Below are 96851 nucleotides of genomic sequence, written 5' to 3' on the forward strand. Positions count from 1 at the left end.
AAATCACTACCGCCAATAAAACAAATAGCCAATAAAACCAGTCAGTATACATCATAATATTACTTCCACCATCCGAACCTAGTATCCATTAGTATCTATCAGAAGACTAATCATATCACGAAATGGACGACTTATCGACAAAAAATACTCGGATTTACTTCCTAAACGAGAGTGTGGCGATAAAAGAAGAAAACTGCAGCTAAAGTGTAGATATATAGCAAAAAACCGCTGGAATACTAAACGGCATCTCCAATAGTAGATCTATTCTACCCATTGAGAGCTTCCGTTTTCCAGCGGTTTTTTTATTACTATTTAATACGCTTGCCTAGAAGAATCAGCAGCCAGATGATACCGGCACCCAGGATCGCATGACCAAGTCCGGCGATATGAGGCAGGAAGCTGATGTCTTCTTCATTTAACTGCAGCATTCCACGTGCAGTCATCGCACCAATCGTGATGAGGAGACCGGCATTGTAGATGATGTACCAGGCACCAAATGACTTAGCCTCATGAACATGAAACAGCTTGGCTAGTACCAGAACCATGATAAAGAATATGAATCCGAGAACAAGAATGTGGGTGTGAAGCGCTGTAAGTACCGTTCTTCCGGTAAAATCACTGAATTTAGTAATTTCACGATAGAAGATACCTGCAATCAGCCCCAGTACCGCATAAAAAAATGAAGTGTAGTATAGTTTTTTCATCGTTCACATCTCCTTTTTTAACACTAGATATCTTATCATTTATCTTTAAAATATCATGTGAATAAGAACACAATGTGAACGGAAGATTACAACCACGAAATGTCTCATCATAGACTTACGCATTTATCCAGGGAATTGGAACTATGTACAAATAATTTACTATTTATATAATAAAGTAAATACATCCAATTTTAAGTAAAAAAGGAGAAATGTTTGTGTCCAAATGGAGCTATCCCTTATCCGGCAAGATGATTAAGCGCTCAATGAGCTTGTCGAAGGCAGCTCGGTGAAACGCCGCGCCGGTCACTATCGTGATATTACAAGCCGGATGGGAGTAGATATTACGGATGAGAAAGTTGACACTCTTGGTATGAAGCCATTTTAATAGTCTAAAAGAATGATAGAGGTCCGTTCCTGCGCAGATCTGTGCTGCGCGGGGATGGACTTTTTTGTTAAGCCTATTATAACGATGACATATCCCTTACAATAGATAGAGAATAACGGAATGCACAAGGGAGGGAGTTCCTATCACAATACAAGAACAAATAAGCAAGCTTCCATCCACGCCGGGTATTTATTTGATGAAGGATTCTCTAGGCGGCATTCTGTATGTCGGTAAATCAAAAAACTTGAAAAAGAGAGTTCAATCCTATTTTACAAATTCCAAATCACATGCCCCCAAAATAAAAAAGCTTGTTCATCATGTGAGGAAGATCGAGCATATAGCAACAGACACTGAATTTGAAGCTTTAATGCTGGAATGTAACACCATTCAGGCGATGAAGCCAATGTATAACCGAAAGATGAAAAATCCGTTGGCCTATTCTTATTTGGTAATTCGTTATGTGAATGGGCTGCGGCGAATCGGGATTACGAACAATCCTACTATGGAAAACGGGAATCAAATATATGGGCCTTATACTTCAAGCAAACATGCTCTTGAACATGCGGTTCATGGGATTATGGAATGTTTCCAGATGGAATGTAATCAGTCATCTGCTGCCAAATCTCCATGCTTGAATTATTCGATTGGACGGTGTTTTGGGGTGTGCCTCGGCGGAGAAGCAGTTCATATTTATAATAGGATCATGGACCGCTTCATCGGCTTACTGGACGGAACGGATCGAAGTTTATATGAAGAAATGGAGCAGAGAATGATGCTTGCTGCTGAACAATATGATTTTGAAAAAGCCGCCAAGTATCGGGATTATATGGAGTCCGCTAAATTTCTCTTGAAGAAGGAAGAAGTGATCGGATTTACTATAGAGAGTCGTAATATCGTCCTGGCTGAACAAATAGATGATGAGATGATAAAGATTTTTCTGATTAAGCGGGATAACATATTGGCGTCTTGCAAGTTTAATTTGCAGTATATCAGCGCTGAACAGCTCCGGAGCGAGGTCAAGTCACTGATGCAAAGTTATTTTACAGTTCAAGACGCTGCCGTCCGAAATAAGGTCACACGCGATGAGATTGACCGGGCTCAAATTATTTATAGCTATCTTCAGAACAGCGGCAGTCAGCACGTGACTATCCATGACGAATGGCTGCACTCTAAGGATTCATCGGAGCTGGATCAGGTGCTTCTTCAATTTCTAAGACCAATTCCGGCCATTTATTAAGGCTCTGTATAGACCTGTACATCCCCACTATCTGTGATCGTTGCAAGTATGATTTTGTTAATTTGAGTGTGGGATGGTGCTAACTTTGCATACAGCCATTCCTCATCTCTGTTCATTTCTTGAAGCAGGTTAAGATCGATTTTCCCTTGGATAATGATAGGCCTTGTAATGCTGAACGGCTTAGTTTCCCATTTCAGATGCCCGGGAGTAACCGGTTGGTAAGGTGTGTCCATAAACACGGATATCGTACCGCCAGGCTCCCACAAGGCCAGGGAAACCTTTTGAATATCCTCCACCTTTTCTTTTCTCAACTCAGAGAACAAATAATCGATTGATATCTTAGCTTTCGACAGATTCTTAAAATGAATACTCCCATTCTGTACGAGAGTAACGGGCACAGGGTCAAGGAAATGTCTAAAGAGTGGCCATCTTAGGCCTAACCACGTACCTGCAATATACAACAGGATAAGGACCAGGGTGGTAATCATAGAGCCCTTTAACCCTAATTTTTCATCAGAAAGCGGGTGGGCAATGATATTGCCAAGGGTGAGTGCAATGATGAAATCAAGAAACCGTAATTGAGAAATAGAACGCTGCCCCATCAATTTTGCTACAATCATGAGAAACAAGAAGCTTATAACGGCTCTCAGGATCCATTCCATCGTGGTAAGCGACTCTTTACTGCCGAAGAAATCCAAGCCGATACTCCCTCCATTTTCGTACAATGATGAATCACAAGTTGTTGTTTCTTTAATTCGGATGTACGGAAGCTATAAGGTATAGAGTGCATCATTTGGCAACTTTTATTCGGGGAGCTGGGAAGCTTGGCGCTTGTTATCAGGGTGCTTTCCCCGTCTTAAGTCGGAGGAAGAAGCTGTACCTTGGTCTGTTTGTTAATGGGATTCGGTCCATTATGATATATGAAGAGCATTTGATGGGAAATTAAGATCACAGAGGAGGTGGTTTGATGGAAAGTTTTAAACGCGAGAAAATATTGATTTTGTCCGGCTCTCTTGGAGATGGTCATATGCATGCTGCAAAAGCTATTCTTGAGGCTTCATCTCTCTATAGCTCCAGTGTTTCTGTAAAAGTGGTTGACCTTATGGAATGGATTCATCCGCGGATGCATGTTATAGAACGTTATTGCTTCATGCAATGGGTGAAGCATTTCCCATCGCTGTATGCTTATTTATATAACAAGACACGGGCAGACAGCCTTCTTACATATCTATTAAAACAATTTCGTACATACAGCTTGCAGAGATTATGCCAATTGATTCAGGAAGTGAACCCTACCGTTCTTGTGAGTACATTTCCACCAGCTTCAGCAGCAATCTCCGTACTCAAGGAGAAAGGCTTGACTGATTTACCTGCTGTAACCGTTATTACAGATCACTCGGACCACAGTTACTGGATTCATCACCATACGGACTTATATCTGGTTGGCTCCGAAGAAATCCATATGGCTCTGCAAAAGAAAGGTGTTCCCTGCCATAAAATTGTTATTACCGGCATTCCGGTTCGCCCGTTATACAGCCAGGTTAACCGTATGAACCAGCTGCGTGATAAATTCGGCATTAATCCATCATCGTTTGTTGTACTGGTCATGGGTGGTGGCTGGGGGATGATTGATGCTCCATTCATGAAGCAGCTTCAATCATTTCCATTACCTAATGTTCAATTTATTATGATCTGCGGGCGGAATGTGAAATTGATGCATAGGATGCATGAGGAATTGGGAAGCAAAGACCATATTCAAATCAAAGGGTATGTAGAAAATGTACATGAGTGGATGGCCATTTCAGATGTACTAATCACCAAGCCCGGAGGACTGACTACATCTGAAGCGCTGGCTTCCCAAGTCCCGATGCTGCTCCTTGATCCTCAGCTGGGCCAGGAACAGGATAATGCTGAATATTTGATTCGAAAAGGCGCTGCTATGCCTTGCAATATGGAAAGCTTGCATGAGACACTTTATGAGTTGATTCACAATCCTGATATATTGTTTAGGATGAGGGGGAAGGCTGGAGATTGCAAACAGCAGGATTCAGCGATCCGAGCCGTGAACCAGATTGTTAACATTATGAAGCCCACGGGGGATGAAAGTATATCCATTTCTGCACATCAATATGCCTGACAGATTATAAACGACTCTCCATTTAGCAGCTGAAATGGAGAGTCGTTTTATTGTGCTCTTTAAACAATTTCAGCGACCGGACAAAATCCGGGGTTTTCCTCACTTAATGTTTTGGAATAAAGGGGCTGCAGCTTGGCGAGTTGAGCAAAATAGCTTCCGATGACATGATTTGCGCTGGCAGAACCGTTATTAAACGTCATGGATGCCAGCGTTTGAACATGACGGTAATAGTACTGTTGTTCTCTTTTAGGGAGCTTGTAGATAATAGGGGGGACATAAGTTACGAGGTCAGTTATGTTAGAGAACCGGTAACTCTTGATGACATGCTTATTAAACGCATAGGCGAAGTCAGGGTCACCCACCCTTGGTGAACCATAAGTGTACAGGCTTGGTGAAATGAAAGGCGTATTTGCAGCAATATCTGCTGCGCATAATGTGGCGAGGGCTGCGCCGAGGCTGTGGCCCGTTATAAACAAGGATTTATCTTGAGACATGGTTGATAATGAAGAGAAGATTCCTGCACGGGCTGAAGCGTAAATGTCTGTGAAACCACGGTGGGTGAGGGTATCCTCAAGAAGAAAATTGAATCGTTTCTGTGAAGCGATCAAATCCGAGATCCAGTCGGTTGTCGAAATAGTGCCCCGAAAAGCAATGATGATTTCTTGCGGAGACTCCAGTATAAAACCGAACCTTTCCCGAATATGGGTTATAGATTTAGCTTCAATGATATCATGGAGCTGATAATGGACCGGTACTATAAATGAGCCATCCTCATTTAAATATTGTGAATACGTCTGTCCGCATACAGCTGCTAGAAATATGGCTCGTTGTTCATGCTCATCAGCCGAATGAGCCGGCGTATTTAGTCGCATTCTGATATTTGAAGGCATAGGCTTAACCCTCCCTCATTATGGATCAATTGAGTCATTTTATGATCCATATTTTTTCTTTATGTAGAAAGAAACAGAGGTAAGCAACTATTTATCAGATGAACAATATAGATTTAAATAGGGAAGAGGCAGCTCGGGTCATCAGACTCCGAACTGCCTCTTCTCGTGGTGGATTATAATTATTGTTCTACGATCGCTATAATTTCATCTTCCAGATCTAGCCTTACTCGTTCACCGTAGGTACGAATATTATATTCGGAATACAAGTAACGAAGAATCGCTTCGATCAGGTTCGCTTCAATCAAGTACTGGCTCCGGCTGTTCACCCAGACCTCTGCTGTGAAGCCGGTATCTTCATCCCAGCTAAGTTCAACGGTTACATCTGTAGGTTTAACACCTTTGCGTTCAGCCTGATGAATGCAGACCGCATTGATGATTTCGTCCATACTTAGAATCATGGATTAGTACCGATTGTCCCGGCGCTCGTTCTCACGACGGCGATTCTTGACGGCTCGCACAACAGCCATAACAACCATAACAAGAACCCAAATGGCAATCAGGTTGATGAGAAGCCCCATGATGCTGCCGAGGAATCCCATGTTAGCGAACATGCCGCCAAACAGCATTCCTGCAATACCACCGATCATAAGACCTTTCATCAGGCTGCCGCCGCTGAAAAATCCTGGTTTCTTCGTGGCAGCAGCGTTTCCTGCAGTATTGGATTTGTTCGAAGACGACTGTACGTTATCCGATTTCTTAGGAGTGGAGCTGTAGGTTTTCGGACCGGATTTAAAGCCGCCGCCGCCTCTTCTAGCATCAACGGAATCTGGAGTAAGCACTACCAGAAACATGGTAAGAGCTACAAATATTGCGAGTATTTTTTTCATCGTGTTCTGTTGAACCTCCCAGTAAAATATAAATTTTGTGCATTAAAATGTAATACGGAAAAGCACGCGTTAGGTTTCAAAAAAAGTTTGCACATGATCAGCTGTTAGAATGTGCCTGCATATTGTGCTGTCTCAGAAGCTTCAAGACCCAGTCACACCATTTCAATTCGGTTTCGGCCATCATCAAGCCTTTAGAGGCGAGAATATAATTGCTAAATTCCTTACTGCCAAAGTGACATTCCTCTTCAGGAATCCTGTGCAAAATCTCTTCAAAATATTGCTTCTTCTCTAAGTAGATAATTCTTCGTTCCTCATAGATATCAAGCGCGATACCTATATCGGTTAGCCAAAGGCAAAATGTGCGAAGGGAAAGCTCGTCTTTCGTTACAGCAGGCGCAATCGGCATGTGCATCCATTCTTTCAACTTCTGTAAACCTGCTTCAGTAATCGCGTAAATCTTTTTGTCAGGTTTATCACTTTGCTCAACCCAGCGTGCAGATAGGAACTGCTTGTCTTCCATTTGGGAGAGAAGCGGATAAATCTGACTGTGTTTTGCTTGCCAAAATGGTTGAATACGGAGCATGAGCTCATAACCGGACGATTCTCTTCGAGCGAGCAGACCGAGCAGGCCATATGACAACGTGTTCATGATATAAGACTCCCCTTGAAACGTAATCGCGGAACTACGGATCTGTAAACCAGTGCGGTACAGGCCCGTTTGTTCAAAGTGTACACTGAAACTGTATGGTTTGACAACCTGATAGCTGTCTGACTGCATCAAAGGCACGAGCTGAAGTTCAGCTCGTGCCTTTGTTTTGACAGGTTTATTACTATTTATCATAGCCTTCAACAACAAGATCAAGCTCTCCGGTATCCGGGTCAATAACCATACCATGAACTGGAACATTAGGAGGGAGCAGAGGATGCTTTTTGATGGTATCAACTGTATGCTCTACTGCTGCTGTTACGTTATCAAAACCGCGCAGCCACTTCGACAGGCGGATTCCTGAGTTTTCAAGTGTTGACATAACCTCTTCGGAAACACCGCGTTCAATCATCTTCTGGATCATATGGTCAGCGTTTAAGGAAGCCATCCCGCATTCATAGTGACCAACAACAATAACTTCTTCGGCATTCAATTCATACAGCGCAACGAGGACACTCCGCATCACCGAACCAAAGGGCTGGGAAATAATGGCGCCCGCGTTTTTGATTACTTTCACATCGCCATTCTTAAAATTCATCGCTTTAGGAAGCAATTCTACCAGGCGAGTATCCATACAGGTAATGACGACCAATTTCTTGTCAGGGAATTTACTTGTTCTATAAGCCTCATATTCCTTACTCTCAACAAATTTCCGATTATAGTCAATAATATTGCTAAGATGTGTTGACGTTGACATGGATCGATCCCTCCTAGGATATATGGATAAGAATTAATTTAAAGTCTCGTATCTACCAATTGAATATTCGTTCCATAGGTTTGACTGCTGCTGTCCAGACGGAAAGAACTAAGGCCCGGATGAACATCTAATTTCAATGAATCTTCAAAAAATATTTCCTGCATTCGATTAATAACAAACGGGATTGAATCTCCGGCTTCTACAGGGACATCGTCCTGATCCGGTTCATCAATGATTCTCAAACCGGGTATGCCATTTACCGCACAGCCGCATCCTTCAGTGTCATATATAAGCCTGACACTTCCTTGGACACTGCCGATTTTTTCCTTGAGTTTCCTTTCTGCATCTTCGGTCAGTTGAATGATCATGGCTTTTCAGACACTCCTTTATATGTACAAATTTAAATAAATTTCTACTCAAAAGTTGATTATAAACCTTCTAAAAAGTATCATCAATAGTTAGAACACAATACATAGTTGAAAGCAGGTGACTCTTTATGGATGCACAATTCAAAGAGCGGTGGGAGCAGTTTCAGCAATTGAATCGAAAAATTGTCAGTTATTCGGAGGCTGTTGGCTTATTACACTGGGATCTGCGTACAGGAGCTCCACGAAAGGGAGTAGAAGCCCGTTCTGAAACGATTGGAATGCTCTCCACGGAGGCATTTAAGCTTCAAACGTCTACAGAGATGGGTGAATTGCTGGACTTTTTTGCACAGCCCGAGGCAGCGCAGCAGCTTGATGAAAGAAAACGTCGTTTTGTTGAGGAATGCCGAAAGGAATATAACCGCAGTAAGTTAATTCCTGCAGACAAGTATAAAGATTATACGGTTCTCGCAGCCCATTCGGAATCTAAATGGGAGGATGCTAAGGAGAACAGTGACTTTGCAGGCTTTGAGCCGTTTTTGTCCAAAATCGTTGCATTTAAGCAGGAATTCATTGATTATTGGGGTGTGAAAGACACTCGTTATGATACCTTGTTAGATATGTACGAGCCGGATATGACGGTAGAGAAGCTTAATGAGGTATTTGATCGTTTACGTGCCCGTTTAGTTCCGCTCGTAAAATCAGTGCTGGACTCACAGAATAAACCGGAAACCGGATTTTTGGACCAATTGTTTACCGATGATCAGCAGGAGAAGTTCGGAAAGTTTCTTTTGGAGCAAATGGGATATGACTTTGAAGCTGGACGCATGGATGAGAGTGTACATCCTTTCTGCACCGGTTTGAATATCGGAGATGTGCGAATTACAACGAATTATTTGCAAGATGATGTAACGAGTTCATTATTCAGCTGTTTACATGAAGGCGGACATGCGCTGTATGAGCAGAATATCGACCCTGAGCTGGTAGGCACACCGCTTGCGACAGGTACCTCGATGGGGATTCATGAATCCCAGTCGCGACTGTGGGAGAATATGATCGGACGCAGCCGTCCATTCTGGAAACGTTACTTCAAGGATTTGCAGCAGCATTTTCCGGATCAGTTCAACAATGTTGATGTAGAGGAGTTCTACCGTGCGATCAATAAGGTTGAGAATTCGCTTATCCGAACCGAATCAGACGAGCTGACCTATAACTTGCACATTATCATTCGCTATGAAATAGAGAAGATGCTGTTTAATGAAGGTCTGTCAGTAAAAGATTTGCCTGAGGTATGGAATCGCAAGTACAAAGAATACCTCGGTATTATGCCGCCTAATGATGCAATGGGTGTTCTGCAGGATGTTCACTGGGCAGGTGGTGACTTTGGATATTTTGCATCCTATTCACTTGGGAATATGTACGCCGCTCAATTCATACACACGATGCGTAAGGAGCTTCCTGAAATGGACAGCTTGATTGAGGAGGGCAATCTTGCTCCGATCAAGGAATGGCTGACAGAGAAAATACACAAGTATGGAAAAAGTGAAACGCCAGCTGAGATTATTCTTCGCGTCACTGGTGAAGAGCTGAATCCGGATTATTTGGCTGATTATCTGGAAGCGAAATATAAAGAGATTTATAAGCTATAGCTCAATACAGCATTTTGCCGAGATGCTGAAAATGGAAGAGGTATAAATATAGAAGCAGCTGCTCTGATTTATCAGAGCGGCTGCTTTTTTTGTATGGAATATCCGGGTATTTAACCAATTCCGTGTGCTGTGCATATGTTGAAAGGAACGCATGGTTAAGGGAATGGAGGTTTTTAGAAATGCGCAAAAAATGGTATGGGCTGGCTCTATCCATTCTGCTGGTATGCGGGATGGCGCTTTCCGGCTGCGGCAGCGGAAGCTCCAGCACGAAAGTAAAGGTTGGCGAGGTCACACGTTCAATTTTTTATGCTCCACAGTATGTGGCGATTGAAAAAGGATTTTTCAAGGAGGAAGGCCTGGATGTAGAGCTCCAGACGACCTTCGGCGGGGACAAAACGATGACGGCGCTGCTCTCAGGTGCAATCGATATTGCCTTGGTCGGTTCGGAAACTGCTATATATGTGTATCAGCAGGGGACCGATGATCCAGTCATCAACTTTGGTCAGTTAACTCAAACAGACGGAACGTTTCTGATGGCCCGGGATCTGCAGGGTGATTTCAACTGGGATATGCTGAAGGGGAGCATTTTTCTAGGTCAGCGTAAGGGTGGAATGCCTCAGATGGCCGGGGAATTCACACTCAATAAGAAAGGTATTAATCCAAGAACCGATCTGGAGTTAATACAAAACATCGATTTTGCGAATATTGCTTCTGCCTTCGCTTCGGGGACAGGACAATATGTACAGCTGTTCGAGCCTCAGGCATCGATTTTTGAAAAAGAAGGCAAAGGAAAGGTTGTCGCCTCATTTGGTGTGGAAAGCGGGCATTTGCCATATACGGTGTTTATGACCAAACAGAGCTATATCGGCAAGAACAAGGGTACGGTGCAGAAGTTCACGAATGCCCTGTACAAAGCACAGCAGTGGGTAGATTCGCATAGTGCGGAAGAAATTGCAGAGGCGATTATTCCTTATTTTAAAGATACGGACCGGGACATCGTTGTTTCTTCGGTAAAGCGATATAAAGAGCAAGGAACCTATGCGAGTGATCCGATACTGGATGAGGAGGAATGGGAAAATCTGCTGAATGTAATGGATCAGGCAGGCGAATTGAAAGAACGGGTGGCACCTGACAAGATCGTCGATAACAGCTTCGCAGAAAATGCCAAGCTGAGCGGAAAATAAATGTCATATATAGATCTCACGAACGAAAGGAGAGAATAAGGTGGAACCGGTGGTAGATCTTCATAATATTTCACACGTGTACGTGACCGACCGGGAAGCCCTCCTTGCTGTTGAGGGGATTCAGATGAAGGTGCTTCCTGGAGAGTTCATCAGTCTCGTGGGTCCAAGTGGCTGTGGCAAAACCACGATTCTGTCTATTATTGCAGGACTTTTAAAGCCTGCCCTTGGCGAAGTCAAGGTAAAGGGCCGGACGGTAAACGGCCCTTCTCCTGATGTAGGGTATATGCTTCAGCAGGATTATCTGTTTCCTTGGCGGACGATCATGGACAATACGCTGATTGGGCTGGAGCTGACAGGGAAGCTTACGGAGCACAGCAGGAGCCTTACAGCGGAGCTGTTGAAGGAGATGGGTCTGGAGTCCAGCGGGAGGCTATATCCGCAGCAGCTGTCCGGCGGAATGCGTCAGAGAGTAGCACTTGTCCGGACTCTTGCCACCGACCCGGAGCTGTTATTGCTGGATGAACCATTCTCAGCGCTGGATTATCAGACTAAGCTCCAGCTCGAAGACTTGATTGTCTCGACGCTTCGGGAGCGAGACAAGACAGCCATCCTGGTGACACATGATTTATCAGAGGCGATTGCGATGAGCGATAAAGTTATTCTGCTCAACCGGAATCCGGGCAGAGTTCACCGGACTTTTGAAGTGCCGGACCACATACGGAGAACGACACCATTCTACGCCCGCAATGAGATGGGGTTTAATGAACTGTTCCATGAGATATGGAGCGAGATGGAATCCATAGGCGTTAAGGAGTGAAGTGAAATGACTATTCCTGACCATACTCATAGCCACCCGGACGGTTTGGACTCCAGTTCGCTGAAAAAGATACATGAACATCATATGCGCCATAAACGCAGGATCAAGACTCGTGTGGTTATGGTACAGACCGCATTGCTTTTAGTATTGTTTGCAGTCTGGGAAATCGCTGGCCGTTTGAAATGGATCGATGTACTGTTATTCAGTTATCCCGCTAAAATATTTTCCCAGATATGGGGTGACATGATCTCGGGTGAGCTCTGGACTCACTTGGGAGTCACCGTAGGCGAGACCGCTGTCGGGTTTCTCTTAGGTACATTGGTGGGAACGCTGCTTGCTGTATTAATCTGGTGGTCCCCGTTCCTGAACAGGGTGCTCGATCCCTATATGGTTGTGTTTAACAGTATGCCGAAGGTCGCGCTTGGTCCCATATTTATTGTGATGTTTGGTGCCGGATTTACGGCGATCGTTGTAACGACATTATCGATTACGGTTATTGTAACGACATTGGTGGTTTATAACAGCTTCTCTGAGGTTGATTCCAACCTGATCAAGGTTGTGAGAACTTTTGGAGGAACAAAATCACAGGTATTTAAACGGGTCATCCTTCCGGCTTCATATCCAGCGATTGTATCGACTCTAAAGGTGAATGTCGGCATGGCTTGGGTTGGTGTCATTGTTGGGGAATTTCTTGTAGCCAAGTCAGGTCTTGGATATCTGATCATGTACGGGTTTCAAGTGTTTAATTTTACGCTCGTCTTGTCAAGTCTCTTGATCATTGCTGTTGTGGCTACTGGCATGTATCAGATGGTCGTATATATCGAGAAGAAGTTATTAAAGCATCGGTAAAGGGGGCCGGTGCCTTGTTCAGACAGAATGCGCGGCCAGGTTGTTCAGCGGGTTGAAATCGGATAACATGGGGATACGATAAATACAAGAGAGGGTTGTCCATGGGTTTCCGTATCATCAAAACTGCAATAGCTACCATGCTGGCTATATTGGTTACCGACGCACTCCATATTCCAGGGGCTACTTCGGCAGGTTTGCTTGCGATTCTGGGCGTAGATGTGACGCGAAAGCGCAGTCTGCGCTCTGTTTCGGCGCGTTTTTTTGCATCATTGCTAGGACTGTCTCTGGCGGCTGTTTTGTTCTATTTTCTCGGTTTTCATTATTGGGTGCTGGCGCTTTATATTCTTCTTGCCTTTCCAGCCATTTCAAAGGCAAATTTCAAAGAGGGGATTGTGACGAGCTCGGTTGTCGTGTTTCGCGTATTCGGAGCAGAAGAGCTAAGCTTTAATATTTTTCTTACTCAGGTAGAGCTTTTGATCATTGGACTCGGTTCGGCCATGCTTGTGAATTTGGCATACATGCCAAAGGGTGAAGGACGACTGATGCAGATACGCCGCGAAGTGGACGGGCTCTTCTCGGTCATTTTCAATCATATTTCACAAACGCTGCGCGATCCCAAGCATGTATGGGACGGCAAGGAATTGATCAAAGCGAATAAGACCGTAGAGCGGGGACTTCAAGAAAGCAAGCGGGAAATGGAAAATCAGATGCTGCAGCCCGATGTGGCTTGGAATGTGTATTTCTATATGCGTAAAGAACAGCTGGAAAACATTCAGGCAATGATGCATATTATCTCCCAGGTCTATGAAAAGCTGACTCATGGTGAATTAGCGGCTAATCTGTTCGATCAGTTGAGCAAGGATGTAGTGACCGAAGAGTATACAGGAAAGACTGAGAAACTCTTGATCGAGCTCGAGCTCATATTTAAGGAAATGGATCTTCCTCGTACACGGGAAGAGTTCGAACTTCGTTCTGCTATCTTGCAGTTATGCCGTGAGCTTGAATATTTCTTGAAAATATCGAAGAAGAACAAGGCCCCGACAAGCCCGACCAATCCTAACCGGTTAAAAGATAAAATATAGTTTTCAAGGATAAGAAACAGCCTGTTTTCTCACTTTTATAATCTTTTTCTGCTATTTTTAGCATCATATGAATTTATTTGGACCACTTCATTCAACATTCGCCCATCTCCTGCATACACATGTAGGGAAAGATTGTATGGAGGAGGTTCGAAGATGTCATTGAGCAATAAACACCAATGTAGAGAGATCATTACGAAGGCAGTCTGCGGCAAGGGTCGTAAGTTCTCTACCGTAACACATACCGTGACTCCGCCCAATAATCCGACCAGTATTTTGGGGGCTTGGATTATCAATCATCAATATGAGGCGGTTGCCGCCGGAGACGGAATTGAAGTTGTTGGTACTTACGATGTTAACATCTGGTATTCCTATGACAAAAATTCGCAGACCGATGTGGCAAAAGAAACAGTATCTTATGTAGAGCGTGTACCTCTTTCTTACCTGGATCCGAAGCACCGGGCATCAACGGTGGAAGTATCCGCGGAAGCGACCCAGGAGCCCAGCTGTGTGGAAGCAAGTGTGTCCTCCAACGGCAAAGGAGTCATTCTGCGTGTTGAGCGGGAGTACGCCGTAGAACTGGTTGCTGAGACGAAGGTTCATGTGAAGGTATGTGGTCATCAACATGGAGATTATGAAGATAAGGAATTCGAGTTCGTGGGTGGAGAAGAAGGGGATTTCGAAGATCTCGATTTTGAAGAGCTCGAGGATGAACTGTAAGTCTTTCTCGCTGGAAGTTTAGTACATCATATGCAGCGGGGGCGGCTTTGCAGAGGGCAAACGCCCTCTTTTTTTATAAATATATGGAGCATTTATTAAAGAACCTGTCTCCGGTCCCAAAAGGCTCCGAAAGGAGCTTTTCTCATTTTGTTCGAACTAAGGGGGAGTGTATGTGGCAAGAGTGCTTGATGATCTGACGAATTACAGCTTCAAGGGAACACGCTCTCCACAGATCATGGATGCAAGATTAAAACGCTCAGGTGTACCCAGCCGTATTCTTCAAATTCAGAACGAAGACGCTGTGCGCCGCTATACAGCCAGATACCAGGTAAAGGTTGATGGATTGGACTCAGCGAAGGTAACGCAGTTCCTGCGGGGAGGGATCAAGGCAAATTGGTCAGAGGAGAAGGCACAGGAAGGCGTGCTTGAAGACGGACTTCGAAAAAGATTGGTGAAAGCGGCCATCCGTGCGCTCTATGCTTTGGGAACCGATGCAGGAGAAGTAGAAATAGCGGTTTTACCCGGGCGAAGATACGCAGTGGATAAAATAAAAGTAAGATATAACGTTCAAGACAGGAACAGAGCTGAACAACACGGGGAGCCGCCGTTTTCAGGGACAGGATTAGAATCGGACATTCTGATGGGAATGGATCCCGAGTTTATTCTCGTAAGTAAACAGGGCCATATCATTCCAGCTTCCTTGTATTTAGAGCGGGGAGGGGCTGCCGGCAGTGATGCCGTACGTGAAGGAGATGAAGTAAGCTATCCTCTCGGAGAGCTGCGCCCAATGCCTCAGCCTGATCCCGATAGACTGCTTGTATCTATGCGCCAGACACTTCGGGAAGCACAGCAGCTGATTACCGATGACACCTTACAATGGAAGGCTGGCGGACTTCCGGATCCTCGCTATCCGCTTGGCGGACATCTGCACTTCAGCGGAGTGCCGCTCACCATGTCAGTTCTGCAATGCCTGGATAATTATCTGGCACTTCCCTTGGCAATCCTGGAAGATCCAGCCGGACGTGGACGTCGTCCCCGTTACGGATTTCTTGGCGATTATCGAAGACAGCCATACGGCGGGTTTGAATACCGGACTCTCCCAAGCTTCCTGGTGTCTCCATTAATCACTAAAGCCTCCCTCTATATCGCATACCTGATCATTATGCATCACAGCAAGCTCCGGGCAAGACCGCTTAACCATGAAAGGTATCATAAAGCATATTATGAAGGGAATCCGGCAGTGTTAAGAGAGGCAGCGTTGAAACTGCATCAGGATTTGACCCTGCTGCCCGAGTATGGCACATACAGCAGGGTGATCGATCAGCTTTTTGAGTATATCCGGGAAGGGCGGACATGGGATGAATCCCGCGATATTCGGCCTCTTTGGAATATTCCGGCCATGCCGTGACCTTCTATTTTTTTCTGTTATAATAGAGGTCAAGCTAGAAACGGCATGGAGGTAACTCATGGCTAAATATACGCCTATGATAGAACAATATTTACGTGTTAAGGAACAAGCGCAGGATGCGTTTCTTTTTTTCCGTTTAGGAGATTTTTACGAGATGTTCTTCGATGATGCGATCCTCGCATCCAAAGAACTGGAGATTACGCTGACCGGTCGTGAAGGCGGCGGCGCTGAGAAAATTCCGATGTGCGGCGTACCGTACCATTCAGCAGAAGGCTATATCCAGCGGCTGATCGAGAAAGGTTACAAGGTAGCCATCTGCGAACAAATGGAGGATGCATCGGCTACGAAAGGTATGGTAAGGCGAGAAATTGTTCGCGTTGTGACACCGGGTACCATTATGGACGGAAAGGTGGTCCATGAGAAATCAAATAACTACATGGTATGTATAACAGACCATGGCGGTTTGACGGCACTTGCCGCGTGCGATTTATCAACGGGTGAGCTGTACGTAACTTCGGTTCCTGCATCCGAAGAATGGCTTCGTGATGAAATCGGTATTTATGAGCCGTCCGAAGTGATTGGTGACAGTAGCCTGCTGGAGGCGGTATCAGCACATTCGGCGCATTTAAGCCGCCCCGTACTTTATACGCCTTGGGAACGGCGGGATGACAATCTGGTTCGTGATCAGTTTGGGGAAGCGGCTTGGGCACGACTCGATGAAGAAAGAAGAGTGTGTGTATCCCTATTGATCGGATATCTTAGCGAGACACAGAAACGCTCTTTAGGCCAGCTAACGCAGATTTCTTCATATGAGCCGGGTCAATATATGGTTCTCGATCCATTTACCCGGCGTAATCTGGAACTTGTGGAAACGGTTCGGGAGCGCTCGAAGAAAGGCTCTCTTCTGTGGCTTCTTGATCGAACCGAGACATCTATGGGCGCACGGTTATTGAGACGACGGATTGACAAGCCCCTGCTTCAGCGAAGCCGAATTGAGGAACGGCTGGAGGCTGTTGACCATTTGTACAATCAATTCATTCTTCGTGAAGATTTACGGATGGCTCTCAAGGAGATTTATGACCTGGAACGGCTTGTCGGCAGAATTGCGTTCGGAAGCGCGAACGGCAGGGATTTAAACGCGCTGAAGTTATCCTTGCGTCAAGTCCCTACGCTCAAGGCTTTATGTGCAGAATCGGGTTCTGTTACACTGCAGAATCTGGCAAATGCTACAGATGTGTGTGATGACTTGTGTGCCCTTATAGAAGATGCGATCGTCGATGAACCGCCTGTATCTGTGCGAGATGGCGGCATTATCAAGCCGGGATATCATGAGCATCTTGATGAGCTGAGAGAAGCGAGCACGAACGGCAAGCGCTGGATCGCTGAACTGGAAGCAAGAGAGCGGAACGCTACAGGAATTAAGTCGCTTAAGATCGGCTATAACAAGGTGTTTGGCTATTATATTGAGATTACGAAATCGAACCTGTCCTCCCTGCCGGAAGGCAGATATGAGCGAAAGCAGACACTGGCCAATGCGGAGAGATACGTCACCCCGGAACTGAAAGAGAAGGAAGGATTAATCCTTGAAGCCCAAGACAAGATGGTGGATCTGGAATATTCTCTTTTTACAGAGCTGCGGGAAAAGCTGAATACACAGATTGCAAGACTTCAGAAGCTTGCTGAGAAGATTGCAGAAATGGATGTGTATCAGTCGCTTGCGGCTGTCAGCGCTGAGCACCGGTTTGTTAAGCCAGAACTGAGCGAAGGTTATGATCTGATCGTTGAAGGCGGCCGTCATCCGGTGGTTGAGGCTGTCATGAAGGAAACATCGTTTATAGCGAACGCAACAGAGCTGAAGAAGGACGGTTCCTCGATTCTGCTAATCACAGGGCCTAACATGGCTGGAAAGAGCACATACATGCGCCAAGTGGCGCTGGTATCGATTTTGGCTCAAATCGGCTGCTTTGTTCCTGCAGATCTGGCAGTACTTCCTTTAGTAGACCGGATATTCACCCGGATTGGTGCAGCGGATGACTTAATCGGCGGACAGAGCACGTTTATGGTAGAGATGGCAGACATTCAGGTCATGACGGAAAAAGCAACTCCACGAAGCTTGATTATCATTGATGAATTAGGCCGTGGAACATCGACAAGTGAAGGTATGGCAATTGCCCAAGCTGTCATCGAATACGTTCATGATCATATTGGCTGCAAGGCACTCGTCTCAACTCACTTCCACGAGCTTGCCCACCTTCAGAACAGCTTGCCTGGACTTAAAAATTACTCCATGGCAGTGCAGGAAAGCGGAGATAAGGTCCATTTTCTGCGTAAGCTAATCCCGGGTGCAGCAGACAGCAGCTATGGCATTTACTGTGCCCGGTTGGCAGGACTGCCTGGCAGTATAACCGAGAGAGCTTACGGGCTTCTCCAAGGGCTGGAGCAGGCGTCTATGGTTGCTGTAACCGGTGAAGGGGGTGGAGCTGCATTAGCTCCGTCATCATCGCTCAAGGCGAATCCGGCTAACATAACGCTCCATGAAAGCTCTGAGAATTTAGTGATGCGGGTTGCAGACAACTCTCACACGGAGCCACAGCCTGGTAATGATGCTGCGACACAAAATGGGGACGAGGTTGTACAATTATCTATTTTTGGAGATGAAGAGCCGAAGAAGGATCATTCCTTATCCACGAAAAAGGCCGATAACTCTGCAGGCGCTTCAAGTTATGCTCCGGAGGTCATGCAGATTATTGAGACAGTCAAATCAGTGGATGTAATGAACATGACACCTCTTCAGGCAATGCAGCTGTTAAACGAACTGAAAATGAAGACATATCAAATATAAATCGTTAAACGGAGGTAGGAATATGGCTAAAATACACATATTGGACGAGCATATCGCCAACCAGATTGCAGCTGGTGAAGTGGTGGAAAGGCCTGCCTCCGTCGTTAAAGAGCTGGTGGAGAATGCAATTGATGCAGGCAGCACGAAGATTGATGTTGCTGTGGAGGAAGGCGGACTGCAGACGATTCGGGTTACTGACAATGGTTCCGGTATCGATCCGGAGGATTGTGAGGCGGCTTTCTACCGTCATGCCACAAGCAAAATTTCTCAAGGTCGTGATCTGTTTCATATTACCAGTCTGGGATTCCGGGGCGAGGCTCTTCCTTCGATTGCATCTGTATCCAAGGTCCGTCTTGTTACTTCCAGTGCAGCAGACGGCAGGGGAAAAGTGCTCGAGATCGAAGGCGGAAATCTAAAAGTGAATGAAGATACAGCCGCTCCTCAAGGGACAGATTTTCTGGTTAAGGAATTGTTTTACAATACACCGGCAAGGCTGAAATATATGAAGACGATACAGACGGAACTCGGCCACATTTCGGATTATATGTACCGATTGGCGTTATCCCATCCTAATATCGCTTTTACGCTTCGCCATAATGGCAATACACTGCTTCAGACGCTTGGCAATGGTGACCTGCTTCAGGTTATCGCAGCGGTCTACGGTACTCAGGCAGCGAAAGCCATGATGCCGATTAAAGCAGAGAATATGGATTACACTCTGACCGGTTATATCAGTAAGCCTGATTGGACGCGGGCGAACCGGAATGCGATGTCGTTTATTATCAATGGCCGTTACATCCGCAGCTATGGCCTAAGCCAGGCCGTACTGCGCGGCTATCATACTCTGCTGCCGATTAACCGGTTCCCGCTGACGGTTATGCAGCTGAATATGCACCCGTCACTCGTTGATGTGAACGTCCATCCTTCCAAACTGGAAGTACGGTTTAGTAAAGAGCCTGAGCTTTACGCCTTTGCTGAAGAGGAAATACGCAAGGTACTTATGCAGGAGGTACTTATTCCCCGTCCTGTGAAGGAAAGCATAGGCAAGGAAGGGAATGCATTCATTCAGGAGCAATTTCATTTCTCCAGAAACAGCACAAATGCCTCTCGCAACCAAGTCTCAGCTCCTCCTGCTAAAGAAGGTATGACTGCGGCTCCTACCTATTCGGCTGCTAAAGATAGCTTTGGTGAAGGTAACAGTGCAGCAGCTCAAGTGAACATGACTGCAGCACCTCAAGTCCGGCCTTCTGAGGGATCAGGAAATGCATCAAGTACTTCAGTACCATATCGTAATAGTGATCGTGGTACTGCATCCGGTGGCGGATCGTTTCAAATGAGTGAAGCGGCTGGGGCGGCTTATCGTCCAGGTTCCCGTCCTGATTACAGGCAGGGACAGGCTCAGAGTAGACCTGCTATGACTAAGGAGTGGCTGCAGGCTGCCGGAGGAGATGCACCGGAAATCCCGCCGTTTCCGGAGCTGACCATCATTGGTCAGCATCATGGTACTTACCTGATTGCCCAAAACGATACGGGGCTTTATCTGATCGACCAGCATGCTGCACACGAGCGGATTAATTACGAATATTATTACGAAAAATTCGGGAAACCAGCGGATGCTTCACAAGAGCTGCTGCTTCCCATTACACTTGAATTCACGCCTTCCGAATCTGAAAAGGTGAAGGAACGATTGCATTGGTTCGAGCAAGTAGGCGTGTATTTAGAGCACTTTGGCGGTCAGACATTTTTGGTTCGATCCCATCCGTTCTGGTTCCCTAAAGGTGACGAGAAGGAACTGATTGAAGAGATGGCCGAATGGGTGCTGAGCGAGCGAAACATTGACCTGTCGAAGCTGAGGGAGGCCTCATCCATCATGTGTTCCTGCAAAGCTTCTATCAAAGCGAATCAAAAGCTTACATCAGCTGAATCGGAGACATTAATTGAACGTCTTGCCGCTTGCCGGCAGCCGTATACTTGTCCGCACGGCCGACCAATCGTTGTTTCCTTCTCGACTTATGATCTTGAAAAAATGTTCAAACGCGTCATGTAATGCAGCAAGGAGGAAACTATGATTATTACTACAGGAGAGGCGGAGGCGCCTGCTCTCGTTGAAAGGGCTAAGTTATTAGCCGAAGAGGTGGGCTGCGATTATGTAACCCGCGGTGGCCAGTCGCTTCGGCGCCTTGGCTTAAAGACCGGAGAAAAGGATATATTGGTAGTGCTTGATGGCCATGTACGACTGGGAGGCCCTGGACGGGAAGTCCTTGAGTTTCATCCAAGTATGGGATACGTTCGGCTAAAACGTGTGCTCCGGGGTGATCCTGATCCAATGATCGATGCCACGAGAATGGAAGAAGGAGATTCAGTCCTGGACTGCACAGCCGGTCTTGGAGCGGATTCCCTTGTATTCTCCATCAAGGGTGGGGCTTCAGGACGTGTTACAGCACTTGAAAGCTCTTTTCCACTCTACGTGTTCCTAAAAGAAGGACTGCGTTCATATACAAGTAACCTTCAAGCAAGTGATGAAGCTATGCGAAGAATAAATGTAGTTCATGGTCATCATTTGGATTATTTAAGGACCATGCCGGATAAGAGCGTAGATATTGTTTATTTTGACCCGATGTTTCGTGAACCGTTAACGGAATCTGCATCGATTAATCCGCTGCGCCATTATGCGAACGGTGAGGCGCTCGATGAAGAGAGTGTCCGGGAAGCGGTAAGGGTAGCCCGTAAAACGGTTGTATTGAAAGAGAAGCGGGGCAGTAAGGAGTTCTCACGTCTGGGCTTTTCCGTTCCTGAACGGGGCCAGTCGAAAATAGCATACGGAGTGATATCCATTGACAGAAACCACTAAACCGAGGCTTCTCGTTCTGATTGGTCCGACAGCCGTAGGTAAGACAAAAATGAGCATTGAGCTTGCGAAGTCCTTCGGGTGTGAAATTATATCGGGTGATTCCATGCAGGTCTATCGTGGAATGGATATCGGTACAGCGAAAATTTCCAAGGATGAGATGGAAGGAATTCCTCATCATCTGATTGATATTCATGAACCGGATTATCCTTATTCCGTAGCTGAATTTCAGGAACAAACAGGCCGCTTGATTAACGATATTACTAACCGTGGTCATTTGCCATTTATTGTGGGAGGAACCGGACTTTATATCGAATCGGTATGCTATGGCTTCAGATTCAGTGAAACAGGTGCAGACGAGGAGTTCAGGGAAGAGCAGTTTAAATATGCCGAGGAGCATGGAGCTGAAGCATTGCACAGGAAGTTGGCAGAAGTTGACCCGGAAAGTGCTGAGCGCCTGCATCCAAATGATCTTAGACGGGTGGTCCGGGCGTTGGAAATATTTCACTTGACGGGAACCCCCCATTCGGCACAGTTAGCCGCACAGAAGAAGGAATCTCCTTACCATCTTTGTCTGGTCGGTTTGACAATGGACAGGCAAATGCTATATAACCGTATTGAAGAGCGCATTGATTTGATGCTGCAGCAGGGACTTGTTGATGAAGTTACCAGTTTGATGGATAAGGGGTATGCTCCGGGCCTCGTATCGATGCAAGGGCTGGGTTATAAAGAAATCGTATCGTATCTTCAAGGCAAATACAGCTATGAGGAAGCCGTAGAACTGCTGAAGCGGGATACTCGTCGATTCGCGAAACGCCAGCTGTCATGGTTCCGTCATATGAAGGACATTGAGTGGGTGGATGTCACCGACTCTGAAAATTTTTCTGCTAGTTATAAAAAGATACATGATATAATAGCAGGAAAGTTACTATCAAATATTGAATATAATTCAAAAAAAACTAATTGAACCATTGGGGGTACGGCTAATGAACAAGTCCATAAACATCCAAGATACGTTCTTGAACCAACTGCGCAAAGAGAACATTCCAGCCACGGTATACCTGACTAACGGCTTTCAGATTCGTGGAACAATCAAAGCATTTGATAATTTCACGATTGTGATCGATAGTGATGGACGCCAGCAAATGGTATACAAACATGCCATCTCTACGTTCATGCCGCAGCGCAATGTTTCCCTGATGCAGGACAACGGCAGCGAGTAACAAAAGGCTATTTTTGGCAAGAGTGATTTATTTGAAACTTTTCTGTGTATAATTCGTTTAGTTGTATAGGAGTGCGAAGGAGCAACCTGAGAAGGTTGTTCTTTTCTTTCCGAGATATAAAATGAAAGGGAGTCAGGAGGGGAACTATGGCTGACAAAGATAGAAATCAGATGTCCAGGGTAAATAGAAACCAAGAAACCCCTAAGACATCTCAAAAGTCGAAAAAGAAGAAAAAAGGCAGAGGTAAACGTATCGGGTGGGCATTGTTCTTCACTGCGGTAATCGCTATATTTGTTGCGCTTGCTGGCTATTTGTTTATAATGATCAGCGGTGAGAAGCTGCTGGAGGAGAATAGAGATAAGCTCACAGCTCATGGAGCCTCGAAGGTATATGATCGAAACGGAACTTTGTTGGGTGAGTTATCTATTCAGAAGAGTGAACCGGTGAAAATTGACGATATACCGGAGCAGCTTAAAAATGCTTTTATTGCTACAGAGGATAAAAGGTTTTATGAACACAGCGGCGTAGATATCTGGTCGATCGGACGCGCAGCTGTAAAAGATATCATGGCGCGTTCCATGGTTGAGGGCGGAAGTACGATTACACAGCAGCTTGCGAAAAATATCTTCCTGACACGGGACAAGACATTTTTCCGTAAAGCAACAGAAGTTTCAATTGCACTTGCACTCGAGCGGAACCATACAAAAGATCAAATATTAGAAATGTATCTGAACCGAATTAACTTTGGTGGTCAGTATTACGGTATCAAGGCTGCATCCCAACGTTATTTCGGCAAGAGTGATCTGAATAAGTTGGAATTGTGGGAAATGGCGACACTCGCAGCAATGCCGAAGGGGCCTTCCAAATACAATCCGCTGAAGAATCCGGAGCTTAGTAAAGAGCGTCGTGCTGTTGTCTTATCATTGATGGAGGATCAGGGCTACATTACAGCCAAGGAGGCTGCGGAAGCGAAAAAGGTGGATTACACCTATGAGCCTCCTGCAAAACAGCAGAAGTATACCGCGTTTATCGACTATGTCATGGAAGAAGCGGAAGAGAAGTGGGGTCTCACTGAGGATGACGTAAACATCGGCGGTTATCAAATTTATACCACGATGGACGTGAATGCTCAGGAAGCGGTTGAAGCCGAATTTAATAACCCGGACAACTTTGAAAAGGGCTCTGGAGATGTAATCATCCAGGGATCTATGGTTATTATGAACCAACACACAGGCGGAATTGTAGCGATGACCGGGGGACGTGAGTATCAACGAGGCGGGTTTAACCGGGCTACAGACAGCCGTCGTCAGCCGGGATCCGCACTTAAGCCGATTTCAGTTTATGCCCCGGCACTTGAATCGGACGGCCAATATAACAAGGATTCCAGATTGAGCAATCAGAAGCAATGCTTTGGCTCTTACTGTCCTAATAACCTGCACGGATATTCGGATACGGTTAGTATGCAGGATGCCATTCAGAAATCTGAAAACATTCCTGCGGTGTGGCTTCTGAACAAGATCGGTGTGAAAACCGGTTATGAATTTGTTAAGAAGATGGGAATTCGCGTCGCTGAAGAGGATAAGAACTTGAGTCTTGCGCTGGGTGGTATGAGCAAAGGAACCAATACGTTTGAAATGACGCAAGCTTTTGGAGCCTTTGCTAACGGCGGCGAACTGAATCAAGCTTTTGCGATCAAGCAGATTATCGATCCTAGCGGCAAAGTTATACACGAGAATAAAGGCAATGACGGTAAACGAGTTATGTCTGCTGAGACAGCAGCAGAGATGACGGACATGATGCAGCGAGTTGTACAGGACGGAACAGGGCGTAATGCCAGAATCAGCCGTCCGGTTGCCGGTAAGACAGGGACAACTCAAAGTGGATTTGAGGGAGTTAGCGGCGTGCGTGATGTCTGGTTTGCCGGATATACGCCTGAGCTTACGGCTACTGTCTGGCTTGGATACGATGAACCTAAGCGTGATCGTATGATGCGTCAGAGCAGTCCGATGGCAGCAGCATTGTGGGGCAAGGTTATGGAGAAAGCCGTAAAGGGTTATGAAGCGAAGAACTTCCCGACGGTTGAAGCTCCACCTGTAGTAGAAGAGGAACCGCCTAAGGTAGAGCTAGAAGCGGTGAGAAACCTGACAGGTTCTTATGACGCTCAGAACCAGACGGTGAACTTGAACTGGAGTGCGGTCGATGGAGAGGGAATTGTATACCATGTGTACCGTAAAGAGTCTTCCGAAGCAGAATATACTCGTATCCTTGATGCCGTAGCTGACACATCGGCGGATGATATAAGTGCCATGGAAGGTTTAACCTACAGTTATTATGTAACGGCCTATGATCCTGCTCAAGATATAGAAACAGGACCTTCCAATACGATTCAGATCGTTACTGCCGGAGCGGCTCCTCCTGAAGAGGAACCTGAGGAAGAGCCGGAGGACAATGTAGAGCCTGCTCCACCAGTGGAAGAGCCGGATAGTGGTGAAGAGCCGGATCAAAATCCAGGGAATGGCCAAGGAAATGGTCAGGGCAGCGGCGGCCAGAATCAAGGTTCAGGTAATGGCAATGGTTCAGGCAGTGACGATGGAACGAATGAAGAAGAAGATCAAGGTCAAGGCACTGGTCAAGGTGGAACTCAAGGCAACGGCCAGGGTAGCGGACAGGGCGGCGGCCAAGGAAATGGCAATGGCAATGGCGGCCAAAGTGGCGGCGGCAGTTCGGATACCGGAACAGGTGGTGAGTCAGGTGGTACTGGCGGCGAAACGACAGTGCCTGGAACGACCTCCCCCGGGGACGGTGAGACTGTTGACCCGACAGCCACTCAGGAAAATCAAGAGAATGATTAGTTGATTCTATGATCAAGGGATATATAAAAGTTCATATTTAAGGAACTAACAACAGGCCGTTCAAGAATAACCTTGAACGGCCTGTTTCTTTTTTTATATCTATAGCATGCACAATAAAGTAGGTTTTCGGGTCAATGCAGCGTATGCTGTATCTTCTTCTTTGTTTTGAGTGGGAACCTTAAATGTGGTAAGCTGAAATTACGATATGGGGAGGAAAAGTTCCATGAAACGTAAATTCGGAGATCGGGCGAATTGGCGCCGTATCACCCGCCGGCACTTCACTTCCCGTTATGTGGAATGTGATCAGTTTACGGGATATCTAACCTTATATACGATCTATGGCCTGAAGGAGCCTCTTTGGAAAACTTACGGGCAGCATACATACCGCATTGCGGATAAGGGGTATTCCTGGCTGCAGTATTACCCGAAAGATAGTCACTTTATTGTGACAGCCATGTTCGATGACAAGAGGCATATCGTACAGTGGTATATCGACATATGCAAGAAGCAGGGTGTAACGGATCAAGGAGTACCATGGTTTGATGATTTATACCTTGATATTGTGGTGAACAAGAACGGTGAGGTTTTTTTGCTGGATGAAGATGAACTGGAAGATGCTCTTCGGCGCAGTGATATTACGCGTGACGATTACCGTCAAGCAAAGGTTACGGCTCGTAATTTACTTAGGGCAATAGACGCACACGAATTTCCATACTTTATGATGTCCCTTGAAGATCGTGACCTTTTGTTTCATAACGGAGAATTCAGGAGGAACAAGTAATGCGTCAACTAGTGTACTTCGGGGCGAATGGATCGAAGGCTGTGAAAGGCCAACTTTGGATAAAAAGAAGCCTGTATACGGTTTTTCTTCTTATCTTCCTTGGGATCGTGTGGTCAGGATATGTATACTACCAGATTAACAAGGCTGAGAGTACGGTAAAAGACAAAGCCGATGTCGGGATTATACTAGGCGCCTCCATGTGGGGGGATGCACCCAGTCCTGGGCTCAGGGAAAGACTCGAGCATGGACTAAAGCTTTATAAAGATGGCCTCTATCAATCCATCATTGTAACTGGAGGATTAGACGCACCTGGTTTGAAGTATACAGAAGCCGAAGGAATGCGAAATTATCTTGTTGCAGCAGGAGTGCCGGAACAGGTCATCTATCTCGAAAATGAGGCAACAAGCACCTATGAGAATTTGTTGTTAAGCAAAGAAATTATGAAGGAGCATGGCTGGTCGTCTGCGATCATAGTCACCCATGATTATCACGGGACGAGATCGCTCGAAGTCGCTAAGGTGCTTGGCTATAACGATCCGGAAATTTCGCTCACAACATCAACGGTCCTTCCAATGGCCAAGCATAAAACCCGTGAAGTTCTTGCTTATACGAAATGGACTGCAGATAAAATATTGATCGGGCTTGGTCTTAAGTGACGAAAACTTCTAATAACCCGCTTATAAATAGAATATATTGGAATAGATAGTCAGCCCTATGGATAATGAGGTGAGAGCTATGAATGGACGTGGAACGGCCGCAGGAAGTCGATCAGATGGACGGCCTTCCAGACAGATCAATGTCGTGCTCCGTAGTGCTGAAGCTCCAATTATCAGCTCTGCGGTTTCTGAACGCGAAACGGCCCCATCGCCGAGTCCATTGACACAGCATGGTCTATTCCAAGAAATTCAAAAAGAGCTCGACCTATTGGTTGGGCTTGATCAGATTAAAGAGCTGGTTTATGAGATTTACGCTCTGCTTCAAGTTGCCCGGATGCGGTCAGAAATGGGTTTGTTAAGTGGCGGGCATGTGTTTCATATGATTTTTAAGGGGAATCCGGGTACAGGGAAAACCACGGTAGCCAGGATCATCGCCAAAATGTTTCAAAAGATGGGTGTACTCAGCAAGGGTCATTTGGTAGAGGTCGAGAGGGCGGACCTTGTGGGTGAATACATTGGGCACACGGCTCAGAAAACAAGAGACCTTGTGAAGAAAGCCATTGGCGGTATTTTGTTCATTGATGAAGCCTACAGCTTGGCAAGAGGCGGGGAGAAGGATTTTGGCAAGGAAGCGATTGATACCTTGGTGAAGTCTATGGAGGATCAAAAAAATCAGTTTGTGCTCATTTTGGCAGGCTATTCTGATGAGATTGATTATTTTATGAGCTGTAATCCTGGGCTTCATTCCCGTTTTCCGATACAAATGAATTTTCCGGATTATAACATGGACCAGTTGATTCAAATATCGGAGCTGATGGCCAAGGAGAGAGATTATATCCTTATGCCGCAGTCGATGATTAAAATGAAGGAGCATTTGGAGGCAGAAAAAGAAAATCAGATCCATGCATTCAGCAACGCACGCTATGTACGCAATGTAATTGAAAAAACAATCCGGAATCAGGCAGTTCGGCTACTGAACCAATATGTTGCCGGAAATCCAAGCAAGCTGGAATTAATGACACTCCGCCCAGAGGATTTCAAATTGCCACCCAGGGTATAAAGTAATATACAAATTCAATAGCAGGGTTGTTCAAGTGAACAACGTTCTTAAAGGAGTAATGATTATGGCAAATGAGCTGCATGAGACGAAGACGAATCTGCCGGACAAAGCGATATTGGTGAGTCTTGTAACCGACGAAGTAAAAAAATCGGGAATCAATCCGGAGCATTCACTTCAAGAGTTGGTACAGTTAGCCGAAACCGCCGGGGTTGAAGTTCTGGAAGTCATTACACAGAATCGTGAAACACCTGATACGAAATGGTTCGTAGGTAAAGGTAAGGTTGAAGAGCTTCGCATGGCTATTGATAGCCTCGGAGCGAATACAGCTATTTTTGATCAGGAGCTGTCAGGAGCGCAGGTTCGCAATTTGGAAGAAGCTTTAGACGTTAAAATCATTGATAGAACCCAATTAATTCTGGATATATTCGCACAAAGAGCCAAAACGCGGGAAGGGATCATTCAGGTTGAACTGGCTCAGCACAGTTATTTGCTGCCGCGTCTATCTGGTCATGGCAAGAACCTTTCCCGGCTCGGAGGCGGTATCGGTACGAGAGGTCCCGGTGAGAGCAAGCTTGAAACAGACCGCCGTCATATCAGAGGCCGCATCAGTGATCTCAAACGTCAACTGGATGAGATTATGAAGCACCGGGTGCTGCAGCGTGAACGCCGCAAGAAGACAGGGACTGTGCAAGTGGCATTGGTTGGTTACACGAACGCAGGCAAGTCGACATTACTTAATCGTTTGACGGCTGCCGATGTTTATATTGAAAACCAGCTTTTTGCGACACTGGATCCTACTTCACGTGTTCTGGAACTGCCGAGCGGCAAAGAGGTAGTGCTTACAGATACCGTAGGATTTATTCAAAATCTTCCGCACGACCTTGTCGCCGCTTTTCGAGCGACGCTTGAGGAGGCCAACGAAGCGGATTTGATTCTGCATGTCGTTGATGCTTCTTCTGAAATGCGAGAGGAGCAGATGGAGGTTGTACAGTCCATTCTGGAAGAGCTGGGTGCCGGAGATAAACCGCAGCTTGTTCTGTTTAACAAAAAGGATGAGTGCAGACCAGAGCAGTTAGAAATGCTGCCTTCAGGGGAAGGTTACTTGAAGATCAGCGCTTTTAATGATAGCGATTTGGAAGCCGTGCGTTATGCGATACAGGAACATCTATCGGGTGGCATTGTGAAGTTTCGTATCCCCGCCGACAGGGGAGACGTTAGCTCTGTACTTTACCGCATCGGGGATGTCGTTGAGCAGACTTTTGAAGATAATGATATTGTTTATGATGTTCGAATTAATAAGGCAGATTACGAAAAAATGGGCTACATGCTAAAGGATTATATTGAACAATAGAATACAGCCAAAAATATATTAGAGCTTCTAGAGGAGAGAACCGTACGTCATGGTAAGATTTTCGCAAGAAATTGAAGAACTGAGTTTATTAGCAGAGCGTAAGATTTCAAGTCAGATTCAAGAAATAGACCGAATTGTGGATCGTAATCAGTGGAAAGTGATTGAGGCGTTTCAACGTAATAAGGTTAGTGATTTTCACTTTTCCGGTTCGACCGGTTATGCTTACAATGACCGGGGGCGGGAAGTTATAGACGAAGTATATGCAGATGTATTCGGGGCCGAATCGGCCCTGGTACGTCCTCATTTTGCTTCTGGGACACATACGATTTCTACAGCATTATTCGGCGTGCTTCGTCCCGGAGATGAGCTGTTATACATAACAGGACGTCCGTATGACACCCTCCATAAAGTTATCGGTGAAGCAGGGGATGGAACGGGATCTCTGAAGGATTTTGGCATTGAATACTGTGAAGTAAGCCTGCTTGAAGATGGAGGAATTGACTGGAAGGGTGTAAGTGAGGCAATAAGCTCCAAAACGAAGGTTATCGGAATCCAGCGTTCTCGCGGATATGACTGGCGTTCGTCTTTTACAGTTCAAGAGATTGGGGTCATGGTGGAAAAAGTAAAGGCAATTAAACCGGACGTCATTGTATTCGTAGATAACTGTTACGGTGAATTTACGGAGGAGCTTGAGCCGACCCAGGTCGGTGTGGATATAATGGCAGGTTCATTAATTAAAAATCCCGGCGGCGGGATTGCAGAAACAGGCGGCTATATTTGCGGGAAACAGAAGTATGTAGATCAGGCTGCTTACCGTTTGACAGCTCCTGGAATAGGCCGTGAAGTGGGGGCAATGCTGGGGACAACCCGAGGGATTTATCAGGGACTATTCCTTGCTCCGAATACAGTTGGACAAGCGGTGAAAGGCAGCGTTTATGCTGCAGCCTTATTTGAAGAAGTGGGTTTTGTGACCAAGCCGGCATGGAATGAGAAAAGGACAGATCTTATTCAGGCTGTATCGTTTTCCGGCCCGGAGCATTTGATCGCCTTCGTTCAAGGGATTCAACGAGCTGCTGCGGTGGATAGTCATGTCGTGCCGGAACCATGGGACATGCCAGGCTACGAACATCCTGTGATCATGGCAGCAGGGACATTCATTCAAGGCGGAAGCCTGGAATTGTCTGCTGATGCACCAATTCGGGAGCCATACATCGGATATATGCAGGGAGGGCTCACTTACTCTCATGTTAAATACGGAGTACTGATGGCACTCCAAACGATGAAGGAAAGAAATTTGTTGTAAGGTTTCCTGACATGTTGTTGACATGTGATATCAGAAAAGCTTACAATGATACAGGATAGATCACTTGGAAGGTTGATGAAGATATGGGTGATGAGATTCGTAGAAATATGGCTTTGTTTCCGATTGGGATTGTCATGAAGCTCACCGATTTGTCAGCCAGGCAGATCCGGTATTATGAGCAGCATGATTTGATCGTGCCTGCCCGGACATCTGGCAATCAGCGCTTATTCTCGTTCAACGATGTTGAACGCCTTCTTGAGATTAAGGCTTTGATTGAGAAGGGCGTAAATATTGCAGGAATTAAGCAGGTGATGAATCCGGTATCGAAAGAATCGGAGGAGGCTACCGTAATTACCCCTGACACAGAGAATAAACGCAGGGAAATGTCGGAATCACAGCTCCGCCGCCTGTTACGGCAGGAATTGATTACGGCTAAAAGGCCGGGACAAGTTTCTTTAATTCAAGGAGAACTTTCCCGCTTTTATAAAAAATAAAGAAAAAGTGTAAGGGAGAGGATAGAGTGAGTTATTCGAAAGAAGATATTCTGCGTATTGCTAAGGAAGAGAACGTTAGGTTTATCCGCTTGCAGTTCACGGACTTGCTGGGTACGATCAAGAATGTGGAGATTCCTGTAAGCCAATTGCCTAAGGCTCTTGATAACAAAATGATGTTTGATGGCTCATCTATCGAAGGTTATGTACGGATTGAAGAATCGGATATGTACCTATATCCTGATCTCGATACATGGGTTATCTTCCCTTGGGTTTCGGAAGATCGTGTGGCTCGCCTGATTTGTGATATTTATATGCCGGATGGCACTCCGTTTGAGGGTGACCCGCGGTATATTTTGAAGAGAAGCTTGAAAGAAGCGGAAGAAATGGGCTTCACTTCGATGAATGTTGGACCAGAACCGGAGTTTTTCTTGTTCAAAACGGATGAAAAAGGCAACCCTACGATGGAGCTCAATGACCAAGGCGGATACTTTGACCTTGCTCCAACCGATCTCGGTGAGAACTGCCGCCGTGATATCGTGCTTACACTGGAAGAAATGGGATTCGAAATTGAAGCATCCCATCACGAAGTTGCCCCAGGGCAGCATGAGATCGATTTTAAATATGCCAATGCCGTTAAAGCGGCTGACCAGATTCAAACATTTAAGCTCGTTGTTAAAACCATTGCTCGTCAGCACGGCCTGATTGCAACATTTATGCCGAAACCGCTGTTTGGAGTGGCCGGTTCGGGTATGCACTGCAATATATCCCTCTTTAACGGGAAAGAAAATATGTTCGTGGATGTAAACGATGAGCTGGGTCTTAGTGATACAGCCCGCTACTTCATGGCTGGTGAATTGAAGCATGCACGTGCTTTTGCTGCGATCACGAACCCTACGGTTAACTCGTACAAACGTCTTGTACCAGGATACGAAGCACCTTGTTATGTAGCATGGTCTGCAAGTAACCGCAGTCCGATGATCCGTATTCCGGCTTCACGCGGAATAAGCACGCGAATTGAATTGCGTAACCCGGACCCATCTGCGAATCCTTACTTGGCTTTGGCCGTTATGCTTAAAGCGGGCCTGGATGGGGTTAAACGTAAACTTCCGCTGCCAGCACCGATCGACCGTAACATTTATGTGATGACGGAAGAGGAACGGATTGAAGAAGGCATCCCAAGTCTGCCTGCAGATCTGAAAGAATCGATTAATGAACTTATTCGTAACGAAGTTATCTGTGAAGCTCTAGGCGATCATGCATTATCACACTTCTATGAGTTGAAAGAAATCGAGTGGGATATGTACCGCACACAGGTTCATACTTGGGAACGCGATCAATACATGACGATGTACTAAAATTGGAAGCTCTTGGCGCTGTAGGCGCTGAGGGCTTTTTATATAGGCTGTAGGGGAGTGGTGGGTTAATTTTTATGTCTTTGCCCCCATACTGCCCCCATGGATTTATATGAATTGATTGTGATATTGATGAATCGAATCTATTTACGGACAATAAACAGAAAAAAGCTGCCACTTGTTCAAATGACAAGTGGCAGCTTTCATTGGTCTTACCCAAATAAATGCTAGTGGATATCTCTAAAAACGCCAACAACTTTACCGAGAATGGTAACATGATTCAAGCGAAGCGGTTCATAAATCGGGTTCTCCGGCTGGAGACGAACATGATCTTTCTCTTTATAGAAGGTCTTGACAGTAGCTTCATCATCCTCAGTCATTGCGACAACAATATCGCCGTTATCAGCGGTTTGCTGTTGACGGACAATGACATAGTCACCGTTGTAGATGCCGGCTTCAACCATACTATCACCAACAACAGTTAACATAAATACTTTACTGTCACCTACAAAATGCTGCGGCAGCGGGAAATAATCTTCAATGTTCTCCGTTGCAGTAATAGGAACCCCGGCAGTAACCTTACCAACAACAGGCACCCTGGAGATCGTATGAGTGAATAAATTGCTGTTCTCTGATTCTTCTTGGCCAAGCAGCTCAATGGCTCTTGGTTTCGTAGGGTCACGGCGGATTAAACCCTTCTTCTCAAGACGGTCTAGATGACCATGTACTGTTGAGCTGGAAGCTAGTCCAACAGCTTCACCGATTTCTCGTACGGAAGGCGGATAGCCTTTACTCCGAACTTCGTTGCGGATAAACTCCAAAATCGCCATCTGGCGGCTGGATATCTTCGACATTCCGTATCAACCCCATTTAGTAACGTTTGGGAAAATTATATCATAGAACTTCCGTTCGTACAAACATAAGTTCTAAAATTTTTTCGGAACATTCGTTCGTAAAAACTATTGAATCAAACAAGTGTTCGTGTTATATTGATTTCATAAGAGAACGCTTGTTTGGGAGATGATTGAAGATGAGATACACTACATACCGCAGTATTTACGAAGGACAGACTCAGGAAGAAACACATATACAGAACACATTATGGAATCGTACGATAGAATTGATGAAAACGGGTATCGGAAGGTTTATACTTGTGATTTTGATTTTGGTATCAGGCTGGACTGGAGCGTTTTCGGTTTTTGCAGGTGGATTGGAGAAACCGGTCGCAGAGAAGAATGTTATTGTACAGCCTGGCGACTCACTATGGAGCATTGCCGCAGCCAATAAACCTGATGACATGGATACAAGGAAGTATATCAGCTCTATCAGTAAGTTTAATGAACTGAAGGGGCCGGATATTCAAGCTGGCGATGTACTGGCTCTGCCTGTATGGTGAATGAAATGTCATCTCTTTACATCCATTCATAAATGGTATGAATAATGGTATAATAGAATAAGAGCGCGCATGTACGAGCTTGGTAAGGAATCGATTCCTTGACAAGCTCTTTTTCACATGTCAAAGTTAAAAGTGAATTTTTATTGGAGGCGAAATAATGGATATCGATGCATTGGTTGAACGTATTAACGTTCTTGCTAGAAAGCACAAAAAAGAAGGCTTGACGGAGGATGAGCATAAAGAGCGTTCAGAACTTCGTGAAATCTATCTTAATAATATTCGGAGAAACTTCCGGCAGCAGTTGGAATCCATCGAATGGGTAGAAGAAGAGAATAAAGGTCCTGGTCTGCAGCATTAAGGATGACTGACTGTCTGTTCGAGAATTCTTTATATTAATTGAACAATTGCGAATAGGGGGAGACGCATGTCTCGGTCATGGGAAAGAAAAGTCAACAAGAATATGTCACAGCTTAACAAGCAGCGTAAGAAGCAGGGTCAGCCAACTATGGGGATGAATGCAGCAATCACCAGTGATGGCGATGTATTTAAAGGCCGCAAGTATGTGCTGCCTATCATCTTAATCGCATTAGCGGCTCTTTATGCCATGCTGGGTATGGCGACAACAGCTGCTGGTGCGGGTAGTCAGGCAATGAACTGGATCGGGGTCAGTCTGTATGTGCTGCTGGCTGTAATGATTTTCTTGCGCAAGCCATATTTGAAAGTTACTCGTAATACGGTATCAACCATGAAGTTCAATCGTGAACGTAAATTAACAGCGTCTGAGATTTCAAAGATCAAGATTTTGAAGGGCTCAGTGGTAATCGAGAACAATGCTCGAGGTGGAAATTGGGTGTTTTCTCGATTGATTAACCGCTACGATACTCAAGCAATGGGAGAAAGACTGGAGCAATTTGCGAAGGTTAACAATATTCCTGTAGAGCATCAATAATAGAGGTTGTTTCGTAAGGCAAGAACTAAAGGGAGCTGGAAGAGATGCCGATATCTGCGGTACTGTTTGATTTGGATGATACGCTTTTATGGGACGAAAGAAGTGTGGAAGAAGCTTTTGAAGTAACCTGTAAGGCTGCAGCACAGTGTGCCGGAATTGAAGCGGGTGCTCTGCTAGCTGCGGTTCGCAATGAAGCACGATTATTGTATGAATCCTTTGACACCTTTGCATTTACCAAAATGATCGGCATCAATCCATATGAGGGCTTGTGGGCTAATTTTACAGCTGGAGAACAGCCGGAGTTCCGACGTCTGCAAGAGTTAGCACCTATGTACCGCAAAGAATCATGGTATCGGGGATTGAAAACCTTAGGTGTTGATAACGAGGAGCTGGCAGGAGAACTTTCAGAACAATTTGCTGCAGAACGCAGACAACGCCCTTATGTTTATGATGAGACTTTTGATGTTCTGAAAGAGCTTCAAGGTCACGTTAAATTACTGCTTCTAACGAACGGAAGCCCTGATCTCCAGCAGGAGAAGCTGGACGGGGTGCCCGATTTGGTCTCTTTCTTTGATCATATCGTGATTTCCGGAAACTTCGGTAAAGGCAAACCGGATGTCTCTATTTTCACACATGCGTTAGGACTTCTCGGCATAAATCCTGAGAATGCAGTTATGGTTGGGGATAAGCTGACCACCGATATCAAAGGCGGTAACGCGGCGGGACTGACTACGGTTTGGATTAACCGTACGGATCGTCCAAAGGATCCGGAGATTGTCCCAACTTATGAAATTCAGAGTTTAACAGAACTTCACGATATTTTATCTGCATTGTAAAGTTACATTGAACTCATAAATCAAGTATATATAAGTCGTCTCTTGTCATTTGGTTAATTGGCATGAGTCGGCTTATTTTTTGCTGCATAACAGCATTTAATGATTTATGATAAATGTCACACAATTGTAAGCGTTAAAACATTTTAGAGGAATAAAAAGGTTGTATAATTATGTAGCTGTTAAGTATTTAAGCGAGAGTAACGAAGTGAACCATACATATGATTTCAAAAGTAGGTGTATATCTTATGAAGAAGAACAGGTATGCTTTGATTTCGGTTATGATCCTGATGGCTATTTCCCTGGCAGCTTGTCGAGATAGCAAGGCTAGCGGCGGCGATGAGTTAGTCATGGTTGATCCCATCCTGGTTGAACTGACCTTAAATGCAGAAACTGTTGCAGCAGGGGAGAATGTATTGATTCAAGCGAAGGTAACCCAAGCAGGAATGCCGGTAGAGGATGCTGATAAAGTCGAGTTTGAGATTGTCCGTGAAGGCGGGGGATCACCGGAAAAGGTACCGATTCAACATCTGGGGGACGGCAGCTATGAGCTTAATAAAGTGTTTAATGAACCCGGTAATTATCGGATTATCTCTCATGTTACGGCGCGTGGTCAGCATTCGATGCCATTGAAGGAACTCAAAGTAGCTGGATGAGCAAGAATAATAATCATTTAAACAGCAGTCCAGAACATCCCTTCGGATGACTTAGACTGCTTTTTTTCTTTACTCCTGTTTATACTAAAACCGAACATTATCGTCTTTAATGATTATCTCGTTCGTGTTACCGGCAAAAATTTCAATAATAATTATATCCCTATTTTCTACTAGGAATAATACACTATATGCTGCTTCTATTGATGTTTATCATCTGATGTTTATCATTATGAGTTGATATTATGCCTATTTCAACGGATATCATCCTTTTCTATTGAAATATATTCTGTTACACTAAGATTTAACGTTTGGCTGGGAGGGATATACATTGAGCAAACCTAACTTGCAAGAAGTACTAAAAGAACGAATATTGATTCTTGATGGTGCAATGGGGACCATGATACAACAAGAGGACCTTTCAGCTGAGGACTTCGGTGGTGAAGAGCTGGATGGCTGTAATGAAATGCTGGTGCTGAAACGCCCGGATGTTATACAGTCGATTCATGAACAATATTTAGCTGCAGGTGCCGATCTTATTGAAACGAATACTTTTGGTGCGACTTCAGTTGTACTTGCCGAGTATGATATACCCGAGCTTGCCCGGGAGATTAACCTGAATGCGGCTCGTCTAGCGCTGGCTGCAGCTTCAAAATATTCAACTCCCGAGAAACCGCGTTATGTTGTAGGTGCGATGGGACCAACAACGAAGACGCTATCCGTTACCGGCGGAGTTACATTTCAGGAATTAATTCAAAGCTATGAAGAGCAGGCTGCTGCTTTAATTGAGGGCGGTGTAGATGCTCTTTTGCTGGAAACATCACAAGATACACTTAACGTGAAAGCAGGTACGATCGGAATACGCCAAGCTTTTGAAAAGACGGGTGTAAAGCTTCCGATCATGATATCCGGAACGATTGAACCAATGGGTACAACACTAGCCGGACAGAACATTGAAGCATTTTACATATCTCTGGAGCATTTAGAACCGATATCCATTGGTTTAAACTGTGCAACAGGGCCGGAATTCATGAGAGATCATATACGTTCGCTTTCAGAAATGGCTAAGGCAGCAATCAGCTGTTATCCGAATGCCGGGTTGCCCGATGAGAACGGGAATTATCATGAATCACCGGAATCCCTTGCCCAGAAGATGGGCGCATTTGCTGAAAAAGGGTGGCTGAACATTGCAGGTGGCTGCTGCGGAACGACGCCTGAACATATTCGTGCTTTAAGCAGCATGATGAGTAAATATCCGCCAAGAAAGCTGGAGGGCTCCCATTTACCGGCTCTTTCGGGAATTGATCCCGTCTATATCGAGCAGGATAATCGTCCGTATATGGTTGGAGAGCGGACGAATGTGCTTGGTTCCCGCAAATTTAAGCGCCTCATCGTGGAAGGAAAGTACGAGGAAGCGTCTGAAATAGCTCGGGCTCAAGTTAAAAATGGTGCGCATGTCATTGATGTTTGTGTACAGGATCCGGATCGTGAAGAGAAAGAGGACATGATGAAGTTCCTGGAGCTCGTCGTGAAAAAGGTGAAAGTTCCTCTCATGATCGATACAACGGACCCAGAGGTTATAGATCTTTCACTAAGCTATTCTCAAGGGAAGGCGATAATTAACTCCATTAACCTTGAGGACGGAGAAGATAAGTTTGAAAAGGTAGCTCCACTGATTCACAAATTCGGCGCTGCTGTTGTCGTCGGAACGATTGATGAAAGCGGACAAGCGATAGATCGTCAGGATAAATTAAAAGTTGCACGCCGTTCCTATGACCTGCTTGTGAATAAGTATGGCATTAAACCGGAAGATATTATTTTTGATACATTGGTGTTCCCTGTTGGAACAGGTGATGAGCAGTATATAGGATCAGCCCAAGAAACCATTGAAGGAATTCGGTTAATAAAAGAGTCTATGCCGGAATGCCATACGATTCTGGGAATCAGCAATGTTTCCTTTGGGCTTCCAGAGGCTGGAAGAGAAGTGCTGAACTCGGTGTTTTTATATGAATGTACGAAGGCAGGACTTGATTATGCCATTGTGAATACGGAGAAGCTGGAGCGTTATGCCTCGATTCCAGAAGAAGAGCGGCGTCTGGCGGAAAATCTTATCTATCGTACGAATGATGAGACTCTTGCTGCTTTTGTAGCTGCATTCCGGAACAAGAAGGTTGAGAAGAAAGAGAAGATCTCGAACCTGAGCTTGGAAGAAAGACTTGCTTCATATGTTGTGGAGGGGTCTAAGGAAGGACTCATTCCTGATCTGGATGAGGCCTTGAAGAAATATGGAGCACTCGAAATTATAAATGGACCTTTGATGCAAGGAATGACCGAAGTCGGCCGTCTGTTTAATAATAATGAGTTAATCGTTGCTGAAGTGCTCCAAAGTGCGGAAGTGATGAAAGCCTCGGTGGCTCATCTGGAACAATTCATGGAGAAGAATGAGACGTCTGTCAAGGGTAAAATAATGCTTGCGACAGTAAAAGGCGATGTACATGACATCGGTAAAAACCTGGTTGAAATCATCCTTTCGAATAATGGTTATGAAATTATTAACTTGGGTATAAAAGTACCACCAGAACAAATTATTGAAGCATATCGAAGAGAAAAGCCCGATGCTATCGGTTTGTCGGGTCTTTTGGTTAAATCAGCCCAGCAAATGGTCTTAACGGCTCAGGATTTAAAGACGGCAGGCGTAAATGTGCCGATTATGGTTGGCGGGGCCGCACTTACACGTAAGTTTACAAGAACTCGTATCAGACCCGAGTATGAAGGCATGGTGCTGTATGCGAAGGATGCAATGGATGGGTTAGATATCGCCAATAAACTCAGTGATCCCATTACGAGACAAGAAATCGAGAACCTGGTGAAAGCTGAACGGGAAGAAGATATTACAGTTAAACCTGCTGAGAAGCAGCTGCCGGAGCAAACCCGGGTTAACCGCTCGAAAATATCCTCGGAAGCACCGGTCTATCTTCCGCCGGACTTGGATAGGCATGTTATAAAGAATTATCCAATATCGCATATTCTTCCTTATATTAATATGCAAATGCTGCTCGGACATCATTTGGGCCTAAGAGGTTCAGTAGACCAGCTGCTGCAAACTCAAGATCCCAAAGCCGTTTCGTTGAAAGCGACGGTAGATGGAATACTGCAAGAAGCCATTCAAGACGGCATTATTCAGGCGCATGCCATGTATCGATTCTTCCCGGCTCAGTCGGACGGAAATGATATTTTGATCTATGACCCTGAGAACAAGGAAACCGTTCTTCACCGGTTCAACTTCCCAAGGCAGTCGGTAGAACCTTATCTATGTCTCTCAGACTTCTTAAAACCGGTTGATAGCGGAGTAATGGATTATGTTGGCTTCTTGGTTGTAACTGCCGGTCACGGTATAGGAAAGCTGTCTTCGGAATGGAAAGATAAAGGGGATTATCTCCGTTCACATGCATTACAGTCGGTTGCACTCGAGACTGCCGAAGCACTTGCTGAACGCGTTCACCATTTGATGAGAGATTCCTGGGGCTTCCCGGATCCAGAGGATATGACCATGAAGAGACGTTTTGGGGCAAGATACCAAGGGATTCGTGTATCATTCGGATATCCGGCATGTCCGGATCTGGAGGATCAGGAGGCGTTGTTTAAACTGATGAAACCGGAAGATATGGGTGTGCACCTTACCGAAGGCTTTATGATGGAGCCCGAGGCATCTGTTTCAGCGATGGTGTTTAGCCATCCTGAAGCTAAATACTTTAACGTTGAAAAAGCTTGATATATTATATAGGTACAGATGTATCCGTTATGGGAATCCTCCGAGCATTTCGGGGGATTTCTCCGGTTTACATACTTGGAAGGGGAGAAGAGAATGGAACTCTATTTTTTAGGAACAAATGCAGGGGTTCCGACGCTGCAGCGAAATGTTACCTCCATAGCATTACGTTTGCTAGAGGAACGCCGCAGCATGTGGCTGTTCGATTGTGGGGAAGGAACACAGCATCAGATCCTTCGTTCACCATTAAAGATGACACGCTTAGAAAAATTATTCATTACTCATTTGCATGGAGACCATATATTTGGACTGCCGGGTTTATTGTCTAGTCGGGGAGCACAAGGAGCTACAACACCCATTACAGTGTATGGGCCAAAGGGCATTAAGACGTTCATCGAAACCTCGCTGGACCTTAGTCAATCCAGAGTGAATTATCCGCTTGAAATCGTGGAGCACAGCGGAGGAGTATTATTCGAAGATGAAGGATTTCGTGTAGAGGCTTCAGTTCTCGAGCATCGGGCTGAAAGTTACGGATATCGAATTATTGAAAAGGAACGCCCTGGAAAGCTTGATCAGAAGCGTCTCGAGTCATTGGGATTAAAACCTGGCCCGATCTACGGACGGCTGAAACGTGGAGAGAGTGTAGAAACGAACGATGGCCGGATTATCCATGCAGCAGATGTACTGCTTGCGCCGAAAAAAGGGCGTATTGTAACGATCCTTGGTGATACCAGACCATGTGAGAATATCGTTCCGCTCGCTAAGGATGCCGATCTGTTGGTGCATGAAGCAACTTTCATGCATGAGCTTGAGGATATTGCTCATGAATATTACCACAGCACAGCATTGCAGGCGGCTAAAGCTGCTGCGGAAGCAGGAGTAAAGATGTTAATGTTGACGCATTTTAGCTCCAGATACAAGGACATTGAACATTTGCAGCCTTTACTTGAGGAAGCGAAAGAAGTATTCCCGAACACAAGGCTAGCCGAAGATTTCGGCCTGTATCCTGTATCGAGATAAGGAAATGATAAGAATTATTTTCCGGGAAAGCGCAGGATATGACAAGCTTATTCCATCATCTTCACACCTTGGACACTCTTCGATTTCTTTCGACCAGCTGTGCCGGACGGCTCCGAAATTCAATCAAAAAGGCGGTCAGTTAGTGGCATTTTCCGCCTCTCAAATAGTTGCAGGGGAAAGATGCATCTTTTAAAATGTATGAAGATGTCTATCCGTTTCTATATTGAAAAATGGATAGTCTGGCTAAACTAAACAAGCAGCTATACATGCAGGGTTTAAAGAGCTGATGTTTAATGCTGTTAATTATTAATGTGATAAATACAGACAGAGTGAGAAGGTGCTAACGTGGAACACGTGAAAGGTTTGCTTATTGATCTAGATGGAACGCTGTATCATGGTAAGAATATAATTGAAGGAGCTGACGCTCTTATTCGTAAACTCCGTGAGAAGAAGGTTCCATATTTGTTTGTAACGAATAATTCTTCCCGTACTCCACAGCAGGTTGCAGAGCATCTTGCTGCGATGGGGATTTCTGCTTTGCCTGAAGAGGTATGCACCTCTTCACTTGCAGCAGCGAGTTATATTGCTCATGAAACACCTGGAGCCAAAGTGGCGATTTTGGGAGAGGAAGGACTTGAGCAAGCTCTTTTGGAAGCCGGTTTGGATATTACGGAAGAACAGCCGCAATACGTTGTTCAAGGTATCGATCGTTCCTTCAACTATTCCTCATTGACTAAAGCTTTAAAATGGATTCATGGAGGGGCCATATCTGTATTGACGAATCCTGATTTGCTGCTGCCATCAGATACCGGCCTGACACCAGGTGCAGGTTCGCTCGGTGCAGCTATTGAAGCTGCTTCCGGTGTAAAACCGGTCATCATTGGAAAACCTTCATCCATCCTGATGAAATATGCAACAGATCGCCTTGGGCTTTCTCCTGCCGAGACAGCAGTTGTCGGTGATAATCTTAGAACCGATATTGCTGCAGGCGTTAATGCTGGCTGCAGAACGGTGCTTGTCATGACAGGAATCACGACACATGACAACATGGAAGATCACATCACTGCTGCCGGTGTTCGTCCTGATTACATATGTGAAGATTTATACGAAGCAGCTGAGCTGCTGTGCTCCAGCGGGGTTAACCATTGCGACTAGAAGTTTGATATGAAGGGGTAGATGAATCATGCCGGAATTTCCAGAGATGGAGAATTATCGGAGAATGCTGTCAGGCAGTATTCTGAATATTCCGATTAGCCATGTGAAAGTAAATCGGGAGAAGTCAATCAACGTGCCTTCGGAAGAATTTATATCCGGTCTGATTGGACGAAGAGTTATATTTGTGGAGAGAAGAGGAAAATATCTCATTTTTCATCTGAGCGATGGACGTCGATTGCTGCTTCATCTCATGCTTGGCGGTCTGCTGTACTTGACCCGGGGAAGCGAAGAACAACCTTCCCGCTCTACACAGATTGAAATTGCCTTCGGGGACAAAGTGCTCCACTTTATCGGACTGAGACTCGGATATTTGCATATGTTATCAGCGAAAGAGGTCGACGCAACGCTGAGTCAGCTCGGCCCAGAGGTTATAGATCGGAGAATGACCCAAGAGCGCTTTGTGAACCTTATGATGAAACGAAGAGGATCATTAAAAAGTCTGCTTGTAAACCAGCATGCACTTGCGGGCATAGGCAACTGTTATGCAGACGAGATCGCTTTTGACGCTCGGATACATCCAGCCTCCAAGATTCAAAACCTGAATGAGGAGCTCTTGGAGCAGCTTTTTACAAGTGTTCAGCATGTATTGAAGGAAGCTGCAGACGGTGGCGGCTACATGGACATGCCATTCACAGGGGATGACGACCTTACAGGTAAATATAACGAGCAATGCAAGGTATATGATCGTGAAGGTGAACCTTGCGTACGCTGCGGGACGGCTATTGTTAAAGCAGAACAAACCGGACGAAAAGTGTTCTTTTGCCCGAATTGTCAGCATGAGTACTAAAATCCGTATTGGAAGCCATGTCAGTACACGAGGCGGATTTTCAGGGGCTGCGCGCACAAGTGATCGCATAGGAGGAAAGGCGTTTCAATATTTTCCGAAGAACCCTCGGAGCCTGCATATTAAAATGCCGGATTTGAAGGATGCCATGGCTTGTGCTGCATACTGCCGCGAGCAGGATATTGTATCGATTGCCCATACGCCATACCCTGTTAATATGGCTGCTGGCCTTGCCAGGGGAGAATCACATTACCGATTGACTGTAGAGTCACTTATGAACGATTTGGTTATAGCGGAGGCATGCGGTTCGCTTGGAATTGTTGTACATTTTGGGCATTTAAACAACGAGGATGTGCTTCTAGGATATCAGAACATTATTCGCTGTATGAACGATGTTCTGTCGTCGTGGACCGGCCAAGCAAAGCTGTTAATTGAGAACCAAGCCGGTGATCATGGAATTATGGGAATTACGCTTGAAGAATTGGTTAAGGTGAGGGAGCTTGCCGATTATCCGGAAAAGATCGGATTTTGCCTGGATACCTGTCATTTGTTTGCAGCAGGTCAGTGGAACGTGCATGATACCCATAGTTTGCTTCAAAAAGGTAAGGACTTAGGTTACTGGGAGCATCTTATGGCCGTTCATCTGAATGATTCGAAGTATGGTGCTGGTTCAAAAAAAGATCGCCATGCTCGTATCGGACAGGGTATGATAGGTACTAAAGCTCTTCAAGAACTTGTATTATCGCCGGAATTGGCCGGAATACCGTTTGTTTTGGAAAGTGAAAAAGGGGCGGACGGGACACATCGGGAAGATATAGCGGAAGTACTGTCCTGGTCTTGAACAAGGAGAGGGTGAAACATGATTCATCTGTATTTGGATGACTGGCGTTCGTGCCCCAAGGGCTTTGCATTAGCACGTAATGGGGAAGAGTGCCTTTTAATGCTGCGAGAATGCGATGTCGATATTTTATCACTGGATTATGAGCTTGGGCCGGATCAAATGAATGGTGGAGATGTTGTTGCCCTCATGGTGTCTGAGAAGCTCTATCCTAAGCAAATTTATTTACATACCTCCAGTTCGTGGGGTAGAAAAAAGATGTACGAAATGTTATACGATAACATGCCTGCAGAGGTAAAGGTGCATAATGGACCGATGCCTGAGGCGTTATTACGGAAAGTAGCTGCTGAATCGCCATGATCACAATAACAGAGCGGGAATTGCTCGAACGCCTGGAATGGCAGGAGCGTTTATTACAGAGAGGCAAACCGGCTTCTCCGATGATTGTGTTTCTTTATACCCCTCTATGCGGCACCTGTGGGGCTGCCAGAAGAATGCTGGATGTTACAGAAAAACTACTACCTGATGAACTTATACTGGAAGCGGATGTTAATTTTTTGCCTGCTGTAGTTCAGCGATTTCAGATAAGGAGTGTTCCGGCTTTATTAGCCATAAGTGGAAAACCGCAGGAACCGCCTAAAATGCTGTATCGTATGGGATCAGTGCAGGATATTTTGAATTATATCAGGGGTGTGATTCAGTGATTTCTTTACAGAATGTATCCCTCAAAAGGGAAGAAACGCAAATTCTTGAGAATGTGTCGCTTGAAATGGGCTCAGGGGAGAACTGGGTTATTCTAGGCCGAAACGGCTCGGGTAAAACGACACTCCTGGAGATGATAACAGGCTATCTCTTTCCGAGTTCAGGACGGGTAGAAGTGCTGGGCAATGTATACGGACGCTGTGATGTGCGTGAGGTTCGCAAAGAAATCGGATATATAAGCCAGTCTCTGTTAGAAAAATTATCCTTTAGTGATCCCGTATGGGAGGTTGTCGCTACAGGCGCATTTGCATTTTTACGATTTTATCAAACGATACCTGATGATATTAAAGAAAAAGCTTTAACCCTGCTGGATGAGATGAATTTCGGGCATTTGGCAAATCATTCGTTAGGTACGCTTTCACAGGGGGAACGTAAGAAAGTAATGCTCGCTAGATCTTTAATGGCCAATCCGAAGCTGCTTATTTTGGACGAGCCCTGTGCAGGTCTGGACCTGTATGAGCGTGAAAAAATGCTATTGGAGATTGATCGATTAAGACAACGGGATATAGCTGTCGTATATGTAACTCATCATATCGAGGAAATTATGCCTTTATTTACTCATGTAGCATTAATTAAAGACGGGCAGTTGGCCGGCTCAGGTCGCAAGGAAGATGTGTTAAATAAAGAACTCATTAAAAAAACTTATGATATCAATGTCGATCTGGAATGGGACGGAGGACGTCCCTGGATTAAAGTAATTTCTGGAGGGTAATCCACTTGGACGAACAAAATGCAAGTAATCAGCAGGATCATGACCAATCTACATCAAAATTAATTTGTACAGCGAATCATGGCTTTGCGCCGTATGCTCAGGAGGAACTTCGCCGTCGATTCGGCAGTGTCAAAAGCACGATGCTGATTCCGGGTGAAGTATTTGTAGTCACACTTGAAAGCACGATAGAAGCTGCGGTTGACAGTCTAAAGGATAATCCATTGATTTTTCTGCGTCATATATTCCCGGTTCTCATGGAGCTTCCGGGGAATGACCCGGATGAAGCTTTAAATCAGGCGGCAGCCTGTTTGTTAAAAAGGGATGATCTTGAAGGAAGGCGGATATCTGTCCAGGTAAGAAAAGCAGAAGGCAGCAGCTGGACGGAAAGCCCGGGACTTTTGCGTGATAGGCTGCAGACGGAGCTATCTCCGCTGGAGGCTGATTTCACTGTCACAGAACCCGAGTGGGTTATTTCTCTGTTTGCAGCGAAGAACGCCTGGTATTTTGGTGTATCCGATCCGTCCAGCAACTTATCCGACTGGAATGGAGGAGCTATCCGCTTCCAGCGTGAAGAAGGCCAGATATCCCGGGCAAAATTCAAGCTGCTTGAGGCTGAAAGACAGTTTGAGATTCCATTCTCATCGTTCCATAATGCACTGGATATTGGTGCAGCACCAGGCGGTTGGACCAGCTTCCTCCTTGAGAGAGGCCTCAAGGTTACGGCAGTGGATCCGGCTAAAATGCATGAATCGTTATTAGATCATCCCAATCTTCGCATTGTGAATAAAAATGCCTCTGACGTAAAATTCAAGGAAGCACAGTTTGACCTGCTTGTATGCGATATGAGCTGGAGTCCGAAACTGATGGCAAGGTTGGTCACAGACTTACTCTATGCCTTGGCTCCTGGCGGTACAGCGGTCGTAACGGTAAAACTGTTAACAAAGAAACCGATGGCGCTTGTTCACGAGATCATGGATATTTTCGAAGATTCCCGCATGCAAATCCAAGGGGCAAAGCAGCTCTTTCATAACCGGGATGAAATTACTCTATATATGATTAAGTATTAGAAAATAAAAAACATCTTTACAAAACCTTAAAGTTTGAACTATAATGATTCCAAAATTAACCATAAGCAAGATGGGGAAAGCATCCCGCATGATCTGCACGATTTATCGTGAAGGTCCGGCGGGATGCTTTTTTTTGTGCAGCTGGAGAGAAGGAAAGAGGGGGATCGCATGAACCATCCTTCGAAAATGGAGCGCGGAGTGATTCTGGGGCAGCGCTACCGGATAGGACGGAAGCTTGGTGAGGGTGGAATGAGTTATGTGTATTTAGCGGAGGATTTGAAGCTGCCCGGAAAGATGTGGGCCATTAAAGAAAGTGTAACGCAGCCAGGAATGTTCCAGACCGTACAGGCAGAGGCAGAGCTGCTTACTACCTTAAGCCATGCCCGCCTGCCGCGGATTGTAGATTTTTTTCAGCCTGACGGTGATGGATACACCTATATGGTTATGGATTATATTCAAGGGACGACTTTGGATAAATATTTCAAGAATTACCGAGGTTGTGTGAGCACAGATTTTATTCTTCGGATCGCTTACCAGCTGCTGGAGGTGCTTGGCTACCTTCATAGTCACAAGCCTCCTGTCATTTTCAGAGATCTAAAGCCTTCGAATATTATGCTGACAGACGAGCTGGAAGTACGGCTGATTGATTTTGGCATTGCCCGAAGTTACAAGCAGGAGATTAACGAAGACACGGTTAAGCTGGGGACGGTAGGGTTCGCTGCACCAGAGCAGTATGGAGGGGGACAAACGGACGCCAGATCGGATCTATATGGACTGGGTGCATTGCTTATGTTTCTTACGACAGGAGGTAAATACAGTGAGTGGTTTACGGGTGCAGAGCAGTATATCCGAAAGGATATTCCGGTTGAGCTGCCCCGGGTAATTAAGAGGCTTCTTCAGCATGATCCAGCGATGCGATTTCAAACTGCGGAGGAAGTGAGAGAGAGCCTGAATGCCAAGTATGGGAAAAAAGACATTCGACCTGTTTCACACAAACCTGCGGGTACACTGGTTACTGCCGTTCTCGGCACATCTGCTGGTGTCGGAACAACGCACTGCTGCATTTCTCTAGGGCACTTTTTGGCTCGAAAATACAGCAGAGTTGCCGTTGTTGAAATGGGAACAGACCCCATTGCTTTTACACGGATACAAGAAATCGCAGAGAATTCAGCCCCTGGTTCCAATCATAAATGTTCAATAAACGGAATTGATTTCTGGAGGCAAACAGCAAGGGGAGAAGTGATTTCTTTACTTACGAGCGGTTACGATGCTGTGGTTCTGGATTTGGGTGCTTACCGGGATACGGAGCGAATGGAAGAGTTCTTTCGGGCTGATGTTCCAATTATTGTTGGCTCTGCTGCAGAGTGGAGGCGTCAAGATGTATTGACACTTGCAAGAATGGTTAGTCATCATGATCAGCCAAATCGGGTATACGTACTTCCGCTTGCTTCAGAGGATGGGGTCCGGCAGCTTCGCAAATCCTTGAGCAGCAGTAAAGTGGCCGCATTTCCGTGTGTTCATGATCCTTTTTCCTCAACAGCAGAGACAGAACGGGTTGCGGAATTCATCTATGAAGGTTTCCTTACTCCCAAGGAACATAAAAGAAGATTCCGATTCGCATGGGGCTAAAGCGTGAAAATGAAAGGAGTACATAAAGATGCCAATCTTAAGGCAGCGCAGCAAAAAACTGCTGTACGCTGGTCTTGCCGGTGCAGGTGTAATGAGCCTGGTTCTATCTTCGGGATTTTATTATTTGCAAAGCGAAAGGTCTAATCGTCAAGCATTGGAAACAGAGCAATATCAGCAGCATATTCAGTCACTCGAGGCGGCACAATTGGATGAAATGGAATCGATGAAAAGCGCCTGGGTTCCGCTGCGCGACATACCAGCGGGTCATTTTATTGAGAGTGGTGACTTGCAGGAGGTCCGTTTACCTGTGAACGTTTCACCTGATAATCTTCCAGCTCATATAGAGGAGGTAACAGGTAAAGGGGTAAAGATCGAGCTAAGAAAAGGTACGCCGATTACGCTCGGGATGCTATTTGCTGAAGAAGCTACTCCCCGTGATCTCCGGAACCGGGAGATGAAATCCATATGGCTGCCGAGCAATTTGAAAAAGGATGATGTGGTCGATATACGGATCCAGTTTCCAACCGGTCAGGATTATATTGTTCTGTCTAAGAAACGGATTGATAAGCTGTCGAGCCCGGCATTCTGGACTACGCTTAACGAGCAGGAAATATTGTTATTCTCAAGTGCGATGGTCGATGCCTATCTTCATGAAGCCTCTATTTATGCCCTTACATATGTTGAGCCTGAGCTGCAGGAAAGGGCAGTGCCGAACTACCCGCCGAATCACGAAGTCATAAAGCTCATTAAAAATGATCCTAATATCGTTAAGAAAGCGGAGAGTCAGCTGGAAGCATCGATACGGACCCTACTTGATCAGGACTTAAGCAGACTAAATCAGGATAAGTCCATGCAGTCATCAAGCGGTAACGGGTTCAACTATGCCCGAGAGGAGCGACGAATGTATGATTGGAATTCTGTGAATGGATTAACTAATGGATCTGCTGTAAATGAGGGATATCTACCTGAACAATCATCTGGGTCCTGGTCCATAGATGAGACGGAAACAGATAAGAAGGATCGCTTAACCGAAGCCAGTGACATCCTTGGCGGGCAAGGCATAGAAGATAATAACGTAAACGGCGGTACGCCGACGGATGATGAGATGGAAGCTATTTTTACAAGTCCATAACGATAATATTGGGGGGAGCATATTGAGGACGTGGATATTCGCAGGAATCTGTGATAAGAGCGACTTGCTCATGTATTTGTGCAAAATATTAATCCAGAGCGGAAAGCGGGTGCTCCTGATTGATGCAGCTCATGCTGGAAAATACACTCATTGTATTCGAAGGCTGGACGATAGCATGTTAATCACAGAGTTTGCAGGCTTTGATGTTGGAATCGGATTTAAGCAGTTCAGTGATGTATTAGTGCATATTAAGGCAGCAGGTGAGTCTGATTATGATTACATACTGATCGATGCGGAGCAAGAAAGCTTTCTCACTATAGATGATTGGAGCGCCGCAGATGCAAAAATTTGGGTGAGCAGCTTTGAAGTTGCAGGGCTGATGAAGTCAGCAAGCTGGCTGGATGGGCTATCTGAGAATTATGGCGAACAGGAGCGTCCGGCATTTCATCGGATATATTTAAATGTTATTGAGGATTTTACAGATGATGAATATATTGAAAGTTTCCTGGGAAGTTCCCGTGTACAATGGCTGGACGACCCTGTCAGAATTCCATGGGATGAAATAACATTTGCTTTAAAAATTGAAAATGAACATATGGGAAGACTTCGAATAAAACCATTACCCAAACGTTATAAAAAAGCTCTTGTCGATCTTGTTCAGCGACTCACTGAAATGGAGAACCGTCAGATTAGACGATCATTCCGGCAAGCTGAAAGGAGAATGGCATGAAAACGATCGCGTTATGGAGTCCGCTGTTAAGCGGAAGCGGTGCAACCGCTATAGCTGCAAGCTTACCGATTGTACTGGCATCGGAGTTTAAATTGAAAACATTGCTGCTTCATGGTGGCGCCGGCGGAGAACGAGTTGAACAAGCTTTTACACTTCGTTCCCTGTCTCTTGATTATTCGCTTGTAACATTTCAAGATCGTGGAATGAGTGCGGTGAAAAGACTGGCAGCCAGCGGAAGATTGATGCCCGAGAATCTAAGGGACTACACGGCTTCTATATTACCGGAACGCTTGGATCTGCTGGAGGGCATGCGTGAGGATGCTTCAGACTCTTATAACAGACAAAAGGGACTTATGACACATGTGATCGAAGCGGCGGCGCGCAGTTATGATGTCATTGTTGCGGATGCAGGAAATGGAAATCCAAAGGCTGCAGACCAAGAAATTTTGAATGCGGCAGATGTCATTCTTATCGGGCTCAACCAGAATATAAGATCAATGGAAAGAGTTTTTGAAGAAGAACAGTTACTTCATGTTGTAAAAGGAAAAACGTTCGGCTTTGTCCTTGGCCGCTATGATGGCTCCAGTCACTGCACGGTGCAAAACATAAAGCGGCGCTTTGGTGTGAAAGGGATCATTGAAGGAGTTCCGTATTGCTCGCAATTAACTGACGCATGGAATATGCGTACAATCCAGACCTGCATCCAGAGGGGAAGAGGCGGATTAGAGCGCAAGCGGGAAAGTCCGTTATATCATGCTCTTCGGAACACGGCTCTTACTTTGGCAGAACAACTCGGACTCCCAACGGCAGCATATACGGAGAGGGGGGCATAGATGCTTTCCGATCATCTTTCAAATACCCTTTGGATTGTGATTATTATTCTACTGATCGTTATTTTTGTGTATTTACGCTGGATGAATATAAGAAGTAAGGAGATTCATACCCATTCTGGGCTTGAACAGTACTCCCTGAAGGCAATGACGGAGTTTGTGAAGGAAACTCTTCATCAGATGACACACAGTCAGCTTTCTGATCTGGGACTCCATGAAGAGGAATTTCGCAGACGTTTAAGCAAGAGGAGTGAGCTCCGGCGCGCGTTAAAGGGCTGTGTATCCGGAAATGTGCTCGATAAGGATTATGTTAAACAATTTCTGAAAGAATTGCTGGTTAAAAGCATAAAGCTTAATGAGTCGAATATTAATCAGGCTATTCCATTTGATACATACGAATCCTTGACCCCTCAAGATCAGTTTGAGGTCATTCTGTATTTATACAAACAGAAATATCAATATGAAGCGTTATCGAGGCTGCTTGAGACTTATCATTTATCAAAACCGCGGCTGGTTTCAGGTTATGGTGATGATGCGGTATATGCCGTAACCGCTGAGGATATAGCTTACATTTACAACAACGAAATTCGTGCTTTAACCTTTCATGAAAAATTGGACATTGTTGTTCAGCGAATATACCAGCAGTACAAAGGATTTTCTGTTATAGATGAAATTCGGGATCAACGAATTGATGGTGTCAGCGGCGGAGTAAGCGGAGTGCTGGACCGGGCTTCGAAGCAGCTTCGGACAAATGCTTTAGAGGATTGTTTATTTGAATCTTCAACTCCGGTTACGGAATGTGAAAGTGTGTGGATATTTTACAGGGGTATTTCGATTCATTTGGGGTTTTTATCATTTGGGGATGTAAGGGAATTAAAGCGGGTATGCCAGAACATTTATAAATATAATCATCCCGGACAATTGTCTGAGGCAAGTGGTTATAAGGTGAATGAAATGAAGGATGGATCCCGGGTTGTTGTTGTGCGTCCTCCGTTTTCAGAATCATGGGCGTTTTTTGTTCGGAAATTTGACGTGAACAGCACTACGCTTGAACAGTTAATAACAGGCAGAAATGCCGAAATTCCAATTGAGCTGTTGAAATATCTGATGAAAGGCAGCCGGATAACGGCCATTACCGGGGCGCAAGGATCAGGTAAAACCACACTGCTTATGGCAATGGTCAGGCATATTTATGCTTCCTATACCTTGCGTGTGCAGGAGATGGCGTTCGAGCTTCATCTAAGGAAGATTTACAGCAGACGGAATATCTTGAGCTTTAGAGAGACGGAACACATCAGCGGACAAGCTGGATTGGATTTGCAGAAGAAGACCGACGGGACGGTAAATATTCTCGGTGAAGTAGCGAGTGATGAAGTAGCCTCATGGATGATCCAAATGTCTCAGGTGGCAAGCCTGTTCACGGTGTTTACTCACCATGCCAAAACATTAAAGGATCTCGTTCAGTCCCTGCGGAACTCTCTGCTTAAGAGCGGCATATTCAGGCAAGAGGACATCGCGGAGCAGCAGGTAGTCAGTGTTATCAATTTCGATATTCATCTGAAAAGGGATGCATTCGGTAACCGTTACATTGAACGAATCACGGAGTGTATCCCATGTGACGTGGAGCCATTCCCGGAGTGGAATCCGAATTATGGAATAGAATTCGGGAATACAGCAGAGGTCTCCGCTCGGTATATGGAGCTCAGTGCCGAGCACTTTCGGAGACAGAACCGCCAGTCCTCTTATACTTCCCGTAATGTTGTTGAGTATAGAGATGGAGGTTATCTGGCCGTAGAGCCCTTATCCTATCGTAGTGTGAACGAGATGGAGGAACAGATGCAGCCGCAAGATATCGAAGCCTTCAGGGGCTTCATATCGAAGTGCTGGGGAGGTACAGCGTGACCTTTAAAGACATACTCGTATACATACTCATCTCCTCCTTGCTGTTCTGTGCCATTTTGTACGCCGTAATTATGATCATACAGAAGCGAAGCAGACAGGAATATGACCATGCAGGCAAGCAAGAAACCGACATCCTCGTTCAGGTAAAAAACAGGCAAAAACAGTGGATGCAGACGGTATATGTCCAGTCTCTAAAAATACCGTTATTGTCTACGTACGTAAGGCGAATGCGAAAGAAGATTTCAATGATTCAGCCTTATGATGAAATTTCTCTGCGTTATGAAACAATGAAGGTCGTTCTCGCTGTTGCTGCCGCAGCTGGATTGTCAGCTGCTCTATTGTTCTGGACAAATCCCGGTGCAGCCTTCATATTGATCACTCTGTTAGCAGGGATCGTTATCCATAATTTAATAATCGATGTATTTATGAACCGTTTGGAGAAGAGGATTCTAGTACAATCGGTTGAGCTGTTTTCCAGTGTAAGACATCATTACCAGCAGCATGGAATGGTGGAGGAATCGATCTATGAGGGAGCAGAGACTGCGGGGCATGAAATATCTATTCATGCTAATCGTATTTACAATGCGCTGGTATCACAAGATCCGGAAGAGCAGCTGGAACGTTACTATGAAACCGCACCTAACCGGTATTTAAAGGCATTTGCAGGAATTTCGCATCTCGTTATGGAGTTTGGAGATCATGCTCAGAAGAAAAGCTCAATTTTTTTGCAGGGTCTGAGTGGATTAACCAAGGAGATTCAGCTTGAAATATTGCGAAGGGAAAAGCTGGATTACTTATTAAAAGGCTTAAATATTATTGCTCTTGCCCCCGTGTTTTTCACAAAACCAATCGAGAATTGGGCGCGTGGAAGCTTTCCGTCGATGGACGAGTTTTATATGAGCAAGCTGGGGTATATCACCAAGCTATCCATTTATGTCGTAATAATTACAGCGTATTCCCTCTTGCAAAAGCTTCAACAAAACAATGAATCTGATTATCGGGCAGGTTTTGAAAAGACTCCGTGGGAAGGGTGGATATACAGGTTCAAGCTGATTCGGATGGTGACAAAGCTATTAATTCCAGCTCCTGGAACACCTAAGTATCATTCAAGGATTAGGATATTAAAGGAAAGTAATGCGAAGCTGCAGTTGGAATGGTTCTATATTCGCAGAATTATCCTCGTGATGGTTACCTTCACGACAGTTATATCGACTTGTTTATATCTTCATTATACTTCCAAGAATCAACTGTTATATGCTCCTGTATCTCAAAACACATTATTCGGCAAGATGAATGCTGCTGAAGAAAAAGAGGCATATAAACGAGCGGAGATGGACCGGTTAGTTATGGATACTCTGAACCGATCGGAGAAGCTCTCGTTAGAGCAGGTGAAGGAGACGGTAAAGACAGTACATAGCGGAAAGATAACCAAAGAACAGATCGCGTTAACTGCTGAGCGTGTAATGAACAAGCTGAATCAATATAGCAACGAATATTTAAAGTGGTGGGAGGTGCTGCTATCTTTCGTCATCGCAGTTATGGCTTATTATTTTCCTCTATGGACCTTGATGTTTCATCGGAAAGTTAGAAGCCTTGAAATGAAGCATGAAGTCTATCAATTTCAGACTGTGATTTCTATTTTAAGAGAGGTCGAACGCATCTCTGTGGAGGGCATCCTGGAATGGATGAACCGTTTTGCCGTTATGTTTAAGGTTCCTATCCAGAAGAGCCTTCTTCATTATGAACACGGTGCGGAGCTAGCACTACAGCAGCTTAAGGAAGATATTTGGTTCCCGGAGTTTCAACGCCTGGTGGATAAGCTGCTGCTTGCGGTAGACAAGGTTCCGATCAAGGATGTTTTTGACGATTTGGAAGGTGAAATGACATTTATGTTTGAGCAGCGAAAGCAAGAATACGAACGGATGATAGATACAAAAGCTGCATGGGGGAGAATCATCGGATTTGCACCAATGTATGTCCTCATTTTTATGTATTTGGTTCTGCCCCTGATCGGCATGAGCTTTACACAAATGAATGCTTATTATGAGCAAATTCAAAAGCTGTAGTACGATAATCAGTCCTTTAAGAGGGGACAAGGAGGATATTAATTATGAATAATGCATCATCCGCTTTGAAAGTAGCTGCAGGGATCTTTCTTACCATTGCGTTAATTACCATTGTTGTCATTTTGTTTGTATCTGCTCAGGAGGCGACGAAAACCGCTCAAAATAACTTCTCGGATATTCAAACAGAGTTGTCTCAGGCTGCTTTTACGGTTTACGACAGTACAACAATTAGCGGTTCGCAAGTAACCAATGCACTTCGAAAATACAAGGATAAAGATCAGTTCGGTATTTACATTGAAACAGGGAAAAATCCTAATGGGCAATGGTATGGTAATGTGTTGGATTCAGATGGTTCTGTAGAGCATCCGGATGCCCGTCAAGGCACTATTGCTCAGACATTAAATGAGAAAAGTCCGGAGTATGTGAATCCTAGCGGTAAATTCAAGGCTTCTATTGTTAAAGATGAATCTAATGTCATACGGGGAATTATATTTGTTCAGTAATAGTTTTGAAAGGATAGAGGCTGTTCTATATGAGAGAACAAACGATAATGATGCTTGAGCTGGCTGCTTTTTCAGCACTGTTTATGGGAGCTTGTTGGTCTGCCTTTCAGATGCATTCAGAGATGGATGCAGGTCTTGAAGCAGCCAATCGAATCATTGCTGAGCAGAGCGCTGCTATTACGACCCTCGAGATGAACGATGATCGAGATGATGTTGAAGATGAGTTAACATTCCGGGGCAGTGAGCTGTTATTTATGCTCAGGGATGTCGAACAAGAGAAGTATGAAATGTCTGTTGACGGAGTTGTATTTTCAAAAGGTACGGACCCAGAGACATCTGATCTGTCTGTCATTCAAGATCATGCGATATATCAAGCTCACTATACATATGGAGCTCAGGGTGAAATTGTCAGTATTCAGCAAACTAAAGTGAGGTAGATGGATGTCAAATTCGGTTTCCAAATGGTTTGCCGCATTGTTGTCTGTTCTACTACTGTATATGGTACCAGCAGGAGAAAGTGCCCGCAGACAGGATGATTTATCGAGAATCGTTGTATTCCAATCGCTGACGAAATTCGTAGACAGTGTCAGGATGAAGGGGTATTTAACACCGCAAATGTATCAGGACTTTTTGCGGGAGCTGGAGGTGACCGGAAACATATACGAGGTTGGAATGGAGCATCAGCACAAGAAATACGAGCCTGATTATGAGGATTCAGCTGATCCGAAAACTTTCTTAAACAGCTATACAATAGTATATGATACTTATTATGATGCCGATATACTGGGCCTGCTATTTCCAGATAAAGAGTTACCTCCGGATGACCCGGACCGAATGTATAAGCTGACGGCGGGGGATTACTTCCAAGTCAAGATTAAGAGTCTGAATCAGACACCATATATTCTCTTGTTCGATGCACTGACCGGATCCAATTCAGGAGATAAGCCTGCGATTGCTTTCCCCTATGGAGGGATGGTGTTGAATGAGGATTACTGATCTGGCTATTATCTTTACAGCTGTATTTTTTCCTTTCTTTCTATTGATCGGTATGCATGCAGAGAATATGACAGACACTGCCTATATTGAAATGAAATATTCCGCAGGTTTGAAAGCGGCCGTTCAGGATGGCGGAGAAATGCTGAATGTAAACGAGACACAGTCCGAAGAAGCGGGTTATGAATCAATCAAGCGGTTTCGTGCAGATAGGGAAAAAGCATTAAGTACATTTTCGAATACCTTGTATATCAATATGGGCATACAGGATGATCCTCAAGCGCAAGCAGCGCTGTGGTGGTATATCCCTGCATTAGTTGTAGTCGATTATGATGGTTATTACATATATTCAATGCAATCCTATACAGGACCTGACGGAGAAGAGCAGTATCGCCATGTATGGACTCCAAAAATTCCATATGCTTATTCAGACGGGGAAGGCAGCAGTATTCATTTTACTTTAGACAACCAGGTCGAAGTATATGATGGTCAAAATGAAGTCTGGTATTCAGGGCTACAGAAAGAACTTGCAGGTAAGACAGGTGTATCGTTAGTAGATCGACCTGAACGCTTTGAAGAAATCAGACGAATAACGATTGTTCATTCTATTCAAGAGGAGCTGGCTTATTACATTAAGCGCCATAACACTCTTGCTCTGAGAAATGGAGTATCCTATCGTTTTTCCCTGCCTGTCATTTCTCAGGAGGAATGGACGAATACGATTAACGATATCGGTCTCATGGCATTTATTCAGGGGATACCGATTGGGGACAGATACTATAACAATTATTCATTGGGTGGAGGAAGATTAGTTAAGGCACCCGTCTATTATGGTGGAGTAGAACCAGATACGGGCATGAAGTATGTATACAGAAGTGCTTGTTCGTTCCCTTATGAAGTTCGGGAGGTTTTTGGAAGCCGGAAAGAGGCAGCGGCTTCGGGGTATCGTGAGAAGAGCTGTCTGTGATACAATAAACTCTTGACTGTGAAGCCAACTTATCATTTTGAATAGAGTTTATTTTTATAGACAGGGGTTACCGTATATATGAGTTTATTGACTGTAGAGAATGTTTCCCATAATTTTGGAGATCGTACGTTATTTAAAGATGTTACTTTCAGACTCCTAGCCGGTGAGCATGTTGGTCTTGTGGGCGCAAATGGAGTTGGCAAGTCAACCTTGATGAATATCTTAACCGGCAAGCTGCTAAAAGACGGCGGCAAGGTGGAATGGACACCTAAAGTCCGTTATGGTTATTTAGATCAGCATACCAAGCTGACTGCCGGCAAGACGGTGCGTGATGTGTTGAAGGATGCCTTTCTGCCTCTGTTAGAGTTGGAGCAAGAGATGATGTCAATTACGGAAAAGATGGCTGATGCTTCACCTGAAGAACTTGAATTGCTCCTTGAACAGATGGGTGATATTCAGGAACAGCTTGAAATCGGTGATTTTTATCTGATCGATGTGAAAGTGGAAGAGATGGCTAATGGTTTAGGATTGTCAGCGATCGGCTTAGACAGGGATGTATCAACCTTAAGCGGCGGTCAGCGTACGAAGGTTCTGCTTGCGAAGCTGCTGCTTGAGAAACCGACTGTATTACTACTTGATGAGCCGACCAACTATTTGGATGTTGAACATATCGATTGGCTTACGCAGTACCTGAAGCAGTATCCATATGCGTTTATGCTCATTTCTCACGATACGGAGTTTATGAATCAGGTGGTTAATGTCATTTATCATCTGGAGTTCGCCAAGCTAACACGCTACACAGCGAATTATGAAAAGTTTCTTGAAATGGCGGATATGAATAAAACGCAGCATATTGAGGCATATGAGAAACAGCAAGAGTATATTAAGAAACAGGAAGATTTCATTCAGCGGAATAAAGCGCGTTATTCTACTTCCAGCCGGGCGAAGAGCCGTGAGAAGCAGATGGATCGATTGGAACGTATTGATCGTCCTGAAGAAGCGGCCAAGCCCGTCTTTCGTTTTATAGACGCTCGTGCAAGCGGGAAAACGGTATTTGAAGGTATCGATTTTGAAATTGGGTATGATTATCCGCTTCTTCCCAAGATGTCCATAACGATTGAGCGCGGTGAGAAAATTGCGATCGTAGGCTGCAATGGGGTGGGTAAATCTACACTGCTTAAGACCATTCTTGGCAAGCTTGATCCATACAGCGGTAAGACCTATCAAGGAGATTTTTTGTTCCCGGCTTACTTTGAACAGGAAGTACGAGCAGGCAATCATACTCCGATTGATGATGTGTGGAATGAATACCCGCATTTGAATCAACATGAGGTACGTGCTCATCTGGCGCGTTGTGGTCTAAAGAATGAACACATTACAAGGCCTATGAAGGCGTTAAGTGGCGGTGAACAGGCGAAGGTGCGTCTGTGCAAGCTGCTTATGCGTGAGAGTAACTGGATTCTGTTCGATGAGCCGACCAATCACCTGGACGTTATTGCCAAGGAAGAATTAAAGAGAGCACTTCAAGAATATAAAGGTACTGTTCTGCTGGTATCACACGAACCGGAATTTTATGAAGACTGGGTAACGAAAATCTGGAACGTGGAAGATTGGTCGCACCAGTCTTAATTATCCCTGAAAAGCCTGTTTAGAATATGTTAGCCTTCAGTATTTAAAACATCCATTCCTGCATTCAGGAATGGATGTTTTCTGTTTGTGGCAGTCTAAGGGTTGGATATTCAGGCGATAAGCACATCGCGAAAACTTTAGAAGTGAGACAGGGGGTGCCACTTTGAATAAGTCGATTCTTTTAGCCATTTCTGAAAAGGGTTTGGCAGATCGGATACGGAATATTATAGAGTCGTCGGGGTATTTGGTTCATTTAGTGGAACACGTCTCCTCGGCGCTGACACTTATACAGCAGGTGACTTTTGTGATGCTGATTGTGGATAGTCATTTATCCGGAATGCAGGATTTTGATTTTGTACGTAGAATCCAAAAAGGTGAGCAGAGGATCCCGATTATGGTCCTTGGATATGACGGATCGGAGGAAGCCGCAGCAGCGCTCGAAGCAGGGGCTAATGATTATATTTCGGGTCAAACGGATGAACGGGAACTGCTGGCAAGGGTGAATAATCTATTATTGCTGTTCAGCTATGGGACGAGCCAACGCAATCAAGTCATTGAACTGGGTGATCTGGTGATTGATCCGCTTAGCAGGCAAGTGACACGGGAAGATATTCCGATTGATTTAACCCAGCGGGAATATGATCTGTTGTTGTATCTTTCTAAAAAAGTGAATCAAGTATGTTCCCGGGAAGATATACTGAATCAAGTGTGGGATTATGATTTTCACACAGGCACCAATGTGGTGGATGTGTACATTCTTCATCTGCGAGAAAAGCTGGATAAAGGACGGAAAACGAAACTGATCCGAACGATTCGCGGTGCAGGATATATGCTGAGGACGCAAGAAGTCACATAAGGCCGTTTGTTGAAAGGAGGTCAATATTGAATAATTTATGGAATAAAATCATTTATAAAATAGGCTCTCCCGTATATGACCGTTTCTTTAATTCCGGCAGCTTTTTAAAAGCTCGAAAGCAGGTTTTTCAGAACATATCACTTGGTCCCGATCAGAAGATATTATTCGTGGGAGTTGGCACAGGAGCAGATTTGGAAGTGATTGATCACACGAGACTTGATGTGACTGCTATCGATTACTCTCCTGATATGCTGGCTAAGGCTAGAAAAAAGTTTAAAAATTCAACCATTTCTTTTATCGAAATGGATGCACAGCAGCTTAGCTTTCAGAAAGAATCCTTTGATTTGGTCATTGCCAGCCTAATTCTTTCTGTTGTGCCTGATGCGGATCAATGTCTTTCTGAAATGAAGAGGGTATTGAAGCAGGAAGGTAAAATCATTATTTTTGATAAATTCGCACCGGTGAATAAACAGCTGTCACTGCTGAAGAAACTCCTAAGGCCGCTTATAAGTGTATTAGGAACAGATATAGGACGGAATTTTGAAGAACTATATTCCAGTCACAAGGAAGGACTCTACATAGAAGAAGATTCGCCCGTGATGTGGAACGGCATGTACAGAAAAATAATTATCAGAAGCATACCGCAAACACAATATGAAGAAAAAGCTGACTCCTTTTAGAAAAGGAATCAGCTTATTATTTAAGTGGAATAATTACAGTACACGACGAGCTTTCAGGTAAGTTTTTTTCCAAGTGCCAGAATTCAGGTTAGAGAAGGTTACTCCAGGTTTACCATAGGTATGAAGAATCTTGCCGTTTCCTGCATACACTGCAACGTGGGTAACGTTCTTACCGTTAGCACGGCTTCCGCTGGAGAAGAACACAAGATCGCCTGGTTTCAGGTTTGCTTTGGATACTGCTACACCCTTTTTAGATTGTTCAGCAGCTGTACGCGGCAGTGTCACTCCGTATTTTTTAAAGATATGCTTCATGAAAGAAGAGCAGTCAAATACTTTGGTAGTGCTTGTAGAAGCTCCGAATTTATATGGTGTTCCTAGAAATTGTTTACCGTAGTTAACGACTTGTTGACCTTTCGTTGTTGCGTAAGTGCTGGCTTCAGCAGCTTCTGCTTGCGGAGCAGGGGATACGGCCAAAATGGTTCCCAGTCCCATTGCTGCACTGATGCTGATAATTACTGCTTTCTTAAGAATTGTATGTTTAATCATGCTGTATGACCTCCAAGTAATTTGTTGTTTGTCTTTCGATGAATCGAGTATAACAGAATTTAAACCCTCCTAATTGCTGGCAATGGCGCTGAAAGTCAAGGCGTACAAGGATGGACGGCGTATTATTAAAAAAACATTAAAAGTTACAAAAGAGTAACAATTGAGTTGTGGTAAATAAATAAAAAACGCCAAAACCATTGATGCACATAGGTTTTGGCGTGTTTATTGAGATGTGACGAAAATAACAAAAACGTTACAATCACTTATCTTTGCTCTGAATGATAAGCAGCAATCCACCTTCGACTTTTACGGTACCGCGTTTCGCAGATAGCCGGTTGCTAATACCAAGGGATTGTCCAAGTTTAAGTGTGGCATTATGAAGAGGGTACTGAAAGCCTTCCAGGTCAATGCCGGTAACCTCTGGCGTAAGAGGCAAAAGAGAAACGTATGTGAACCCGAGATCTTCAACTACACAAGTAGAACCGGTTAAAGTGATGAAATTATGCTCGTCCAGAATCGAACAGCGAACATGATGCTGAACTCCCCGAAGCAGCATATGTATGTTAGCAAGTGTATGATCGATACGTGTCCCGGTTCCACCTAATAATATGATTTCTGATGGATTGAGCTCAAGCGCAGTATCGAACGCAAGTTCAGTATCTGTCAGATCTTTATTGACGGGATCACATTTAACCATTTTACGGCTGTTTAAGGTGACTTGTTCAAGCTGTTCCGGCGTAACAGAGTCGAAATCACCAACAGATATATGGGGAATAATACCGTTGTCAATTAGAAACAGAGCACCTCGGTCAGCTCCAATAATATAATCATTATCTTGGATTACTTCCAATAACTGTAGTGATAAATTTCCACCTGTAAAAATGAGAATCCGCTTATCTCCCATATCGATTCCTCCTTTTTGTTGAAGATGTCATTTTATACATTATAGTGTAGTTTTTGTGCTTGCACAATTTCACCAGTGACGGATAAAATGGGGGAAGCAAATGACTTGAAGCGGAGGAAAGACATTTTGGACATGCATGTGTTTGATTTATTAAGTATCATCGGAACTATAGCTTTCGCAATGTCCGGCGCTTTTGTTGCTATGGAAGAGGAGTATGACATCCTGGGAGTACTGGTGCTGGGTCTTGTTACTGCTTTTGGCGGAGGTATGATCCGAAATGTTCTTATTGGGGTACCCGTTACGACAATTTGGGAACAAGGAGATTTGATTCTACTCGCAATCGTATCCGTATTTGTCGCATTTGTCCTGCCGATGCCATGGATAAAGCACTGGAAGAGAACGGAAGCGTTTTTTGATGCCATCGGTTTATCCGCATTTGCTGTACAGGGAGGAATATATGCTGCCCAGATGAATCATCCATTAATCGCAGTAATCGTTGCAGCAGCGTTAACAGGAATTGGGGGAGGGGTTATCCGGGATCTGCTTGCAGGACGTAAACCGCTCGTGCTTCGTGATGAAATTTATGCTGTGTGGGCGATGGCGGCGGGAGCTGCAGTCGGATTGGGGATAGCCGCAACAACTTGGCAGCTGCTGGCTTTATTCGTGACCGTAGTGCTGTTCAGAATGCTCTCGGTTCATTACAAGTGGCGTTTACCAAGGCGCTCACTTGGAGACTCATCTTCCATCAACCCGGAAAATAAAATATCATTATGAGTTTTAATTTCGTGGAGACGTTTATTTAACTTAGGAAAGGATGATAGCAGATGATCTCCGTTCTGTTTGTATGTCTAGGCAACATATGCCGATCTCCAATGGCTGAAGCTGTATTAAGAACAAAAATTGCAAAAAAGGGCCTGTCTGAAAAGATAAGGGTAGATTCAGCAGGAACAGGGGATTGGCATATTGGAAAAGCTCCGCATGAAGGTACACGTAAACTGCTTGACAGCTGGCAAATCAGCTATGAAGGGATGAAGGCCAGACAAGTGGAAAGCCGTGATTTCAACGATTTTGACTACATTATAGCTATGGATGACTCTAATGTTCTCAATCTGCGAAATCTTCCTGGCGGCGAACAAGCAAAGATCATCAAGTTTATGGATCTTCTTCCAGAAGAACAGCACCGTGAAGTGCCGGACCCGTACTTTACTGGAAATTTTGAGGAAGTATATCGCTTAATTGATTCGGGCAGTGATGTACTGCTGGACAGGATCATAAAAGAAAAGATATAATCATCACTGAATAGCGGATAACCTAAGCCGCTTTTCCTTTTGAGCCAAATTGTAAGCGCACGCAGTGATTAGTTTAGTAATAAAAAAAGATGAACAGAGCACATTCCATAAAAAATGCGCGATTGTTCATCTTTTTTTGCAGATGGCATGAGTTAAGGACGGAAGAAATAGAGCAGGGCTGCCGGAAGTTCTTTCTGCCAGAATCCCCACTGATGGCGACCGTCTTTTTCTTCATAATGTACTTTGGCTCCGCGTTCTTCAAAGAGTTTTTTGGCTGAACGGTTTAATTCAACGAAGTTATAAACGCCCGTATCGGTCGTGAAGCTGTCCTCCTGCAATCCTACAATCATAAAAATATTCATCCAGGACAAGTCTGTTTCAAGCGCTATGATATGTCTGGATTGATCGTAGAACGCACCGGACATGCAGATAATTCGAGTGAATAGTTCAGGGTAGCGGAGGGCCAGGTGCACAGAAACACTGCCGCCAAGAGAATCGCCTGCAAGAATACGTTCGGACGGGTCTCTTCGGACGGGATATTTCCCTTCAATAAAAGGAACGATTTCTTCGGCGAAGCATGCCAAATAAGAATCAAATCGTTTGCCAAACGGTGCATACTCTTCTGTACGGACTTTCGTATCCACTTCAACGCCAACGATGATAAATGGTTCAACATCTTCTTCTAAGATAAGCTGGTTGGCCCATGTCGCAATTCTACCAAAATTAAAAAATTCTTCTCCGTCCTGGCAGTACACAACAGGGTAGCTGAGAATTTCGTTGTATCCTGGAGGCAGGTAAATGCGCAGGGTTCGATTTTCGTTTAAGTGGCTGCTTTGTATTTCTTCTTTTACGATCGTTCTTTTTAATAATCGTGCGTCTGTCATCACTAGTCACCTTTCGATTAGGTAGTTTTGAAATGCTGATAACAATAAGTTAAGATGGAACTGTTGTACTTAAGATACTGCTAGTCTGTGAGTTTTGTCACGCTGTTATATAACTTTAGTCAACCTGTTATATATACAAAAACAAAGAAATATTAAATTTTATGAGGTATTCCTTTGACGAAACGAGTGCAACAGGTGTATAATAATTCTATAACAGCGGAACTTGATATTCAAATATTTATTGAGGTGAAGAAAATGACCAAGGTTCCTTACGAAGTTTATACCGAGGAAGTAGATACACTATCTGTTCTTTCCCCGGAAGGCGAAATCATTAACAAAGATCTTATGCCAGAATTATCTGATGATCAATTAAAAGAAATCATGTATCGCATGGTATTTACACGCACTTGGGACGATCGTGCCGTTAACCTCGGCCGTCAAGGACGTCTCGGTTTTTATGCTCCAGTATCGGGTCAAGAAGCAACAATGGTTGGTAGCGAATTTGCACTTGAAAAAGGTGACTTTGTTTGCCCGGGTTACCGCGATATGCCGCAAATTGTTTGGCATGGCCTTCCGCTGTATCAAGCATTCTTGTACTCTCGTGGACATCAACACGGCGGTCAAATTCCAGACGGCGTTAATGTATTGATGCCGCAAATTATCATCGGTGCACAGATTTTGCATGCGATGGGTATTGCTATGGGCTATAAACTGAAAAAACAAAAGCAAGTTGTTATCACTTACACTGGTGACGGCGGTTCGTCCGAAGGTGACTTCTACGAAGGCTTGAACTACGCGGGTGTTTACAAACTGCCTGTTATTTTCTTTGTTCAAAACAACGGTTATGCCATCACAACTCCATTCGCAAAACAAACTGCTGCTCTTTCGATCGCTCACAAAGCAGTTGCAGCTGGTATCAAAGGCGTTAAGGTTGACGGTATGGATGTCTTGGCTGTTATTAAAGCAGTTCAAGATGCTGCTAAGCGCGGACGTGACGGAGAAGGCGCAACATTGATTGAAGCTGTTACTTATCGTTTCCGTCCACACTCCTTGTCGGATGATGCTACGAAGTATCGTACCAAAGAAGAAGAAGGCCAATGGAACGAGAAAGACCCGATTGCTCGTCTTGCTAAATATCTGGAGAAAAAGGGTCTGTGGACAGATGAAGATACTGCTCGCGTGAAAGATGAAGCGAAAGCTAAAGTCAACGAGCAAATTAAGAAAGCTGAACAAACTGAAAAAATGACGGTTCCTGGTCTGATCGACAGTATGTTCGAACAAACACCTAAACATCTTGAAGAGCAAAAAGCCGATTTCCAATAAAATCGGCTCCTTCGATAAATGATTCGGTTTAACAGCCAAGCATATGTGATCTGTAATGTCTAAGGAGGAAATGAAGCAATGGCACAAATGAATATGAAAGAAGCAATTCGTGACGCAATGCGCGTTGAATTGAACCGTGATCCAAACGTAGTCATCTTTGGTGAAGACGTAGGTAATGTCGGCGGTGTCTTCCGTGTAACAGAAGGCTTACAAAAAGAGTTCGGAGAAGAGCGCGTGTTTGACACGCCGCTGGCTGAATCCGCAATCGGCGGTATGGCAGTAGGTTTGGGTATCCAAGGCTTCCGTCCAATCGCTGAAATTCAGTTCGTAGGATTTATTTTTGAAGCACTTGACCAAATTGTGGTTCAGGCTGCTCGTATGCGTTACCGTTCCGGCGGTAAGTACAACTCTCCAATTGTGTTCCGTACACCTTTCGGCGGCGGCGTTAAAGCTGCTGAGCTTCATACGGATTCTTTGGAAGGTTTGATTGCACAAAGTCCGGGTATTAAAGTTGTAGTTCCTTCTAACCCTTACGATGCTAAAGGTTTGCTGATCTCTGCGATCCGTGATAATGATCCGGTGTTCTTTATGGAACATTTGAACTTGTACCATGCATTCCGTGCTGAAGTTCCAGAGGGTGAATATACTGTTGAACTTGGTAAAGCTAATGTTGTTCGTGAAGGTTCCGACGTTACGATCATCGCTTACGGCTTGATGGTTCATACAGCAACGAAAGCAGCAGATGAGCTTGAGAAACAAGGGATTAAAGCTGAGGTCATTGACCTGCGTACCATTTCTCCAATCGACATCGATACTCTGGTTGAATCTATTAAGAAAACAAACCGTGCCATCGTTGTTCAGGAAGCTCAGAAATCCTCGGGTGTTGCTGCAGAAGTTATTGCGCAAATTAACGAGAAAGCTATCCTGCACTTGGAAGCACCAGTACTTCGTGTGTCCGCACCTGACACCGTTTATGCATACGCGCAGATCGAGGACGCTTGGCTGCCGACACCTGCTCGCATCGTAGCAGCAGTAAATAAAGTAATGGAATTTTAATTGCAGTAATTATCTAGGGAGGTTTTTCAGTTGGCAAAATTTGAGTATCGTTTTCCAGAGCTGGGCGAAGGTTTGCATGAAGGTGAAATCATCAAAATGCATATCAAACCGGGCGACAAAGTAACAGACGACGACATCATCATGGAAGTACAAAACGACAAGGCTGTCGTAGAGGTTCCTTGTCCCGTTAATGGTACGGTTCAAGAAGTTTTTGCCAAGGACGGTCAAGTCTGCCGCGTAGGTGAAGTTGTAGCAGTCATTGACGCAGAAGGTGATATTCCTGAACAGGAAGTCCCTGCTGAAGAGCAATCCGCTCAAGAAGCTGATGCAGCAAAAGGCAGCGTTGATACGCAATCTTCTCCTGCAGCAAACGCTCCAGCGGATGCTAAAGAAGGCGGAGCAAATGCAGCTGCACCTGCCGCACCTAATAAAGACGTTTTAGCTACACCAAGCGTACGTAAATTTGCTCGTGAGCAAGGCGTTGATATTGCACAGGTTACTGGCAGCGGTAATAACGGTAAAATTACGCGTGAAGATGTAGAAGCATTTAAGAACGGTGGAGGTCAAGCAGCACCTGCAGCTCAAGAATCATCCGAGTCTAAAGCAGCAGCTCCTGCAGCAGCATCCGCAGCAGTTGACCCACGTGCTGAAGAAGAGCGCGTACCATTCAAAGGGATCCGTAAAGCAATCTCGAATGCGATGGTTAAATCAGCTTACACAGCTCCTCACGTTACAATTATGGACGAAGTGGATGTTACCGAGCTGGTTGCGTTCCGTACCCGCATGAAGCCGATCGCTGAGAAAAAAGGCACAAAAGTTACTTATCTTCCATTCATCGTTAAAGCACTTGTTGCGGCTTGCCGTCAATTCCCTGCTTTGAACGCTATGATTGATGAAGAGAATAACGAAATTGTCTACAAAAAATACTACAATATCGGTATTGCTACAGATACAGACAACGGACTGATTGTTCCAGTAATCAAAGATGCTGATCGTAAGAGCATCTGGATGATTGCTGATAGCATCCGTGATCTTGCTGGCCGTGGCCGCGATGGTAAATTGAGCGCTAACGAAATGAGAGGCAGCACAATTTCTATCACGAATATCGGTTCCGCCGGCGGTATGTTCTTTACTCCGATCATCAACTTCCCTGAGGTTGCAATTTTGGGTACAGGACGTATTTCCGAAAAAGCAGTTGTTAAGAACGGAGAAATCGTGGCAGCACCAGTTATGGCATTGTCACTGAGCTTCGACCACCGTATTATCGACGGAGCAACAGCACAAAACTTTATGAATTACATTAAACAGCTGCTCGCTAACCCTGAGCTGCTTGTTATGGAGGTGTAACATATGGTAGTAGGAGACGCTTCTCTTGATATCGACACACTAGTCATTGGTGCAGGTCCTGGTGGATATGTGGCAGCCATTCGTGCTGCCCAGCTGGGTCAGAAAGTTCTGATTGTAGACAAATCTGAAGTTGGCGGCGTATGTTTGAACCGCGGATGTATTCCATCCAAAGCGTTGATCTCTGCTGCTCACTCTTTTGAGTCTGCTAAGCATGCTGAAGCTTTTGGTGTTAAAGTTGGTGAAGTATCTGTTGACTTTGCTAAAACACAAGAGTTTAAAAGCGGCGTTGTTAAGAAGCTGACAGGCGGCGTAGGCGCTCTGCTCAAAGGCAACAAAGTTGAAATTTTCAACGGCGAATGCATGTTCATTAACGAGAATGAAGCTCGCGTATTCAACGAGCATGAATCCCCTCGTTACCGTTTCAAAAACTGCATTATCGCTACGGGTTCCCGTCCGATCGAACTCAAAGCTTTCCCATTTGGCGGACGCATTCTGTCCTCTACAGAAGCTTTGGAACTGCAAGAGCTTCCTAAGAGCCTTGTTGTCATCGGCGGCGGTTATATCGGCGCTGAGCTTGGTCAAATGTTCTCTAAATTCGGAACTAAAGTTACAATCATTGAAGGCATGGATTCCATTCTGAATGGTTTCGATCCAGATATGACTAAACTGGTTGCGAAGAACATGCAGAAGTCCGGTGTTGAAATCGTGACAAATGCAAAAGCTGAAAGTGCTGAGCAAACGGATAAAGACGTAACTGTGAAATATTCCGTAAATGGCGAAGCTAAAGAAGTTACTGCAGACTACTTGCTCGTAACGGTTGGACGTCGTCCTAACACGGATGGTGAGCTTGGTCTGGATCTGATCAACATTGAAATGACGGATCGCGGACTCGTTAAAGTTGACCACCAAGGACGTACAAATCATCCTCATATCTTTGCGATTGGTGACATTGTTCCAGGTCCTGCTCTGGCACACAAAGCATCTTACGAAGGTAAGGTTGCTGCTGAAGCAATCTCCGGAATGCCATCTGTTGTAGACTACAAAGTGGTTCCTGCTGTAGCCTTTACAGATCCTGAATGCTCCAGCGTAGGTATGACTGAAGCTCAAGCGAAAGAACAAGGCTACAAAGCAACATCCGCTAAGTTCCCATTCGCTGGTAACGGTCGTGCATTGTCCCTGAACAGCCCTGATGGCTTCGTGAAGATCGTAGCTGACGAAGAAACAGGTCTTGTACTCGGGGCTCACATTGCGGGTATTGAAGCTTCCAACCTGATTGCTGAGATTGGTCTTGCAATCGAAATGGGTGCAACACTGGAAGATATCGCATTGACGATCCATGCTCACCCAACACTTGGTGAAATCGTGGCTGAAGGTGCTGAGCTTGTTCTTGGACATCCGATCCATGTAATGGCACCTCGCAAAAAGTAACAACGAATAACGGCTGATTTCGGTCAGTTCAAGAGACTGTTCAGGCTGGTCTGACAAGACCCGGACTGAGCGGTCTCTTTTTTTATAGACGATGCTTCGAAACAGGCACTATTTGTCGAATGTTGAGGGTATGGTAAACTTATATCTGATAAAGTTGATCATTTTGACATAATGAGGTGGATATACGTTGAAAAATTACTTGGATTTGCTGCAGGATATTTTAGATCACGGGGTTGAAAAAGGAGATAGAACTGGCACAGGCACAACATCGGTATTTGGACGTCAGCTTCGGTTTGACCTCTCCAAGGGATTTCCGCTTGTTACTACGAAGCGAATTCATTTGAAATCCGTTGTGCATGAACTGCTCTGGTTCCTCAGTGGAGAAACGAATATCCGTTATCTGAAAGAAAATGGTGTCCGAATTTGGGATGAGTGGGCTGATGAGAATGGCGATTTAGGGCCGGTCTACGGATCACAATGGCGTGCCTGGGAAACGCCGGATGGTAAACATATCGATCAGATCGCGAATGTGATTAAATCGATCAAGAATAACCCGGATTCCCGTCGTCATATCGTCAGCGCATGGAATGTAGCTGAGATCGACAATATGAAGCTGCCTCCTTGTCACTTTGTATTTCAGTTTTATGTTGCAGGCGGAAAATTGTCCTGTATGTTAACGATGCGTTCTGTAGATTCGTTCCTGGGCTTGCCTTTCAATATTGCCAGCTATGCTCTCCTAACGCATATGGTAGCCCAGCAGTGTGATCTTGAGGTAGGAGAGTTCATCTGGTCAGGCGGAGATGTCCATATATATTCCAATCATATGGAACAAGTGAAAACCCAGTTAGAACGCGAGCCTTATCCATTACCAACCCTTGTGATCAAGAGAAAGCCGGATAGTATCTTTGATTACGTCTATGAGGATTTCGAGTTTAAGGATTATCAGCACCATCCAACAATCAAGGCTATTGTAGCTGTTTAGAGGAGAAAGGGGACGGAAGCGTGAGTATATCGATGATCTGGGCGATGGGAAGAGATCAGGTGATTGGACGAAACGGCACGATGCCGTGGCATCTCCCGCGTGATATGGCTTTTTTTAGAGAGATGACGCTTAACAAAACGATATTGATGGGCAGGAAGACATGGGAATCCTTTGGAAGCAAGCCGCTGCCCAAGCGTACTAATGTTGTGCTTACAAGGGATGAGAGCTTCTCTCTCTCACCTGAAGAAGGCACTGTTATCCATGATATTAAAGATGGAATTAAGCTGGGGCAGGACAGCGAACTGATGGTCATTGGCGGAGCACAAATTTATGAGCAGATGCTTCCTTATGCAGACAAGCTTATCATCACTTTTATCGACTCCGATTTTGAAGGAGACACCTATTTTCCGGAAGTGGATTGGAACGATTGGACGGTTGTAAAGGAAGTGCCGGGAATAACGGATGAAAAGAATCCGTACTCCTATCGTTTTGTTACATATGAACGCAAAAAGTAACATTATGCTATTACATTAATTCCCACTATTGTTTCGTATTTCTTTGTATGATAATACAAATGATTGTGCACATAATCCATTTCATAAGGGAAATAACAAATGCTACGATGTCCTTACATTACAGCAGAAATAAATCGCTGAATGACCAGACACCAAAGGCGATAAAAGTTTTTCTGCACCTGGATAGAAAATATAAATCAGGTGAAAGGCCTTTCAAGCCCTCTTATGATGATGGAGAATTTATAATTTATGATATGATGAAAAGTACAATCATACATGTAGATCAGCACGAAGAGAACGGATGGGGGATTAGTAGTATGTCGACACCGACTGGATTTATGGAATATGAGCGAAAACTTCCGGCAGATCGTGATCCTGCTGAACGGATTAAAGACTGGGAAGAGTTTCATAAGCATTTAGCGGAGGAGGAGCTTCAGACTCAGGGAGCCCGCTGTATGGATTGTGGAACACCGTATTGTCATACCGGGATCGAGATGTCAGGGGGCACTTCTGGTTGCCCGATACACAACTTGATTCCAGAGTGGAATAACCTTGTTTTTCGAGGGTTATGGAAAGAAGCACTTGAGCGTTTGCATAAAACGAATAACTTTCCGGAGTTTACCGGACGCGTATGCCCGGCACCTTGTGAGGGCTCCTGTACGGTAGGATTGATCGGGCAGCCGGTTACGATCAAGAGTATCGAGCAGGCAATTATTGAAAAAGGCTTTGAAGAGGGCTGGGTTGTACCTGAACCGCCTGAGAAACGTACAGGTCGCAAGGTGGCGATTGTCGGATCAGGCCCGGCTGGTCTGGCAGCTGCTGCGCAGCTGAACAAGGCAGGACACTCTGTTACCGTGTACGAGCGTGCTGACCGGGTGGGTGGCCTCCTAACGTATGGCATACCTTCAATGAAGCTGGATAAGGCTGTTGTTCAGCGCCGGGTAGAGCTGATGGAAGCCGAAGGTATCAAGTTTGTAGTCAACACCGAGATTGGAAAGGATATACCAGCGAAGCAGCTTGTCGATGAGTATGACGCTGTTGTGCTGTGCGGCGGATCAACGAAACCCCGTGAATTTAACATCGAGGGCAGCGACTTGAACGGTGTTCATTATGCGATGGAATATCTGAATGGTACGATTAAGAGTTATCTCGATTCAGGCCTGCAGGATGGGAACTATCTGTCTGCAGCAGGTAAGGATGTTATCGTCATCGGGGGCGGGGATACCGGTTCTGACTGCGTTGCCACTGCGCTCCGGCATGGATGCAGCAGTATCACACAATTTGGTACTCATAAGCAAGCTCCGCTTGAACGTGACCCGATTGCCAATCCGTGGCCGCAGTTTCCAAATGTATATACGCTGGATTATGCACATGAGGAAGCAAAAGCATTGTTCGGACAGGACCCGCGGGAATTCTCCATCATGACTACTAAATTTGTTGGTGATGAGGCTGGAAACCTGAAGGAGCTGCATACGATTCAAATTGAGAGAATCGTGGATGAAACAGGGCGTAAAGTATATCGGCCTATCCCGGGAACAGAGAGCGTATTTCCTGCCCAGATGGCACTGATTGCGATTGGATTCGACGGGCCGGAGCAGACACTTTTGGAGCAGCTTGGGCTTGAAAATGACCGCCGGTCGAACGTGAAGGCTCCTTACGGCAAATACACGACAAATGTAGATAAAGTATTCGCTGCGGGCGACATGCGCCGGGGCCAAAGCTTGGTCGTATGGGCTATTAATGAAGGACGGGAAGCTGCCCGTGAAGTAGATAAGTACTTGATGGGAAGCACCGTTTTGGTTTAAACCGGACTCATCCTATGGTATAATTAAATATCATTGTTTATAGGGACTTCGCTTTGGCGAAGTCCTTTTTTGGAGTCTGTCTTGGGGAAGCTGCGGCTGTGCTGAGATAGAATAAGGGAAGGAGAGGTTACGTGAAGACGCTGGTCATTGCCGAAAAACCGGACATGGGGCGAAACATCGCCGCGGTGATCGAACCTCGGGCCAAGAATAATCGGTCCTACATCGAAGGAGAGCATTATATTATCACGTGGGCGATCGGTCATCTGGTCGGACTGGCAGAGCCAGACGCTTATGATCCCAAATATAAGCGCTGGAACATCAGAGATTTACCGATTATCCCGGAACAATTCCGGATTGTTCCCAATCCGAAAACAAAAGATCAATTGAAAGTCATTGGAGACCTGGCAAAGCGCTGTGATCAAATTGTCAATGCTTGCGATGCCGGACGGGAAGGGCAGTATATTTTTGCCTTAATTCAGCAGCAGCTGAAATTACAACAGCCGGTGAAGCGGTTGTGGATTTCGGATTTGACTCCAGAAAGCATCGCTAATGGATTTGCTACACTGAAAGATGGCTCGGAATTTGAATCCTTAACCTTAGCGGCCCGTGCGCGAAGTGAAGCAGATTGGCTGATCGGAATGAATGCTTCACGGGCATTTACGACAAGACATCAGACGTTGCTGTCGGTTGGCAGGGTTCAGACTCCGGTACTCGCACTGATCTATGACCGTCAGAAGGAGATCGAGGCGTTTGAATCGCAGACCTTCTATGATGTTAAAGCCACATTCCGGCAGGATTCTCTTGAATATGCGGGAACATGGCAGGGTGATCGATTAACCTCCCTGGAGAAATCTGATGAAATTGCAGCCAAGGTAAACGGCAAGGAAGGCTCAATTTCAAAATATGAGGTTAAAGAGACAAAGGATTATCCATTCAAGCTGTACGACCTGACACTCCTCCAACGTGAAGCGAATGCGAAATACGGATATTCGGCCAAGAAAACGCTGGACATAGCCCAAGGGCTGTATGAGCGTCACAAGATCATTTCATACCCGCGTACTAACTCCAATTATGTAAATGAGCAAAATATCGAGGGTATGCACAAAGCGCTCCATATGCTGAAATCGACGCCCTATAAGACGATGGCAGAAGGTGCTGAGCTGGATCGGGTACATAAGAATAACAAGTCAGTTTGTAATCCGGAACGGGTAGAGGACCACCATGCCATCTTGCCAACCTTGAAGCGCCCAGGAACCCTTAGCAAGGAAGAGCAGAATATCTACGATCTGATCATCATTCGATTCTTGTCTCACTTTTATCCGCCTGCCATGTATAAACAGCATACGGTGCTTACAGAGGTGGAAGGCGAGACATTCAAGACGAATATCAAGGAGCTCTTGTCGCTTGGCTGGAAGGTATTGATTCAGCAGGATAAGGAACGGAAGACATCCAAATCTTCCGGAAAAAAAGGAAAAGCAGAAGAGGAAGAGGAGTCCCAGGAGTGGAATGATCGCTCTTTCGACATTCAGCCGGACAAGCCGGTGCTTTGTACCAAGACTGAGGTCAAGGAAAAGGCAACCCAACCGCCAAAGAGTTACACGGAGGGTACACTGCTGAAAGCGATGGAGAGCGCTGGCAAGTCGATTGAGAACGAAGAGCTGCGTGATGTCATGAAAGACAGCGGCCTGGGAACCCCTGCGACGAGAGCGGCAACCATTGAGAGGCTCAAAAATGTGGGTTACATTACGATGCAGGGCAAAAGGATTACCGTGACACAAAAAGGACGGACAGCCATCGAGCTCATTCGACATGCTGGTGTAGAGCTATTGGCCTCTCCTGAAATGACAGGCCAGTGGGAAAGACGGCTGCATCAAATATCGAAAGGGGAAGCTTCTGCAGACGTATTTATGAAGAATGTGCAGAGGTTTACGATCTCCATTATTGACAAGGTATCGACGCAGAGACCGGCACCGCCTTCCATGTTCGGAAATGAAGAGGATACGAAAGGTAAAGGCGGACGGGGTTCTGCACGGAAGCGCGGCTCAACGGGTGACAGTAAATCCTCCGCTCGATCCACGACTAAAAGCAGCGGGAAATCCTTAGCAACATCATCTGCCGCCGATAGCCAAGGCTCCGGGGCTCGGGTTCCGCTTGGGGAATGCCCGGTTCCCGGCTGTGGAGGACAGATCATTGAAGGGCGCAAGGGCTACGGCTGTACTCATTTTAAAACAGGCTGTAAGTTTGTAATATGGAAAGAATTCGCCGGCAAGAATATTTCACAGGCTATGCTGAAATCCCTGCTTACAGGCGGTCGTACACAGCTGCTTACGTTTAAAGAGAAGAACGGCAATTCCTTTAAAGCAAGGATTGTATTAAATCAAGCCGGCAGCGGACAGTTAACGGTTGAACGCGAAAGTACGGGATCAGCTATTTAACGTATTGGTACAGATATATCCGAGCAGGCCATGCTTTTATGATGGGCCTGCTTTTTTTTCTTTGATCTGCACAATAAAAAGGCTGTCCCTTCCTTTAGCGAGGAATAGGACAGCCATTATTTGCTCTATGAAGTAGCTCTTGCATTTGCACTTCCTAAAATGATTTCAGGAACTTCAGTTAATGCCGATACGGTATATAATACATTGTGCGGTTCTTGTTTGAGTTCAACAAGATTGTAGTGCCATTCCCTCTGCTGTTTAATATAAATGCTGTTAATTCCAGCAGTAAGGGCAGGGACGACATCTGTTCGCAATGAATTGCCAATCATCCACGTAAGAGAGCGGTTGAATTGTCCAAAAGTCAGTATTTCTTCAAGTGCTTTCAGATTTTTATGCTGGCGGATATAAATCCGGTCTTCAAAGAAATCAGCAAGCTTCATCTGTTCAATCTTCCGCTTTTGGATTCGGTTTTCTCCTCCAGTGTATAAATGCAGCTGATGACCCTCACTTTGTAAGGTGTCCAGCGTTTCAACCATACCAGGGTAGGGTTCAACTTCATGATCGTAAACGCTGAGTCCCAGCTTGAAGAGCTGCTCTTCCTCGTGAAGGACAGGTGTTTTGCGGTGCTCCTTACAGAAAAAACGATACGTATCAATCAGTGATTGAGGAAAGTTTGCACTGGCAAATCCAAGCTTGTCTACGCCAGCAACATCAATCTCCATCTGTTTATTACGAACCTGTTCTACCGTTACTCCATAAGTCTGAAACCATTTCTTCATTAAATCAAAAAATTCTTCGAGAATGATATCAAAGTACTTGTTACAGTGAATTAAAGTGTCATCCATGTCAAAAATGATGTGTTGTGAATCTTTGTTCATCTTTCGCACTCCTTTATCCAATTACATCTATATATTGTGTTTGTTCTCGTTTAAGATATCCCAATGTATGATTCAAAAAACATCTGCAATTCCGCAGCTCCATCCGGACGAAAGCTGAATGCTTCTGTCTGGTCACCAGCGTTAACATGCGAACGAAGAAGGCCGGCAGCTCTAAGTATAAGCAGGTGATGCATAATCTCATCATAAGGCTTATTCAGCTTGGTTGTAATCTCGTTCACCGTTTTTGGCTCACCTGCCAGAAACCGGAGCAATCTCAGTCGATCGGGGTCTGCAAGGGCTTCGGTCATACGCAGCAGCACGACGGGAGGATCGTCCTCATTTTCTTCCGGTACATCAACAGGATATTGTATAAGCAGTACATTTTCATAAAAACAATACGTGTTAATGGGGCGGAAATGTACACCTGGAAATAGCAGCACAGAATCAACAGGTATATCATCTAAAATTACACCGCCTGTGGCATATTCAATCAGTCCCTCGGGCTCCATTTTATCAAGAAGCAGAAGCTTCTCCTGGGCATCCTCATAAATTAGCGGCTTTAATTCAGATTCTACACCAGCAAAATAGTGCTCGTACCACAAACGGAGCAGTGGCGGATATTCCTTTTGAATACGCGTCATGTATTCTTCTGTAATGGCCGGCATGTAGGGAATGGCAAGGGAACAGAGGTAATCAGGCTTGGAATTCTCGACCCAATCTATAAAGGAAGGAATATCTGGATCTCCTTCTCTAAGAATGGCCAGAGCATAAAGAACATCATAATCCAAAAAAGGCAAGTCGTAAGCTTTACCTAGTTCAGTACGGGCCGCATGGGGAAGACGGGCATCCACATCCATAATAAGTTGTGAGCCAATATCAAGATTATCGGTCCATTTTCGCGTAACATAGATCATAAAACTGCCAAGCAGCTCAAATACTACTGAAACGTCGATGCTTACTTTATACTTCATGAAACCAGTTCCCTCCAGAATAATGACATTATTTTTATTATGGCTTGTATGGAACAGGCTTGTCCACTATAATGTTCATTTGGAAAATTTATTATGTTTGAAATGATGAGGAGGATCATGCCAACGTGTCAGTCACAGCACAAGCCCGTCAAGGGAGAATGCATTATTTCATATTAATTGCGGTAGTCGTGGGTGCAGGCTTAAGCCAAGGCCTGCTGCTTCCCGTACTTGCCATCTTTTTAGAACGAATGGGTGTTTCATCCTCTATGAACGGACTGAATGCAGCGGCGCTGTATGTCGGGTCTTTTGCCATGACACTCGTTGCAGAAAGAGTGCTTGGAATCGTCGGATTTAAGAAATTGATAATTGCCGGCCTGGTTCTTGTTATGCTCTCGTTAATTGCCTTTCCCCTGTTCCCAAGCGTTGCACTATGGTTTGTGCTTCGGATTCTCGTTGGTGTAGGGGACAGTGCTCTTCATTATGCGGCACAGCTTTGGGTGCTCTTGATGTCTTCTTCTGCAAATAGGGGCCGCAGTATATCGTTTTACGGTATGTCTTATGGACTTGGATTCAGTCTGGGTCCACTCGGTATATTTCTTCTGGATTATGGCGAAGCTGTACCATTTATAATACTGGCTATCATATTTCTGTTTGTCCTGCTGATGGTTCTCTTTAAGCTGCCGGATATAAAACCCGAACGGCATGCTTCCAATGAAACATTCGAGAAGGGTAGATTCAGAAAGAGCTATCAGTTGGCCTGGTATGCGCTTATTCCTGCGTTTCTCTATGGTTACATGGAAGCCGGCATAAACAGCAACTTCCCTGTGTACGGGCTTCGCAGCGGATTTTCTATTGAACAAATATCTTCTTTGCTGCCTTTTGTCGGTATTGGAGGACTCATACTGCAACTTCCACTGGGTATTTGGAGTGACCGTTTCGGGCGAAAACAGGTTTTGACCGCAGCCGGTATTGTTGGAGGCTTGTGCTTTATACTCATCCCGTTCGCAGGGACAAGCTACGTTTCTGTCCTGATTCTTCTGACCCTTGCCGGAGGTCTGGTTGGTTCATTCTTTTCACTTGGCCTTGCTTACGCGGCTGATATTCTTCCAAGAACTTTGCTGCCGGCAGCAAATGTCGTCGCCTCCTTTCATTTTAATGCGGGGAGCATCGTTGGCCCCAATATAGGAGGCACCATCATTGAAATAGGCTGGACATCGGGGATGTTTATACTGCTTGGTTCGGTATATATTCTTTTTGCTTGTTCAGGGTTATTTTTCAAAAAATAGGAGCAACCATAACGGGAACATTTGTTCTCATGGCAATTGCTTTCGCTTTCTTCTAAACTAGAGTAAAGAATAAGTTACTCGACGGGAGAGACGAGAACATGATAAAAGTGGAACGACTGAAAAAAACGATAAACACCGAGAAGAACCCGGTGCTGAATGACATAAGCTTTCAAATGGAAAAAGGGGAGATGATCGGACTTATAGGAGCTAGTGGTAGCGGGAAAAGTCTGCTGCTCAGCTGCTTGGCGCTTCGGGAAAAATGGGATTCCGGGCGTTTAATTATTGATGGCGAAGATGTACTTAAAAGCGGCGGCAAGAGGAAGATTAAAAGGGAATGGGCATACCTGGAGCAGAATCCATCGCTTAATATCAACAGAACCGCTCTCAAAAATGTTCTAATTGGTCAATCCAGCCAGACTCCATGGTGGCGAATGGTTACTGGAATGGTGCGTTCGGATGACTACATGGGGGCTATGGATACCATTGAGCATCTTGGCCTGCTGGACAAAGCTCATAATAAAGCCAGCGCTCTTAGCGGCGGTGAACGTCAGCGCGTGGCGATCGCCCGTGCACTGGTACATGGAGCAAAGGTTATTTTAGCGGACGAGCCGGTGATGGGCCTTGACCCGAAATCCGCTGAACATGTGCTGTCAACACTTAAAAAGCTGTGTGAGGAAGACGATCTTACCGTAATTACGGTTATTCCGCTTGAGCATGCTGAGAGGTACTGCTCCCGCATCATAGGACTTTCCGGCGGACAGATTGCTGTCGATGTGACCGGGCGGCGTTTAACGTATGGAGAGAAGAATCGAATATAGCTAGGCCAAATACATGTTTGGCTATGGAAATAGAAAGAGTTGATGCTTTTGAAAACTAAAATGATGAAAGCGGCCGTATCAGGCATGCTAATGCTACTGCTTGGCGGCTGCAGTTTTATCGACGATCCTGTATCACTTATGTCTACCCCGGATCTGCCGGCTGACAAACAAACGCTTATGGGAGCGATTAAATCTCAAATGCCGGAGAACAGTGATATTATTCGGCCAAAGAGTAATTCTCTAACAAGCTCGATTCGGGTGGAGGATTTGAATAACGACGGTACGATGGAAGCTGTGGTCTTCTATATTACACCGAATGAAGAGGTTCAAATCCACGGCATGATTCTGCAGCAGCAGGGGAGCTCCTGGGTGAAAAGATTGGATTTTGAGGGTGAGGGGACTATTCTTGAAACCTTTGAACTGATCGATATTACAAACGACGGAAATATTGATATCGTTGCCGGATTTTCAAGGGGCGAAGAGAATGTGCAAAATGGCCTTGTCGTTTACAGCTACGCGGATGATGCTTTAGAGAAAGTGCTGCAGCTGCCTTACACTCATTTTGACGTGACGGATTTGAATGGAGACAAGGTGAAGGAACTTACCGTGGTATCATTACAGCAATATGAGCTGTCCTTCATTACAACCTACCAGTTTGATAAAGATACCCACGATTTTAAAGAACTGGCCAAACTGGATCTTGGGAAAAATGTTGAGAAATATTACAATATCGTCTCAGGAAAAGTGGCAAAGGACAAAGAAGGGATCATATTAGATACGTCCATTATATCCAATTCTTCTACGTCCAAGCTGATCGTGATGGAAGACGGAGCATTGGTTGATGTATTAAAAGAAGATGCTGCTTTCAAAGAGCTGCCGATTGAAAGTGAAGATATAGACGGAGACGGCATCCTTGAGATTGGACTGCTTGAAGAGCCGATTGGCTGGAACGGTGGTATCATTGAGGATATCCCGTATTTTTATGCCTATTATCAATGGGATGGTAAGACCCATTTGGCGAATATCAAGGATGGATTGAAGTTCGTTATCCAAAGGTATCAGGATTCGGAGAACCAGTTCTTTCTTACCTTCCGATCTGAGTGGCACAATAAGCTAACGGTCCATCCGGATTCAGATAAAGACCGGTATTTGAATTTTATTCTGACGGATACGGGGGAAACAGTAGCTGAAGTAAAATTCTTCTCGCTGCGTGAATGGGAAAACGCCAAGAATGATTGGAAGGTTCTGGTCCGTAAAAAGGACCAGGTGATCGGGTATAAAGGGGAGCTTAAGCCTAGTAATGATAAGAAGAGCAATAGTGATGTAGCTCCCATTGAAAGAAAGGGGAAATAGACATTGAGTAAAGTACTGATATTAGAAGATGAAGAATCCATCCGCGGTTTTATCGTAATTAATTTGAAGCGTAACGGGTTTGAAGTGCTGGAAGCGGAAGATGGGCATGAAGCACTGAACCTGCTGCAGTCTGTTCCCGATATTGATATTGCGCTGTTGGATGTTATGGTTCCGGGTATAGATGGCTTTGAAGTGTGCCGCCGCGTAAGAGAGTTCAACGAGCGAATAGGGATTATCTTCTTGACTGCTAAAGTCCAGGAGCAGGATAAGGTATACGCACTATCTGTTGGCGCGGATGACCATGTAAGCAAACCATTTAGTCCAACTGAACTGATTGCGAGAATTCAGTCCTTGTTACGCCGGGTAAACGTGCAGCGGGCAGGTGTAGCGAAGGTATCCTTCCAGTCGGGTCCATTCACGCTTGATTTGATATCGAAGCTGTTTAAGAAAAACGGTAAATCAATCGAACTGACTCCAACAGAGTTTTCATTGGTACAATTTTTCCTGGAAAAAGAAAATACGCCTCTCAGTCGTGATGTTCTGCTGGATCACGTGTGGGGCAAGGAATATATGGGTGATCCCAAAATTGTTGATGTGAATATCCGCCGTCTTCGCCAGAAAATCGAGAACAATCCTTCCGAGCCGGAATTTCTCCAAACGGTATGGGGTCACGGCTATAAATGGAAGGGTCAGGGCCAATGATCAAAAAAGGAATTCGCCGGCAAATTGTGCTTCATTACTTTCTCGTAGTGTTTATGGCACTTTTACTGGTGGAGGTTATATTTTTACTTGCGATTCGAACCTATTATTACGATAGTGTACACAGCCATATCGCCCGTCATATTGATTTTGCCGATGAATATTATCAAAAGTTCCGGTTGAATGAGGATGATACAGCCAAATTAAATGAGATTATTTCTTATTTTGAACTGGATCTTACAGAGCTTCAGCTGCTGAATACCTCCGGCAAGGTGCTGATGACCACAAGTGATTTTGGTTCAGATTTGACCATCAAGACCAGCGATGTAACTCAAGCTTTAGCAGGAGATATAAGCCGCTGGGTGGGCAAGCAGCAGGGGACTGGACAAATGGTTATGGCTGTTTCCTACGCCCTTCAGAACGGGGGAGAGAATGAATATATCCTTAGATATGTAACATCTCTCGATAAAATTAATAATAAGCTTCTTCATCTAACGATGTGGGCTTTGCTGATCGGAGTTTCAGTCCTGGCTACGGTGCTCGCTTTCAGCATCGGACTGGCCAACTCTATCGTTAAGCCATTGAATAATATACGTGCAGTATCTGCCCAGATGGCCAAAGGAAGGTTTAATGTCCGTATTAAGGGAGATTACAAATATGAGCTGGGCGAACTTGCTTCCACATTAAATTATATGGCTCAAGAGATTGTGCGCAGCAATCAGGTTAAGGATGATTTTATTTCCTCCATTTCTCATGAGCTTAGAACTCCGTTAACCAGTATTAAAGGTTGGAGTGAAACATTGAATTCCGGAGGATATGATCCGGATGAGACCAGGATCGGTATGCAGATTATCACGAAGGAGACTGACCGTCTCATTGGTTTGGTCGAAGAAATACTGGATTTCTCGAAGCTGCAGCAGAATGAAATGAAAATGGTTATGGGTATTGTCGGCCTGCGGGAGCTGCTTCAGGAGATTATGCTGAATCTCTGGGCAAAGGCGGAGAAGAAAGGTATCGAGATCAAGTTGGAATCTGAAATCAAGCCTGTTATCTACGCAGACGCCAATCGACTAAAGCAGGTATTTCTTAACCTGGTAGATAATGCGATCAAATTCTCGCATGAGAATGGAAAGATCCTGCTATCTATGGAGCAGGATGAAAAGTTCGTTACGGTGTCGGTTCGCGATTTCGGGATCGGAATCAGTGAGGAGCATATTCAACGGGTGAAGGACCGTTTCTTCCAAGTGAATCATGTGAATGGAGGAACGGGGCTCGGTCTTGCGATCACTCAGCAGCTCGTGGAGCTCCATCACGGCGCATTAGAGATGACCAGTGAATTAGGTCAGGGTACAACGGTTAAAGTTAAGCTACCGCTGCCTGAAGGCAAGATACCCGTGGCAGGCGGTTCTGATAGTGAAGGAGGAGTATCTTCTATCTCCCCCGAACATGGAATACAAGGATGAATTTGTTAGGTTAACTGTTTGTTGAGAGGTTGGGAAAGTTCATGGGCTGTGAAATCGTGGAACAGTTTGAAACAGGGCAGGGGTTCTTTAGCCTCTGCTTAGCTGGGCAAGAAGATAAGAATGATATGCTGTATATTTTGCGTGAAACAGCTGAGCTCATGGTTAGGGATGGTTTAAACCAGTGGACGCCTTCACTGTTTTCACTCGAATTGATGGAGGAATACGTAACGGAAAGAGAAGTATTTCTTCTGAAGTTTGACCATAAACCGGCTGGTTTATTTACTCTTCAAGACAGTGATCCTGCTTATTGGGGAGAAAGGAATGATCAACGGTTTCTGTATTTGCACCGGCTAGCTGTTCTTCCAGGCTTCCGCGGCTTACAGCTGGGGCAGAAGATGATACGTTTCGCAGAAGAACGTGCGGGGAATAAAGAAAAGATCGGGCTTCGATTAGACTGTGTTTCCCACCTGGAGGGATTAAATCAGTTTTATAAAAGGCAAGGATTTGAATTTATCGCTAAGCAGAGCATGGGTAAGCGCTTTGTTCATTTATACGAGAAACGATTCAGCGGCTTATCATGACAAGGTAATAATAAATAAAGAGCGGTCCGTTAAGAACGGATCGCTCTTTTAGTACAGAATTTTGGTTTATGATGAAGATACATTGGCACGTAGACGGCCTTTTTCATAAACATCCTGCAGCAGTCGGGAAGGGTGGGTACGCAGGCTTGGTTTTGGCATAACCGTTTCATTAGGTCCGACCACAACAATCTGGTCAGGTGAGCCTTTGACTACCGCACCGTCTTTAATAACAGCACCTTCACCAATGATTGCATGCTCAATATGAACGCTTCTGCCTATTTTAACATTTGGCATAACAACGCTGTCTTTAATAACGGAGTGCTTTCCGACCTCAGCTCCGCAAAAGACAACGGATTTCTTCGCTTTACCATCGAAAGAACATGTATCATGAATGAGGCAATCCATGTGATCGGTATGGTGGGTGCGACTTGTTGTTAGTTTTGTACGCCATGGACGTGAAAACATTGGCCATTCTTCTTTTTCAAGAACAAGTTCCGTTTGATTCAAGACATCCATATGTGCTTCCCATAGACTTTCTACTGTACCTACATCCCGCCAGTATCCCTGGAACCGGTATGCATACAAAGGATCATTTCCTTCCAGCATCTTAGGAATAATATCATGACCGAAATCATGACTGGAATTTTCATCAGCAGCATCCATTACCAAGTGCTGCTTCAGATAATTCCAACGGAATAAGTAAATGCCCATCGATGCCAAATTGCTTTCAGGCTTCTTGGGCTTTTCGGCAAATTCAGTGATTTTAAGGTCGTCATTCACGCTCATGACACCAAAACGACTCGCTTCTTCCCATGGAACTTCCATAACAGATATTGTTGCTGAAGCCCCTTGTTCGATATGAGCATCAAGCATCTTTCTGTAATTCATATGATAAATATGGTCACCCGACAAAACCAGTACATGCTCTGGGTCTTGCTCATCAATGTAATCCATATTTTTGTAAATGGCGTCTGCGGTGCCAAGATACTGTTTCATTTCTGTATTGTAAGAGGGGAGTAAGGCGATACCATTATTGTTAGAGTTAGTTAGTCCCCATGGTTCTCCTTCGCCTATATGATCATGTAGTGACTCAGCTTCATATTGCGTAAGGACTCCAACCGTATCGATTCCTGAATTTACACAATTGCTGAGAGGAAAATCTATAATACGATAGTGACCGCCGAATGGGACAGCCGGTTTAGCTATCTTTGACGTTAGAGGAGCCAATCGTTTTCCTTCTCCTCCTGCCAAAAGCATAGCAATGCATTCTTTTTTCTTCATCAGGTTTCCCTCCCGAGTATTTTTCATCTGTAACTAATACATAAACCTCATATACAGAATCTGAAACGATTATATTGAAATATAAATTTGGAAATTATAATTATGATTTTCATGATCATTTTTATTTTCAAAATGGCTACAATGGGGTAATGATTAGAATAATGTATATTTAAAGCAGGTGATAAGATATGTTAAAAAGAGAGATTCTGGAAGGTAATATTACTACTGAAGATGTGTATCTGTTTCATGAAGGTAAGTCCTACCACAGCTATCGCTGGATGGGAGCCCATCCTTCGATTGAGAATGGCAAGAAAGGCGTGCGTTTCACCGTCTGGGCACCTCATGCGCAGCATGTAGGCCTGGCAGGTGACTGGAACGGTTGGGATGGGTCGAATGATGATGATTCATTACATAAGATACCCGATTCGGGCATTTGGAGTCGTTTTTTTCCGGATATGAAAGTAGGAACTTTATACAAATATCACATCACGGGACCTTATCACGAAAAATTCCTTAAAGCAGATCCTTATGCTTTTCAAGCCGAGGTTAGACCTGCAACCGCATCAGTAATAGCCGATCTGTCTGGCTACCGCTGGAATGACGGTGCATGGAATCGTAAAGTGAAGACACCTTATAAGAAGCCGGTAAATATTTATGAAATGCATTTTGGTACTTGGCGCCAAAAGGAAGACGGGACATTTTACACATACAGGGAAATGGCTGATTTACTGATTCCGTACTTATTGGAAATGAGCTATACGCATGTGGAATTTATGCCGCTCGCCGAACACCCGTATGATTTATCCTGGGGTTATCAAGGAACTGGTTTTTTTGCGTTAACCAGCCGTTACGGTTCTCCTCATGATTTCATGTATTTAGTAGACCAGCTTCACCAGTCTGGCATAGGTGTGATCCTGGACTGGGTGCCGGCTCATTTTGCGAAGGATGCCCATGGTCTCAGACAATTTGACGGTGCACCGCTGTATGAGTATGAGGATGTCCAAAAAGCTGAAAAGCCGGGCTGGGGAACACTTTCTTTTGATTATTCCAAACCTGAGGTTCGTTCATTCCTCATCTCTAACGCTATTTTCTGGATGGAAACCTTCCACATTGATGGTCTGCGTGTGGATGCAGTTACGAGCATGATTCGTCTTGATTTTGAAAAGCATGAATCCCAATTCACCCGTAATGAGCATGGCGGACTTGAAAACCTTGAGGCGATATCTTTTCTGCAGGAGCTTAATACAGCGATTTTTGGATACTATCCAAATGCGTTAATGATGGCGGAAGAGTCAAGTGCTTGGCCTGGAGTAACCTTTCCTGTACATGAGGGAGGACTTGGCTTTAACTACAAATGGAATATGGGCTGGATGAATGACACGCTTTCTTACATAGAAGAAGATTTTGAGGGTCGTCCTTCCAAACATAACTTACTTACGTTTCCGATCTGTTATGCTTATTCGGAAAATTTCACACTGCCTCTATCACATGATGAGGTCGTTCACGGGAAAAAGTCATTGCTGAGTAAAATGCCGGGAAGTTATGAACAAAAGTTCGCTGGCTTAAGAATATTACTCGGTTATCAAATGACTCAACCCGGAAAGAAACTCTTGTTCATGGGAGGGGAATTTGGGCAATTCATCGAGTGGAAGGACCAAGAGCAATTAGATTGGCTGCTGCTGGATTATGAATCACATCGTAAAGCACTTGCTTATACAGCGGCGTTAAATCGATTGTATGTAGAACAAAAGGCTCTATGGGAAGAAGACCATAGCATGGATGGATTCCAGTGGTTAAGTGCCCATGATACGACTCAAAGTGTTGTTTCTTATATGCGTAAAGGCAAGAAACCGGGAGATACCTTGATTATCGTTATTAACTTCCAGCCGCACCATCATGTAAATTACCGCATTGGAATGCCTAAGCCTGGACAGTACGAGGAAATATTTAATTCGGACCGGCAGGAATTTGGCGGGGAAGGCAGAACGAATGATGGAATTCTGAGAACAGAAAAGAAAACGTGGCATGACCAGCAGCAGAGCCTCGAAGTTATCTTGCCGCCATTAAGCATGATTGTTTTAAAGAAAAAGCCGCCTCGGTCACGTAAATCGACTCAGGTGACACCAATTCATTCGGATTCGATTAAAGCTTCCGGTACGAGTCGTAAGAGTAAAGAACCGAAAGCGGCGGCTAAGCCTAAAAAGAGAACAGGGGAGAGAAAAAAGAAATGAAGTTATTATACGCTGCAGCAGAATGCGTTCCTTTTTTGAAGACCGGCGGGTTGGCCGATGTCATCGGTGCACTGCCCAAAGCGTTGCAGCAATCAGGAGCAGACATTCGAGTTGTAATGCCGAAATATAAAAATATACCTGAAGAATTCAAAAGCCGGATGGAGCATATTGGTGAGACCAGAGTACAGGTAGGTTGGAGACAGCAATTTTGCGGAGTAGAGAAGCTTGTTGAGAATGGGGTGACCCATTATTTTATCGACAACGAATATTACTTCGGCAGAGATGGTGCCTATGGGTATATGGATGATGGTGAAAGGTTTTCATTCCTCAATCGAGCTGTTCTGGACATCTTACCTTTAATCGATTTCCAGCCGGATGTCATTCACTGTCATGATTGGCATACAGGTATGGTTCCGCTGCTGCTTGAAGGGAATTATCGTCAGGATCCATTCTACCGAAATATCAGAACGGTGTTTACGATCCATAATCTGTTGTATCAAGGGGTATTCCCTTATGAGGTACTTGTTGATTTGCTGGGCATTCACAGCCGATATTTCACACCGGAAGGTGTAGAATATTTCGGGAACGTGAATTTCCTTAAAGCAGGGATTGTGTTTGCCGATCATGTGACAACCGTCAGTCCGACTTACGCACGTGAAATCCAAACCTCTTATTACGGATACGGTCTGGACGGCTTGTTAGCTTCCTTAGGTGATCGTTTGAGCGGGATTGTAAACGGAATTGATACGAGGAGTTATAACCCGGCGACTGATTCATCATTAGCTGTAAAATACCGGACTAGTTTGAGCAAAAAATCACAGAATAAAATGGAGCTTCAGAAAGAGCTGAATTTACCTGTAGATGCAAAAATACCGATGATGTCGATGGTGACGCGTCTCGTTGATTCCAAAGGTCTGGATCTGGTCATTCGTGTGCTGGACGAATTGCTTTACTATCAAGATATACAGTTTGTCCTGCTGGGCACAGGGGATCCGGCGTATGAGCACTGGTTCCGCGAGGCAGCGAATCGGTACCCGAATAAAATGTCAGCTCAGATTTGGTTTAGTGAGCCGCTGTCACGCCGTATATATGCTGCAAGCGATATGTTCCTTATGCCTTCGAAGTTTGAACCGTGCGGGATTAGTCAGTTGATTGCGCTTCGTTACGGAAGCATACCGATTGTAAGAGAAACCGGCGGTTTAAATGATACAGTACAGGCGTATAATGAGTTTACCGGAGAGGGTAACGGATTTACCTTTACCAACTATAATGCGCACGATATGATGAACACGATTAAACGAGCCATTTCATTCTATAGTGAACCAGAACACTGGTGCCGCGTGACAAAAAATGCGTTTTCCGGTGATTACAGCTGGAACGTATCAGCAGGCGAGTATATGAATATTTACCATAAGATTTTATTGTAAAATATAGAAAAAACAGCTGTCCAAAAGTAGTGAAATCTACTACTGGACAGCTGTTTTCTTTGAATAATATTATTATTGCTGCTTACGTTTCTGACTCTAAGCTGCGGCAAATAATACGGTATCCATATGGATCGAGCTTTATATGCATCACGCCGTCTTGAGGCGTAACCTTTTCGTTCGATAAAGCATCATGCCAATCCGTTGTAACGATGGGGTGAGAGAGGGTCTGAGGGCTATCTGTATTGTTCATCCAGATGATGAAATGCACCTTATCGTCAACCCGTTCATACACAATGCATGGATCATTTGCTTCAGCTTTTAAGAATCGGAATCGGCCTACTTGTAGAGCTTTGTGTTTTTTTCTTAAACCAATCATGAGCTTATAGAAGTCGAATAATTCCTTGTCTTGTTTCACCGGGTTCCATTCCATACACTGACGGCAATCGGGGTCTCCTCCGCCCATAAGTCCAACTTCATCACCATAAAAAATACAAGGAGTCCCTATAAATGTGAATAAAAACACAACCGGTAATTTCATTCTTCTTCGATCCCCGCCTACTCGGGACAGGAGGCGAGGAGTATCATGACTGCACAGCATATTAAAAATGACCTCGTTGATTTGCTGAGGATATCTCATTAGCAGTGAATCGATATTATTGGCAAAGGTAAGGCCATCCATGCCGCCATTGAAGAAATCCAGAACTTTATCTGCAAACGGGTAGTTCATGACTGAATCAAACTGGTCACCCATTAGCCAGGTTAGCGAGTCAGACCACACCTCACCGACGATATAAGCATCGGGGTTGGCGTCTTTAACAATCTTTCTGAAATCCCGCCAAAAGGTCTGATCGATCTCGTTAGCCACATCCAAGCGCCAGCCATCCAGTTTGATTTCTTTGATCCAGTATTCTGCTACATCCAGTAAGTATTGTTTTACTTCCCGATTGGATGTGTTTAACTTCGGCATGTTGGCAAAAAATCCGAAGGTGGCGTAGGGTGGCACTCCGTCCTCAGTATTCCATGGATTTTCATTTATATGAAACCAATCCGCATATTTCGATTGGTGTCCATGCTTTTTCACATCCTGAAACGGCAGGAATTGCTCGCTGCAGTGATTGAATACGGCATCAAGCATGACGCGGATTCCTTTTTCATGACATGCTTCAACCACTTTTTTTAGGAGCTCATTATCTCCAAAATGAGGGTCAACCTGTTTGTAATCGACGATATCGTATTTATGATTGGAAGGAGATACGAAGAGCGGGGTAAAATAAATAGCGTTGATTCCTAAATCAAGCAGATAATCCAGGTGGTCTAGAACGCCTTGAAGGTCTCCGCCGAAGAAATTATCATAGGCAGGTGTTCCACCCCACGGCTCTGTATGCTCCGGATCGTTAGACGGATCACCATTCGCAAACCGTTCAGGCATGATCTGATAAAATACAGCTTCTTTTGCCCAGTCCGGCACGGTGGGAACATCGATTTTATTGAGATAAGGGAATTCAAAATATCCGCCAGGCGGATAAGGATAGTCCCTGCTAATACCGCTGTCGGTCATATAGACAGTCTCATCACCGGAGTGGAGGCGGAATCCGTATGACAGTCGTTTATATTTAGGCTTAACGCTGCACTCCCAATAATCGAACAATTCATCGGAAGCTGCCTTTTCCATGGTGATTTCAAAGTATGTCTTGTCCCAGTCATATTTATCGCCTGTCATGGCTATGACTGTGTCCACATCGTCTCGCTTTGTACGAATTCTAAGATGTATATTGCGGGCATCATATGCATAAGCCCATTTGTCACGTGGAACGTGGTAGAGTGCTTCTAACAGCATGGCTGCACCTCCTGTGTAAAGTATTGGTAGGTATTTAATAAACAACCAACCAGGGTACGAATCAATTAGCAACACGTTAAATGTATAGGAAATTGTATATAATAACATAAAAATACATTTTTTCTTCCTTATAATGTCATTGCTAGTCATCGCGAAATGCAAATATAAATATATAAATCATTATTTTTATCACATAAAATGGAAAGTGTGTTATAAGAGAAGTATAAAATATCAAATGGTTATCACCATCAAAGTCTTATGGTTAAGTGATCATTATTTGACCATTGTATTAATAATTGAAGTGGGTAGGTAAAGGCAGGGATCAGGTAAATTAATGAAAAACCGTTGCATATTCATGCAAAAGGATTTATAATGACTCAATCGAAACTATATTTTGAGGAATGAAGATAAGGGGAGAAACAAGGGTTATGAAGAGAAAAATATCGACTTGGATGCTTCTCTGTATGGTTATACTGTTGTCTTTTGGCAGTATTGCAGGTGCAGAAGGAGAGAAGAAGACGGTCATCCTCGGCACCAGTGCCGATTATGCGCCGTATGAATTCCATAAGACCATTGACGGTGTGGATACGATTGTTGGATTTGATATTGAGATTGCCAAAGAGATTGCTAAAGATATGGGAGCAGAACTTATTATAAAGGATACTTCCTTTGATGCGCTCCTTCCTGAATTAACAAGCGGACGGATTGACTTTGTTATTTCAGGAATGAATCCAACGGAAGAACGGAGAAAAAGCATCGATTTCTCTATTCCATATTACAGGGCAGAACAAGCTATTGTGGTTCGAAAAGAAGACAAAGACAAGTATAACACAGTGGAGCAGCTGAAAGGTGCTAAGTTCGGTGTCCAGAAGTCTTCAATCCAAGAGAGAATCGCACAGGGTATACCGGATGCAGAAGTTGTTTCCCTGGACAAAATCCCCGACTTACTGATGCAGCTTGACACGGGACGGGTCGATGTGGTCATTGCCGAATATCCGATCGCAAAAGCTAATATTGATGAAGAGTCGATGGTTATCACGGATGCCAAGCCTAAGAGCGAGAACGATGAATATGCTGTTGGTGTCAAAAAAGGAAACGAAGAACTTCTCAACAGCATTAATGCTACCCTTGAACGTCTCAAGGAGAATGATAAAATACAGCAATTTGTCGATGAAGCAGGAGATCTTGCTGCAGATCGGGTGAAGGACAATCTGAATACGTTTGAATATTTCTGGAAGTACAAGGATTATTACGCTAAAGGCGTACAATATACTTTGCTGATCTCTGCACTTGGCGTTTTGTTCGGTTTTATACTGGGTCTGTTCATTGCTTTAATGCGTATGTCAGGAAATGCGATTTTGAAATTCATTGCTACAGCGTATATCGAAATTATGCGCGGCACACCAATGCTCGTGCAATTGTTCATCATTCATTACAGCTTGGCAGCGTTTGATATCAAATTTACTCCGATTCAATCCGGTATCCTGACGCTCTCTTTAAACAGTGCTGCTTACCTGGCTGAAATATTCCGTGCAGGGATTCAGGGTGTTGACCGCGGCCAGCTTGAAGCCGCGCGTTCACTGGGAATGACCAAGAGACAGGCGATGCGCCATATCATTTTACCGCAGGCTCTTAAAGGTGTTCTGCCTGCCATCGGTAATGAATTTATCGTCATTATTAAAGAGTCTTCAATCGTTTCGTTTATCGGGGTTATGGACATTATGTACCAGGCTCAAATTTTACGAGGAAGCACATATGCTGCATTAAATCCGCTTCTCGTAGCTGCTGTAATTTACTTTATTCTGACATTCGTTCTTTCGAAATTGCTGGGTGTCTTTGAAAGGAAGTTGAGTGCAAGTGATAACCGTTAAGGATCTTCATAAATCGTTCGGCAAGAATGAAATTTTAAAAGGAATCGACGTGGAAATTGCGAAAGGCGAAGTGGTTGTCGTCATCGGACCAAGCGGTTCAGGTAAAAGTACATTCCTTCGTTGTCTGAATCTGCTTGAACAACCGACAAGCGGTGAGATTTTATTTGAGGGTGAGACGATTACAGCCAAGAATCATAACATCAATGCTACCCGTGAAAAAATGGGCATGGTGTTTCAGCAGTTCAATCTATTCCCTCACAAAACGGTGATGGATAACATCACATTGGCACCGATTCAGGTTCAAGGTAAATCCGTGAAAGAAGCAGTACAAATCGCCGAGAAGCTGTTAAAATCCGTCGGGCTGCTGGATAAAAAGGATGCCTATCCATCCCAGCTCTCCGGAGGACAGAAGCAGCGGATTGCTATTGCCAGGGCACTTGCGATGCAGCCGCATGTTATGCTGTTTGATGAGCCGACATCTGCACTCGATCCGGAAATGGTTGGAGAAGTGCTGGAGGTCATGAAGGGGCTGGCTCTTGACGGTATGACCATGGTTATTGTCACACATGAAATGGGCTTTGCCCGCGAGGTGGGCGACCGTATATTGTTCGTGGACGGAGGGAAAGTAGTTGAGGATGGAACGCCTGAACAAATCTTTACTAACCCTCAGCATCCGCGGACACAAGAGTTTTTAAGTAAAGTTTTGTAATCTTTTTAGAGATAAAATAAGTGCGCGTAACAGCGGCTCTGGTGCCTAATAAGGCCTGCCAGGGCCGCTTTTTTATGTTAATCCCATCATTTTCATAAAGAAAAGGTTACAAGATTGTGATATATTCGTAACCGTTAGTGAGGGGGATTTAAAAAAATGAAACAATACTTGAAATCAAAAATGAATGGCAAGCTTAAATCTATGAAGCTCTTGACTGCTGCTGCATTAGCATTCGGATTGACATTCGGTGGAGCAGCTGCAGCTCCAGTAGAAGCGGCAAGCTCGACACATGTCGCGAAAAAGGGAGACACGTTTTATAGTCTTTCTAAGAAGTACAAAGTGAATTTGAACAAGCTCATGAAAGCCAATTCTAAAATTAAACCAACAAATATATATCCGGGTCTGAAAATTAAAATTCCGGGTGCAACGACAGTGAAATCAGCATCTAAAGGAATGGTTCCAAGTCTAAATGTCTATTCCAATAAGAAAGTAGTGGAAGCTTGGGGTAAAACCTTTAATTATAAAAAGACTTTATCCATGAAAGCATCGGCATATTCTGCTTCAGCGAGTGAGAATGGGAAATGGGGCGCAGTGGACTATTACGGTAATCCGCTGAAGCTGGGTACCATCGCTGTAGACCCGAAAGTCATTCCACTGGGAACCAAAGTATTGGTTACGGGTCATTCGCACCCTGGACTGCCTAAGAAAGCTTTCGTAGCTGTTGCAAGAGATATCGGAGGAGCCATTAAAGGGAATAAAATAGACATCTTTATTCCAGGCTCGCAAAAATCGGTAAGAACATTTGGTATCCAAAATGTGAAGCTGTTTGTTCTTAAATAATATCAAAGAAGACGGCGGTGTTTAGCTCTCAAGCTGACACCGCCGTCTTTATATTCCTTCAGGTACACCCAGCATATCCGGGAGCGTTACGAATGTGTATCCTTTAGCTCTAAGCTCAGAGATAATTTCAGGCAGCGCATTAATGCTACCTTGCAGATCAGTGCCCACTCCGCCGCCGCCATGCTGAAGAATAATGGCACCCGGGCCGACAGTTGATAATATATTTCTCTTCACTTGTTCTTTGGAAAGTCCTTTCCAGTCCAGTGAATCTACATTCCAGTTTACGATTTTATAATTATTTTTCCTTGCCCAGCGCAGCTGTTCTTCATTGATTTCTCCGTAAGGAGGACGAAGGAGTCGGGGCCTTAGCCCGGTAATGGATTTAATTATTCGATTGGTTCGCTCTATCTGATCTATAAATTCATTCAGAGTCAGCTTGTTGAACAACGCATGATTGTATGAGTGGTTGCCGACGGCGTGCCCTTCACGTTTGATACGCTCCAAAATGTGGGGGTGCTTTTTGGCTCTGTTTCCTACGGCGAAAAAGGTCGCTTTTACCCCTTTTTGTTTGAGTATGTTGAGTATCTGTGGGGTAAAACGCGGGTCAGGAACATCGTCAAAAGTTAACGCAACCTGCTTAAGGCGAGGTCCTCTGACCCGAAAAGTTTCCGGATATTTTTTGATCAGCTGACTAAGAGTAAGCGCTGCGGGAGGATTGCTTTTCTCATCCTCAGTCTGTTGAAGCTGAGAGCTCTTGGACGAATGATTTTGATTTTGAGAGAAGGAGCTTGTGTGTGGAACGACGGGACTTACCACAGGTAAGAGTTCTGTTTGTGGGAGCACCAGCGCGATAAGTATCAAAGCCCATGAACGGGCATGGTTTAACATCATTCTTCAACTCCTTATCTTTTAATTTGGTATACCCATCTATATCCTGATTTATCCATGGAGGTTTATTTGAGGAGATTTTTTCGTTTTATGCAGGATAAGTGTATAATAGGCCATGGGAAAATCATTTGAGTAGGGAAGGAATGTGATCATTTGGCTGATTTATTTACACCTTATAATTTTAAGAACATGACACTCAAGAACAGAATCGTGATGCCTCCAATGTGTCAATATTCCGTTCAGGCAGAGGATGGTATCCCGAATGATTGGCATTATGTCCATTATGTAAGCAGATCCGTAGGAGGTACGGGTCTTATTATTATTGAAATGACAGGAATTCATCCAGACGGACGAATTACCAATCAGGATACAGGGCTATGGCAGGATGAGCAAATTCCGGCTTTTCGGAAGATTGTTGACGGAGTACATTCATATGGAAGCAAAATTGGTATCCAGCTTGGTCATGCAGGACGGAAAGCTCAGGATGCCGATCCATCCGTAGCTCCTTCGGCACTTGCATTCAGTTCGCATTATAAAATACCGCGCACACTCTCTGGCAGTGAAATAGAAGAATTAATACTAGCCTTTAAAGAAAGCGCTCGCAGAGCGGTTGAAGCCGGTTTTGATACCATTGAAATTCATGGTGCGCACGGGTATCTGATTCATCAATTTCATTCGCCTCTGACCAACCAGCGAGAAGATGAATATGGCCAGGATTTGGCGCTGTTTGGTGAAAGAGTAGTAAAGGCCGTTAAGGAAGTGCTTCCGGAAGGCATGCCACTTATCATGCGTGTGTCAGCCCAGGAATATGTAGACGGCGGATATGACGTCGAATACTGTGCTAAGATTAGGGAGCGGTACAGAGACGCCGGAGTTGATATTTTTCATATAACGTCCGGCGGTGAGGGTCCGATTGGATCTGATGGTGGCCCTAAGGCACAGCCGGGTTATCAGGTTCATCTGGCCGAATCTTTTAAACAAATGCTTAAGGTACCGGTCATCGCTGTGGGCTTGCTTGATGATTATGAAGTGGCACAAGAGGTTATCCTGTCCGGAAAAGCTGATCTTGTTGCTGTCGGAAGAGGGATGCTCCGTGATCCGTATTGGGCTGCTCATGCTTCAAAAGCACTGGATGCCGAACAGAAAGTAATCAAGCAATATGAACGTGGCTACAAGTAAATAACTAATATTGAAATGAGAAGGTCCGGCGAGCTATACCGGGCCTTTTTACTATTTTGTGGGTATGTGAATAGAATCACAGACGCTGTATCAATTTACGGGCAAAGTTAATAGGATTAGACAAAAGCAGGAGGTCTGACTAGACGATGGCAACCGTGATATCGAACAAAAAAATAACAGAAGGAATCGGCCTGCTGGAAGTGGAAAGCACTCTTGGGGGAAGACCGGGACAGTTCTATATGCTTAGAGCATGGAACCATTATCCGTTACTATCACGTCCGATCAGCATTTATGATGCCGATGATAACAGTGTTCGCTTTTTATACCAGGTTGTCGGTGAAGGAACAAAACGTTTCCTTGAACTAAAACCGGGTGATGACATCCATATCGAAGGCCCCTTTGGAAACGGGTTTCCTGATGTATCGGGTAGTGTAGCATTAGTAGGTGGAGGAATTGGGATAGCGCCTTTTTACTACTTCGCAAAAACCTTATCCCATGCAGATTTGTATCTCGGTTTTAGCAAAGAGCCTTATCTGGTTGAAGATTACCGTCAGGTAAGCAGAGAGCTGTATGTTCAGGTGGGTGGAAGCATACTGGAGCAAGTTGATTTTGAAAAATACGATACGGTAATTGCCTGTGGTCCTCACGGCATGCTGAAGGCTGTACAGCAAATGCAGGAGAAGATTGGACGCGCTAACCATGTGTATGTCTCTTTAGAGAACAAGATGGCTTGCGGAATCGGCGCTTGTCTCGTTTGCAGTGTAAAGTGTAAGAATAGCCGGAAAAAAGCATGCACCGACGGCCCTGTATTTCCTGTGGAGGAGGTTTTATTCCATGATTGATATGAGCTGCAAAATTGCAGGTGTTCATTTTAAAAATCCGGTTGTTATGGCATCGGGTACTTTTGGTTTCGGACGTGAATATGGGAAGCTTTATAATATTGAGAATTTAGGCGGAATATGCGGTAAAGGGTTGACGCTGCTCCCGAAAGAGGGAAATGCAGGTAACCGGATGTGGGAGACTCCCTCAGGAATGCTGAATAGCATTGGTTTGGAAAATCCGGGAATTCAATCGTTTCTGGAAGATGAATGTCCGTTCTGGGAGACACTTGACACGGTTCGGATTGCTAACCTCGGCGGAGGCTGCATTGAAGATTATGTTGCAGGTGCAATGCAGATTCAGGCAGACGAAGACAAGCGGCGTTCGCAAGGACGCTCTGCCATTGATATGATTGAATTGAATATTTCCTGTCCTAATGTAAAAGAAGGCGGTATGGCATTCGGTATTCAAACGGAAGAAGCCCGAAGAGTGGTACGTGCTGTCCGGGACGTTGTATCTATGCCGCTTATCATCAAATTGTCTCCAGGTGCAGAGAGACTCGCCGAAATGGCACATATGTGTGAGTCAGAGGGAGCGGACGCTGTTTCATTAATCAATACTATTTCAGCCATGAAAATTGATATACGAAAGAGAAGAAGCGCATTCCGCCACGGCTATGCCGGCTTGTCAGGGCCTGCAATTAAACCGATTGCTCTCCGTATGGTGCATCAAGTAGCCCAGGCCGTAGAAATACCTATCATCGGAATCGGCGGCATTTCTTCTGGGGAAGATATTATGGAGTTTATAATGGCGGG

General features: G+C 44.8%; 90 protein-coding genes. 73 read left to right on the top strand and 17 right to left on the bottom strand.

Going from position 1 to position 96851, the window contains the following annotated elements:
- Positions 1-308 precede the first annotated feature (308 nt).
- Positions 309-704 carry a DUF2871 domain-containing protein gene (locus tag BN1234_RS06050; protein WP_054955764.1) on the bottom strand — a complete coding sequence of 132 codons (396 nt, stop codon included), beginning with the start codon at positions 702-704 and terminating at the stop codon, positions 309-311.
- A 545-nt stretch (positions 705-1249) separates the two neighbouring features.
- Here BN1234_RS06050 and BN1234_RS06055 point away from each other — a divergent pair.
- Positions 1250-2326, top strand: coding sequence for a GIY-YIG nuclease family protein (locus BN1234_RS06055; protein WP_503121316.1), 1077 nt, complete (start codon positions 1250-1252; stop codon positions 2324-2326).
- On the opposite strand, the gene BN1234_RS06060 is transcribed toward BN1234_RS06055, so the two are convergent.
- The gene (locus BN1234_RS06060) at positions 2323-3024 is read right to left on the bottom strand and encodes a DUF421 domain-containing protein (RefSeq protein WP_054955766.1); all 702 of its coding nucleotides are present in this window, start codon (positions 3022-3024) and stop codon (positions 2323-2325) included. The genes BN1234_RS06055 and BN1234_RS06060 overlap by 4 nt on opposite strands.
- Positions 3025-3293: 269 nt before the next feature.
- On the opposite strand from BN1234_RS06060, the gene BN1234_RS06065 reads away from it, so the two are divergent.
- Positions 3294-4463, top strand: a complete 1170-nt coding sequence (locus BN1234_RS06065) for an MGDG synthase family glycosyltransferase (protein WP_054955767.1) — start codon at positions 3294-3296, stop codon at positions 4461-4463.
- 59 nt (positions 4464-4522) lie between these two features.
- On the opposite strand, the gene BN1234_RS06070 is transcribed toward BN1234_RS06065, so the two are convergent.
- The 6 genes from BN1234_RS06070 to BN1234_RS06095 form a co-directional block, all read right to left on the bottom strand.
- A complete protein-coding gene (locus tag BN1234_RS06070; RefSeq protein ID WP_245640107.1) occupies positions 4523-5353 on the bottom strand; it encodes a lipase family protein in 831 nt (276 codons plus the stop codon).
- A gap of 179 nt (positions 5354-5532) precedes the next feature.
- Positions 5533-5811, bottom strand: a complete 279-nt coding sequence (locus BN1234_RS06075; RefSeq protein WP_054955768.1) for a YxcD family protein — start codon at positions 5809-5811, stop codon at positions 5533-5535.
- Positions 5812-5814: 3 nt separating this feature from the next.
- The gene (locus BN1234_RS06080; RefSeq protein WP_054955769.1) at positions 5815-6240 is read right to left on the bottom strand and encodes a hypothetical protein; all 426 of its coding nucleotides are present in this window, start codon (positions 6238-6240) and stop codon (positions 5815-5817) included.
- Positions 6241-6337: 97 nt separating this feature from the next.
- Positions 6338-6889 (bottom strand): PadR family transcriptional regulator, encoded by a 552-nt coding sequence (locus tag BN1234_RS06085; protein WP_054955847.1) that lies wholly within the window; start codon positions 6887-6889, stop codon positions 6338-6340.
- Between the two features lie 181 nt (positions 6890-7070).
- Positions 7071-7643, bottom strand: a complete 573-nt coding sequence (locus BN1234_RS06090; protein ID WP_054955770.1) for a beta-class carbonic anhydrase — start codon at positions 7641-7643, stop codon at positions 7071-7073.
- A 38-nt stretch (positions 7644-7681) separates the two neighbouring features.
- On the bottom strand, positions 7682-8011 hold the full coding sequence (locus BN1234_RS06095; protein WP_054955771.1) for an iron-sulfur cluster biosynthesis family protein: 330 nt from the start codon (positions 8009-8011) through the stop codon (positions 7682-7684).
- A gap of 128 nt (positions 8012-8139) precedes the next feature.
- Here BN1234_RS06095 and BN1234_RS06100 point away from each other — a divergent pair, with 128 nt between their 5' ends.
- The 20 genes from BN1234_RS06100 to glnA all read left to right on the top strand — a co-directional run bounded on the left by BN1234_RS06100 (position 8140) and on the right by glnA (position 32479).
- Positions 8140-9657, top strand: coding sequence for a carboxypeptidase M32 (locus BN1234_RS06100; RefSeq protein ID WP_054955772.1), 1518 nt, complete (start codon positions 8140-8142; stop codon positions 9655-9657).
- Positions 9658-9836: 179 nt separating this feature from the next.
- Entirely contained in the window at positions 9837-10841 is a 1005-nt protein-coding gene (locus BN1234_RS06105; RefSeq protein WP_054955773.1) for an ABC transporter substrate-binding protein, read from the top strand.
- A 40-nt stretch (positions 10842-10881) separates the two neighbouring features.
- Positions 10882-11658: an ABC transporter ATP-binding protein gene (locus tag BN1234_RS06110; RefSeq protein WP_054955774.1), complete on the top strand. Its 777-nt coding sequence runs from the start codon at positions 10882-10884 to the stop codon at positions 11656-11658.
- Positions 11659-11742: 84 nt separating this feature from the next.
- A complete protein-coding gene (locus tag BN1234_RS06115; protein WP_370733791.1) occupies positions 11743-12507 on the top strand; it encodes an ABC transporter permease in 765 nt (254 codons plus the stop codon).
- A 101-nt stretch (positions 12508-12608) separates the two neighbouring features.
- Positions 12609-13589 (top strand): aromatic acid exporter family protein, encoded by a 981-nt coding sequence (locus BN1234_RS06120; protein WP_054955776.1) that lies wholly within the window; start codon positions 12609-12611, stop codon positions 13587-13589.
- Between the two features lie 153 nt (positions 13590-13742).
- A complete protein-coding gene (locus tag BN1234_RS06125; protein WP_054955777.1) occupies positions 13743-14306 on the top strand; it encodes an outer spore coat protein CotE in 564 nt (187 codons plus the stop codon).
- A gap of 172 nt (positions 14307-14478) precedes the next feature.
- Positions 14479-15714, top strand: a complete 1236-nt coding sequence (locus BN1234_RS06130; RefSeq protein ID WP_245640108.1) for a putative amidoligase domain-containing protein — start codon at positions 14479-14481, stop codon at positions 15712-15714.
- Positions 15715-15772: 58 nt separating this feature from the next.
- Positions 15773-18556: a DNA mismatch repair protein MutS gene (gene mutS / locus BN1234_RS06135; protein WP_054955779.1), complete on the top strand. Its 2784-nt coding sequence runs from the start codon at positions 15773-15775 to the stop codon at positions 18554-18556.
- Between the two features lie 22 nt (positions 18557-18578).
- Positions 18579-20603 (top strand): DNA mismatch repair endonuclease MutL, encoded by a 2025-nt coding sequence (gene mutL, locus BN1234_RS06140; protein WP_054955780.1) that lies wholly within the window; start codon positions 18579-18581, stop codon positions 20601-20603.
- 18 nt (positions 20604-20621) lie between these two features.
- Entirely contained in the window at positions 20622-21407 is a 786-nt protein-coding gene (locus BN1234_RS06145; RefSeq protein WP_054955781.1) for a class I SAM-dependent methyltransferase, read from the top strand.
- A complete protein-coding gene (gene miaA, locus BN1234_RS06150; RefSeq protein ID WP_054955782.1) occupies positions 21391-22371 on the top strand; it encodes a tRNA (adenosine(37)-N6)-dimethylallyltransferase MiaA in 981 nt (326 codons plus the stop codon). Before BN1234_RS06145 ends, miaA begins: the two co-directional genes overlap by 17 nt.
- 19 nt (positions 22372-22390) lie before the next feature.
- Positions 22391-22627, top strand: a complete 237-nt coding sequence (gene hfq / locus BN1234_RS06155) for an RNA chaperone Hfq (protein WP_054955783.1) — start codon at positions 22391-22393, stop codon at positions 22625-22627.
- A gap of 146 nt (positions 22628-22773) precedes the next feature.
- Complete coding sequence (locus BN1234_RS06160) at positions 22774-25479, top strand: PBP1A family penicillin-binding protein (protein ID WP_054955784.1); 2706 nt, start codon at positions 22774-22776, stop codon at positions 25477-25479.
- 223 nt (positions 25480-25702) lie between these two features.
- Complete coding sequence (locus tag BN1234_RS06165) at positions 25703-26260, top strand: ribonuclease FAU-1 family protein (RefSeq protein ID WP_054955785.1); 558 nt, start codon at positions 25703-25705, stop codon at positions 26258-26260.
- Positions 26260-26916: a YdcF family protein gene (locus BN1234_RS06170; protein ID WP_054955786.1), complete on the top strand. Its 657-nt coding sequence runs from the start codon at positions 26260-26262 to the stop codon at positions 26914-26916. Before BN1234_RS06165 ends, BN1234_RS06170 begins: the two co-directional genes overlap by 1 nt.
- A gap of 79 nt (positions 26917-26995) precedes the next feature.
- On the top strand, positions 26996-27976 hold the full coding sequence (locus BN1234_RS06175) for an AAA family ATPase (RefSeq protein ID WP_054955787.1): 981 nt from the start codon (positions 26996-26998) through the stop codon (positions 27974-27976).
- A 64-nt stretch (positions 27977-28040) separates the two neighbouring features.
- The gene (gene hflX, locus BN1234_RS06180; protein WP_054955788.1) at positions 28041-29327 is read left to right on the top strand and encodes a GTPase HflX; all 1287 of its coding nucleotides are present in this window, start codon (positions 28041-28043) and stop codon (positions 29325-29327) included.
- Positions 29328-29376: 49 nt separating this feature from the next.
- Complete coding sequence (locus tag BN1234_RS06185) at positions 29377-30630, top strand: methionine gamma-lyase family protein (protein WP_054955789.1); 1254 nt, start codon at positions 29377-29379, stop codon at positions 30628-30630.
- Between the two features lie 83 nt (positions 30631-30713).
- Positions 30714-31124 (top strand): MerR family transcriptional regulator, encoded by a 411-nt coding sequence (locus BN1234_RS06190; protein ID WP_054955790.1) that lies wholly within the window; start codon positions 30714-30716, stop codon positions 31122-31124.
- A gap of 26 nt (positions 31125-31150) precedes the next feature.
- Positions 31151-32479, top strand: a complete 1329-nt coding sequence (gene glnA, locus BN1234_RS06195) for a type I glutamate--ammonia ligase (protein WP_054955791.1) — start codon at positions 31151-31153, stop codon at positions 32477-32479.
- 224 nt (positions 32480-32703) lie between these two features.
- On the opposite strand, the gene lexA is transcribed toward glnA, so the two are convergent.
- On the bottom strand, positions 32704-33330 hold the full coding sequence (lexA, locus tag BN1234_RS06200; RefSeq protein ID WP_054955792.1) for a transcriptional repressor LexA: 627 nt from the start codon (positions 33328-33330) through the stop codon (positions 32704-32706).
- 176 nt (positions 33331-33506) lie between these two features.
- Here lexA and BN1234_RS06205 point away from each other — a divergent pair, with 176 nt between their 5' ends.
- The 27 genes from BN1234_RS06205 (at position 33507) to BN1234_RS06335 (ending at position 60391) form a co-directional block, all read left to right on the top strand.
- A complete protein-coding gene (locus tag BN1234_RS06205) occupies positions 33507-33872 on the top strand; it encodes a LysM peptidoglycan-binding domain-containing protein (RefSeq protein ID WP_054955793.1) in 366 nt (121 codons plus the stop codon).
- A gap of 157 nt (positions 33873-34029) precedes the next feature.
- A complete protein-coding gene (locus BN1234_RS06210; protein WP_054955794.1) occupies positions 34030-34230 on the top strand; it encodes a DUF896 domain-containing protein in 201 nt (66 codons plus the stop codon).
- Positions 34231-34296: 66 nt separating this feature from the next.
- A complete protein-coding gene (locus BN1234_RS06215) occupies positions 34297-34821 on the top strand; it encodes a hypothetical protein (protein ID WP_054955795.1) in 525 nt (174 codons plus the stop codon).
- A gap of 44 nt (positions 34822-34865) precedes the next feature.
- Positions 34866-35657: an HAD family hydrolase gene (locus BN1234_RS06220; protein WP_054955796.1), complete on the top strand. Its 792-nt coding sequence runs from the start codon at positions 34866-34868 to the stop codon at positions 35655-35657.
- Positions 35658-35902: 245 nt separating this feature from the next.
- On the top strand, positions 35903-36310 hold the full coding sequence (locus BN1234_RS06225) for a FixH family protein (RefSeq protein ID WP_054955797.1): 408 nt from the start codon (positions 35903-35905) through the stop codon (positions 36308-36310).
- Positions 36311-36638: 328 nt separating this feature from the next.
- A complete protein-coding gene (gene metH, locus BN1234_RS06230; protein WP_054955798.1) occupies positions 36639-40079 on the top strand; it encodes a methionine synthase in 3441 nt (1146 codons plus the stop codon).
- 93 nt (positions 40080-40172) lie between these two features.
- The gene (gene rnz / locus BN1234_RS06235; protein WP_054955799.1) at positions 40173-41096 is read left to right on the top strand and encodes a ribonuclease Z; all 924 of its coding nucleotides are present in this window, start codon (positions 40173-40175) and stop codon (positions 41094-41096) included.
- A 345-nt stretch (positions 41097-41441) separates the two neighbouring features.
- Positions 41442-42251, top strand: a complete 810-nt coding sequence (gene nucF / locus BN1234_RS06240; protein ID WP_054955800.1) for a 5' nucleotidase NucF — start codon at positions 41442-41444, stop codon at positions 42249-42251.
- Between the two features lie 28 nt (positions 42252-42279).
- Positions 42280-43098: a DNA-formamidopyrimidine glycosylase gene (mutM, locus tag BN1234_RS06245; RefSeq protein WP_054955801.1), complete on the top strand. Its 819-nt coding sequence runs from the start codon at positions 42280-42282 to the stop codon at positions 43096-43098.
- Positions 42992-43936 (top strand): deoxyribonuclease IV, encoded by a 945-nt coding sequence (locus tag BN1234_RS06250; protein ID WP_503121315.1) that lies wholly within the window; start codon positions 42992-42994, stop codon positions 43934-43936. The genes mutM and BN1234_RS06250 overlap by 107 nt, the downstream gene beginning before the upstream one ends.
- Positions 43937-43954: 18 nt before the next feature.
- Positions 43955-44293 carry a cyclic-phosphate processing receiver domain-containing protein gene (locus tag BN1234_RS06255; RefSeq protein WP_054955803.1) on the top strand — a complete coding sequence of 113 codons (339 nt, stop codon included), beginning with the start codon at positions 43955-43957 and terminating at the stop codon, positions 44291-44293.
- Positions 44290-44637, top strand: coding sequence for a thioredoxin family protein (locus BN1234_RS06260; protein ID WP_054955804.1), 348 nt, complete (start codon positions 44290-44292; stop codon positions 44635-44637). Before BN1234_RS06255 ends, BN1234_RS06260 begins: the two co-directional genes overlap by 4 nt.
- Positions 44634-45407, top strand: coding sequence for an ABC transporter ATP-binding protein (locus BN1234_RS06265; RefSeq protein WP_054955805.1), 774 nt, complete (start codon positions 44634-44636; stop codon positions 45405-45407). The genes BN1234_RS06260 and BN1234_RS06265 overlap by 4 nt, the downstream gene beginning before the upstream one ends.
- A 5-nt stretch (positions 45408-45412) precedes the next feature.
- Positions 45413-46474: a 23S rRNA (cytidine(2498)-2'-O)-methyltransferase RlmM gene (locus BN1234_RS06270; RefSeq protein WP_054955806.1), complete on the top strand. Its 1062-nt coding sequence runs from the start codon at positions 45413-45415 to the stop codon at positions 46472-46474.
- 168 nt (positions 46475-46642) lie between these two features.
- Positions 46643-48103 (top strand): serine/threonine protein kinase, encoded by a 1461-nt coding sequence (locus tag BN1234_RS06275; RefSeq protein WP_054955848.1) that lies wholly within the window; start codon positions 46643-46645, stop codon positions 48101-48103.
- Between the two features lie 28 nt (positions 48104-48131).
- Positions 48132-49235, top strand: a complete 1104-nt coding sequence (locus BN1234_RS06280; protein WP_054955807.1) for an SAF domain-containing protein — start codon at positions 48132-48134, stop codon at positions 49233-49235.
- Between the two features lie 22 nt (positions 49236-49257).
- A complete protein-coding gene (locus tag BN1234_RS06285) occupies positions 49258-49965 on the top strand; it encodes a ParA family protein (protein ID WP_054955808.1) in 708 nt (235 codons plus the stop codon).
- Positions 49962-50798: a CpaE/TadZ family protein gene (locus BN1234_RS06290; protein WP_054955809.1), complete on the top strand. Its 837-nt coding sequence runs from the start codon at positions 49962-49964 to the stop codon at positions 50796-50798. The genes BN1234_RS06285 and BN1234_RS06290 overlap by 4 nt, the downstream gene beginning before the upstream one ends.
- A complete protein-coding gene (locus BN1234_RS06295) occupies positions 50799-52697 on the top strand; it encodes an ATPase, T2SS/T4P/T4SS family (protein WP_054955810.1) in 1899 nt (632 codons plus the stop codon). It abuts the gene before it with no gap.
- The gene (locus BN1234_RS06300; RefSeq protein ID WP_054955811.1) at positions 52694-54763 is read left to right on the top strand and encodes a G protein-coupled receptor family protein; all 2070 of its coding nucleotides are present in this window, start codon (positions 52694-52696) and stop codon (positions 54761-54763) included. Before BN1234_RS06295 ends, BN1234_RS06300 begins: the two co-directional genes overlap by 4 nt.
- 44 nt (positions 54764-54807) lie before the next feature.
- A complete protein-coding gene (locus BN1234_RS06305; RefSeq protein ID WP_054955812.1) occupies positions 54808-55266 on the top strand; it encodes a hypothetical protein in 459 nt (152 codons plus the stop codon).
- A gap of 29 nt (positions 55267-55295) precedes the next feature.
- Positions 55296-55703 (top strand): hypothetical protein, encoded by a 408-nt coding sequence (locus tag BN1234_RS06310; RefSeq protein ID WP_054955813.1) that lies wholly within the window; start codon positions 55296-55298, stop codon positions 55701-55703.
- A 4-nt stretch (positions 55704-55707) separates the two neighbouring features.
- Entirely contained in the window at positions 55708-56262 is a 555-nt protein-coding gene (locus BN1234_RS06315; RefSeq protein WP_054955814.1) for a hypothetical protein, read from the top strand.
- Positions 56249-57226, top strand: a complete 978-nt coding sequence (locus tag BN1234_RS06320; protein ID WP_054955815.1) for a hypothetical protein — start codon at positions 56249-56251, stop codon at positions 57224-57226. Before BN1234_RS06315 ends, BN1234_RS06320 begins: the two co-directional genes overlap by 14 nt.
- 78 nt (positions 57227-57304) lie before the next feature.
- Positions 57305-58855, top strand: a complete 1551-nt coding sequence (locus BN1234_RS06325; protein ID WP_054955816.1) for an ABC-F family ATP-binding cassette domain-containing protein — start codon at positions 57305-57307, stop codon at positions 58853-58855.
- A gap of 163 nt (positions 58856-59018) precedes the next feature.
- Positions 59019-59711: a response regulator transcription factor gene (locus BN1234_RS06330; RefSeq protein WP_054955817.1), complete on the top strand. Its 693-nt coding sequence runs from the start codon at positions 59019-59021 to the stop codon at positions 59709-59711.
- Positions 59712-59737: 26 nt separating this feature from the next.
- Positions 59738-60391: a class I SAM-dependent methyltransferase gene (locus BN1234_RS06335; RefSeq protein WP_054955818.1), complete on the top strand. Its 654-nt coding sequence runs from the start codon at positions 59738-59740 to the stop codon at positions 60389-60391.
- A 33-nt stretch (positions 60392-60424) separates the two neighbouring features.
- On the opposite strand, the gene BN1234_RS06340 is transcribed toward BN1234_RS06335, so the two are convergent.
- Entirely contained in the window at positions 60425-60937 is a 513-nt protein-coding gene (locus BN1234_RS06340) for a C40 family peptidase (RefSeq protein ID WP_054955819.1), read from the bottom strand.
- Between the two features lie 259 nt (positions 60938-61196).
- Positions 61197-61841, bottom strand: a complete 645-nt coding sequence (locus BN1234_RS06345; RefSeq protein ID WP_054955820.1) for a thiamine diphosphokinase — start codon at positions 61839-61841, stop codon at positions 61197-61199.
- Positions 61842-61973: 132 nt separating this feature from the next.
- Between BN1234_RS06345 and BN1234_RS06350 the strand changes: the two genes are divergently transcribed.
- Together BN1234_RS06350 and BN1234_RS06355 are read left to right on the top strand one after the other, a co-directional pair.
- Positions 61974-62615 (top strand): trimeric intracellular cation channel family protein, encoded by a 642-nt coding sequence (locus tag BN1234_RS06350; protein WP_054955849.1) that lies wholly within the window; start codon positions 61974-61976, stop codon positions 62613-62615.
- 50 nt (positions 62616-62665) lie between these two features.
- Positions 62666-63130, top strand: a complete 465-nt coding sequence (locus BN1234_RS06355; RefSeq protein ID WP_054955821.1) for a low molecular weight protein-tyrosine-phosphatase — start codon at positions 62666-62668, stop codon at positions 63128-63130.
- 152 nt (positions 63131-63282) lie between these two features.
- Here the strand turns inward: BN1234_RS06355 and BN1234_RS06360 are convergent, their stop codons facing one another.
- Entirely contained in the window at positions 63283-64014 is a 732-nt protein-coding gene (locus tag BN1234_RS06360) for an alpha/beta hydrolase (RefSeq protein ID WP_054955822.1), read from the bottom strand.
- 255 nt (positions 64015-64269) lie between these two features.
- Here BN1234_RS06360 and pdhA point away from each other — a divergent pair, with 255 nt between their 5' ends.
- The 8 genes from pdhA to BN1234_RS06400 all read left to right on the top strand — a co-directional run bounded on the left by pdhA (position 64270) and on the right by BN1234_RS06400 (position 74905).
- The gene (gene pdhA / locus BN1234_RS06365) at positions 64270-65337 is read left to right on the top strand and encodes a pyruvate dehydrogenase (acetyl-transferring) E1 component subunit alpha (protein ID WP_054955850.1); all 1068 of its coding nucleotides are present in this window, start codon (positions 64270-64272) and stop codon (positions 65335-65337) included.
- A 78-nt stretch (positions 65338-65415) separates the two neighbouring features.
- Positions 65416-66393, top strand: coding sequence for an alpha-ketoacid dehydrogenase subunit beta (locus BN1234_RS06370; protein ID WP_054955823.1), 978 nt, complete (start codon positions 65416-65418; stop codon positions 66391-66393).
- A 30-nt stretch (positions 66394-66423) separates the two neighbouring features.
- Positions 66424-67740 carry a dihydrolipoamide acetyltransferase family protein gene (locus BN1234_RS06375; RefSeq protein ID WP_054955824.1) on the top strand — a complete coding sequence of 439 codons (1317 nt, stop codon included), beginning with the start codon at positions 66424-66426 and terminating at the stop codon, positions 67738-67740.
- A 3-nt stretch (positions 67741-67743) separates the two neighbouring features.
- A complete protein-coding gene (lpdA, locus tag BN1234_RS06380) occupies positions 67744-69168 on the top strand; it encodes a dihydrolipoyl dehydrogenase (protein WP_054955825.1) in 1425 nt (474 codons plus the stop codon).
- 187 nt (positions 69169-69355) lie between these two features.
- Positions 69356-70150 (top strand): thymidylate synthase, encoded by a 795-nt coding sequence (gene thyA / locus BN1234_RS06385; RefSeq protein ID WP_054955826.1) that lies wholly within the window; start codon positions 69356-69358, stop codon positions 70148-70150.
- Positions 70151-70170: 20 nt separating this feature from the next.
- Positions 70171-70665: a dihydrofolate reductase gene (locus BN1234_RS06390; RefSeq protein ID WP_245640109.1), complete on the top strand. Its 495-nt coding sequence runs from the start codon at positions 70171-70173 to the stop codon at positions 70663-70665.
- 317 nt (positions 70666-70982) lie between these two features.
- Positions 70983-72470, top strand: a complete 1488-nt coding sequence (locus tag BN1234_RS06395) for a glutamate synthase subunit beta (protein ID WP_054955851.1) — start codon at positions 70983-70985, stop codon at positions 72468-72470.
- 131 nt (positions 72471-72601) lie between these two features.
- Positions 72602-74905, top strand: coding sequence for a type IA DNA topoisomerase (locus tag BN1234_RS06400; protein ID WP_054955828.1), 2304 nt, complete (start codon positions 72602-72604; stop codon positions 74903-74905).
- Between the two features lie 125 nt (positions 74906-75030).
- Here BN1234_RS06400 and BN1234_RS06405 read toward each other — a convergent pair whose 3' ends face one another.
- Together BN1234_RS06405 and BN1234_RS06410 are read right to left on the bottom strand one after the other, a co-directional pair.
- Entirely contained in the window at positions 75031-75783 is a 753-nt protein-coding gene (locus BN1234_RS06405) for an HAD family hydrolase (protein WP_054955829.1), read from the bottom strand.
- A 50-nt stretch (positions 75784-75833) separates the two neighbouring features.
- Complete coding sequence (locus BN1234_RS06410) at positions 75834-76754, bottom strand: ArsR/SmtB family transcription factor (protein ID WP_054955830.1); 921 nt, start codon at positions 76752-76754, stop codon at positions 75834-75836.
- Positions 76755-76879: 125 nt separating this feature from the next.
- On the opposite strand from BN1234_RS06410, the gene BN1234_RS06415 reads away from it, so the two are divergent.
- From BN1234_RS06415 to BN1234_RS06440, 6 genes are all read left to right on the top strand, one after another.
- Positions 76880-78040 (top strand): MFS transporter, encoded by a 1161-nt coding sequence (locus BN1234_RS06415; RefSeq protein ID WP_370733790.1) that lies wholly within the window; start codon positions 76880-76882, stop codon positions 78038-78040.
- 98 nt (positions 78041-78138) lie between these two features.
- The gene (locus BN1234_RS06420; protein ID WP_054955831.1) at positions 78139-78858 is read left to right on the top strand and encodes a phosphonate ABC transporter ATP-binding protein; all 720 of its coding nucleotides are present in this window, start codon (positions 78139-78141) and stop codon (positions 78856-78858) included.
- A gap of 48 nt (positions 78859-78906) precedes the next feature.
- On the top strand, positions 78907-80211 hold the full coding sequence (locus BN1234_RS06425) for a hypothetical protein (protein WP_054955832.1): 1305 nt from the start codon (positions 78907-78909) through the stop codon (positions 80209-80211).
- Positions 80212-80214: 3 nt separating this feature from the next.
- Positions 80215-80913 carry a response regulator transcription factor gene (locus BN1234_RS06430; protein WP_054955833.1) on the top strand — a complete coding sequence of 233 codons (699 nt, stop codon included), beginning with the start codon at positions 80215-80217 and terminating at the stop codon, positions 80911-80913.
- Positions 80910-82373 carry a sensor histidine kinase gene (locus BN1234_RS06435; protein ID WP_054955834.1) on the top strand — a complete coding sequence of 488 codons (1464 nt, stop codon included), beginning with the start codon at positions 80910-80912 and terminating at the stop codon, positions 82371-82373. The genes BN1234_RS06430 and BN1234_RS06435 overlap by 4 nt, the downstream gene beginning before the upstream one ends.
- A 56-nt stretch (positions 82374-82429) precedes the next feature.
- Positions 82430-82954 carry a GNAT family N-acetyltransferase gene (locus BN1234_RS06440; RefSeq protein ID WP_245640110.1) on the top strand — a complete coding sequence of 175 codons (525 nt, stop codon included), beginning with the start codon at positions 82430-82432 and terminating at the stop codon, positions 82952-82954.
- Positions 82955-83020: 66 nt separating this feature from the next.
- Here BN1234_RS06440 and BN1234_RS06445 read toward each other — a convergent pair whose 3' ends face one another.
- The gene (locus BN1234_RS06445) at positions 83021-84235 is read right to left on the bottom strand and encodes a glucose-1-phosphate adenylyltransferase (protein ID WP_054955836.1); all 1215 of its coding nucleotides are present in this window, start codon (positions 84233-84235) and stop codon (positions 83021-83023) included.
- A gap of 188 nt (positions 84236-84423) precedes the next feature.
- On the opposite strand from BN1234_RS06445, the gene glgB reads away from it, so the two are divergent.
- Positions 84424-86466: a 1,4-alpha-glucan branching protein GlgB gene (gene glgB, locus BN1234_RS06450; protein WP_054955837.1), complete on the top strand. Its 2043-nt coding sequence runs from the start codon at positions 84424-84426 to the stop codon at positions 86464-86466.
- On the top strand, positions 86463-87893 hold the full coding sequence (glgA, locus tag BN1234_RS06455) for a glycogen synthase GlgA (RefSeq protein WP_054955838.1): 1431 nt from the start codon (positions 86463-86465) through the stop codon (positions 87891-87893). Before glgB ends, glgA begins: the two co-directional genes overlap by 4 nt.
- 82 nt (positions 87894-87975) lie before the next feature.
- On the opposite strand, the gene BN1234_RS06460 is transcribed toward glgA, so the two are convergent.
- A complete protein-coding gene (locus tag BN1234_RS06460; protein WP_054955839.1) occupies positions 87976-89730 on the bottom strand; it encodes an alpha-glycosidase in 1755 nt (584 codons plus the stop codon).
- Between the two features lie 428 nt (positions 89731-90158).
- Here BN1234_RS06460 and BN1234_RS06465 point away from each other — a divergent pair, with 428 nt between their 5' ends.
- From BN1234_RS06465 to BN1234_RS06475, 3 genes are all read left to right on the top strand, one after another.
- Positions 90159-91601, top strand: a complete 1443-nt coding sequence (locus BN1234_RS06465; RefSeq protein ID WP_054955840.1) for an ABC transporter substrate-binding protein/permease — start codon at positions 90159-90161, stop codon at positions 91599-91601.
- A complete protein-coding gene (locus BN1234_RS06470; RefSeq protein WP_054955841.1) occupies positions 91588-92310 on the top strand; it encodes an amino acid ABC transporter ATP-binding protein in 723 nt (240 codons plus the stop codon). Before BN1234_RS06465 ends, BN1234_RS06470 begins: the two co-directional genes overlap by 14 nt.
- A 156-nt stretch (positions 92311-92466) precedes the next feature.
- Complete coding sequence (locus BN1234_RS06475; protein WP_156337160.1) at positions 92467-93150, top strand: 3D domain-containing protein; 684 nt, start codon at positions 92467-92469, stop codon at positions 93148-93150.
- Between the two features lie 48 nt (positions 93151-93198).
- On the opposite strand, the gene BN1234_RS06480 is transcribed toward BN1234_RS06475, so the two are convergent.
- A complete protein-coding gene (locus BN1234_RS06480) occupies positions 93199-94041 on the bottom strand; it encodes a polysaccharide deacetylase family protein (RefSeq protein WP_054955842.1) in 843 nt (280 codons plus the stop codon).
- Between the two features lie 150 nt (positions 94042-94191).
- Here BN1234_RS06480 and BN1234_RS06485 point away from each other — a divergent pair, with 150 nt between their 5' ends.
- From BN1234_RS06485 to BN1234_RS06495, 3 genes are all read left to right on the top strand, one after another.
- A complete protein-coding gene (locus tag BN1234_RS06485) occupies positions 94192-95217 on the top strand; it encodes an NADH:flavin oxidoreductase/NADH oxidase (RefSeq protein WP_054955843.1) in 1026 nt (341 codons plus the stop codon).
- 146 nt (positions 95218-95363) lie between these two features.
- On the top strand, positions 95364-96059 hold the full coding sequence (locus BN1234_RS06490) for a dihydroorotate dehydrogenase electron transfer subunit (protein WP_054955844.1): 696 nt from the start codon (positions 95364-95366) through the stop codon (positions 96057-96059).
- Positions 96052-96851 (top strand): dihydroorotate dehydrogenase (locus BN1234_RS06495; RefSeq protein WP_054955845.1); only part of this gene is annotated, 800 nt, incomplete at its 3' end. The genes BN1234_RS06490 and BN1234_RS06495, both read left to right, overlap by 8 nt.

Origin of the sequence: Paenibacillus dakarensis (assembly GCF_001373415.1) — a bacterium.
Classification (GTDB): Bacteria; Bacillota; Bacilli; order Paenibacillales; family Paenibacillaceae; genus Paenibacillus_AQ; species Paenibacillus_AQ dakarensis.

Excerpts from the sequence above, each read along its gene's own strand:
- BN1234_RS06185 (WP_054955789.1), top strand. The coding sequence starts at position 29,377 with ATGGTAAGATTTTCGCAAGAAATTGAAGAACTGAGTTTATTAGCAGAG.
- BN1234_RS06065 (WP_054955767.1), top strand. The coding sequence starts at position 3,294 with ATGGAAAGTTTTAAACGCGAGAAAATATTGATTTTGTCCGGCTCTCTT.
- BN1234_RS06095 (WP_054955771.1), bottom strand. The coding sequence starts at position 8,011 with ATGATCATTCAACTGACCGAAGATGCAGAAAGGAAACTCAAGGAAAAA.
- mutM (WP_054955801.1), top strand. The coding sequence starts at position 42,280 with ATGCCGGAATTTCCAGAGATGGAGAATTATCGGAGAATGCTGTCAGGC.
- BN1234_RS06105 (WP_054955773.1), top strand. The coding sequence starts at position 9,837 with ATGCGCAAAAAATGGTATGGGCTGGCTCTATCCATTCTGCTGGTATGC.
- BN1234_RS06175 (WP_054955787.1), top strand. The coding sequence starts at position 26,996 with ATGAATGGACGTGGAACGGCCGCAGGAAGTCGATCAGATGGACGGCCT.
- BN1234_RS06275 (WP_054955848.1), top strand. The coding sequence starts at position 46,643 with ATGAACCATCCTTCGAAAATGGAGCGCGGAGTGATTCTGGGGCAGCGC.
- BN1234_RS06145 (WP_054955781.1), top strand. The coding sequence starts at position 20,622 with ATGATTATTACTACAGGAGAGGCGGAGGCGCCTGCTCTCGTTGAAAGG.
- BN1234_RS06165 (WP_054955785.1), top strand. The coding sequence starts at position 25,703 with ATGAAACGTAAATTCGGAGATCGGGCGAATTGGCGCCGTATCACCCGC.
- BN1234_RS06465 (WP_054955840.1), top strand. The coding sequence starts at position 90,159 with ATGAAGAGAAAAATATCGACTTGGATGCTTCTCTGTATGGTTATACTG.
- BN1234_RS06460 (WP_054955839.1), bottom strand. The coding sequence starts at position 89,730 with ATGCTGTTAGAAGCACTCTACCACGTTCCACGTGACAAATGGGCTTAT.
- BN1234_RS06370 (WP_054955823.1), top strand. The coding sequence starts at position 65,416 with ATGGCACAAATGAATATGAAAGAAGCAATTCGTGACGCAATGCGCGTT.
- BN1234_RS06295 (WP_054955810.1), top strand. The coding sequence starts at position 50,799 with ATGCTTTCCGATCATCTTTCAAATACCCTTTGGATTGTGATTATTATT.
- BN1234_RS06100 (WP_054955772.1), top strand. The coding sequence starts at position 8,140 with ATGGATGCACAATTCAAAGAGCGGTGGGAGCAGTTTCAGCAATTGAAT.
- BN1234_RS06410 (WP_054955830.1), bottom strand. The coding sequence starts at position 76,754 with ATGAAGTATAAAGTAAGCATCGACGTTTCAGTAGTATTTGAGCTGCTT.
- hflX (WP_054955788.1), top strand. The coding sequence starts at position 28,041 with ATGGCAAATGAGCTGCATGAGACGAAGACGAATCTGCCGGACAAAGCG.
- BN1234_RS06355 (WP_054955821.1), top strand. The coding sequence starts at position 62,666 with ATGATCTCCGTTCTGTTTGTATGTCTAGGCAACATATGCCGATCTCCA.
- pdhA (WP_054955850.1), top strand. The coding sequence starts at position 64,270 with ATGACCAAGGTTCCTTACGAAGTTTATACCGAGGAAGTAGATACACTA.
- BN1234_RS06250 (WP_503121315.1), top strand. The coding sequence starts at position 42,992 with ATGATCGTGAAGGTGAACCTTGCGTACGCTGCGGGACGGCTATTGTTA.
- BN1234_RS06345 (WP_054955820.1), bottom strand. The coding sequence starts at position 61,841 with ATGGGAGATAAGCGGATTCTCATTTTTACAGGTGGAAATTTATCACTA.
- BN1234_RS06490 (WP_054955844.1), top strand. The coding sequence starts at position 95,364 with ATGGCAACCGTGATATCGAACAAAAAAATAACAGAAGGAATCGGCCTG.
- BN1234_RS06255 (WP_054955803.1), top strand. The coding sequence starts at position 43,955 with ATGATTCATCTGTATTTGGATGACTGGCGTTCGTGCCCCAAGGGCTTT.
- BN1234_RS06125 (WP_054955777.1), top strand. The coding sequence starts at position 13,743 with ATGTCATTGAGCAATAAACACCAATGTAGAGAGATCATTACGAAGGCA.
- lpdA (WP_054955825.1), top strand. The coding sequence starts at position 67,744 with ATGGTAGTAGGAGACGCTTCTCTTGATATCGACACACTAGTCATTGGT.
- BN1234_RS06070 (WP_245640107.1), bottom strand. The coding sequence starts at position 5,353 with ATGCCTTCAAATATCAGAATGCGACTAAATACGCCGGCTCATTCGGCT.
- BN1234_RS06305 (WP_054955812.1), top strand. The coding sequence starts at position 54,808 with ATGAATAATGCATCATCCGCTTTGAAAGTAGCTGCAGGGATCTTTCTT.
- BN1234_RS06290 (WP_054955809.1), top strand. The coding sequence starts at position 49,962 with ATGAAAACGATCGCGTTATGGAGTCCGCTGTTAAGCGGAAGCGGTGCA.
- BN1234_RS06435 (WP_054955834.1), top strand. The coding sequence starts at position 80,910 with ATGATCAAAAAAGGAATTCGCCGGCAAATTGTGCTTCATTACTTTCTC.
- rnz (WP_054955799.1), top strand. The coding sequence starts at position 40,173 with ATGGAACTCTATTTTTTAGGAACAAATGCAGGGGTTCCGACGCTGCAG.
- BN1234_RS06210 (WP_054955794.1), top strand. The coding sequence starts at position 34,030 with ATGGATATCGATGCATTGGTTGAACGTATTAACGTTCTTGCTAGAAAG.
- BN1234_RS06075 (WP_054955768.1), bottom strand. The coding sequence starts at position 5,811 with ATGATTCTAAGTATGGACGAAATCATCAATGCGGTCTGCATTCATCAG.
- BN1234_RS06090 (WP_054955770.1), bottom strand. The coding sequence starts at position 7,643 with ATGTCAACGTCAACACATCTTAGCAATATTATTGACTATAATCGGAAA.
- mutL (WP_054955780.1), top strand. The coding sequence starts at position 18,579 with ATGGCTAAAATACACATATTGGACGAGCATATCGCCAACCAGATTGCA.
- BN1234_RS06190 (WP_054955790.1), top strand. The coding sequence starts at position 30,714 with ATGGGTGATGAGATTCGTAGAAATATGGCTTTGTTTCCGATTGGGATT.
- BN1234_RS06350 (WP_054955849.1), top strand. The coding sequence starts at position 61,974 with ATGCATGTGTTTGATTTATTAAGTATCATCGGAACTATAGCTTTCGCA.
- BN1234_RS06445 (WP_054955836.1), bottom strand. The coding sequence starts at position 84,235 with ATGAAGAAAAAAGAATGCATTGCTATGCTTTTGGCAGGAGGAGAAGGA.
- BN1234_RS06360 (WP_054955822.1), bottom strand. The coding sequence starts at position 64,014 with ATGACAGACGCACGATTATTAAAAAGAACGATCGTAAAAGAAGAAATA.
- glgA (WP_054955838.1), top strand. The coding sequence starts at position 86,463 with ATGAAGTTATTATACGCTGCAGCAGAATGCGTTCCTTTTTTGAAGACC.
- BN1234_RS06325 (WP_054955816.1), top strand. The coding sequence starts at position 57,305 with ATGAGTTTATTGACTGTAGAGAATGTTTCCCATAATTTTGGAGATCGT.
- hfq (WP_054955783.1), top strand. The coding sequence starts at position 22,391 with ATGAACAAGTCCATAAACATCCAAGATACGTTCTTGAACCAACTGCGC.
- glgB (WP_054955837.1), top strand. The coding sequence starts at position 84,424 with ATGTTAAAAAGAGAGATTCTGGAAGGTAATATTACTACTGAAGATGTG.
- mutS (WP_054955779.1), top strand. The coding sequence starts at position 15,773 with ATGGCTAAATATACGCCTATGATAGAACAATATTTACGTGTTAAGGAA.
- BN1234_RS06260 (WP_054955804.1), top strand. The coding sequence starts at position 44,290 with ATGATCACAATAACAGAGCGGGAATTGCTCGAACGCCTGGAATGGCAG.
- BN1234_RS06405 (WP_054955829.1), bottom strand. The coding sequence starts at position 75,783 with ATGAACAAAGATTCACAACACATCATTTTTGACATGGATGACACTTTA.
- lexA (WP_054955792.1), bottom strand. The coding sequence starts at position 33,330 with ATGTCGAAGATATCCAGCCGCCAGATGGCGATTTTGGAGTTTATCCGC.
- BN1234_RS06315 (WP_054955814.1), top strand. The coding sequence starts at position 55,708 with ATGTCAAATTCGGTTTCCAAATGGTTTGCCGCATTGTTGTCTGTTCTA.
- BN1234_RS06120 (WP_054955776.1), top strand. The coding sequence starts at position 12,609 with ATGGGTTTCCGTATCATCAAAACTGCAATAGCTACCATGCTGGCTATA.
- BN1234_RS06420 (WP_054955831.1), top strand. The coding sequence starts at position 78,139 with ATGATAAAAGTGGAACGACTGAAAAAAACGATAAACACCGAGAAGAAC.
- BN1234_RS06215 (WP_054955795.1), top strand. The coding sequence starts at position 34,297 with ATGTCTCGGTCATGGGAAAGAAAAGTCAACAAGAATATGTCACAGCTT.
- BN1234_RS06115 (WP_370733791.1), top strand. The coding sequence starts at position 11,743 with ATGCGCCATAAACGCAGGATCAAGACTCGTGTGGTTATGGTACAGACC.
- BN1234_RS06320 (WP_054955815.1), top strand. The coding sequence starts at position 56,249 with ATGAGGATTACTGATCTGGCTATTATCTTTACAGCTGTATTTTTTCCT.
- BN1234_RS06340 (WP_054955819.1), bottom strand. The coding sequence starts at position 60,937 with ATGATTAAACATACAATTCTTAAGAAAGCAGTAATTATCAGCATCAGT.
- BN1234_RS06310 (WP_054955813.1), top strand. The coding sequence starts at position 55,296 with ATGAGAGAACAAACGATAATGATGCTTGAGCTGGCTGCTTTTTCAGCA.
- BN1234_RS06395 (WP_054955851.1), top strand. The coding sequence starts at position 70,983 with ATGTCGACACCGACTGGATTTATGGAATATGAGCGAAAACTTCCGGCA.
- BN1234_RS06280 (WP_054955807.1), top strand. The coding sequence starts at position 48,132 with ATGCCAATCTTAAGGCAGCGCAGCAAAAAACTGCTGTACGCTGGTCTT.
- BN1234_RS06085 (WP_054955847.1), bottom strand. The coding sequence starts at position 6,889 with ATGAACACGTTGTCATATGGCCTGCTCGGTCTGCTCGCTCGAAGAGAA.
- BN1234_RS06170 (WP_054955786.1), top strand. The coding sequence starts at position 26,260 with ATGCGTCAACTAGTGTACTTCGGGGCGAATGGATCGAAGGCTGTGAAA.
- BN1234_RS06160 (WP_054955784.1), top strand. The coding sequence starts at position 22,774 with ATGGCTGACAAAGATAGAAATCAGATGTCCAGGGTAAATAGAAACCAA.
- BN1234_RS06050 (WP_054955764.1), bottom strand. The coding sequence starts at position 704 with ATGAAAAAACTATACTACACTTCATTTTTTTATGCGGTACTGGGGCTG.
- BN1234_RS06220 (WP_054955796.1), top strand. The coding sequence starts at position 34,866 with ATGCCGATATCTGCGGTACTGTTTGATTTGGATGATACGCTTTTATGG.
- BN1234_RS06475 (WP_156337160.1), top strand. The coding sequence starts at position 92,467 with ATGAAACAATACTTGAAATCAAAAATGAATGGCAAGCTTAAATCTATG.
- BN1234_RS06225 (WP_054955797.1), top strand. The coding sequence starts at position 35,903 with ATGAAGAAGAACAGGTATGCTTTGATTTCGGTTATGATCCTGATGGCT.
- BN1234_RS06080 (WP_054955769.1), bottom strand. The coding sequence starts at position 6,240 with ATGAAAAAAATACTCGCAATATTTGTAGCTCTTACCATGTTTCTGGTA.
- BN1234_RS06480 (WP_054955842.1), bottom strand. The coding sequence starts at position 94,041 with ATGATGTTAAACCATGCCCGTTCATGGGCTTTGATACTTATCGCGCTG.
- BN1234_RS06205 (WP_054955793.1), top strand. The coding sequence starts at position 33,507 with ATGAGATACACTACATACCGCAGTATTTACGAAGGACAGACTCAGGAA.